General features: G+C 70.7%; 96 protein-coding genes and 5 pseudogenes (1 of these 101 only partly in view). 51 read left to right on the forward strand and 50 right to left on the reverse strand.

All coding sequences use genetic code 11. The features are described from left to right. From AB0I23_RS17720 to AB0I23_RS17730, 3 genes are all read left to right on the forward strand, one after another. Positions 1-1,836: RHS repeat-associated core domain-containing protein (locus AB0I23_RS17720; protein ID WP_359110198.1), on the forward strand; the 1,836-nt coding region annotated here is incomplete at its 5' end. 98 nt (positions 1,837-1,934) lie between these two features. Beyond that, the gene (locus AB0I23_RS17725; protein WP_359110200.1) at positions 1,935-2,366 is read left to right on the forward strand and encodes a hypothetical protein; all 432 of its coding nucleotides are present in this window, start codon (positions 1,935-1,937) and stop codon (positions 2,364-2,366) included. 735 nt (positions 2,367-3,101) lie between these two features. Continuing rightward, positions 3,102-3,233, forward strand: a complete 132-nt coding sequence (locus AB0I23_RS17730) for a hypothetical protein (RefSeq protein WP_359110202.1) — start codon at positions 3,102-3,104, stop codon at positions 3,231-3,233. A 31-nt stretch (positions 3,234-3,264) separates the two neighbouring features. Here AB0I23_RS17730 and AB0I23_RS17735 read toward each other — a convergent pair whose 3' ends face one another. Next, positions 3,265-3,654, reverse strand: a complete 390-nt coding sequence (locus tag AB0I23_RS17735; protein WP_359110203.1) for a VOC family protein — start codon at positions 3,652-3,654, stop codon at positions 3,265-3,267. A gap of 87 nt (positions 3,655-3,741) precedes the next feature. Between AB0I23_RS17735 and AB0I23_RS17740 the strand changes: the two genes are divergently transcribed. Both AB0I23_RS17740 and AB0I23_RS17745 read left to right on the forward strand, forming a co-directional pair. Next, positions 3,742-4,377, forward strand: a complete 636-nt coding sequence (locus AB0I23_RS17740; protein WP_359110205.1) for a nucleoside/nucleotide kinase family protein — start codon at positions 3,742-3,744, stop codon at positions 4,375-4,377. A 70-nt stretch (positions 4,378-4,447) separates the two neighbouring features. Continuing rightward, the gene (locus AB0I23_RS17745; protein WP_359110207.1) at positions 4,448-5,575 is read left to right on the forward strand and encodes an aminopeptidase P family protein; all 1,128 of its coding nucleotides are present in this window, start codon (positions 4,448-4,450) and stop codon (positions 5,573-5,575) included. Between the two features lie 122 nt (positions 5,576-5,697). Here the strand turns inward: AB0I23_RS17745 and treZ are convergent, their stop codons facing one another. After that, complete coding sequence (treZ, locus tag AB0I23_RS17750; protein ID WP_359110209.1) at positions 5,698-7,458, reverse strand: malto-oligosyltrehalose trehalohydrolase; 1,761 nt, start codon at positions 7,456-7,458, stop codon at positions 5,698-5,700. A 157-nt stretch (positions 7,459-7,615) separates the two neighbouring features. Here treZ and AB0I23_RS17755 point away from each other — a divergent pair. Next, a pseudogene (locus AB0I23_RS17755) lies at positions 7,616-7,791 on the forward strand (family 1 glycosylhydrolase); the annotation flags it as partial. Positions 7,792-8,273: 482 nt separating this feature from the next. Then, positions 8,274-9,404 (forward strand): alpha-L-fucosidase, encoded by a 1,131-nt coding sequence (locus AB0I23_RS17760; RefSeq protein WP_359110211.1) that lies wholly within the window; start codon positions 8,274-8,276, stop codon positions 9,402-9,404. On the opposite strand, the gene AB0I23_RS17765 is transcribed toward AB0I23_RS17760, so the two are convergent. Both AB0I23_RS17765 and AB0I23_RS17770 read right to left on the reverse strand, forming a co-directional pair. Beyond that, positions 9,376-10,287, reverse strand: coding sequence for a GNAT family N-acetyltransferase (locus tag AB0I23_RS17765; protein ID WP_359110213.1), 912 nt, complete (start codon positions 10,285-10,287; stop codon positions 9,376-9,378). The two genes, AB0I23_RS17760 and AB0I23_RS17765, sit on opposite strands and share 29 nt — an antisense overlap. 489 nt (positions 10,288-10,776) lie before the next feature. Continuing rightward, complete coding sequence (locus AB0I23_RS17770; RefSeq protein ID WP_359110214.1) at positions 10,777-11,805, reverse strand: GNAT family N-acetyltransferase; 1,029 nt, start codon at positions 11,803-11,805, stop codon at positions 10,777-10,779. Between the two features lie 184 nt (positions 11,806-11,989). On the opposite strand from AB0I23_RS17770, the gene AB0I23_RS17775 reads away from it, so the two are divergent. Both AB0I23_RS17775 and AB0I23_RS17780 read left to right on the forward strand, forming a co-directional pair. Continuing rightward, on the forward strand, positions 11,990-12,583 hold the full coding sequence (locus tag AB0I23_RS17775) for a DUF1707 and FHA domain-containing protein (protein WP_359110216.1): 594 nt from the start codon (positions 11,990-11,992) through the stop codon (positions 12,581-12,583). 189 nt (positions 12,584-12,772) lie between these two features. After that, complete coding sequence (locus tag AB0I23_RS17780) at positions 12,773-13,825, forward strand: cytochrome P450 (protein ID WP_359110218.1); 1,053 nt, start codon at positions 12,773-12,775, stop codon at positions 13,823-13,825. A gap of 32 nt (positions 13,826-13,857) precedes the next feature. On the opposite strand, the gene treY is transcribed toward AB0I23_RS17780, so the two are convergent. Together treY and glgX are read right to left on the reverse strand one after the other, a co-directional pair. Further along, positions 13,858-16,233, reverse strand: a complete 2,376-nt coding sequence (treY, locus tag AB0I23_RS17785; protein WP_359110220.1) for a malto-oligosyltrehalose synthase — start codon at positions 16,231-16,233, stop codon at positions 13,858-13,860. Between the two features lie 97 nt (positions 16,234-16,330). Beyond that, positions 16,331-18,484 (reverse strand): glycogen debranching protein GlgX, encoded by a 2,154-nt coding sequence (gene glgX, locus AB0I23_RS17790; protein WP_359110222.1) that lies wholly within the window; start codon positions 18,482-18,484, stop codon positions 16,331-16,333. A gap of 377 nt (positions 18,485-18,861) precedes the next feature. On the opposite strand from glgX, the gene AB0I23_RS17795 reads away from it, so the two are divergent. Together AB0I23_RS17795 and AB0I23_RS17800 are read left to right on the forward strand one after the other, a co-directional pair. After that, positions 18,862-20,094, forward strand: a complete 1,233-nt coding sequence (locus tag AB0I23_RS17795; protein WP_359110224.1) for an SAV2148 family HEPN domain-containing protein — start codon at positions 18,862-18,864, stop codon at positions 20,092-20,094. Positions 20,095-20,172: 78 nt separating this feature from the next. Further along, positions 20,173-20,907, forward strand: a complete 735-nt coding sequence (locus AB0I23_RS17800) for a 3'-5' exonuclease (RefSeq protein ID WP_359110226.1) — start codon at positions 20,173-20,175, stop codon at positions 20,905-20,907. 104 nt (positions 20,908-21,011) lie between these two features. Here AB0I23_RS17800 and AB0I23_RS17805 read toward each other — a convergent pair whose 3' ends face one another. The 6 genes from AB0I23_RS17805 to AB0I23_RS17830 form a co-directional block, all read right to left on the reverse strand. Then, complete coding sequence (locus AB0I23_RS17805) at positions 21,012-21,365, reverse strand: DUF4333 domain-containing protein (RefSeq protein WP_359110228.1); 354 nt, start codon at positions 21,363-21,365, stop codon at positions 21,012-21,014. Between the two features lie 170 nt (positions 21,366-21,535). After that, positions 21,536-22,048: a hypothetical protein gene (locus AB0I23_RS17810; RefSeq protein WP_359110230.1), complete on the reverse strand. Its 513-nt coding sequence runs from the start codon at positions 22,046-22,048 to the stop codon at positions 21,536-21,538. A gap of 60 nt (positions 22,049-22,108) precedes the next feature. Further along, the gene (locus AB0I23_RS17815; protein ID WP_359110231.1) at positions 22,109-22,606 is read right to left on the reverse strand and encodes a hypothetical protein; all 498 of its coding nucleotides are present in this window, start codon (positions 22,604-22,606) and stop codon (positions 22,109-22,111) included. A gap of 44 nt (positions 22,607-22,650) precedes the next feature. Beyond that, on the reverse strand, positions 22,651-23,964 hold the full coding sequence (locus tag AB0I23_RS17820) for a hypothetical protein (protein WP_359110233.1): 1,314 nt from the start codon (positions 23,962-23,964) through the stop codon (positions 22,651-22,653). An 11-nt stretch (positions 23,965-23,975) separates the two neighbouring features. Beyond that, entirely contained in the window at positions 23,976-24,380 is a 405-nt protein-coding gene (locus AB0I23_RS17825) for a hypothetical protein (protein ID WP_359110235.1), read from the reverse strand. Positions 24,381-24,523: 143 nt separating this feature from the next. Next, positions 24,524-25,390, reverse strand: a complete 867-nt coding sequence (locus AB0I23_RS17830) for a phosphotransferase enzyme family protein (protein WP_359110237.1) — start codon at positions 25,388-25,390, stop codon at positions 24,524-24,526. 132 nt (positions 25,391-25,522) lie between these two features. Here AB0I23_RS17830 and AB0I23_RS17835 point away from each other — a divergent pair, with 132 nt between their 5' ends. From AB0I23_RS17835 to mgt, 4 genes are read left to right on the forward strand one after another with little or no spacing between them, the layout of a single operon-like run. Continuing rightward, positions 25,523-26,476, forward strand: a complete 954-nt coding sequence (locus tag AB0I23_RS17835; RefSeq protein WP_359110409.1) for a carbohydrate ABC transporter permease — start codon at positions 25,523-25,525, stop codon at positions 26,474-26,476. Then, complete coding sequence (locus tag AB0I23_RS17840; RefSeq protein ID WP_359110239.1) at positions 26,473-27,312, forward strand: carbohydrate ABC transporter permease; 840 nt, start codon at positions 26,473-26,475, stop codon at positions 27,310-27,312. Before AB0I23_RS17835 ends, AB0I23_RS17840 begins: the two co-directional genes overlap by 4 nt. Further along, complete coding sequence (locus tag AB0I23_RS17845) at positions 27,312-28,619, forward strand: ABC transporter substrate-binding protein (protein WP_359110240.1); 1,308 nt, start codon at positions 27,312-27,314, stop codon at positions 28,617-28,619. The genes AB0I23_RS17840 and AB0I23_RS17845 overlap by 1 nt, the downstream gene beginning before the upstream one ends. A 54-nt stretch (positions 28,620-28,673) precedes the next feature. Beyond that, a complete protein-coding gene (mgt, locus tag AB0I23_RS17850; RefSeq protein ID WP_359110242.1) occupies positions 28,674-29,864 on the forward strand; it encodes a macrolide-inactivating glycosyltransferase in 1,191 nt (396 codons plus the stop codon). A 7-nt stretch (positions 29,865-29,871) separates the two neighbouring features. On the opposite strand, the gene AB0I23_RS17855 is transcribed toward mgt, so the two are convergent. Next, positions 29,872-32,259 carry an MMPL family transporter gene (locus tag AB0I23_RS17855; protein WP_359110243.1) on the reverse strand — a complete coding sequence of 796 codons (2,388 nt, stop codon included), beginning with the start codon at positions 32,257-32,259 and terminating at the stop codon, positions 29,872-29,874. Positions 32,260-32,631: 372 nt separating this feature from the next. Here AB0I23_RS17855 and AB0I23_RS17860 point away from each other — a divergent pair, with 372 nt between their 5' ends. Beyond that, a complete protein-coding gene (locus AB0I23_RS17860; protein ID WP_359110245.1) occupies positions 32,632-33,216 on the forward strand; it encodes a TIGR03086 family metal-binding protein in 585 nt (194 codons plus the stop codon). Between the two features lie 68 nt (positions 33,217-33,284). After that, positions 33,285-33,917, forward strand: coding sequence for a DsbA family protein (locus AB0I23_RS17865; protein ID WP_359110247.1), 633 nt, complete (start codon positions 33,285-33,287; stop codon positions 33,915-33,917). A gap of 380 nt (positions 33,918-34,297) precedes the next feature. Here AB0I23_RS17865 and AB0I23_RS17870 read toward each other — a convergent pair whose 3' ends face one another. The 14 genes and pseudogenes from AB0I23_RS17870 to AB0I23_RS17935 form a co-directional block, all read right to left on the reverse strand. Beyond that, on the reverse strand, positions 34,298-35,062 hold the full coding sequence (locus tag AB0I23_RS17870) for a sirohydrochlorin chelatase (RefSeq protein WP_359110249.1): 765 nt from the start codon (positions 35,060-35,062) through the stop codon (positions 34,298-34,300). 32 nt (positions 35,063-35,094) lie between these two features. After that, positions 35,095-36,015, reverse strand: a complete 921-nt coding sequence (locus AB0I23_RS17875; protein WP_359110251.1) for an ABC transporter permease — start codon at positions 36,013-36,015, stop codon at positions 35,095-35,097. Beyond that, positions 36,002-36,793, reverse strand: coding sequence for an ABC transporter ATP-binding protein (locus AB0I23_RS17880; protein ID WP_359110253.1), 792 nt, complete (start codon positions 36,791-36,793; stop codon positions 36,002-36,004). Before AB0I23_RS17880 ends, AB0I23_RS17875 begins: the two co-directional genes overlap by 14 nt. Before the next feature lie 37 nt (positions 36,794-36,830). Further along, entirely contained in the window at positions 36,831-37,946 is a 1,116-nt protein-coding gene (locus tag AB0I23_RS17885) for an aliphatic sulfonate ABC transporter substrate-binding protein (RefSeq protein ID WP_359110255.1), read from the reverse strand. 244 nt (positions 37,947-38,190) lie between these two features. Next, entirely contained in the window at positions 38,191-39,570 is a 1,380-nt protein-coding gene (locus AB0I23_RS17890; RefSeq protein ID WP_359110257.1) for a sulfate adenylyltransferase subunit 1, read from the reverse strand. Then, a complete protein-coding gene (cysD, locus tag AB0I23_RS17895; protein WP_359110259.1) occupies positions 39,571-40,506 on the reverse strand; it encodes a sulfate adenylyltransferase subunit CysD in 936 nt (311 codons plus the stop codon). Next, positions 40,503-41,048: an adenylyl-sulfate kinase gene (gene cysC / locus AB0I23_RS17900; RefSeq protein ID WP_030917145.1), complete on the reverse strand. Its 546-nt coding sequence runs from the start codon at positions 41,046-41,048 to the stop codon at positions 40,503-40,505. The genes cysD and cysC overlap by 4 nt, the downstream gene beginning before the upstream one ends. 23 nt (positions 41,049-41,071) lie before the next feature. Further along, positions 41,072-41,773 (reverse strand): phosphoadenylyl-sulfate reductase, encoded by a 702-nt coding sequence (locus AB0I23_RS17905; RefSeq protein WP_359110262.1) that lies wholly within the window; start codon positions 41,771-41,773, stop codon positions 41,072-41,074. Then, the gene (locus tag AB0I23_RS17910; protein ID WP_359110264.1) at positions 41,770-41,949 is read right to left on the reverse strand and encodes a hypothetical protein; all 180 of its coding nucleotides are present in this window, start codon (positions 41,947-41,949) and stop codon (positions 41,770-41,772) included. Before AB0I23_RS17910 ends, AB0I23_RS17905 begins: the two co-directional genes overlap by 4 nt. After that, positions 41,946-43,643, reverse strand: a complete 1,698-nt coding sequence (locus AB0I23_RS17915) for a nitrite/sulfite reductase (protein WP_359110265.1) — start codon at positions 43,641-43,643, stop codon at positions 41,946-41,948. Before AB0I23_RS17915 ends, AB0I23_RS17910 begins: the two co-directional genes overlap by 4 nt. Before the next feature lie 115 nt (positions 43,644-43,758). Next, entirely contained in the window at positions 43,759-43,842 is an 84-nt protein-coding gene (locus AB0I23_RS17920) for a putative leader peptide (protein ID WP_309500612.1), read from the reverse strand. A 387-nt stretch (positions 43,843-44,229) separates the two neighbouring features. Then, entirely contained in the window at positions 44,230-44,820 is a 591-nt protein-coding gene (locus AB0I23_RS17925; RefSeq protein WP_359110267.1) for a GNAT family N-acetyltransferase, read from the reverse strand. Positions 44,821-44,903: 83 nt separating this feature from the next. Then, positions 44,904-45,777 (reverse strand): annotated as a pseudogene (locus AB0I23_RS17930) (hypothetical protein). A gap of 242 nt (positions 45,778-46,019) precedes the next feature. Further along, positions 46,020-47,657, reverse strand: a complete 1,638-nt coding sequence (locus AB0I23_RS17935; protein ID WP_359110269.1) for an acyl-CoA dehydrogenase family protein — start codon at positions 47,655-47,657, stop codon at positions 46,020-46,022. A gap of 17 nt (positions 47,658-47,674) precedes the next feature. On the opposite strand from AB0I23_RS17935, the gene AB0I23_RS17940 reads away from it, so the two are divergent. Continuing rightward, complete coding sequence (locus AB0I23_RS17940) at positions 47,675-48,871, forward strand: YihY/virulence factor BrkB family protein (protein WP_359110270.1); 1,197 nt, start codon at positions 47,675-47,677, stop codon at positions 48,869-48,871. Between the two features lie 263 nt (positions 48,872-49,134). Beyond that, positions 49,135-49,878 (forward strand): DUF6597 domain-containing transcriptional factor, encoded by a 744-nt coding sequence (locus tag AB0I23_RS17945; protein WP_359110272.1) that lies wholly within the window; start codon positions 49,135-49,137, stop codon positions 49,876-49,878. Here the strand turns inward: AB0I23_RS17945 and AB0I23_RS17950 are convergent. The 5 genes from AB0I23_RS17950 to AB0I23_RS17970 form a co-directional block, all read right to left on the reverse strand. Next, positions 49,815-50,261, reverse strand: coding sequence for a VOC family protein (locus tag AB0I23_RS17950; protein ID WP_359110411.1), 447 nt, complete (start codon positions 50,259-50,261; stop codon positions 49,815-49,817). The genes AB0I23_RS17945 and AB0I23_RS17950 overlap by 64 nt on opposite strands. Positions 50,262-50,756: 495 nt before the next feature. After that, entirely contained in the window at positions 50,757-52,235 is a 1,479-nt protein-coding gene (locus AB0I23_RS17955) for a sialate:H+ symport family MFS transporter (RefSeq protein WP_359110274.1), read from the reverse strand. 31 nt (positions 52,236-52,266) lie between these two features. Next, positions 52,267-52,947: an N-acetylmannosamine-6-phosphate 2-epimerase gene (locus AB0I23_RS17960; protein WP_359110276.1), complete on the reverse strand. Its 681-nt coding sequence runs from the start codon at positions 52,945-52,947 to the stop codon at positions 52,267-52,269. After that, positions 52,944-53,909: an ROK family protein gene (locus AB0I23_RS17965; protein WP_359110278.1), complete on the reverse strand. Its 966-nt coding sequence runs from the start codon at positions 53,907-53,909 to the stop codon at positions 52,944-52,946. The genes AB0I23_RS17960 and AB0I23_RS17965 overlap by 4 nt, the downstream gene beginning before the upstream one ends. Continuing rightward, a complete protein-coding gene (locus AB0I23_RS17970) occupies positions 53,906-54,865 on the reverse strand; it encodes a dihydrodipicolinate synthase family protein (RefSeq protein WP_359110280.1) in 960 nt (319 codons plus the stop codon). Before AB0I23_RS17970 ends, AB0I23_RS17965 begins: the two co-directional genes overlap by 4 nt. A gap of 147 nt (positions 54,866-55,012) precedes the next feature. Between AB0I23_RS17970 and AB0I23_RS17975 the strand changes: the two genes are divergently transcribed. From AB0I23_RS17975 to AB0I23_RS17985, 3 genes and pseudogenes are all read left to right on the forward strand, one after another. After that, a complete protein-coding gene (locus tag AB0I23_RS17975; protein WP_359110282.1) occupies positions 55,013-55,696 on the forward strand; it encodes a FadR/GntR family transcriptional regulator in 684 nt (227 codons plus the stop codon). Between the two features lie 79 nt (positions 55,697-55,775). Beyond that, positions 55,776-56,201: an FtsX-like permease family protein gene (locus tag AB0I23_RS41695; RefSeq protein ID WP_436846955.1), complete on the forward strand. Its 426-nt coding sequence runs from the start codon at positions 55,776-55,778 to the stop codon at positions 56,199-56,201. Then, positions 56,198-56,774 (forward strand): annotated as a pseudogene (locus AB0I23_RS17985) (ABC transporter ATP-binding protein); the annotation flags it as partial. The gene AB0I23_RS41695 and the pseudogene AB0I23_RS17985, both read left to right, overlap by 4 nt. 152 nt (positions 56,775-56,926) lie before the next feature. Here the strand turns inward: AB0I23_RS17985 and AB0I23_RS17990 are convergent. Then, positions 56,927-57,661: a FadR/GntR family transcriptional regulator gene (locus AB0I23_RS17990; RefSeq protein WP_359110284.1), complete on the reverse strand. Its 735-nt coding sequence runs from the start codon at positions 57,659-57,661 to the stop codon at positions 56,927-56,929. A gap of 172 nt (positions 57,662-57,833) precedes the next feature. On the opposite strand from AB0I23_RS17990, the gene AB0I23_RS17995 reads away from it, so the two are divergent. The 5 genes from AB0I23_RS17995 (at position 57,834) to AB0I23_RS18015 (ending at position 64,482) form a co-directional block, all read left to right on the forward strand. Then, positions 57,834-59,429 carry an ABC transporter substrate-binding protein gene (locus tag AB0I23_RS17995; protein WP_359110286.1) on the forward strand — a complete coding sequence of 532 codons (1,596 nt, stop codon included), beginning with the start codon at positions 57,834-57,836 and terminating at the stop codon, positions 59,427-59,429. Between the two features lie 197 nt (positions 59,430-59,626). Further along, on the forward strand, positions 59,627-60,577 hold the full coding sequence (locus AB0I23_RS18000) for an ABC transporter permease (protein ID WP_359110287.1): 951 nt from the start codon (positions 59,627-59,629) through the stop codon (positions 60,575-60,577). 1 nt (position 60,578) lies between these two features. After that, the gene (locus AB0I23_RS18005; RefSeq protein WP_359110289.1) at positions 60,579-62,546 is read left to right on the forward strand and encodes a dipeptide/oligopeptide/nickel ABC transporter permease/ATP-binding protein; all 1,968 of its coding nucleotides are present in this window, start codon (positions 60,579-60,581) and stop codon (positions 62,544-62,546) included. Next, a complete protein-coding gene (locus AB0I23_RS18010; RefSeq protein ID WP_359110291.1) occupies positions 62,543-63,550 on the forward strand; it encodes an ABC transporter ATP-binding protein in 1,008 nt (335 codons plus the stop codon). Before AB0I23_RS18005 ends, AB0I23_RS18010 begins: the two co-directional genes overlap by 4 nt. Continuing rightward, positions 63,547-64,482: a dihydrodipicolinate synthase family protein gene (locus AB0I23_RS18015; RefSeq protein WP_359110294.1), complete on the forward strand. Its 936-nt coding sequence runs from the start codon at positions 63,547-63,549 to the stop codon at positions 64,480-64,482. The genes AB0I23_RS18010 and AB0I23_RS18015 overlap by 4 nt, the downstream gene beginning before the upstream one ends. A gap of 76 nt (positions 64,483-64,558) precedes the next feature. Here the strand turns inward: AB0I23_RS18015 and AB0I23_RS18020 are convergent, their stop codons facing one another. Further along, the gene (locus tag AB0I23_RS18020; protein ID WP_359110296.1) at positions 64,559-65,392 is read right to left on the reverse strand and encodes a chaplin; all 834 of its coding nucleotides are present in this window, start codon (positions 65,390-65,392) and stop codon (positions 64,559-64,561) included. 433 nt (positions 65,393-65,825) lie between these two features. Between AB0I23_RS18020 and AB0I23_RS18025 the strand changes: the two genes are divergently transcribed. From AB0I23_RS18025 to AB0I23_RS18050, 6 genes are all read left to right on the forward strand, one after another. Beyond that, positions 65,826-66,236: a rodlin gene (locus AB0I23_RS18025; protein ID WP_359110298.1), complete on the forward strand. Its 411-nt coding sequence runs from the start codon at positions 65,826-65,828 to the stop codon at positions 66,234-66,236. A 297-nt stretch (positions 66,237-66,533) separates the two neighbouring features. After that, on the forward strand, positions 66,534-66,767 hold the full coding sequence (locus tag AB0I23_RS18030; RefSeq protein WP_359110413.1) for a chaplin: 234 nt from the start codon (positions 66,534-66,536) through the stop codon (positions 66,765-66,767). A 438-nt stretch (positions 66,768-67,205) separates the two neighbouring features. Further along, on the forward strand, positions 67,206-67,496 hold the full coding sequence (locus AB0I23_RS18035) for a hypothetical protein (protein ID WP_359110299.1): 291 nt from the start codon (positions 67,206-67,208) through the stop codon (positions 67,494-67,496). Positions 67,497-67,747: 251 nt separating this feature from the next. Beyond that, entirely contained in the window at positions 67,748-67,954 is a 207-nt protein-coding gene (locus tag AB0I23_RS18040; protein WP_359110301.1) for a hypothetical protein, read from the forward strand. A gap of 572 nt (positions 67,955-68,526) precedes the next feature. Then, entirely contained in the window at positions 68,527-69,699 is a 1,173-nt protein-coding gene (gene rsgA, locus AB0I23_RS18045) for a ribosome small subunit-dependent GTPase A (protein ID WP_359110303.1), read from the forward strand. A 73-nt stretch (positions 69,700-69,772) separates the two neighbouring features. Then, a complete protein-coding gene (locus tag AB0I23_RS18050) occupies positions 69,773-71,155 on the forward strand; it encodes a DNA-3-methyladenine glycosylase 2 family protein (RefSeq protein ID WP_359110415.1) in 1,383 nt (460 codons plus the stop codon). Positions 71,156-71,172: 17 nt separating this feature from the next. Here AB0I23_RS18050 and AB0I23_RS18055 read toward each other — a convergent pair whose 3' ends face one another. Continuing rightward, a complete protein-coding gene (locus tag AB0I23_RS18055) occupies positions 71,173-71,598 on the reverse strand; it encodes a hypothetical protein (protein WP_359110304.1) in 426 nt (141 codons plus the stop codon). Here AB0I23_RS18055 and AB0I23_RS18060 point away from each other — a divergent pair. Genes AB0I23_RS18060 through AB0I23_RS18070 form a run of 3 tightly spaced genes read left to right on the forward strand, consistent with a single transcriptional unit; the run spans position 71,580 to position 75,093 of the window. Continuing rightward, the gene (locus AB0I23_RS18060) at positions 71,580-72,104 is read left to right on the forward strand and encodes a PadR family transcriptional regulator (protein ID WP_358857154.1); all 525 of its coding nucleotides are present in this window, start codon (positions 71,580-71,582) and stop codon (positions 72,102-72,104) included. The genes AB0I23_RS18055 and AB0I23_RS18060 overlap by 19 nt on opposite strands. Next, entirely contained in the window at positions 72,101-72,799 is a 699-nt protein-coding gene (locus AB0I23_RS18065) for an ABC transporter ATP-binding protein (protein ID WP_359110306.1), read from the forward strand. The genes AB0I23_RS18060 and AB0I23_RS18065 overlap by 4 nt, the downstream gene beginning before the upstream one ends. Further along, entirely contained in the window at positions 72,796-75,093 is a 2,298-nt protein-coding gene (locus tag AB0I23_RS18070; protein ID WP_359110308.1) for an FtsX-like permease family protein, read from the forward strand. Before AB0I23_RS18065 ends, AB0I23_RS18070 begins: the two co-directional genes overlap by 4 nt. A gap of 56 nt (positions 75,094-75,149) precedes the next feature. Here AB0I23_RS18070 and AB0I23_RS18075 read toward each other — a convergent pair whose 3' ends face one another. The 3 genes from AB0I23_RS18075 to AB0I23_RS18085 form a co-directional block, all read right to left on the reverse strand. Next, positions 75,150-75,305 (reverse strand): hypothetical protein, encoded by a 156-nt coding sequence (locus AB0I23_RS18075; protein ID WP_359110310.1) that lies wholly within the window; start codon positions 75,303-75,305, stop codon positions 75,150-75,152. A 474-nt stretch (positions 75,306-75,779) separates the two neighbouring features. Beyond that, on the reverse strand, positions 75,780-76,262 hold the full coding sequence (locus tag AB0I23_RS18080) for a DUF456 domain-containing protein (RefSeq protein ID WP_359110312.1): 483 nt from the start codon (positions 76,260-76,262) through the stop codon (positions 75,780-75,782). A gap of 284 nt (positions 76,263-76,546) precedes the next feature. Continuing rightward, positions 76,547-77,536 carry a helix-turn-helix domain-containing protein gene (locus AB0I23_RS18085; RefSeq protein ID WP_359110314.1) on the reverse strand — a complete coding sequence of 330 codons (990 nt, stop codon included), beginning with the start codon at positions 77,534-77,536 and terminating at the stop codon, positions 76,547-76,549. A gap of 212 nt (positions 77,537-77,748) precedes the next feature. Here AB0I23_RS18085 and AB0I23_RS18090 point away from each other — a divergent pair, with 212 nt between their 5' ends. From AB0I23_RS18090 to AB0I23_RS18100, 3 genes are all read left to right on the forward strand, one after another. Continuing rightward, positions 77,749-81,525 (forward strand): S8 family peptidase, encoded by a 3,777-nt coding sequence (locus tag AB0I23_RS18090; RefSeq protein WP_359110316.1) that lies wholly within the window; start codon positions 77,749-77,751, stop codon positions 81,523-81,525. Positions 81,526-81,645: 120 nt separating this feature from the next. Continuing rightward, positions 81,646-83,271 (forward strand): protein phosphatase 2C domain-containing protein, encoded by a 1,626-nt coding sequence (locus tag AB0I23_RS18095; protein WP_359110318.1) that lies wholly within the window; start codon positions 81,646-81,648, stop codon positions 83,269-83,271. 51 nt (positions 83,272-83,322) lie between these two features. Further along, positions 83,323-85,065 carry a pyruvate dehydrogenase gene (locus tag AB0I23_RS18100; protein ID WP_359110320.1) on the forward strand — a complete coding sequence of 581 codons (1,743 nt, stop codon included), beginning with the start codon at positions 83,323-83,325 and terminating at the stop codon, positions 85,063-85,065. A 107-nt stretch (positions 85,066-85,172) separates the two neighbouring features. Here the strand turns inward: AB0I23_RS18100 and AB0I23_RS18105 are convergent, their stop codons facing one another. The 3 genes from AB0I23_RS18105 to AB0I23_RS18115 all read right to left on the reverse strand — a co-directional run bounded on the left by AB0I23_RS18105 (position 85,173) and on the right by AB0I23_RS18115 (position 89,373). Beyond that, positions 85,173-88,286, reverse strand: coding sequence for an alpha-mannosidase (locus tag AB0I23_RS18105; RefSeq protein ID WP_359110321.1), 3,114 nt, complete (start codon positions 88,284-88,286; stop codon positions 85,173-85,175). Between the two features lie 193 nt (positions 88,287-88,479). Beyond that, on the reverse strand, positions 88,480-88,869 hold the full coding sequence (locus AB0I23_RS18110; RefSeq protein ID WP_037691946.1) for a barstar family protein: 390 nt from the start codon (positions 88,867-88,869) through the stop codon (positions 88,480-88,482). Between the two features lie 111 nt (positions 88,870-88,980). Next, entirely contained in the window at positions 88,981-89,373 is a 393-nt protein-coding gene (locus AB0I23_RS18115; RefSeq protein ID WP_359110323.1) for a ribonuclease domain-containing protein, read from the reverse strand. A 233-nt stretch (positions 89,374-89,606) separates the two neighbouring features. On the opposite strand from AB0I23_RS18115, the gene AB0I23_RS18120 reads away from it, so the two are divergent. Further along, positions 89,607-90,005, forward strand: coding sequence for an ATP-binding protein (locus AB0I23_RS18120; RefSeq protein WP_359110326.1), 399 nt, complete (start codon positions 89,607-89,609; stop codon positions 90,003-90,005). A 42-nt stretch (positions 90,006-90,047) separates the two neighbouring features. Here AB0I23_RS18120 and AB0I23_RS18125 read toward each other — a convergent pair whose 3' ends face one another. Together AB0I23_RS18125 and AB0I23_RS18130 are read right to left on the reverse strand one after the other, a co-directional pair. Next, positions 90,048-91,124 carry a DUF2637 domain-containing protein gene (locus AB0I23_RS18125; protein WP_359110328.1) on the reverse strand — a complete coding sequence of 359 codons (1,077 nt, stop codon included), beginning with the start codon at positions 91,122-91,124 and terminating at the stop codon, positions 90,048-90,050. A 191-nt stretch (positions 91,125-91,315) separates the two neighbouring features. Continuing rightward, positions 91,316-92,164 (reverse strand): (2Fe-2S)-binding protein, encoded by an 849-nt coding sequence (locus AB0I23_RS18130; protein ID WP_359110330.1) that lies wholly within the window; start codon positions 92,162-92,164, stop codon positions 91,316-91,318. Between the two features lie 145 nt (positions 92,165-92,309). Between AB0I23_RS18130 and AB0I23_RS18135 the strand changes: the two genes are divergently transcribed. Both AB0I23_RS18135 and AB0I23_RS18140 read left to right on the forward strand, forming a co-directional pair. Continuing rightward, positions 92,310-93,110 carry a GntR family transcriptional regulator gene (locus AB0I23_RS18135; protein ID WP_359110331.1) on the forward strand — a complete coding sequence of 267 codons (801 nt, stop codon included), beginning with the start codon at positions 92,310-92,312 and terminating at the stop codon, positions 93,108-93,110. An 83-nt stretch (positions 93,111-93,193) separates the two neighbouring features. Beyond that, positions 93,194-93,637 (forward strand): hypothetical protein, encoded by a 444-nt coding sequence (locus AB0I23_RS18140; RefSeq protein WP_359110333.1) that lies wholly within the window; start codon positions 93,194-93,196, stop codon positions 93,635-93,637. A 188-nt stretch (positions 93,638-93,825) separates the two neighbouring features. Here the strand turns inward: AB0I23_RS18140 and AB0I23_RS18145 are convergent, their stop codons facing one another. Both AB0I23_RS18145 and AB0I23_RS18150 read right to left on the reverse strand, forming a co-directional pair. After that, on the reverse strand, positions 93,826-94,611 hold the full coding sequence (locus AB0I23_RS18145; RefSeq protein ID WP_359110335.1) for a hypothetical protein: 786 nt from the start codon (positions 94,609-94,611) through the stop codon (positions 93,826-93,828). A gap of 201 nt (positions 94,612-94,812) precedes the next feature. Beyond that, positions 94,813-96,567, reverse strand: a complete 1,755-nt coding sequence (locus tag AB0I23_RS18150) for a PucR family transcriptional regulator ligand-binding domain-containing protein (RefSeq protein WP_359110336.1) — start codon at positions 96,565-96,567, stop codon at positions 94,813-94,815. A 254-nt stretch (positions 96,568-96,821) separates the two neighbouring features. On the opposite strand from AB0I23_RS18150, the gene AB0I23_RS18155 reads away from it, so the two are divergent. The 6 genes and pseudogenes from AB0I23_RS18155 to AB0I23_RS18185 all read left to right on the forward strand — a co-directional run bounded on the left by AB0I23_RS18155 (position 96,822) and on the right by AB0I23_RS18185 (position 105,268). Further along, on the forward strand, positions 96,822-97,712 hold the full coding sequence (locus AB0I23_RS18155) for an FAD binding domain-containing protein (protein WP_359110338.1): 891 nt from the start codon (positions 96,822-96,824) through the stop codon (positions 97,710-97,712). Between the two features lie 2 nt (positions 97,713-97,714). Then, positions 97,715-98,308 (forward strand): (2Fe-2S)-binding protein, encoded by a 594-nt coding sequence (locus AB0I23_RS18160; RefSeq protein ID WP_359110339.1) that lies wholly within the window; start codon positions 97,715-97,717, stop codon positions 98,306-98,308. Positions 98,309-98,310: 2 nt separating this feature from the next. Continuing rightward, positions 98,311-100,695 (forward strand): xanthine dehydrogenase family protein molybdopterin-binding subunit, encoded by a 2,385-nt coding sequence (locus AB0I23_RS18165; RefSeq protein ID WP_359110341.1) that lies wholly within the window; start codon positions 98,311-98,313, stop codon positions 100,693-100,695. A gap of 352 nt (positions 100,696-101,047) precedes the next feature. Beyond that, positions 101,048-102,199: an XdhC/CoxI family protein gene (locus AB0I23_RS18170; RefSeq protein ID WP_359110342.1), complete on the forward strand. Its 1,152-nt coding sequence runs from the start codon at positions 101,048-101,050 to the stop codon at positions 102,197-102,199. A gap of 456 nt (positions 102,200-102,655) precedes the next feature. Then, a pseudogene (locus AB0I23_RS18180) lies at positions 102,656-103,954 on the forward strand (peptidase); the annotation flags it as partial. 207 nt (positions 103,955-104,161) lie between these two features. Continuing rightward, positions 104,162-105,268, forward strand: coding sequence for a protein kinase family protein (locus AB0I23_RS18185; protein WP_359110344.1), 1,107 nt, complete (start codon positions 104,162-104,164; stop codon positions 105,266-105,268). On the opposite strand, the gene AB0I23_RS18190 is transcribed toward AB0I23_RS18185, so the two are convergent. Further along, positions 105,243-106,463, reverse strand: coding sequence for an MFS transporter (locus AB0I23_RS18190; protein WP_359110346.1), 1,221 nt, complete (start codon positions 106,461-106,463; stop codon positions 105,243-105,245). The two genes, AB0I23_RS18185 and AB0I23_RS18190, sit on opposite strands and share 26 nt — an antisense overlap. A gap of 186 nt (positions 106,464-106,649) precedes the next feature. Here AB0I23_RS18190 and AB0I23_RS18195 point away from each other — a divergent pair. Further along, a pseudogene (locus AB0I23_RS18195) lies at positions 106,650-106,796 on the forward strand (SMI1/KNR4 family protein); the annotation flags it as partial. A gap of 259 nt (positions 106,797-107,055) precedes the next feature. Here AB0I23_RS18195 and AB0I23_RS18200 read toward each other — a convergent pair. From AB0I23_RS18200 to AB0I23_RS18210, 3 genes are all read right to left on the reverse strand, one after another. Continuing rightward, positions 107,056-108,609 (reverse strand): peptidoglycan-binding protein, encoded by a 1,554-nt coding sequence (locus AB0I23_RS18200; protein WP_359110350.1) that lies wholly within the window; start codon positions 108,607-108,609, stop codon positions 107,056-107,058. Positions 108,610-108,822: 213 nt separating this feature from the next. After that, positions 108,823-109,458, reverse strand: a complete 636-nt coding sequence (locus AB0I23_RS18205) for a beta-L-arabinofuranosidase domain-containing protein (RefSeq protein ID WP_359110352.1) — start codon at positions 109,456-109,458, stop codon at positions 108,823-108,825. Between the two features lie 87 nt (positions 109,459-109,545). Further along, positions 109,546-111,951: an endonuclease/exonuclease/phosphatase family protein gene (locus tag AB0I23_RS18210; RefSeq protein ID WP_359110353.1), complete on the reverse strand. Its 2,406-nt coding sequence runs from the start codon at positions 111,949-111,951 to the stop codon at positions 109,546-109,548. A 373-nt stretch (positions 111,952-112,324) separates the two neighbouring features. Between AB0I23_RS18210 and AB0I23_RS18215 the strand changes: the two genes are divergently transcribed. Beyond that, positions 112,325-113,140: an ArsR/SmtB family transcription factor gene (locus AB0I23_RS18215; RefSeq protein WP_359110355.1), complete on the forward strand. Its 816-nt coding sequence runs from the start codon at positions 112,325-112,327 to the stop codon at positions 113,138-113,140. 467 nt (positions 113,141-113,607) lie between these two features. Here the strand turns inward: AB0I23_RS18215 and AB0I23_RS18220 are convergent, their stop codons facing one another. After that, positions 113,608-114,327: a TetR/AcrR family transcriptional regulator gene (locus AB0I23_RS18220; RefSeq protein WP_359110357.1), complete on the reverse strand. Its 720-nt coding sequence runs from the start codon at positions 114,325-114,327 to the stop codon at positions 113,608-113,610. Positions 114,328-114,438: 111 nt separating this feature from the next. Here AB0I23_RS18220 and AB0I23_RS18225 point away from each other — a divergent pair, with 111 nt between their 5' ends. Further along, on the forward strand, positions 114,439-115,011 hold the 5' end (the start) of the coding sequence (locus AB0I23_RS18225) for an FAD-dependent monooxygenase (RefSeq protein ID WP_359110359.1). It continues 630 nt past the right edge of the window; only the first 573 of its 1,203 coding nucleotides appear in the window; the start codon lies at positions 114,439-114,441; its stop codon lies beyond the right edge, outside the window.

Consider the following 115,011-nt stretch of genomic DNA (forward strand, 5'->3'; position numbering starts at 1 on the left):
CGCGGCCAGAAACTGAAGGAGACCAAGGCCAACGACAACACCGTCGACTACACGTACTACTTGGACAGTGCGCTGAAGTCCACGAGCGAGAAGAAACCGAACGGCACGCTCGTCGCCTCCCACACCTACGCCTACGACCCGAACGGGAACAAGGCGCAGGACGTGGCGAAGAAGATGAACGCCGACGACCACGCCGCGTATCTGTCGTCCACGACGGACTACACCTACGACCCCGTCGAGCGGCTCGCCAAGTCGGTCAAGACCGGCACGGGCGCCGGCACGGAAACCTACGTCCACGACGACAACGCCAACGTCATCAGCCAGACCGTCAAGGGCACATCCACGACCTACAACTACGACCGCAACCGCCTGCTGACGGCCACCACCGGCGGTACGACGGCGAACTACAACTACGACCCGTTCGGCCGCCAGGATTCGGTCACCTCAGGCGGCAAGGTCATCGAGCGCAGCGTGTACGACGGCTTCGACCACGTTGTGGAGTCCCAGAAGGCGGACGACACCGGCGCGCTGAGGTCGACGAAGTACACCTTCGACCCGCTCGACCGCACCGCGTCGAAGACGGCGGACGGCAAGACGACAGACTTCGAGTACCTGGGTCTGTCGGGCGAGGTCCTGGACGAGAAGGTCGCCGGCGAGCTGACCAAGTCCTACCAGTACAGCCCCTGGGGCGAGCGCCTGTCACAGATCAAGCACAACACCGACGGGACGACGGAGGACGGCTTCTACGGCTACAACAGCCACTCCGACGTCGAAACACTGACCGACAAGAACGGCGACTCGAAGGCCACGTACGGCTACACCGCCTACGGCTCCGACGACAAGTCCGAGTTCACCGGCATCGACAAGCCCGACACCACAGACCCCACGAAGGATGCCTACAACCCCTACCGCTTCAACGCCAAACGCTGGGACGCCCAGTCCGGCACCTACGACATGGGCTTCCGCGACTACAACCCCGGCCTCAACCGCTTCACGACCCGAGACATGTACAACGGCGCCCTCGCCGACATGAACCTCGGCAACGACCCCATGACCGGCAACCGGTACGCCTTCACGGGCGGCAACCCCATCAGCCGGGTTGAACTGGACGGACACCGTCCCGACTACTGTGACGATCCGGGTGTGGGCTGCCGTATGACGTCGACTGGCTGGGAGGCTAAGTCCTCGCCGATTCCGAAGAGCGACGAAGCCGGCTCTTCGCCGAACACTCCGCACGACGTTGCGCCCTTCGACTCCAAGTCCAGCGGGAAGGACTGGTTCAACTACGCGCTTACACAGACAATGAGCCTGTACAACACCATCACCGAGGGAGCGTGCTGGTCCGGTCTGCAGTTGTCGTGCGACCTCTGGAACCGCTACCGGGAGCAGAGCGGAGACACCTACACGCTGCAGAGCAAGACCGTGGACAACCTTCTTGAGGACGAGGGCCTGAGCCGCGGCCTCAAGAAGGAGCTGGAGCGCTGGGAGTCGTACGCGACAAGCCAGTGCGCAGGCGGCGGCACGTGTTCGTTCTCCGGTGACAGTGGGTGGCTGAAGACGAAGTTCCAGCGTCTTGATGCCAAGAACGCCATCGGCAGTGTGAAGTTCCGGGTCACCGGTTCCGTCACCATGGGTGCCGGAGGCGAAGCGCGGACGCGGTACCAGGTGGACCTCTTCAAGAACTGGAACTTCGACCGGGGGAAGACCGCGCCTGTCCCGTTCCTGACGGAGGCGACGGGCAAGGAGATCGACCTCGGGCAGTTCGTCGACCTGCATGAACATGGATGGGCACAGGAATATGACATGGTCGGAACCAGTACCATGCACTACTTCTAGCTGCGGGGGAGGACATGGGTAGTCGCAGAGGGCGAGGAATGACCGTAGTAGGGATACTGCTGCTGGGCCTGCTCGCGATGTCGGGTATCGCGTACGCGATGTTCGAGGCAGTGACTGTGACCAGCGCACAAGCAGCCGATGACTCACGGATGTTCACCAGGTGTGCGCGGGGCAAGTCCCTGAGGGACACCCTGAACACCTACCGGCTGGTCCTTCCCGAGCGGGCCGAGAATGTGAAGTTCTGCGATCAGGACGACTGGTCGGGTTCTGCCGGAGAGATGCAGTTCGAGATCGACAGGGCCGACCTGGCGCCGTTCCTCGAGTCCTCCAGCGGGGGCGAAGTGGAACTGGTTCCGATCGAATCGTCCGGCGACAAGGGGCGGTGGCAGACCATCCCCAAGGGCGTCACGGTCGATTCGGGACGGTACAACATCACAACCGCGACCTGCGACAGCACCGTCTATGTGGATGTGCAGACGGCGCGGGGCAACATGGTACGTGTGTACCTCGAGATGGTGTGTATGTCGTGACACCGCCCTTGAAGGCCCGTCGCCGCACCTGGTCGGTTTGACCAGACCGCGAGCAGGTTGAGCAGCCGCTCGGCTGGGGAACCTCCCAGCCGAGCGGTTTGCGTGGCCGCCCGCTGGTGCGTTCGTCAGGCCCCACCAACCCGGTTCCTGGGACTCCCTGCGGTGGACCACGTGCCAGCGCAGATGCTTGGACTCCTGGCATTCCCCCTCGTTGGCCTCGAATTCGTCAGGGGGTTTCGGTGCTGATCTGCTCGGCGGTGCGTCCGTAATGTCCTCGGGCTGTTCGAGGTGGGCCGGCGCGTGACGCCGCGGGTGCGCCGCGGGCCGCAACTTCCCCGGCTGGCACCGCCACGTCACCCTCGCCCAGGCGTTCTGCACCATGCTCAGGCTCGACCCCAAAGCGCCTGCGCCGGCCTGACCTTCTACGCGGTCCTCCGCGCGCTTCAGGCCCTCCTGGCCACCTGGACCGGCGCCTGCTCGATATGCGGCCAATCCGCACCGACACCAGAACCACACCACAGGACCCAACAAAGCTCTAGCGTAGTCGTGCCAGCCCGGCAGCCCGGTCAGCATCTCCAGCGCTTCGTCCACGCTGTCGCCGATCAGCCCCGCCATGCCGTCCGACGACGCGTACAGCACCGGCCCGTCCGCATCCGGGTCCCCGCACACGAAATAGGTGCCGCCCGTGTCGTCCCCCGCCATCGGGGTCAGTGCCGCGCCGGACGCCAGCACCACGTGTTCGACGTGATCGGCGCGACCGAGGTCGAAGTCGAAGGGGAACGCGGCCGGTTCGGCCAGCTCACGGTTGTTCCGCAACAGCTGGAGTGCACGGTCAGTCATGCCACTGAACGTAACAGCGGCCAGTGACCATGCCGTTGCGGGTTGAGAGGCCCGCGGCTCACGCGGGCTGGAGCAGGTCCCAGCGGTTGCCGTACAGGTCCTCGAAGACCGCGACCGAGCCGTACGGTTCGTGGCGCGGCTCCTCCAGGAAGCGCACTCCGGCCGCCAGCATTCGTGCGTGGTCGGCCGCGAAGTCCTCGGTGTGCAGGAAGAAGCCGACCCGGCCGCCGGTCTGCGTGCCGACGGAGGCCCGCTGGTCCGCGTCCTTGGCGCGGGCCAGCAGCAGCCCCGTACCCGCCGCGGCGCCGCGCGGGCGGACGACGACCCAGCGGGATCCGTCCCCGCGGTCGGTGTCCTCGACGAGTTCGAAGCCGAGGGCGTCCGTGTAGAAGGAGAGGGCCTCGTCGTAGTCGCGGACGACCAGAGTGACCAGGGAGATGTGGGACATGGCGGTTCCTCGGGGTGCGGAGCTGGGGCGTACAGAGTTATACGTAACACTACCGAGCGCGCCTCCCATGCCGGGACAATGCCTCGCATGCACCTGAGTGACGTCGGCGAACTGTCGGCCCGCGCCCGCCGGATCGCCGCCCCCGGCCGTCGCCGCATACTCGGCATCGCGGGGCCGCCCGGAGCCGGGAAGTCCACCCTCGCCGCCCAGCTCGTCGACGCGCTCGCCGGGCTCGCCGTCCTCGTCCCGATGGACGGCTTCCACCTGGCCGGGGCCGAGCTGGACCGGCTCGGCCGCGCCGGCCGCAAGGGCGCCCCCGACACGTTCGACGCCGCTGGGTACGCAGCCCTGCTCCGACGCCTGCGCGCGCCCGGGGAGGAGGGGCCCGTCTACGCCCCCGCCTTCGACCGGACCCTGGAGGAGCCGATCGCCGGGGCCGTTCCCGTGTCACCGCACATCCCGCTCGTCGTCACCGAGGGCAATTACCTGCTCCACGACGACGGCCCCTGGGCGCCGGTGCGCGGACTGCTCGACGAGGTCTGGTTCCTGGACCTCGACCCGGACGTACGGGTCCGCAGGCTCGTCGACCGCCATGTGCGGTTCGGCAAGCCCCGGTCGTACGCGGAGCGCTGGGTGGCCGGGTCCGACGAGACCAATGCCCGGCTCGTCGACCGTGGCCGGGACCGCGCCGACCTCGTCGTACGGCTGCGTCCGGCGCCCTGACCCCCACTCGCGCCCGCCCCCGCCGCCGGGCAGGATGCTGTATGCCCTATCGCATCGCCAGGAGGTCCGCATGTCCAGCGAGAACCAGCCCGTGCCGTTCACCGCCGACGACTACCGGGCGAGGATGGAGCGGGCCGCCGAGTCCGCCGCCGAGGCGGGGCTCGCGGGTGTCCTCGTCGCACCGGGCCCGGACCTCGTCCACCTCACCGGCTACCACCCCGTGAACACCGAACGCCTCACCCTCCTCGTCCTCAAGGCGGGCCAGGACCCGGTCCTCGTCGTCCCCACTCTGGAGGCACCGGACGCCGAGGAGGCCGTCGGCTCCCCGGCTCTGACCCTGCGCGACTGGACCGACGGCAAGGACCCGTACGCCGTGACAGCCCCGCTGCTCGACGCGGCCGGCCGGTTCGGGATCAGCGACAACGCCTGGGCGATGCACCTGCTCGGGCTGCAGAACTTCCTCCCCGGCACCTCGTACGTCTCCCTCACCGAGGCGCTGCCGATGCTGCGGGCGGTCAAGGACGCCGCCGAGCTGGAGCGGCTCGCGGCAGCGGGGGCCGCCGCCGACGCCACGTACGAGGAGATCCTGAAGGTCCGCTTCTCCGGCCGCAAGGAGACCGACGTCGCCGCCGATCTCGCCGCGCTGCTCAAGCGGTTCGGGCACTCGCAGGTCGACTTCACCGTCGTCGGCTCCGGGCCCAACGGCGCCAACCCGCACCACGAGGCGGGCGACCGCACCATCGAGCGCGGCGACATGGTGGTGCTGGACTTCGGCGGCCTCAAGCACGGCTACGGCTCCGACACCTCCCGCACGGTCCATGTCGGCGAACCGACCGCCGAGGAGCAGCGGGTGCACGACATCGTGCGGGAGGCGCAGGAGGCCGGCTGCCGCGCGGTCCGGCCCGGGGTCGCCTGCCAGGAGATCGACCGGGCGGCCCGCGCCGTCATCACCGAGTTCGGTTACGGCGAGCGCTTCATCCACCGCACCGGCCACGGCATCGGCGTCACCACCCATGAGCCCCCTTACATGATCGAGGGCGAGGAGCAGCCGCTGGTGCCCGGGATGTGCTTCTCCGTGGAGCCCGGCATCTATCTGCCGGGCCGGTTCGGCGTCCGCATCGAGGACATCGTGACCGTCACGGAGGACGGCGGGCGGCGGCTCAACACCACCGCACGCGAGCTGGCGATCGTCGAATAGCCGGACCGGGAGGAGCGTTCGGCTCCCGGTCGCGGAACGGGCGCTGTACGTCGTACGGGTACGGCAGGGGTCGCGCCTTCGCCGACGGTGTCGATGCAGGTGCGGCCCGCCTCCGTGAACCCTCAGTCGTCGGCGAGTACCACGCACGACTCCGGCGGCAGATGCAGCAGCCCGTCCGCGCCCGGCGCCGCCACCGGCTCCCAGGCGGCCAGCACCCTGCCCATGCTGGTCCGGTTCCGTCCGCCGCCGAGCGGGATCGTGGCCGGTTTCTCGTCGAGGTTGACCGCGATCCGAAGATCGCCCCTGCGGTACGCCAGCCAGCGCCCCTGCTCGTCATGGGCGGTCTTCACCGCGGCCAGATCCGGATCCGACAGATCGGGCATGGTGCGGCGCAGCGCGATCAGTTCGCGGTACCAGGCGTGAAGGCGGGCGTGCGGTTCGCGCTCCGGTTCCGTCCAGTCCAGGCAGGAGCGGTTGCGGGTGGCAGGCTCCTGCGGGTCCGGGATGTCGTCCGCCGCCCAGCCGTGCGCCGCGAACTCCCGCCGCCTGCCGTTGCGTACCGCCTCGGCGAGCGCCGGATCGGTGTGGTCGGTGAAGAACTGCCAGGGGGTGCGGGCACCCCACTCCTCGCCCATGAACAGCATCGGGGTGAACGGTCCGGTCAGTACCAGCGCCGCCGCGCAGGCCAGCAGAGCGGGGGAGAGCGTGGCGGAGAGCCGGTCGCCGAGCGCCCGGTTGCCGATCTGGTCGTGGGTCTGCGCATAGCCGACGAAGCGGGTGGCCGCGGTGCGGACGGTGTCGACGGGGCGGCCGTGCGTGCGGCCGCGGAATCTCGAGTACGTGCCGTTGTGGAAGAAGGCATGCGTCACGGTCTTGGCGAGGGCGGCCAGCGGGGCGGTGGCGAAATCGGCGTAGTAGCCCTGGGACTCGCCGGTCAGGGCCGTGTGCAGGGCGTGGTGGAAGTCGTCGTTCCACTGGGCGTGCAGCCCGATCCCGCCTGCCGTGCGCGGCGCCGTGGTACGCGGGTCGCAGAGGTCGGACTCGGCGATCAGGGTCAGCGGACGGCCGAGCTCCGCGGCGAGCGCGTCGACCGCCGCGGACAGCTCCTCCAGGAAGGTCAGCGCGCGGGTGTCGGCGAGGGCGTGGACCGCGTCGAGCCGCAGTCCGTCGAGCCGGTAGTCGCGCAGCCAGCCGAGCGCGCTGCCCAGCAGGTACGCGCGGACCTCGTCCGATCCCGCGGCGTCGAGGTTGACCGCGGCGCCCCACGGCGTGTGGTGGGTCTCGGTGAAGTACGGGCCGAAGGCGGGCAGGTGGTTGCCGGACGGTCCCAGGTGGTTGTGGACCACGTCGAGGACCACCGCAAGACCGAGCCCGTGCGCCGTGTCGACAAAGCGCTTCAGTCCTTCCGGGCCGCCGTACGGTTCGTGCACGGCCCACAGCGACACCCCCTCGTAACCCCACCCGTGCGTGCCGGGGAACGGGCAGACGGGCATCACCGACACATGGGTGACGCCCAGCTCGGCGAGGTGCCCGAGCCGCGCCGCGGCGGCGTCGAAGGTGCCTTCCTCGGTGTACGTGCCGATGTGCAGCTCGTACAGGACGGCGCCGGGCAGTCCCCGCCCCGCCCACTCGTTGCGCCAGGCGTACGCCTCCTGGTCGACGACGGCGCTCTCGCCGTCCGGGCCGTCCGGCTGGCGGCGCGAGCGCGGATCGGGCAGCACGGGGCCGCCGTCGAGGACGAAGCCGTACCGGTCCCCGTCCGCGGCATCCGCCTCGGTCGTCCACCAGCCCGCCCGTGCCGGGTCGCGCTCCATCGCCCGCAGCTCACCCGCCAGCCGCAGACCGACCGTATCCGCCTTCGGTGCCCATACCTCGAACCACATGCGTCGCTCCTCGTCTCCTCGTTCCGGCCCCATGGTCGGCAGAAGGCGGGATCACCGGCCCACGACACTGGATCGAGCCCGTTACTGACGATTAAGGTCTGATCCTGATCATTGCCCTGCCAGGTTCTGCTCATTCGTACGGCTGCTGGCGGCCGAGATGACCGTGCCGACATTCCCGCCGGATTCCTCCGGGGAACCTCCGCCTTCCAGACCGAAGGAGCGGCCGACACCGACGGCAAGGGCCCCTCCGGCTGGGACGCCTTCGCCGCCCAGCCGGGACGGATCAAGGACGGCACGGACACCACCCGCGGCACCGGCTTCCACGAGCACTATCCAGCTGTGCGCCAGACACCGGCCGAGCGCCACCCCGACGACCGTCGTCTGCCCCGCCGTCACCACCAGACCGGCCGCGCCGACCGGCGCACCACCCACGATCCACGGGCGGCAGCGGCCGAACCTGCCGCCCGTCCGGTCCGACAGCGCACCGGCGAGCGTGTTGGCGGCGGCGACCAGCGCCCCGACGCCGGTCGCCCAGCCGAGCGCGACCTCCTTGCCGGACGAGGCCAGATCGTCGATCTGCTCGGCGAGCAGCACCTGGATCGGGGTGAGGAAGGCCATGTACAGACCCAGGTTGGCCAGCACCAGACCACTGATCCAGCCGCCGCCCACCCGGGACCGCGGTTCCGTGCGGGTGTCGTCCACGGTCATCGGCCGCTCGCCATCAGCTCGGTGGTACCGCACGGACTTTCCCTCGGCTCAGGCCCGGGGCGCCCGGATCTTACGAACGACCCACTCAATGATCAATACTTCGCGCCATGGTTGCTTCATGGTGGTCCCAGGCCCAGCTGGGGATCTTTGTGCACTGGACACCCGCGTCCGTACCGGGCTGGGCCCCGCCGTACGTTCCCGCCGACGAGCTGCCCCTCGCCGGCCGCCGGACGCCGCTCGGCTGGACCTCGTACGCCGAGTGGTACGAGAACGCGCTCCGCTTCCCCGGCAGCCCCGTCTCCGCCCACCACCGGGCGACCCACGGCAGCCGGCCGTACACCGACTTCGGCCACGACTTCAACGACGGCCTGGACGGCTGGGACCCGGCGGCCTGGGCGCGCAGTTTCCGTGCTGCCGGCGCCCGCTACGCCGTCCTCGTCACCAAGCACCACGACGGGTTCTGCCTCTGGCCCTCCGAGGTCCGCAACCCGCACCGCACCGGCTGGCACACCACCCGCGACGTGGTCGGCGAGTTCGCCGACGCGGTACGGGCCGAAGGGCTGCGGTTCGGCGTCTACTACTCCGGCGGGCTCGACTGGACCTTCGACGACCGGCCCATCGGAACCGGCGCGGACACCGTCTCCGCCGTGCCGCGCGGCGACTACCCCGCGTACGCCGACGCCCAGATGCGCGAACTGATCCGCCGCTACCGGCCCGACATCCTGTGGAACGACATCGCCTGGCCCGGTTCGCGCACCGACGTCCAGCGGCTCATCGAGTACTTCCGCTTCACCGTCCCGCACGGCGTCGTCAACGACCGGCTGTTCCCCTACGCGCCGATGTGGCGCGCCCTCGCCCTGCCGGGCGCCAAGGCCCTGTACGACCGGTGGGAGCGCCGCACGATCGCGCAGGGCGAGGGGTTCGTGCCGCGCAAGCCCCCGTACTACGACTTCCGCACCCCCGAGTTCGCCCGCTACACCGGCCCCGACCCGTACGAGATCACCCGGGGCATCGACCACAGTTTCGGCTACAACCGGAACTCCTCACCCGACGCCTTCCTCAGCCGACCCGCGCTGACCTCACTGGTCACGGAGACCGCGGCCGCGGGCGGCAACCTGCTGCTCAATGTGGGGCCGCGCGGCGAGGATGCGACCATCCCCGCCGAGCAGCAACTCCGCCTGGACTGGCTGGCGGAGCTCACCCCGAACCTCACACCAGGTGGATGCGTTCCTGGCTGACCGGATGGCCCGCCCGGGCGAACGCGGCAGCCATCGGCGCATTGCCCTGATCGGTGGCGCCCGCGATGAACTCGGCGCCCTCGGCGGCCAGGAAGTGCGTGCACTCGACGAGCAGGTCGTACCCGTAACCGTGGCCCCGCTGCTCCGGTACGACCCCGATGAAGCCGATGCACGGCCCGCCCGGGTTACGGGCGGGCACATGGATTCCGGCCACTGCGCCCTCGGGGGTGTAGGCCAGCTGCCACCAGGAGCGCGGCGAGGGGCACCAGTGGAAGAAGTCGAGCTCCTCCTGCGCCGCCTGCTCCAGACCGCCGGGTCCCTCGATCGCCCGGCGGGCGTGCGCGTCCAGCGTGACGGAGTGGACGCGGCGCAGCACGTCGAGGATCACCGCGTCGTCCGGCTCCGGCCGGAAGGTGAGCCGGCCGGGCCGCTCGGGCAGCCCGCACTCCGGCGTCCACTCGTACCGGTACCGCTCGACCAGCGGCTTCATTCCGGCCGCGCGGGCGGCGGAGATCCTGGCCTCGGCGGCGGCCGCGACGTCGGGCCGATCCCGCCAGCCGGCGGGCAGGATCAGCTCGTACTCGGCGTACAGCGGTGACTGCCGCAGCAGTTCGATGCCCGCCTCGTCCTCGCCGTCGGCGAAGTCGAACCAGTTGAGCGTCACCGGTGAGGTGTCCTCGGGCCCCGACCACCAGGCGGCCCTGGCCACCACGACACCGTCGCGTTCGGCGATCCAGGTCCACTCGGGGCGGTACTCACCACCCTCGCGCACGGTGGCATAGCTGTGCCCGAAGGCGGCGCGGCCGACGAGACCGCGGTCGGGCAGGGTGCGGAAAAGCTGTGCGTCGCTCTCGGTGAGCGCGCGGACGACCAGGTCGGTCATGGAAGAGTCCTCCGGAAGAAGCGATGCGCTCCCGGTCAGACCGAAACCGAAACCGCCCGGCGAACGGGACGGGAGCGCGGGAATGAAGTGGCACACGTACGCACTGTTCTCGCCTCCTTCCTCGGCCTTCGGGCGGGTGGCCACCGTAACCGGTCCTGCGGTGGACCGTCCACCGGATTGGACCACCGTTCCTGGGCAGTGAGTAGGAGTGAGTCCTGGCTCACCGGCACGCCCCGAACGGTCTTGGGCGCACTGGTCCTCCGCTTTCGCGTCCCGGTCGGCGACGCATATCCCGTATGCGGTCCGTCCCGGGTGGGCGGCATCCCTACGACCTGGCCATATGGGTGTGGCCAGAGGCGACGGGGAGGCCCCGAACCATCTCGCTGGTGGCGCGGGGGCCCCGGCTGCTGACGCCACACCCGGCGTCCCAGATCGCACCGAGAACGTTACGCACACCCCGCCAGTCATGCCCACAGATCGTCGCACCGTTCACTCAATCGTGCCCATGTTCGCCAAAGCGGCTTGTGTGCCAAGCAGTTGTGAACCCCCATGTGCCGGTCGGTCCTCATCCCAGATCATGTCGAGCGCGCGCTCGAAATTGACGTACCCCAGGCGCGCGAACGACTTCGCCATCGGTACATTGCCGAGGTCCGTCGCCGCCCGGATCCGCTCCACCCCGTCCTGCGCGGCGAGCACCCGGGTGCCCTCGGCGAGCAGGTCGTCGATGTACCCGTGACCGCGCTGCGCGGGCAGCACGCCGATGTACGCGATGATCGGGTTGTAGCTGTTGCGGGCCGGGATCACGAACCCGACCGGCTCACCGCCCGGGAGTTCGGCGATGCGCCACCACTCCCGCGGGGTGCTGTACGCGCCGAGCTCCTCGTCGTAGTGCTTCTCCGCCGCCTCGCGGGCGGACAGTCCGGACGCCAGGTCCTCCTGGCCGTGCGCGTCGAGCGTGCCCTCCATCACCGGGGCCAGCAGCGCGAGGAGATCCTCGCGTCCGGTCACCGGGCGGAACCGCAGCCGGCCGCTGTCGGCGGGCACCGGCGTACCGGCCCGCCACTCCAGGCGCAGCCGCTCGACCAGCATCCGCGCACCGGTGCGCTCCATCACCCGGATCCGTGCCTCGACGAGATCGCGGACCACCGGGTCCTCGCGCCAGTCCGGCGGTACGAAACGACCGTACTCGGGACGCGGGACACCGGCGGGCAGGACGGTCGCCGCTGCCGCCCTCAGCAGCCGCAGACCCGTCTCGGTGCGCTCGGGCTCGGGCAGTGTGTCGTCGAGGTCGAAGAAGTCGAGCGCGAGGGGTATGTCCCCGCCCTGGCTCCACCAGGCGACGCGGGCGACCACGCGGTCGCCGCGCAGCGCCACCCACATCCATTCGGGGCGGCGGCGGCCCGTCGCGAGGTCGTCGGCCAGTTCGTGGTCGAGGACGTACGACAGACGGCAGAAGAGGCCCAGTTCGTCCGGCCCGGTGAGCGGACGGACAGTCAGGGCCGGGGGTACAGCGGTCACAGAGCCTCCTTGGGGCGCGTCCCGCCGTGCGGTGAGCACCGCACGGCACGCGGCCGCAGACGGTAGCAGCGTTCCCCGGACGCCCACCGCGAATATTCGGGCAGGTCCGTTCCGCCCTGGTCAGGCGGGCGGAAAGCGGGCTTGTTCTGGACACCCCGGGGCGCTCGCCCCGACAATTGATCCTGTGACGTCGTCCTTCGAGTTCCACACGTATCCCGCGCGGGTGTCCGACGCTCAGCGCGACCGTGTTCTCGGTGTGCTCAGAGAGGGTGCCGCGCAGGGCCGGCTCTCCCACGACACGTTCGTACGACGCATGGAACTGGCCCTGGCCGCCCGCCGCCCGGAGGAATTGGCGGCACTCACCGCCGACCTGCGCAGCGACGGCCGGTGGACGCGGGGGCTGTTCCGGGTGGTCGGCGAGGTGTCCGGGTTCCCGGCCCGGGTACGCAGGGCCTGGCAGGCCGAGAGGCTGCCGAAACTGCTGCTGCCCGCCCCGAGCCCGTACCCCGTGTTCATCGGCCGCGATCCGGCGAACGGGCTGCGGCTCACCCATGAGACCGTCTCGCGCAAGCATGCCGAACTCACCGTGCAGGGCGGCCGCTGGATCCTGCGCGACCTCGGCTCGACCAACGGCACGTGTGTGAACGGGCAGCGGGTGACCGGTGCGGTGTCGGTACGCGACGGGGATCAGGTGAGCTTCGGCCGGATCGCCTTCCGGCTGTCCGCGCCCGCGCTCAAGCCGCCCGGGGCGCCGGGGCTTCCCGGGCGTCCGGCCTGAGCCGGGGCGTGGATCACGCCCGACGTTCTCCCGGCCGGAGCTGAGGGGGGCCGCGGCGGCGTTCGCGGAGTTGCTGCGGGCGACGGCACCCTCGCCCGAACGGCGGTACCTCCGCTGCGTTGAGCCCTCCGCAGTGGTCCCCTTGGTTCATCCGCGCCACACAGCAGCGCACCGACTCCGGGGGCAAGGATGCAGGCCGACGCGCCCGACGGCATACCCCCGTCCGCCTCCGTGCCGGACCTCGGTCAGCGCGCCGCCCGGACCGCGCGTCCCGGCCGGCCCGGCAGGACCGCCCGGCCGGGCACCGGTCCCAGCCTGCTCGCGCCCGGCGCCGCGCACGATCCGTACCGGCTCTACCGCGTGCTGCGCGAGGAGTACCCGCTCAGCTACGACGCCCCCCTCGGCGCCTGGCTGCTCAGCAGGCACGCCGATGTGTCGACCGCCCTCACCGACCCACGGTTCACCGGCTTCCCGCACGACGGCGAGCCCCGCGGCGGCCCCGCGCCGCGCGGGCTCTGCCACGGCAGCAGGCTCTGCCTGCCACGGCCGCAGGACATCGCGCGGCCGGCGGCGACCGTTCCCCGCCACCTCACCGAGCGTGTCGAACGGACCGCCTACGTCCTCGCGCGCCGCATCGCGGGGTGGCAACAGGCCGATCTGGTCGAGGAGTTCTGCCGCTGGCTGCCCGTGGGCGCCGCCTCCGCCTCCGCCGCCTCCCCGGACCTGGGACAGGCGCCCGGCAACCCCACCGCCCCGTGCGCCGGCCGGACCGGCCTTCGCGAGACGGCGCTCGCCTCCTTCCTCGCCAATCTGCTGGACGACCCCGACCTCCTGGCCGCCCTGCGGATCGAACCCGCCCTCGCCCACCGCGCCTGGACCGAGTCGCTGCGCCGCGACCCGCCCGTGCAGGTCGTGCTGCGCCGCACCGTCGCCGAGGTGCGGGTCAGCGGCGGCACGCTCCCCGCAGGGGCGCCCGTCGCCTGTCTGATCGGCGCGGCGAACCGCGACCCGGAGCGGTACGCAGCCCCCGATCTCTTCGACCCCTTCCGGACCGACCAGGGCAGGTCCATCGCAGGGCCGGAGTCCTGCCCGGCCGTCCTGCTCGGGCGGCTGGAGGCCGAACAGGGCGTGCACGCCCTGCTCGACGCCATGCCCCGGCTCCGCTGGGCGGACGGATTCCGTCCGTGCAGTACCGGGCTGCTCACCCGCGGGCCGCGGACCCTCCTCGTACAACCCGGCTGAGTGCCGGTCCCCGGCCCCGGACCGGTCCGTTTTCAACGACAGGATCGGAGCAGTGCCACCGGCCGGTCGGCGAACAGCTCGGCCACCGCGACCGAACCGCCCGGGAACTCCCGTCCCGGCGTGAGCAGATCCGTCCACGGCCCGTCTCCCGGCAGCGCCAGCGTCGTCCCGCGCCAGCCGCCCGCCCCGGCCAGCCGCAGCGACAGCCGGGTCACCGCCGTGACGACCTCGCCGGAGCGGCAGAAGGCCAGACAGTGCGCGGCCGCCGGGCCCTGCGCGGTCAGCGGGGTGTACGTCCCCGACTCGCCGAAGAGCTCCGGCCGATTCCGCCGCAGCCGCAGTGCCGCCACCGTGAGCGCCGCCTTCTCGCCGGCGGGACCGTCCTCGGGCGGGCGGCGGAACGGCTGACGGTTGTCCGGGTCGACCAGTGCCACGTACTCCTGCTCCGTCCCCTGGTACAGGTCAGGCACTCCCGGCATCGTCAGCTGCACCAGGGCCGCGCCGAGCGCGTTGGCCCGGGTGAAGGGTGCGAGGGAGGCCGAAAACCGCTGCAACGCCTCCCGTGCCGGTCCGGTGCCGGCGCCGGGACCGGCCGCGACGAAGTCCGACACCGCCCGCTCGTACACCGGGTCGGGCTCCGTCCAACTGGTGAACAGTCCCGCTTCCCGTACGGCTTTCAGCAGCGCGGGTTCGAGACGGCCCGCCATCTCACCGGCGGGCAGCCCCGCGCAGCCGAACGCCGTCTGCCAGGCCTGCCAGGCCAGCTGCGGATCGGGCGCGACCGCCGTCGGGGCTGTCCGCGCCAGCTCCGTCAGCAGCTCCGACCACCGCTGCGGACACTCCGACAGGACCGCGATCCGGGCCCGCACGTCCGCGCTGCGCTTGGTGTCGTGCGTGGTCAGCGCGGTGCCGGTGGCGGGCCAGTCGCGCGCCAGTCGGGTGCAGAACGCGTGGAACTCCTCCGGAGCCACTGCGGGGAACCCCGGATCACCGCCCACCTCGGTCGCAGAGATCAGCGGCACGTACCGGTAGAAGGCCGTGTCCTCGACCGACTTGGCCCGCAGCGCCGACGCGGTCTGCGCGAACCGGGCGCAGAACGCCGCCCGGTCCGGCCCGTCGCCGAGCCGCCCGAGCGCCAGGTCCCGCACCACATCGACGGCCGCCGCCTCCTCGGGCACGGAGAACAACGCCCTGGCGTCCCGTACGGCCGTCTCCGGCAGCGCCGCCTCCGCCGCCTCCGTGCGCGGTCCGCCCGCCGTGACGTACGGGCGGTAGACCGGGACACGGACGAGCAGTTCATGGACGGCGGTGTGCAGCGCCCACGGGGCGTGGTCGCGCAGCGCGGGGTCCTCGGCGCAGATGCGTGAGGCGAGACGGGTCAGCAGCGCGGTCTCCGCGGCCAGTTCATGCGTCACCACCCGGTACGCGGCCCGGCGGACCGTCGGCGACCAGTAGCCGCCGCGGTCACCGGCCGGGGCGGCGAACTCCCGGTACCGGCCGAGCAGCTCGGCGGCGCCCGACGGATCGGTGAACAGCCCGTCGATCCGGTGCAGCGCGTCGTACCCCGTCGTCCCGGCGACGGCCCAGCCCGCGGGCAGCGGTTCGGTGCCGGTGAGGATCTTCTCCACGACCGTCCACCGCCCGCCGGTCGCCTCATCGAGCCGCTCCAGATAGCCGGCGGGGTCGGCGAGCCCGTCGGGATGGTCGATGCGCAGTCCGTCGACGACACCGTCCCGGACCAGTTCGAGGATCTTGCCGTGGGTGGCCGCGAACACCTCGGGGTCCTCCACCCGCACCCCGATGAGGTCCGAGATGGTGAAGAACCGCCGGTAGTTCTGCTCGGTACGGGCCAGCCGCCACCAGCCGAGCCGGTAGTGCTGCGCGTCCAGCAGTTTCGGCAGCGGAAGACCGGCGGTGCCGGCCCGGAGCGGGAACTCCTGCTCGCCGTGGCGCAGCACCTCCCCGTCCACCTGGAACCGCTCCATCTCGTCGCCGATGCGCCGGGGGAGTACCGGCAGCAGCACGCGCCCGCCGCCCGCCGCCCAGTCGATGTCGAACCAGCGGGCGTACGGCGAGTCGGGCCCCTCGAGGAGGACCTCCCACAGGGCCCGGTTGTGGCGGGGGACGGCGGCCATGTGGTTCGGCACGATGTCCAGCACCAGCCCGAGTCCGTGCTCCCGCGCCGTGGTTGCCAGCTGCCGCAGCCCCTCCTCACCACCGAGCTCGGTCCGGACACGGCTGTGGTCGATCACGTCGTAGCCGTGTCTGGAGCCGGGCACGGCTTCGAGGACCGGCGACAGGTGCAGATGGGAGACGCCGAGCGCGGCGAGATACGGCACCGCGTGTCCGGCGGCCGAGAACGGGAAGTCCGGCTGGAGCTGGAGCCGGTATGTGGCGGTGGGCGTCATGCGAACGTACGTACCCAGCCCGTAGCCGACTGTGACACGGCATCCGGACGATCCATCCGGACGAGGGGTCGCCTCCCTGGGCGTGCTGCCCCGACGACTACGCCGGCCGCTGCAGCACCGCCATGCTCCGCCCCACCAGCTTCACCCGGTCACCCGCGGAGACCTTCGGGCCCGCTCCCGGTTGCACCCCGTCCGGGCGGGCCGTGTCGACCACCACCGACCACTGCCGGCCATGGTTCACCGGAACGGCGAATTCCAGCGTGTCGGCGCTCGCGTTGAACATCAGCAGGAACGAGTCGTCGGAGATCCGCTCGCCCCGCGGGCCCGGCTCCGAGATGGCGTGCCCGTTCAGGAAGACCGTCAGTGCCTTGGCGTGCGCCGCCTGCCAGTCCCGCTGTGTCATCTCACTGCCCTCGGGCGTGAACCAGGCGATGTCCGTCAGCTCGTTGTGCGTGCCCTCCACCGGCCGCCCGTGGAAGAACCGGCGGCGCCGGAAGACCGGGTGGTCGCGGCGGAGCCAGACCATCGCCCGGGTGAACTCCAGCAGGCTGCTGCGGGGCTCCTGACCGTCCCCCTCGTCGTCCTCCGTACCGGCTTTGCGAGGCTCCGGCCAGTGCACCCACGACAGCTCGTTGTCCTGGCAGTACGCGTTGTTGTTGCCGTACTGCGTCCGGGCGAACTCGTCGCCGTGACTCAGCATCGGGACTCCCTGGGACAGCATCAGTGTGGCGACGAAGTTCCGCATCTGCCGCTCGCGCAGCTCCAGCACCTCCGGCTGGTCCGTCTCGCCCTCCGCGCCGCAGTTCCACGACCGGTTGTGGCTCTCACCGTCCTGGTTGTCCTCGCCGTTCGCGTCGTTGTGCTTGTCGTTGTACGAGACCAGGTCGTGCAGCGTGAAGCCGTCGTGGCAGGTGGCGAAGTTGATCGAGGCGAGCGGGCGGCGGCCGTCGTCCTGGTACAGGTCCGAGGACCCCGTCAGGCGCCCCGCGAACTCGGCGAGGGTCCGCGGTTCACCCCGCCACAGGTCCCGGACCGTGTCCCGGTACTTGCCGTTCCACTCGGTCCACAGCGGAGGGAAGTTGCCCACCTGATAGCCGCCCTCGCCCACGTCCCACGGCTCGGCGATCAGTTTCACCTGGCTGACCACCGGGTCCTGCTGCACCAGGTCGAAGAACGACGACAGCCGGTCCACCTCGTGGAACTGCCGGGCCAGCGTGGCCGCGAGATCGAAGCGGAAGCCGTCCACATGCATCTCGGTCACCCAGTACCGCAGCGAGTCCATGATCAGCTGCAGCACGTGAGGGGACCTCATCAGCAGCGAGTTCCCGGTGCCCGTGGTGTCCATGTAGTACTGCTGATCGTCCGCGAGACGGTAGTACGAGGCGTTGTCGAGTCCCCGGAAGGAGAGCGTCGGTCCCAGGTGGTTGCCCTCCGCGGTGTGGTTGTAGACCACGTCGAGGATGACCTCGACGCCCGCCTGGTGCAGGGCCCGTACGGCCTGTTTGAACTCGCTCACCTGCTCTCCGCGGTCGCCGCGGGAGGCGTAGGCGTTGTGCGGGGCGAAAAAACCGATGGTGTTGTAGCCCCAGTAGTTGGCGAGTCCCGCGTCCACCAACCGGTGGTCCTGGACGAACTGATGCACCGGCATCAGCTCGATCGCCGTGACCCCGAGTTCCGTCAGATGCGCGATGACTTCCGGATGCGCCAGCGCCGCGTACGTACCGCGCAGCTCCTTCGGCAGCCCCGGATGGAGCATCGTCAGACCCTTCACATGGGCCTCGTAGATCACCGTGCGGTGGTAGTCCGTACGGGGCCGCCGGTCGTCGCCCCAGTCGAAGTACGGGTTGACGACCACCGAGCTCATGGTGTGCGGCGCCGAGTCCAGATCGTTGCGCGCGTCGGGCCGGCCGAACGGATAGCCGTATACCGCCTCGCCCCACCGGATCTGCCCGGAGACCGCCCGCGCGTACGGGTCGAGGAGCAGTTTCGCCGAGTTGCAGCGGGCTCCGCGCTGCGGCTCGTACGGCCCGTGCACCCGGAATCCGTATCGCTGACCGGGCATCACCCCGGGCAGATAGGCATGGCGGACGAAGGCATCGGTCTCCCTCAGCTCCACCGCCGTCTCGGAGCCGTCGTCGTGCAGCAGGCACAACTCGATTCGGTCGGCGGCCTCCGAGAAGACCGCGAAGTTGGTGCCGACGCCGTCGTACGTGGCACCGAGGGGATACGCCTGTCCCGGCCAGACCTGCATAGATATGACTCTTCCACTTCTGATCCGGGTGCTGGGGGCACTTGGGACCGACCGGCCAGATCTTCCCCGAAAGAGTGCCCCGCACCTAGGACGTCGCCCGGTCCGGTCGGCGACGTCCGCCGGACCGGTCAACATCGGGCACTCCGTGTCGCCCGGAACCGGAATCCGGGAACCTGACCGGGGCACACGTCCGGAATGCGGCCCCTGACGGGGTGCTCAACCACTATGAATCGGCTCACTACGGCAGATCTTGCCGCAGGGAACACGCCTGGCGCAGGGGGAGTTGAGAAAGGAGCCTGTGCATCCGGCTGCACCGGATCCCGCTCCCGGAGTACCCTTCCTTGATCGTTGGTGGGGGAGCGGAAGGCGGTGCGCGGTTGAGCTCGGGTGGGTTCGAGCTGCCCCCAGGTGACCCAGGTCACGAGGGGGAATCCGTCGACGCCCCGCCCGGGGCGGTATCGCTTGCGCAGCCCATGGAGATCGGCGCCGAACTGGGCTGGGGCGCGGACGCCTGGAGCGAGGTCCGGACCAGGGCCCAGCGGGCCGGGCGCGCCTATATCTGGCTGAATCTCGTGGAACAGCGGCTGCGCTCCGTGGTCGCCGCGGTGCTGCGGCCGATCTACGAGCCGGTGCACGGCGAGGACTGGGTGGTGGCTGCCGCGGGGCCCGCCGGACAGGAATGGGTGCAGCGCGCCGTCGCCGTGCGCGAGGTCTCCCGCCGCAAGGGTTATCTGCTCGACCCGGCCGACGACAACGTGCTCAGCTTCCTCACGCTCCCGCAACTGCGGGAGCTGATGGTCCAGCACTGGCCCTGTTTCGAGCCCTACTTCGACGACCGGCGCGATGTCGAGCTGGCGCTCGACGAACTGGAGGTCGCCCGCAATGTCGTCTCCCGCAACCGGGCGCTGAACGAGGCGGTCCTCGCCCAGGCCGAGCGCGCCTCGGCGCGCCTTCTGGAGATTCTCGGCAGCGGCGCCGCGGTGCCGTCCGCGGACCGGCTGCCGGTCGACGCGGTGGAGGAACTGGTCGGCGACCGGTACGCGGATGTGGTCTCCGTCCACTCCGACCGGGTCCGGCTGCAGCGCCAGCTGCCCGCCGAGGACCTCTTCGGCGGCGCGCGCCGCCTCGACGCGATCGGCATAGGCCTCAATCTGCTGGTGCAGAACTTCTCCGGCCGCCGGCTGGTCCGGCTCGCCGAATCGGGCTGCCGGATCCGACTGCTGTTCATCAACCCGGCGAGCAGCGCGGTCAAGCGGCGTGAGCGGGAACTCGGGCTCAAGAAGGGCGAGCTGAGCCGGTCGGTGGAGATGAACATCCTCCACATGCGCCGGGTCCGCTCCAAACTCCGCGATCCGGGCGCGTTCGAGATCCACGTCTTCGACGAGACGCCGCGCTTCACGGCCTATCTGGTGGACGGCGACGGGGCGGACGCGGTGGGCGTCGTCCAGCCCTATCTGCGGCGCGCACGCGGCATGGAGGCGCCCGTGCTGGTGCTGCGGGGCGGGGGCCGGGCGGTGGTCCGGGCGGGTCAGGACAACGAGCACGGGCTCTTCGAGACGTACCGCGAGGAGTTCGAGTCCGTGTGGACGGACTCCCGGCCGGTGTCCTGACGCCCCTTCCTGCGTTGTCAGTGGTGCGTGCGAAGGTGGTCGGCACCTGGGGGAAAGCATCACAGAAGGAGGTATGGGATGAGCTGGATCAATGGGCCGTTGTCGGCGTTCGACCTGGAGACCACGGGCACGGACGTCGAGAACGACCGCATCGTGACAGCGGCGGTCGTGCGGCTCGAAGCGGACGGAGTCGTCTCGGAGGAGCGGACCTGGCTGCTGGATCCCGGTGTGGCCATACCCGAGCAGGCTTCGGCGATCCACGGCATCTCGACGGAACGCGCCCGTGAGCACGGGGTGCCGGCTGCTTCCGCGATCGAGGAGATCACCCGGGCCGTCGCCGACGGGCTGCGCTCCGGGACGCCTCTGGTGGTGATGAACGCACGCTATGACCTGTCGCTGCTCGACCGTGAGTGCCGGAGGTACGCGGTCGAGTCGGTCAGCGAGCGGCTGGGCGCAACACCGTCGCCCGTCATCGATCCGTTGGTGGTCGACAAGCATGTCGACAAGTACCGGAAGGGGAAGCGGGCCCTCCACGCGCTGTGTGCTCACTACGGGGTGCCGCTCGACGACGCTCACGACGCGAGGGCGGACGCAGTGGCCGCTGCCCGTGTGGTGCGGCGCATGGGGGAGAAGCATCAGCCCGTAGGCGTGATGCCGTTGGAGGATCTGCACGGTCTTCAGGTCCGCGCGGCAGCCGAGCAGTCGCTCTCCCTGCAGGCCTACCTGCGGCGTACCACGGATCCGGCGGCAGTCGTCGAACCGGCCTGGCCGCTCATCCCCCGGAGGCGGGAACCCGCGGGCGGGAGAGGGTGACCCGACGCAGTGGAAGGCCTGCCTCCGCAGCGCCCCGAAGCCGACGGTCTCCCGGTGACCGTGCCGATCTGCCCATGGCGGACGGTCCGCGAAAGGCTCGGTCGTCAGTTCGGAGCCGGTGAAGCCGTCTTGTCGGCCTCGAAGTCGTACTGGATCTGATCTCCGTCCACGGAGGTGACGGTGACCGTAACGCCCAAGGTGCTGCCGTCGTTCGCCGTAAGCGTGCAACGGGTGGTCTCGCCGACCTTCCCGACGAGGTCCTCGGGACACGTGATGTCCGGCTTCGGCCGGCCCGTCGTGGTGGCGAGTTTCTCGGCGACCGAGGCGGCCAGCTTGTCCGCGGAGAGTTGCGGCTTCGACGTTCCGGCACTGACCGATCCCGAACAGCCGACGAGCAGCACACCGACGGCCACGGCCGAGAGGCTCCAGGCTGCTGTGGACAATCGGGCTATGCGCATGGTGGTGCTCCGTTCCTGGTGATCAAGAAAAGAAGTCGCCGGAAGCATACGTGGTGAGATGCTCCGGGCAGGTTGCTCGCGTGGACCCGGTACCCGGTGGGATCAGGCCGAGCCGGCCCTGTCCGGCTATCTGCCCCGGACCTCGGCGGCGAGTCCGGGTCCCGCCGTTCTCACAGCTTGCCGAAGACCACTCCGCGCCAGGTCCAGCCCGACTTGAGCGCGGCGTTCCGCAGGGGGTTGCGCAGATCCGCGCCGTCGAAGCGGAAGGTCTCCGTCGCTTCGAGGCTGCCGCTGTCCCCGCGTTCGATCGTCCAGTGGCGGGAGACGGTCCTGTCCGGTCCGCGTGAGTACTCCGACGAAATCTGGAGCCTCGGCGGATTCCCGACCCTGGTGACCTCCCACTGCTCCTCGAGGGCGCGCACCTCGTGGTCCTCCTCGACCAGGCGCATCCGGATCCGGACGGCGCGGGTCAGCTGGGACTCGACGAAGAGGGCCTGCCAGGCGGGCTCCGCCATCCGCCACTCCGCCACCAGGTCGGCGTCATCCTCGGCGCCGTCGCGGATGACGTACGGGACATCGGGCCGGTTGAGGCTGAGCAGGGCTGTCCGCAGCTCCTCGGCCGATCGTGGCGCGACACCGTCGTCGGGGCGCTTGGTTCCGGTGAGCTTGTCGAAGAGTCCCATGAAGTCAACCTATGAGGGGTCGGATTGTCGGTGCAAGGCAGGCCGTTTCCACGGGACGTGCTACGAAGTCGCGCCGATGTCCGGGCGGACTGTGCGCACGAAATCCCGGAAGTCTTCCAGGACGGCGGGGTGCTGGGACGCGGTCACCGTCAGGATCAGGCGGATCACCGCCCGCCTGCGCGGATCCGCGACGTCGAGCATGGAGAGGTAGACCTGCGACTGGACGAGGTCGCGGAGCACACCCCCGGCGACGGCCGAGATGGTCAGGGTCTGCGTGAGGCCGGGCGCGTCCGCGGAGCCGACCTCGCGGCGTTCGGCCACCTCGACCGACGCGGCGCCTTGGCGCAGGTGTTCCACGGACTCGTCGGCGATCTCGGGGAGCGTCGCCGCGTCCGAGCGGAAATCGCCGTCGATCGTGATGTTCGCGGTGAATCCGGTATCCGGTTGCGGGTGCAGCGCGACGAATGCCGCGCCCTGCGCGCCCACTGCGTCCGGCGGTGTGGCGCGCCAGCCATCAGGCAGTTCGAACGCGATCGGTACGGGCAGGGTCGTGGCCATCTCGGCCTCTCCTTACTACGGCAGTGGGTGTGCGGGAGTCTGCGTCAGAACAGGCTGCCGATCGCATCGCCGACCGCCCCGGCCGCATCGCCCGCGGTGTCGACGATCTTCCCCGGGTCGACGGTGAACTCGAAGCCCACGCTGCCACCGAGGATAGGGGAGACGCCCACTTTGGCGCCGAGGTGCCATGTGCCGTTGGCGTCCTTGTTGGCGTTCAGGCTTGCCTCCGCGCCGGGACCGGCCCACCCCTCGGCCGTGACACCCGCTCCGATTCCGGCGATGTCCGCACCCGCGGATACGCCGCCCTTCGCACCGGCGAACGCCTCGGCACCCAGTTGCACACCATCGAGACCTGCCCCCGCGTTGACACCGGCCTCGGCGCCCGCCGTGGCCTCCGCCCGCCCGTACACCCCGACGGGGCCGAGGTCGGCCCGCCCCTTGGCCGAGGCTTCGCCGCCCGCGAAAGCGCCGGCCTCTGCCTGGGCGCCCTCGTTGGTGATGCCGGCGGCCGCGGAGCCCTTGGCGCCCGCATAGGCTTCGGCCCCTCCGGCCAGGCTGAACGGGCCGTTGGTGAGCGTGCCCTCCGCGCTCGCGCGGCCGAGGTCGGCGTGCGCCTCGGCCTCGCCCAGCTTCCCGGCCCCGGTGTCGGGCCCCGTGACCGATGTCCCGACACCGGGGCCGGAGGCCTCGCTCTCGGTCTTGGAGACCCACCCACCGGTCTTCTTGCCGGGCTCGGGGTCCGGCTTGCCGGCCTTCGAGAGGTCGCCCTCGGCCTCGGTGTTGAACCCGCCGATCCCGATACCGTCCATCGAGACATCGCTCGTCGCGCGGGTCAGCGCCCGCTTCACGCTCTGGTCGGCGGCGTCGACGGCCTTGACCGCCTTGGCGATCTCGTCGGTCCAGCCTTGCGCCTTCTCGCGGGCGTCGGCTATCAGCCGGGGGTAGTCGGGGTCGTGGTGGAGGGCGTACCGCTCCTGCTCGGAGAGGTTGTCGTATCCGGCATACGTCGCATTGCCGGAGCCGTCGACCTTGTAGTCCTTCTTCTCGGCGTCCTCGACCAGGTCCGTGACCGCCTTCTGAAGGCGGGTCAGCTCGGTCTTCGCGTCCGTGAGAAGACTGGCGATGGCCAGCGCCTCCGTCTTGGCCGCCCCGTACTCGAAGCTTGTTGCCGAGGCGTTGTGCTGCTGTGCGCCGAAGGCCTGCCCCTGCCAGTTCCCGTTGCCCAGCACGCCCTGCACGTGCTTCTCATAGTTGGTCTTCAGCTCACCGAAGCGCTCGCCCATCTTCTTCCACGCCTCGGACACGTCCGTGAAGGAAGACAGGTCGGCCGTCACCACGTCGTGGTAGTTCAGCGTCATGGCTGCTTCCGTCACATCCCGTCGAAGCTGCTGGGGAGCCGTATGGAGTCCGCCTGAGCGCCGGCGGCGAGGTCCTGGTTCTGGAAGATGGTCTGCGTGCCGTTCAGCGCGCTCAGCTCTTGCTGCAACCGCCCCATCAGCCGGTTCGACTGCCCCTGCCAGGCGAGCAGTGCATCGGAGACACCCTGGTCCGAAGCCCAGCCGGAGAGCCCCTTCAGCCCGGTGTCCTGCTTCAGCAGGGGGCTCGCGGGGGCCGTCGGGGCGAGGAAGGGCGGCCGCACCGCTCCACCGCCGGCCGCCATGCGGGCGGCTGCCTGGGTGTCGGGCATCAGGTGTTCTTCCATGTACTTCGTTGCGCGCTTCTTGTCGCTCGGCGAGCTCGCAAGCTTCTGCTCGCCACCATCTTCGGATCCCATGGATAATCCCCGTTGCAATCGCACGTCGTCCGCTTCACGGCCAACAGGCATGGTACGGAAGGATCGTCGGGCACCGTAGCCGCACCCTCGGTCCTCGGCGCCACACGCCCCGCCGGCACAAGTGCACGTGGAGACAGGGACGTTCAGAAGGGGTACCAGCGCACCTCGGGGTCGTCCTCACGCAGTGACGCCACCCGGCGGCGGAATTCCGTCAGCGCCTTGGGGTTCGTCGGCGCGTGCTGGGACACCCAGGCGCAGCTGGCCGTCTCCCGCGCCCCGCGCAGTACCGCACAGCCGTCCCATTCGCGGACATCCCAGCCGTACGCGGCGGTGAAGGCGTCGTACGCCTCGGCCGCCAGCCCGTACCGGTCCCGGGACAGCGCGAGTACCACCAGGTCGTGCTCACGCAGATCGGCGGAGAAGGTCTCCAGATCGACCAGCACCGGCCCGTCCGGGCCGACGTGGACATTACGGGGGAGGGCATCGCCATGGATCGGACCGGGCGGCAGATGAGGGACCAGCGCGGCCGCGGCCGTCGCGAAGCCGTCGCGGCGCTCACGCAGATAGTCGGCGTCGGCCGGGTCGACCGCATCGCCCGCGAGCCGCAGCCAGCGCTCGACCCCGCCCAGCAGCTCACGGCGGGGAAGGGTGAACCCGTCCGGCGCGGGCAGCGCGTGGACCAGGGTGAGCAGCCGCGCCAGATCCTGCGGCTCGGCTGGGCGTACGGCATCGGGCAGCCGGTGCCAGAGCGTCACCGGGTGGCCCTCCACCAGCCGCGCCCGGGGCTCAGCGGCCCGTACGGCGGGGACCCCTGAGGCGGCCAGCCACTCGGCGACGGCCACCTCGCGCTCGGCCCGGGCCAGCAGTTCGGGGTTCTGCACAGCGTTCCGGCCGACCTTGACCACCAGACCGCCGACGGCGAACACCGCGTTCTCGCCCAGCGCGAGCAGCTCCGCGCCGTCGGACAGCCCGGCAGCGGTCAGCACCTCGCGCGCACGCATCTCGTTCATGGATCGGATTTTCGCATCTGTGCAGGCGACCTTGACGAACCGACGGACCGTCAGCACCATGGCGGGGGCAACCTGAGCGGCCAGATCCGGGTGAAACCGATCCATTGACGCAAGGGGGTCGAATTCGTGACGTTGGCGAACGCAACGGTGCAGTCCGGGCGGCATGGCCCGCCCGGAAACCCACAGTCCCAGCAGGGTGGACCGGCCCCGCGGATCGACCGGAACGTCGGTACGTGGTTCCTCGTGCTGCCCGCCCTGATCCCGATCCTGATCCTGAGCGTCGGCCCGCTGCTCTACGGCATCGCGCTGGCGTTCACCGACGCCCAGTCGGGCCGCACCCGCTCCACCCAGTGGGTCGGCGGGCTCAACTTCCAGGACCTGCTCCACGACGCCCTCTTCTGGGACTCGTTCCGGATCGGCCTCGTCTGGGCGGTCGGCGTCACCGTCCCGCAGTTCGTCCTGGCCCTCGGCCTCGCCCTCCTGCTCAACCAGAAGCTGCGGATGCGCTGGCTGGCGCGGGCCCTCGCGATCATCCCGTGGGCCATGCCCGAAGTGGTCGTCGGCATCATGTGGCGGCTGGTCTACAACCCGGACGCGGGCGTACTCAACGAGACCATCCGCGATCTCGGGCTCGGCGACGGCCGGGACTGGCTGACCGGACTCGCCACCGCACTGCCCGCCGTGATCGTCGTCGGTGTCTGGGCGGGCATGCCGCAGACCACCGTCGCGCTTCTGGCCGGGCTCCAGAACACCCCGCGCGAACTCCACGAGGCGGCCGCCCTGGACGGCGCGGGTGCCTGGCGCCGGTTCCGTACCGTCACCTGGCCGGCTCTCAGACCGGTCGCGCTCTCCATCACCGCGCTCAACTTCATCTGGAACTTCAATTCCTTCGCCCTGGTCTACGTCCTGACCAACGGCGGTCCCGGCGGCCGGACCCGGCTGCCGATGCTCTTCGCCTACGAGGAAGCCTTCCGCTACGGCCAGTTCGGCTACGCCGCGGCGATGGGCTGTGTGATGGTCGCGGTGATCTCCGTGGTCCTCGCCGTCCACCTCGTCGGCCGGCTCAGGGGAGGCGAGGACCAGTGAGTCTCCGGACCAGCGGATCCGCCCGCGCCGGACAGTACGTCGCGCTCCTGGGGTACCTCGTCTTCCTGGCGTTCCCGTTTCTCTGGCTGATCTCCACCGCCTTCAAGCCGGCGCGTGAACTGGGTTCCCTGCACCCCACCTGGATCCCCGAGCATCCGACCCTGGACAACTTCCGGCAGGCCTTCGACGAACAGCCGTTGCTGCAGGCCGCCGCCAACTCGCTGGTCGTCGCGGTCTCCGCCGCCCTGATCGCCGTCGTCATCGCCACGCCCCTGGCCTATGTGATGGCCCGGCAGCGCACCGGGCTCACGGCGGCCACGACCGGATGGGTCGTCGTCAGCCAGGCGTTCCCCTTCGTCCTGCTGATCATTCCGCTCTTCCTGATCCTCAAGAATCTGCATCTGATCAACACCCTCTGGGGGCTGATCATGGTGTACGTCGTCTGGGCGCTGCCGTTCGCGCTGTGGATGCTGGTCGGCTACGTCCGCGCCGTACCGCCCGAACTCGAAGAGGCCGCCTCGGTCGACGGCGCCGGAAGACTGCGGACACTCGTCTCGGTCACGGTCCCGCTGCTGGCCCCCGGCATCGTCGCCACCGCACTCTTCGCGTTCATCACCGCATGGAACGAGTTCTTCTTCGCACTCGTCCTGCTCAAGACACCGGAGAAGCAGACCTTGCCGGTCGTACTCACCCACTTTCTCGGCGCGGAGGGCGCGGCCGAACTCGGGCCGCTCGCCGCCGGCGCATTCCTCGCCACCCTGCCCTCCCTGGTCCTCTTCGCGATCATCCAGCGCCGGATCACCGGGGGCATGCTGGCCGGGGCGGTGAAGAGCTGATGCGCGCACTCGCACGTACCGCCGCCGCCGCGGCCACCGTCCTGGCTCTGCTCCTCACCGGCTGCAGCGGTGACGGCGGCGGAACGCACGACAGCGGAAAGATCAAACTCCGCTTCCAGTCGCTGGCCTGGCAGAAGGAGTCCGTCGACGCCAACAAGCAGTTGGTCGAGGAGTGGAACGTGAGCCACCCCGACATCCAGGTCGAGTACGTCCAGGGCAGCTGGGACAGCGTCCACGACCAGTTGCTCACCTCCTTCGAGGGTGACGAGGCGCCGGATGTCATCCACGACGCCTCCGACGACCTCGCCGACTTCGCGTACGGCGGCTATCTCGCCGACCTGCGTACGTTGCTCCCCGGCCGGCTGGCCACCGACATCCCGCAGCAGAGCTGGCGGACCGCAACGTTCGGCGACGGTGTCTACGGGGTGCCGTTCCTCCAGGAACCCCGGGTCCTGATTGCCAACACCAAGATCCTCAAGGCCTCCGGGGTCCGGATCCCGACCCCTGCGAAGCCCTGGAGCTGGGACGAATTCCGGCAGGTCACCAAGGAACTGACGGGCAGGGGGAAGGGGAAGGCGACGTACGGGGTCGCCTGGCCTCTCCGGGAACCGGTCTCCGTCACTCTCAACCTGGGTGTCTCCAGCGGCGGCCGGCTCTTCCACCGCGGCGCCGACGGCAAGGTGACCATCCGTCTCGACGAGGGTGACGAGGTCATGCTCAGCACCATTCGTGACCAGGTCAACACCGACCACAGCGCCGCCCGCACCACGCTCGGCATGGGCGGCTCCGACACCCTTCCGGGGCTGTTCGGCGGCCGGTACGCGATGGTTCCGCTGGGCTTCTCCTACCGTCAGCAGGTCGTCGAACAGGCCCCGAAGGGCTTCGAGTGGACCGTGCTGCCCGCCCCCGCGGGCAGCGACGGGCTCGCCCAGGGGGTGAGCCCGCAGACCCTTTCCGTCGCCGAGGCCAGCCCGCACAAGAAGGCGGCCGTGGAGTTCATCGACTTCCTGCTGCGCCCGGAGAACATGGTGCGCCTCGCGCAGGGCGACTGGATGCTCCCGACCGGCAGGGCGGCGCTTGCCGACCCGGCTCTGCACACGGCCGAGAACGGCTGGGCGACCGGCGCCGCCCTCGCGAAGGGGCTGCGCCCGGCGCCCGCCCAGTCGGTGCGCGGCTACCCCGAGTGGAAGGACAAGGTCGCCACGCCCGCACTCCAGGAGTACTACAGCGGGGCGATCGGACGGGACGAACTGAAGAAACGCCTGGTCGACGACGGGAACCGGGTCCTGGCGCGCTATCAGCGCTGACAGGAAAAGGAATTCCAGCTGCACGAGACGTCTCGTCTCGTTTAGTGTGTGGGCATGAAGGATACCCGGCGTGCCCACATCGCCATGTTCTCGATCGCCGCCCACGGACACGTGAACCCGAGCCTCGAAGTCATCCGGGAACTCGTCGGCCGTGGACACCGCGTCAGCTACGCCATCCCGTCGTCCTTCGCCGAGAAGGTCGCCGCCACCGGAGCCGAGCCGGTTCTCTACACCTCGGTCCTGCCCACCTCACCGGATGACTGGGGCACCGAGCCGATCGACCACCTGGAGCCGTTCCTCGACGACGCCGTGCAGGCGCTGCCCCAGCTCATCGAGGCCTTCGACGGGGACGAGCCGGACCTCGTCCTGCACGACATCACCTCCTACCCGGCCCGCGTCCTCGCCCACCGCTGGGGTGTGCCCGCGGTCTCCCTCTCGCCCAACCTGGTCGCCTGGGACGGATACGAGGAGGAGGTCGGCGAGCCGATGACCGCCGAGCTCATGCGCAGTGAGCGCGGGCGGGCGTACCGCAAGCGATTCGCGGACTGGCTCGCGGAGAACGGCATCGAGCAGCATCCCGACCCGTTCGTCGGCCGACCGCGCCGGTCGGTCGTTCTGATCCCCGAGGTGCTCCAGCCGAACGCCGACCGGGTGGACCGCGAGGTTCACACCTTCGTCGGCGCCTGCCTGGGCGACCGCGCCGACCAGGGGGAGTGGCAGCGGCCCGTGGATGCCGGGAAGGTGCTGCTGGTGTCGCTCGGCTCGGCCTTCACCCGGCAGCCCGCCTTCTACCGCGACTGCATCGAGGCATTCGGTGACCTGCCCGGCTGGCATGTCGTGCTCCAGATCGGTGCGTTCGTCGACGTCGCCGAACTCGGGGACGTACCCGCGAATGTGGAGCTGCGCTCCTGGGTGCCGCAGCTCTCCGTGCTCAAGCAGGCGGACGCGTTTATCACCCACGCGGGTGCGGGCGGCAGTCAGGAGGGGCTCGCCACCGGCACCCCGATGGTCGCCGTCCCGCAGGCGGTCGATCAGTTCGGTAACGCCGACATGCTCCAGGCGCTGGGCGTCGCCCGTCATCTGCCGAGGGAGGAGGTGACGCCGGAGGCGCTGCGCACCGCTGTGCTCGCTCTGGCCGGGGACCCGGCGGTGGCGGCGAAGGCGGCGGCGGTACGGGAACAGATGGCGGGGGAGGGCGGCACGAAGCGGGCAGTCGGCCTCATCGAAGCCGAACTGCCCGCCTGAGCAGGGATTATCGGGACTGTCCGGTGAGCGTGCTGTCCGGGGTCTCCCCCGTGGCCCCAACGGCAGGGGAGGAAATCGCACCAGGGGCCCGGTCGTCGCGCACCCCGTCCGCGACGGCCGACTCGTCGTGTGTCAGGTCCGGCAGCCACCTCAGCCACTGCGGCAGATACCAGTTGCGTTCGTCGAGCAGCGCCATGACGGCCGGCAGCAACACCCCGCGAATGATCGTCGCGTCGATCAGCACCGCAGCGGCCAGGCCCACGCCCATCTGCTTCATGGCCTGCATCGACAGCGTGCCGAAGATCGCGAACACCGCGACCATGATGACCGCCGCGCTGGTCACCACGCCTGCCGTTGTCACCACGCCGTGGGCGATCGCGTCCCTGGTCGAACGGCCCTGCAGCCGGGCTTCCCGGATCCGGGACACCACGAACACGTGGTAGTCCATCGAGAGCCCGAAGAGGATCACGAACAGGAAGAGCGGCAGCCAGGAGACGATTGCCCCCACCCCTTCCGCACCGACCAGAGAGGCGCCCCAGCCGTGCTGGAAGACGGCGGTCAGGATGCCGTACGCGGCGCCCACCGACAGCAGGTTGAGCACGATGGACGTCACCGCGATCGTCAGTGAACGGAAGCAGAGCAGCATCAAAAGGAAGGCGAAGGCGACGACGAAGGCGAATACCGGCACCACCGCGCCGACGATCTGGTCGTTGAAGTCCTTCGACCCCGCGACCTGACCGGTGATCGGCGCCTCGACGCCGTCGACCTTGCCGAGTGTGTCCGGGCGCACCTGGTCGCGGAGCAGATCCAGGCTCTTGACGGCCTTGTTCTGATCGGATCCACCGACCAGTGGTACGTCGATGACCGCGATGTTCTCCGCGTCGTGTGTCGCCATGTCGACCGGGCCCTTGGAGGCACCCGACGCGACGGCCTGCTCGCGGAAGTCGGCGAGCGCCTGACGTACCGGAGCGGCGTTGATGTCGTCGGCCTTCACCACGACCCGGGCCGGGTCGGCGCCGCCGGGGAATGCCGCGTTGAGCCGCTCGTACGTCCGCACGATCGGGAGCGAGCTGCCGAACTGCTGGTCCAGGGTGAGGTTCTGCGTGTGCATGCCGACGGCGGGCAGTGCAATCGCGGTGAGTGCGCCCGCCGCGATCACCAGCGCCGTCCAGGGACGGCGCAGCACCGATGTGAGTACCGCACGCCACACCCGGCTCTCGCCGCTCGGATCCCCCGGTTGCACGGCCGACGGCTGTGGGCCGTTGTGGTGAGCGGTCGACTTCCGCTGGGTGCCGGCGGACTGCTTGAGGCGGTTGAGGAACGGCACCCGCCCCTTGTCGACCCGCTCGCCGAGCAGCGAGAGCAGGGCGGGAAGGACCGTCACCGAGCCGACCATCGCGACCGCAACGACCATGAGCGAGGCGAGCCCCATCGCCTCGAACTCGGCGAGACCGGTGAAGAGCATGCCCGCCATCGCGACACAGACCGTCACACCGGAGACGATGATCGCGTGCCCGCTGGTTGCCGCAGCGATCATCAGGGCGGTCCGGGCGTCGCGCCCCTTGGCCCTTTCCTCGCGCTCGCGCCGCAGATAGAAGAGGCAGTAGTCGACACCGACGGCCAGACCGACCAGCAGCATCACCGAGTTCGCCGTCTCACTCATCGGCTGGAGATGGCTGACCACGCCCATCAGCCCCATCGTCGCGACGATCGCCGTGATGGCCAGAGCCACCGGCAGCAGTGCGGCGACGAGGGCCCCGAACGCGATCAGCAGAATGCCCAGGGCGACCGGTACGGCGGAGAGTTCGGCCCGCTGGAAGTCGTCGCCGAAGGCGTCATCGAAGGTCTTGCCCATGCTGGCGGTGCCGATCTCCTCGATCACGAGACCGCCGTGTTCGCCCTGGACCTTGTCGACGGCCTTCAGCACCGGTTCGACGCGCGATTTCGCCGTTTCGGGATCCCCCCGCATCTCGAACTGTACGAGCGCGCTGCGACCGTCCGCCGAGATGGCCTTCGTCGAGTACGGAGAGGTCACGGCGGTCACTTCGCCGGTGGACCGGACCGCCTGCATCACGGCGTCGACGGCCGAGCGGAACTTCGGTGAAGTGGCCGTCACCGAGGGGCTGTCGGCCTGGATGAGCACGGTCTCGCCCGCCGGATCCTTCAGCCCGGCGTCCTCGGTGATCTGCACGGCCCGGCCCACCTCGCCGGACATCTGGTCGCTCTCCTTCACGTCGACCCGGCCGGTCGCCGAGCCGAGGCCCATCGCGAGAACGACGAACAGCACCCATACGGTCACCGCCGCCCATCGGTGCCGTGCGCTCCAGCCGCCGGCCCGGGCAGCGATGCCACGTACGCGTGGCGCCCCCGTGCGCGCCGAATCCACTGTTCCCATGACGGACCTGCCCCCTCGTGGCCGACCTCGGCTCCCTGCCGGCGTCGCCGCTCCGATGTTAGGGGCGGAATCGAGTTGTCTCCTCATGCTCGCCGGTGAACCTGCGGGGCCCGTTCTCCACCTTGCGGGCCAGGTGGACCCCTGAGAGGGGCGGTCCAAGGCCCTTACACGTAAAAGGCTGTCGTGCGTCGTGCGTCGTCTTTGTGATTTCGCCCCGCCTGTCCACGGCTCTTGCCCAGGCGGGCCGATCCCGGGTGCATGAGATCGCCGTGTCGTGGACAGGGCAGCGGGCTGAGCGAGCCGGACGTCCGGCACGGGCCGCTGTCGCATTTGTTCAATACCGGCGCCGGCGCCGACCGTACCGTCCGGTGCATGACGACCGAGCACGCCCATATGACCGAATGCGCCGCCGAGGCGGCCCGTATCGCCCGCGGCATCAGCGCCGAACAGCTGGCCGCGCCCACCACGCCCTGCGGCGACTGGGATCTGCGGGAACTGATCAACCACTGGGTGCTCTACACCTCGCACGGCCTGGAGCACCGGGCCCGGCGCACGCCCCTCCCCGACGAGCTGACCGCCCGTGACTTCACCGCCGACGCCGACTGGGCCGAACAGTACGCGGCGCAGCTGGACCGGGCCGTCGCCGCCTGGTCGGACCCGGCCGTCTGGGAGGGCGAGATCGACCTGGGCCATGCGTCCTCCCCCGCGGCCGAGATCGCCGGGATGCTCATCGAGGAGACGGCTCTGCACAGCTGGGACGTGGCCCGCGCGACCGGTCAGGAGTTCAGACTCTCCGACGGGGCGGCCGCGTACGTCCTCGGCGTCGTCGACGGGTCCGCCGAGCTCTACCGGCAGTACGGCGGCTTCGCCGACGAGGTCGACGTGCCCGGATCGGCGCCCGTCCTCGCGCGCGCACTGGCCCGCAGCGGACGCGATCCGCAGTGGACCGCCGCCTGAAAGTGGCCCACTGGAGCGGATGCTGATTGGCCCGTGGCCGTATGCCAATGTCTGGCTACGCTCGGGCCATGACCACTCATCGGAATCACCCTACGGACCGGGCCGTCGTCGACTTCTACTTCGACCCCGCCTGCCCGTTCGCCTGGATCACCTCCCGCTGGATGCTGGAGGTGGAGCAGCAGCGCGACATCGAGCTCCGCTTCCATGTCATGAGCCTCCACCTGCACAACGCCGGCAATGAACTGCCCGACTGGTACCGGGAACTGGTCGACAAGTCGATCGGTCCGGTACGGGTAGCGGTCGCCGCGGCGGCCGAGCACGGCGACGGCGTGCTCCGGGATCTCTACACCGCCTTCGGCACCCGCATCCACCAGCAGAAGAACGAGGACTTCGACGAGGTGATCGCCGAATCCCTCGCCGAGCTCGGCCTGCCCGCCGCGCTCGCCGGTGCCGCGCACGCGGACACCTACGACGAAGCGCTGCGGCGCAGCCATGACGCGGGCAAGGACCCGGAGGCGGACGGTTATGTCGGCACGCCGACGATCCATGTCGACGGCACGGTGTGGTTCGGCCCGGTGCTGCGCGCCGCCCCGCGCGGCGAGGAGGCGGGCAGGCTCTTCGACAGCTTCCGGGTGCTGGCCGGCTACCCGGACTTCTTCGAGCTCAAGCGCACCCGCACCGGCAGCCTCGACGTCGGCTGAGAGCCTGTCGGGTGACCTCCGATCGGATGGCGGACGCGGTCTGGTGCGTGCGATTCCAAGGCGGAGGAGGGAGTCAACGCGGAGCGTTGGCGACCGACGACAACGCGGGAAGCGTGCGTGCCAGGGCGTGGCCGCCCGGTCAGAGGTCACCCGACAGGCTCTGAGGGCCCGCACCCTTTTCGGGACCGCAGGAGTGTTCCTCATGATGCTCCGGACGCGGAGGCCGCCTGTCCGTACCTGATCGCGTTCGGCAGTCGGCGAACGAGGGCTGCGGCCGGACGGGGCCGAAGCCGCGGCAGCGACCGTCCCGAACGGCCGGGCGCCGCGCATCCCGCGGCGCGCCCGGCCGGAGCCGGCCGGACGTGTGGCCCGTGCAGGGGTCAGGCCGTGAGCGCCACCGAGCGCGGCACACACGCCTCGTCGTAGCGGCGCAGCAGCAGCCGCGCCAACTCCCGCGAAGGACCGAGTACGTCGGCCAGTACATCCGCCCCCGTCTCCCGGGCGCCCGCGGCGATACGGTCGGGGAGGCGGCCGGGCGCGATGACGTACGGGGCCACGGCGACACGATCGACGCCGGAGGCCCGCAGGGCCCGTACCGCGTCCTCGGTGCGGGGGAACCCCGCGGGAGATGCAGCGGAGGCGAACGCAGGCCGCACGGCGCACCAACCGGTGTGCCGCAGCTCCCGCGCGATTTCAGCGATCACTGCGATCGCCTCCGGGTCCGTGGAGCCCGCCGAGGCCAGGACGAGCCCGGTCGAGCTTCGGTCGCCGGGGGAGACCCCGGCTTCGTACAGCCGTCGTTCCAGGGCGGAGTTCAGCAGCGGCGAAGGGCCGAGCACCTCCGCCTGCCGGATCCGCAGCCGCGGCAGCCGGGTCTGTGCCGCGTGGAGCACGGCGGGGATGTCGGTCTTGGCGTGGAAGGCCCGGGTCAGCAGCAGCGGAAGAGCCACCACCTCGCCGCTCCCTTCCGCGGCAGCCCGCTCCAGCACCCGCGGCACCGACGGGGCGTTGAATTCCAGGAAGCCGGTCTCCACGCGCAGTCCGGGGCGCAGCGCCCGGACCCGCGCGGTGAGCGCGTGCACCGTCGCCGCGTGCCGCGGATCGCGGCTGCCGTGGGCGATGACGAGAAGAACGGGGGAAGCCATGACGGTACTCGGTTCCTGGGTCGGTTCGTGGGTCAGCTCTTGACGAGGAGGCCGCGGCTGCGCAGCACCCACCGCTCCAGTGGGCTGAAGATCAGCAGATCGATGGCGATGCCGACGATCAGGATCAGGAAGATGGCGAGGAACACCATCGACATGCTGCTGGTCTCGCGGCCCTGCTCGAGCAACTGCCCCAGTCCCACGCCCAGATCGGGCGAGGAGGCGATGATCTCGGCGGCCATCAGCGAGCGCCAGGAGAAAGCCCAGCCCTGCTTCAGACCCGCCAGATAGCCGGGTAGCGAGGCGGGCAGCACGATGTGCCAGGTGCCGCGCAGCCCGGTGGCCCCCAGCGTCTGCCCGGCCCGCAGATGCAGCGGCGGGATCTGGTCGACACCGGCGACGAGACCGTTGGCGATCGACGGGACGGCGCCCAGCAGGATCACCGCGTACATCATCCTGTCGTCGAGCCCCAGCCAGATCACCGCGGGCGGCACCCACGCCACCGACGGCAGCGACTGGAGACCGGAGAGCACCGGGCCGATCGCCGCGCGCACCACCTTCACGCGCGCCACCAGCAGCCCGAGCGGGGTACCGATGACGAGCGCCAGCAGGAAGCCGAGCAGGCCGCGCGAGACACTCGTCCAGATGTAGTCGAGCAAGGTGCCCTGCGCCCAGGCGTTGGTCACCTCGTCCCAGACCTGCGACGGCGACGGCAGCTTGTAGTCGTCGGTGACCTTCGCCCAGATGAGGATCTGCCAGACGACGAGCACCAGCGCGACGGCCACGACCGGCGGCAGGACCTTCTGCACCAGCACCTGGCGCACCGGGGTCCGGCTCACCCGCACCGCGTCGAGCGCGTCGAGCCCCGCCTCCAGCCCGGCCAGGTCCTGGGCGGCGTCCTTGACGGAGCCGGACGCGGCGGTGCTGTCCTCGGCGGTGGTGTCAGTGCTGGCCATGTCGGCGGATCTCCCCACGCAGTTGTTCGGTGATCTCGACGGACAGCTCCGCCACCGCGGTGTCCTCGATGCGGCGCGGCTGGTCGATGTCGACCGTCCACTCCCGGGCGATCCGGCCAGGCCGCGACGACAGCAGGACGACCCGCTGGGCGAGCCGGACCGCCTCCCGCACGTTGTGCGTGACGAAGAGGACCGAGACGTTCGTCTCGTGCCAGATCCGGGTCAGCTCGTCGTGCAGTACATCCCGGGTGATGGCGTCGAGAGCGGCGAACGGCTCGTCCATCAGCAGCAGTTGACTGTCCTGGGCGAGCGCGCGGGCCATCGCCACCCGCTGCCGCATGCCGCCCGAGAGTTCGTGCACCCGCTTCCCGTACGCCCCGCCGAGCCGCACGAGTTCGAGCAGCCGCTCCGCCTCCTGGCGGCGGTCGGACCTGGGTACGCCGCGCAGCCGCAGCGCGAGTTCGATGTTCTTGCCCGCGGTCAGCCACGGGAAGAGGGCGTGCTCCTGGAACATCAGGGCCGGCCGCCCGCCGGGGGTCTCGATGGACCCCGCGGTCGGGCGGTCGAGTCCGGCCACCAGGTTGAGCAGTGTTGATTTACCGCAGCCGGAAGCTCCCAGGAGGGTGACGAACTCGCCGGGGGCGACATCGAGCGTGATGTCGTCCAGGACGAGCTGCTGTCCCTCCGGTCCGCCGAAGGACTTCGAGACATGGTCGATACGGGCGGCGTGCCCGACCGCCGTACGGTCCTCGGCCTTGGTGAGCGTGGTCGTCGCCATGGTCGTCACCTCCTGGGAGATCCTGGAACGGTCGGTCCTACTTGACGCCGAGACCGGCGTCGGCGGCCTCGGGCCTGCCCGCGGCCTTGAGGATCTTGTTCAGCGGCTTCAGGTCGTAGATGCCCGTCAGGTCCGTCTGCTCCAGCAGGCCCGCCTTCACCGCGTGCTCGGCCTCCGTGTCGAGCGTGGCGGCCAGCGGGTCATCGGTGAACTGGATCGACTTCCACGCCGGGTCGAGGACCTCGGCCGGCAACTCCTTGCCGGACAACTCCTTGAGCGCCGTGTTGGCGGACGCCTTCGCCTCGTCCGGGTTGGCGTTGATCCACGCGTTGGTGTCGACCGAACCGCGCAGTACCGCCTCGACGACGTCCGGGTGCTCCGTGAGGAACTTCTGCGACACGATGATGTTCGTGATCACGAACTTCTTGTCCGGCCAGAGCGTCGACTCGTCGAGGAGCACCTTCGCGCCCTGCGCGACCAGCTTGGACGCGGTCGGCTCAGGAACCCAGGCGCCGTCGATGGAACCGGACTTGTAGGCGTCCGGGGTCACCTTGTTGTCCGTGCGGACCACGGAGACGTCGCCCTTGCCGCTCTGGGCGTCGACCTTCCAGCCCTTCTCGGAGATCCAGTTGAGGAACGCCACGTCCTGGGTGTTGCCGAGCTGCGGGGTGGCGATCCTCTTGCCCCTGAGGTCGTCCAGGGTCTTGATCTTCTTCGGGTCGACGACCAGCTTCACACCGCCGGACGCCGCACCGCCGATGATCCGCAGGCTCTTGCCCTTGGACTTGGTGAAGCCGTTGATGGAAGGGGAGGGGCCGATGAAGCCGATGTCGATCGAACCGGCGTTGAGCGCCTCGATCTCGGACGGGCCCGCGTTGAACGTCGACGGTTTGACCGTCGTGCCCCCGAGCTCCTTGGCGATGATGCCTTCCTGGATGCCGACCAGGGCGGTGGCGTGCGTGAGGTTCGGGAAGTAGCCGATCTTCACGGTGTCCGCGGAGAGCTTCTTGCCGTCGGCGGAGACGTTCGCCTTCTTGGTGCCGTCGTCCTTCGCCGCGGAGCCGTAGCCGCATGCGGTGAGCGCCACGGCGAGCAGCGGCAGGGCGGCGGCAGCGGCGAGGCCGCGGCGCAGGGTGGTACGGGTGGCAGGCACGGGAGGCTTTCCTCTCGTTGGCCCGGTGCTCACGTCCCTCGGCGGTTACGGGGACGCGGCCGGGAAGTCGGCATGTTTTCGTCTGAACTGGCGGTACAGGCGGTGCGGTTGGTACAAGCGGGCGCGCAGGCAGTGCGCGTACGTCATCGCGCACATCGCGCAACCCCGCCCTGGCCGCTGCCGAGGGCGCCGCTGCCGATGCGACCGCCCTCCTTCGCGAACGTCGCGTAGATGTCGACAACCATCAGAAGTCCCATTCGGCGTCGTCGTCGGCGGCCTGGGCCTCGGCCTCGGCCACGGCGGCGAACGAGGCGCCCGCCATGCCGGCCGTCAGCGTGGTGCCGTCCGCCGGGTCGATCAGCAGGAACGAGCCGGTGCGCCGGGAGTCCGCGTACGCGTCCAGCGCGAGCGGCTCAGCGGTACGGACGACGACCCGGCCGATGTCGTTGGCGACGAGCTGTCCGGGCGCCGGGTGCTGTGAGAGGTCGTCCAGGGTCAGCCGCGACGGGATGTCCTTGACGATCGCCTTGACCGTGCGGGTGGTGTGCTTGAGCAGCACCCGCTGGCCGACCACGAGCGGTTGGTCCGCGACGTGGCAGACGGTCGCCTCGACGTCCTGGGTGACCGCCGGCGCGTCGTCGGCCGGTGCGATCAGGTCACCGCGCGAGACGTCGATGTCGTCGGTGAGCCGGACGGTCACCGACTGGGGCGCCCAGGCGATGTCCACGCTCTCGCCGAGCGCGTCGATCCCGGCGATCGTCGACGTGCGGCCCGAGGGCAGGACCGTGACGGCCTCGCCCACGCGGAACGCGCCGGCGGCGATCTGGCCCGCGTAGCCCCGGTAGTCGGGGTGCTCGGCGGTCTGTGGCCGGATCACGTACTGGACGGGGAAGCGTGCGTGGCAGCCGGTGAGGTCGTGGCTGACGGGCACCGTCTCCAGGTGTTCGAGGACCGTCGGGCCGCCGTACCAGTCCATGTGCGCGGACGGCTCCACGACGTTGTCTCCGACGAGCGCGGAGATCGGGATCGCGGTGCACCAGTTTTCCTGGGGGTCCCCCCCGGACCCCCAGCCCGGGACGCCGAGCGAGGCGGCGTACGCGGTGAACTCCTCGGCGATGGCGGCGAATACGGGCTCCGCGTAGTCGACCAGGTCCATCTTGTTGACGGCCAGGACCACGTGCGGCACCCGCAGCAGCGCGGCGACGGCGGCGTGCCGGCGGGTCTGCTCGACGACACCGTTGCGGGCGTCGACCAGGACGACGGCCAGCTCGGCCGTCGAGGCCCCCGTCACCATGTTCCGGGTGTACTGCACATGCCCCGGGGTGTCGGCCAGGATGAACCGGCGGCGCGGCGTGGCGAAGTAGCGGTAGGCGACATCGATGGTGATGCCCTGCTCGCGCTCGGCTCGCAGTCCGTCGGTCAGCAGCGCCAGGTCCGGCGCCTCCTGGCCCCGGCTGCGCGAGGCGTGCTCGACGGCCTCCAGCTGGTCGGTGAGGACCGACTTGGAGTCGTGCAGGAGGCGTCCGACGAGGGTGGACTTGCCGTCGTCGACGGACCCCGCGGTGGCGAACCGCAGCAGGGTCGTGGTCGACAACTGCTCTGCGTGCTGGGTGGGTGTGGTCATTTAGAAGTACCCCTCGCGCTTACGGTCTTCCATCGCGGCCTCGGACATCTTGTCGTCGGCGCGCGTCGCTCCCCGCTCGGTGAGCCGGGAGGCGGCGATCTCGGTGATCACGGCGGCGAGCGTCGTGGCGTCCGAGTCGACCGCGCCGGTGCAGGACATGTCGCCGACGGTGCGGTAGCGCACCTGCCGGGTCTCGACCCGCTCGCCCTCCTTGGGGCCGCCCCAGTCACCGGCGGTCAGCCACATCCCGGAGCGGTTGAAGACCTCCCGCTCGTGGGCGAAGTAGATCTCCGGAAGCTCGATGCCCTCGCGCTCGATGTACTGCCAGACGTCGAGCTCGGTCCAGTTGGAGATCGGGAAGACCCGGACGTGCTCGCCGGGGGCGTGCCGGCCGTTGTACAGCTGCCACAGCTCGGGGCGCTGACGGCGCGGGTCCCACTGGGAGAACTCGTCGCGCAGCGAGAAGACCCGCTCCTTGGCGCGCGCCTTCTCCTCGTCGCGGCGGCCGCCGCCGAACACGGCGTCGAAGCGGTGCTGCTGGATCGCCTCGGTCAGCGGCACGGTCTGCAGCGGGTTGCGCGTACCGTCGGGGCGCTCGCGGAGCTTCCCGGCGTCGATGTACTCCTGCACGGAGGCCACATGCAGCCGCAGCCCGTGCTCGGCGACCGTGCGGTCGCGGTAGTCGAGGACCTCGGGGAAGTTGTGCCCGGTGTCGACGTGCAGCAGGGTGAACGGCACCGGCGCCGGCGCGAACGCCTTGAGCGCCAGGTGCAGCATCAGGATCGAGTCCTTGCCGCCGGAGAACAGGATCACCGGCCGCTCGAACTCTCCCGCCACCTCACGGAAGATATGCACCGCCTCGGACTCCAGGGAGTCCAGGTGGCTGAGTGCGTACGGATTGTCGGTGCCTTCCGACACAGTCGCGACGGTCGTCACGCTGCACCCCTCTCGCTCAGCAGCGCGTACAGCTCCGCCGCGGACTCCTGCACGGTCTGCTGGTGCGACTCGATCCGCAGGTCCGGCGACTCGGGCGCCTCGTACGGGTCGTCGACCCCGGTGAGTCCGCTGATCTCGCCCGCCGCCTGCTTGGCGTAGAGCCCCTTCACGTCGCGTACCGAGCACACCTCGACCGGAGTCGCGACATGTACCTCCAGATACGCGGTGCCCTCGGCCTGGTGACGCTTGCGCACCGCGTCCCGGCTGTCCGCGTACGGGGCGATGACCGGCACCAGCACCTTCACGCCGTTGGCCGCCAGCAGTTCGGCGACGAAGCCGATCCGCTGGACGTTGGTGTGCCGGTCCTCGCGGGAGAAGCCCAGACCCGCGGAGAGGAACTCCCGGATCTCGTCGCCGTCGAGCACCTCCACCCGGTGGCCCTCGCCGCGCAGCCGCCCGGCCAGTTCGTACGCGATGGTGGTCTTGCCCGCGCTCGGCAGACCGGTCAGCCAGATGGTGGCTCCCGTCTCCGTCACGCTCATCGAAGTCTCCTGATCAGTCGTCATCAGTCGTGCAGCCCGCACTCGGTCTTGCCCCGGCCGGCCCAGCGTCCGGCGCGCGCGTCCTCGCCCTCCAGCACCCGGCGGGTGCAGGGCTTACAGCCCACGGAGGCGTAACCGTCCATCAGCAGCGGGTTGGTGAGGACGCCGTGCTCCGCCACATACGCGTCGACGTCGTCCTGGGTCCAGCGCGCGATCGGCGAGATCTTGACCTTCTGCCGCTTCTCGTCCCAGCCGACGACCGGGGTGTTCGCGCGGGTCGGGGACTCGTCGCGACGCAGCCCGGTCGCCCAGGCCGCGTACGACGTCAGGCCCTCCTCAAGGGGCTTGACCTTCCGCAGCTTGCAGCACAGGTCGGGGTCGCGGTCATGCAGCTTCGGCCCGTACTCGGCGTCCTGCTCGGCGACGCTCTGACGCGGGGTCAGCGTGATGACATTGACGTCCATCACGGCATCCACCGCGTCGCGGGTCCCGATCGTCTCCTCGAAGTGGTACCCGGTGTCGAGGAAGACCACGTCGACGCCGGGGAAGGCGCGGGAGGCGAGGTGCGCCACGACCGCATCCTCCATCGAGGAGGTGACGCAGAACCGTTTGCCGAAGGTGTCGGCGGCCCACTTCAGGATCTCCAGCGGGGAGGCGTCCTCCAGCTCCCGGCCCGCGCGCTCGGCCAGGGTCTTGAGGTCATCGGTCTGCAGAGTGTCCGTCATATCCCGTCCCGTTCAACGTCGTTGCGCTGCAGTCCCCGAGTCAGCAGACCCAGGAACGTGAGCTGGAACGCGCGGTTGCAGGATGCACATTCCCAGGCTCCGTGCCCGGTCCCGTGCGGGCGCAGGTCCTCGTCCCCGCAGTACGGGCAGTAGAACGGTGCGGCGCGGCCGCTCATGACAGCGACTCCGCACTGGCCCGCGCCGCCCACGTCGCGAACCGCTCGCCGTCCTCGCGCTCCTTCTGGAACCGGCCGAGCACCCGCTCGACATAGTCCGGCAGCTCGGCCGAAGTGACCTTCAGGCCACGGACCTTGCGACCGAAGCCGGCCTCCAGACCCAGTGCGCCGCCCAGGTGCACCTGGAAGCCCTCCACCTGGTTGCCGTCGGCGTCCAGGACGAGCTGGCCCTTGAGGCCGATGTCCGCGGTCTGGATGCGGGCGCAGGCGTTGGGGCATCCGTTGACATTGATGGTCAGCGGCTCGTCGAACTCCGGAAGGCGGCGCTCCAGTTCGTCGATCAGCGAGGCGCCGCGCGCCTTCGTCTCGACGATCGCCAGCTTGCAGAACTCGATGCCGGTGCAGGCCATCGTGCCGCGCCGGAACGGCGAGGGCTTCACCTGGAAGTCGAGCGCCTCGAGCCCCGCGACCAGGGAGTCCACCTGGTTCTGCTCGACATCGAGGATGAGCATCTTCTGTTCGACGGTGGTGCGCAGCCGGTCCGAACCGTGCCCGGCCGCCAGCTCGGCGATCTTGGCCAGCGTGGAGCCGTCCACCCGGCCGACCCGGGGCGCGAACCCGACGTAGAAACGGCCGTCCTGCTGCTGGTGGACACCCACGTGGTCGCGCCAGCGGCCGCTCGGCTGCTCGGGGGCGGGCCCGTCGACCAGCGGGCGCTTGAGGTACTCGTCCTCCAGCACCTGGCGGAACTTCGCCGGGCCCCAGTCGGCCATCAGGAACTTCAGACGGGCGCGGGTACGCAGCCGCCGGTAGCCGTAGTCACGGAAGATTCCCACCACACCGGCCCAGACGTCCGGGACCTCGTCGAGCGGCACCCAGGCGCCCAGCCGTTCGGCGAGCCGCGGGTTGGTGGAGAGCCCGCCACCGACCCAGACGTCGAAACCCGGACCGTGCTCGGGGTGGACCACGCCGACGAACGCGATGTCGTTGATCTCGTGGACCACGTCCTGCACCGGGGAGCCGGAGATCGCGGTCTTGAACTTGCGCGGCAGGTTGGAGAATTCCTTGTTGCCGATGTAGCGGTCGTGGATCTCGTCGACCGCGGGCGTTCCGTCGATGATCTCGTCGGCGGCGATCCCCGCCACCGGTGAGCCGATGATCACGCGCGGGCAGTCGCCGCACGCCTCGGTGGTGGAGAGCCCGACGGCCTCCAGCTTCTCCCAGATCGCAGGGACGTCCTCGATGCGGATCCAGTGCAGCTGGATGTTCTGCCGGTCGGTGATGTCCGCGGTGCCGCGCGCGTACTGCTGCGAGATCTCGCCGATGACGCGCAGCTGCGCGGTGGTCAGCCGGCCGCCGTCGATCCGGACCCGCAGCATGAAGTACGTGTCGTCCAGCTCCTCCGGCTCCAGGATCGCGGTCTTGCCGCCGTCGATCCCGGGCTTGCGCTGGGTGTAGAGACCCCACCAGCGCATGCGTCCACGAAGATCATTGGGGTCGATCGAGTCGAATCCACGCTTGGAGTAGATCGTCTCAATACGTGTCCGCACATTGAGACCGTCGTCGTCCTTCTTGAACTGCTCATTGCCGTTGAGCGGAGTGTGGTGTCCCACGGCCCACTGGCCCTCGCCGCGGTGGCGTCCGGCCTTGCGGCGGGGTGTGGTGGTCGCAGGCTGTTCCGGGGTGGCGGCCATGACAGTACGTCCTTCGGGACTGCGGGAGGGCGGCTCTGAACTGCACACTCGCGCTGAGGCGCGGCGGTGCGCAGGAGTTGCGGAGAAAAGGGGAACGCGGCGGGTGCTGAGACTCTCAGCCCGCCGGACAGATGGCGCTGGACATGCGGCCGAGGTCGACGTGGCGTCGACTCACCAAGGCGATCCCAGTTCCAGACATGACGGAAGCGTGTCACGCGAATCTCGGGGCAGTCCACCACTATCCATGATGTGGACGGGACTGTCCCGGAAAGTGAGACGATGTGGTGCTGGTCACGCTGAGGCCGAGGAGTTCCCCTCCGTATGGGCTGCTAGCTCCCGTGTGTCCGTCTGAGTCCGGCCGGCATCGCCGCCTCCGGGCCACCGCACCGACCCGGCGGAGGCTCCGGATCCGGCTCGGCGCCTCACGCGGCGGGCGGTGCGCGACAGTTGGTCCCGGTCCGGGGACGGCCCTGCGTCGCGCACGGCGGTGACCACCGTCGTCGTCCCTGGCCACGGAGGCACCCGGCCGCTCCGCCGCCTCGTCAGCGCCCGCCGCACCGCCGGCTGAGCCCCCGTCCGCCGACCGCTACCGCTCCGCCCCCGGCCACGGCCCCGGAGTGGACACCTCCGGTTCCAGCTCCACCTTTGTGTCGAAGAGCCGGAATCCGCGCCGCAGGTAGTTGTCCATCGCGTGCGGGCCGTCCTTGGAACAGGTGTGCAGCCACACCCGCTTCGTCGGCGTCCGCTCCGGCCAGCGCTCCGCCAGGTCCCAGGCGCGCGCCGCCCCGTAGGCGAGCAGATGGCCGCCGATCCGGCGGCCGCGGAACGCCGGGATCAGTCCGAAGTACATGATCTCGACAACACCTTCGTCCTGCGGGTCCAGTTCGATGTACCCGGCCGGGGTCCCGTTCTCGTACGCCACCCAGGTCTCCGCGCCGGGCCGGTCCAGCGCCTCCTGCCACTGCGCGTACGTCATCGACAGCCGGTCGGTCCACTGGATGTCGCCCCCGACCGCCGTGTACAGGAACCGGCTGAACTCGGGCAGCGGCGCCGCCGACCGTACGATCCGGACGTCGCCCTCGGGGGCCGCTGCGGGCCGCAGGTCGTCGGGGGAGGTCTGTTCCAGGGACCAGACGGTCACCTCGGCGGCGGCAGCTGTGGGTTCCGTGTTGCTCATGACTGTCAGGGAATCATGCCGTGCAGCTCTGGCCAAAGCCTGTCCCGTCCCGCGGTACGGACTGCGGGACTCCGGTTCTCCGGTCACTCCGTCGTACGGGCCCTGACCACCGCCGGAGCCGTCGAGCGCGGCAGCAGATCGCCCGGATGCTCCAGGTGGAACACCTCCACCTCGACGCCCTCGCGGAAACGGTACGGGCGGTGCGCCGGCACCTCGGCCAGATGGCGCCGCATCCGCGAGATCTCGGCCCGGACCGTCACCGTCCGGGTCGCGTCACCGAAGATGTCCTCCGCCGGCTCGGACGCCGTACGCCCCTCGCGGTGCAGCGCCGGCGCGTACAGCAGCTCGGCGTGGCACGGCGAGAGCCGCTGGGACCAGGTGCCGACCGGGCCCACCACATTGACCGCGAGTCCGCGCGGCCGGCTCAGGTCGAGGACCACCCGGCGCGGCGGCCCCTTCCCACGGGCCGTCCGCCACCTGCACGGGGGCGCGCCCGGCGAGCGCCGTGCCGATCGCGTTCGTACCCGTGATCACCTCGGACCAGACGGCGCCCTCCGCCAGACGGATGCCGTCGGCCCGGCGCAGCACCCCCGGATTGCCCTGCCGCCACAGCACCCGGCCCTCGGCATCGGTGACGACCACGATCTGCTGCGCGGCGTCGGCGATGGAGACCAGGCCGTCGCTGAGCAGCGGCATCACCTCACCCAGCGCCGAGCTCCGGCGCCGGTGCTCGATCTCGTCCGGCTCCAGGAGCACACTCTCCGTGGACCGCGCGGGATCGACGCCACTGCGCAGCACCCGCTCCCACGAGGCAACGATCTCGGCCCACGGCGCGACCGGCATCCGGTCGCCCGCCTGCTTCGCCTCCCGGGCCCTGTGGAGCAGGCGCGTGGCCCGGTCCGAGTCCCTGGCCGGCAGCCGTGTCACCTCGGCAGCACATGTCTTCACTGTCGACATCCCCCCGGATACGAGGACCGTGTCGGCGGCCCACGGGTCACATCCTGACGCCGTGGGGGTCCCGATTCCGCGCACTCCACACAATGGTTGCAACCCTTTGCAACTCCGGCGGGGACCCACAGGTACGTATGAGAGTGGCGTAACACCGCACGGCGGAGCCTGTGCCCCGCTGCTCGGTGTGCACAGCGTGGAGGGTGGTGCCGTGTCGGCGCGCACCACCCTCCGTCGCTGTTCCGGGCGGATCAGTGCGCGATGGGCCGTGCGCGCTCCACGATCGACGCCAGGTCCAGACTGTGCGGCAGCGTCCCGAACGCCGCGCCCCAGTCTCCGCCCAGCCGCGACGCACAGAACGCGTCGGCGACCTCCGGCGGCGCCCAGCGGACCAGCAGCGAACCCTGCAGGACCAGCGCCATCCGCTCGACGAGCCGGCGGGCCCGCGCCTCGATCCCGTTCAGATCGGCGAGCTCGGTCAGCATGCCCTTGATGGCCCCGTCCAACCGGTGATCGGCGCCGCGCGCCCTGCCGACCTCCTGGAGGAACGCGTTCAGCGCCTGAGGTTCACGCTGCAGCGCCCGCAGGACATCCAGGGCCTGTACGTTCCCGGAACCCTCCCAGATCGAGTTGAGCGGCGCCTCGCGCAGCAGCCGCGGCATCCCGGACTCCTCGACGTAACCGTTGCCGCCCAGGCACTCCAGCGCCTCGCCCACCATCGGTGTGCACCGCTTCGTCACCCAGTACTTCGCCGCGGGCACCGCGATGCGCAGGAACGCGGCCTCCGCCTCCGTACCCGCGTCGTACGCGGCGGCCAGCCGTAGGGCCAGCACCGTCGCCGCCTCGGACTCCAGCGCCAGATCGGCCAGTACGTTCCGCATCAGCGGCTTCTCGATCAGCACCCCGCCGAACGCGCTGCGGTACGTGCAGTGGTGGACCGCCTGCGCCACCGCCTGCCGCATCAGCGCCGCCGAACCGGTCACACAGTCCAGCCGGGTCGCCGCCACCATCTCGACGATGGTGCGCACCCCACGGCCCTCCTCGCCGACCCGGCGTGCCCATGTCCCGTCGAACTCGACCTCGCTCGACGCGTTGGACCGGTTGCCCAGCTTGTCCTTGAGCCGCTGGATCGCGAACACGTTGCGGGTGCCGTCGGGCAGCACCCGGGGCAGCAGGAAGCACGTCAGCCCGCCGGGCGCCTGCGCCAGCACCAGGAAGCCGTCGGACATCGGCGCCGAACAGAACCACTTGTGCCCGGTCAGCAGATACTCGCCGTCGGCGGACAGCGGCTCGGCCCGTGTCGTGTTGGACCGCACATCGGTGCCGCCCTGCTTCTCCGTCATGCCCATCCCGAAGAGCACACCGGCCTTCTGTGCGGCGGGCCGGAGCCCCTGCTCGTACACCGACGACGTCAGCCGCGGCTCCCACTCGGCGGCCAGCACCGGATCGGTCCGCAGCGCGGGCACCGCCGCGTGTGTCATCGACAGCGGGCAGCCGTGCCCGCCCTCGGCCTGCGTCCACACCAGGAACCCGGCCGCGCGTCGCACATGGCCGCCGGGCCGCCCCCAGGCGTCCGTCAGCCCCGCGCCGACCGCGTGCCCGAGCAGCCGGTGCCAGGACGGGTGGAACTCCACTTCGTCGATGCGATGTCCGTACCGGTCGTGGGTGCGGAGCTGCGGGGGATTCTCGTTCGCCGTCCTCCCCCACTCCTGGACCTGCGCGGAACCGGCGGCCCGGCCCAGTTCGTGGAGCTCCTCACGCACCCCGGCGAGCCCCTCGGGCGCGACATGCCGCTCCACGGCCTCGGTGAGTGCGCGGTCGGCGGCGAAGACGTCGTAGCCGACCAGCGGCGGGACCTGATTGGACACGGTGTGGGTGGTGGCTGCCATGCCGATACGGTAAGGATGTGCAGGCAGTAAATGAAACACCCGAGCGGCCACCGGGTCGGCTCCACCGGGCCCGAGTCCTCTACCGCAACGTATCCAAGCGGCAGATGGCCTGGCAGTTGCTCAAGGACACCGTCAATTCGTGCATGGAGTACCGCATTCTGGGACTCGCGGCCGAGGCGGCGTTCTTCACCCTGCTGTCCCTGCCGCCCCTGCTGCTCGGCCTGATCGGACTGCTGGGTTACGTCGACGAGTGGACCAGTACCACCACGGTCGCCTCCATCGAGAGCAATATCCTCAACGCGGCGCAGACGGTCCTGTCCCAGCGGGGCGTCAACGACTTCGCGAAACCGCTCCTGGCGGACGTCACGACCGGCGCCCGCCCCGATGTCATCTCGATCGGTTTCGCGATCGCGCTCTGGTCCGGGTCCCGCGCCGTGAATGTCTTCATCGACACGATCACCGTGATGTACGGCCTCGACGGCCAGCGCGGCATCGTCAAGACGCGGCTGCTCTCCTTCCTGCTGTACGTCGTCGCGCTGTTGCTGGGCGCGGTCGTGCTGCCGCTGCTGGTGGCCGGCCCCGACCGGGTCGTGGAGTTCATCCCGTGGGGCACGGAAGTCATCAGCGTCCTGTACTGGCCGCTGGTGATCCTGCTGTCGATCGCGTTCCTGACGACGCTCTACCACGTGTCCGTGCCGGTCCGATCGCCGTGGATGGAGGACGTGCCGGGCGCGCTGGTGGCGCTCGCCATGTGGGTGCTCGGCAGCTTCCTGCTGCGGATCTATCTGACCAGCACGGTCGAGGGGCCGACGATCTACGGGTCGCTGGCCGCCCCGATCGCCGTGCTGCTGTGGATCGGCATCTCCGCGTTCGCGGTACTGGTGGGGGCGGCGGTCAACGCCGCCATCGACCGGGTGTGGCCGTCGGTGGCGACGGCGGCGGCACGTGCGGCCAACGACCGGGCGCGGGCCGCCCAGGCCGCGGAGTTGGTTGCGCGGACGAAAGCGGAGAGCGACGACGAGGGGTGGGACGACGCGGAGGACGGCGACAATCCCTACATGCCGTCCGAGTTCCCCGAGCGGTGGTCGCGGTTCCTGCCGCCGGACGACGTGAAGTCCCGGCTGCTGCAGCCGAGGAGCGAGAAGGACGTCGTCAAGGGCCCGGCCAAGGAAGCGCAGCAGGAGACGAAGGGGTCCCGGGAGTCCCGTTCGTAGCACGGACCGCCCCGCAGTCGAAGCAGCCGCCCGGATCCTGTCGTCATACTGCCGTCAAGCGGCGGACGGCAGTGTGACGAGAGGACCTACGGGCTGTCCCGTCGTCCCTGGTGGATCAGCGTGCGGCGTCGGACGCGGTGCATCGTAAGGCGGAGGGACGTCCTCCTGCCGGGCGTATTCGGGCGTTCCGACAACGCGGCGAGGCGCCGTAGCCGTCGTCGTGCGCCCGCCAAGGATGACGGGGCAGCCCTTAGCGTGGAGGCATGGACGAAACGTACGAGGAGCGGGAGTCCCGGTTCGGCGGGGCGATCGTCTGGACCCGGCAGGTGCCGGAGGGACCTGTCCGGCCCGTACTGCCCGACGGCTGCATGGACCTGCTCTGGACCGACGGCCGGCTGCTCGTCGCCGGACCCGACACCCACGCGTACGAGCCCGGCGGGGCGACCGGCGGCCGGTTCACCGGCATCCGGTTCGCCCCCGGCACCGCCCCGGCGCTCCTCGGTGTACCGGCGGACGAACTGCGTGACCAGCGGGTCGAGCTCGCCGATCTGTGGCCGGGTGCCCGGGTGCGGGTACTCGCCGAGCGCATCGCCGGTGCCGCCGACCCCGCCGCCGCCCTGGAAGCCGTGGCACTGCGGCGGGCGGCCGAGACCGGGCCGGCGGACCCGTTGATGCGGTCCGTCGCCGTGCAGCTGGCGCAGGGCCGGTCCGTCGCCGACACCGCGCACACGGCCGGTCTCGGCGCCCGCCAGCTGCACCGCCGTTCCCTGGCGGCCTTCGGCTACGGGCCCAAGACCCTGGCCCGGGTCCTGCGGCTGCAGCGCGCGCTCGCTCTCGTACGGTCCGGAACGCCGTACGCCGGGGCGGCGCTCGCGGCGGGCTGCACCGACCAGGCGCATCTCGCGCGGGAGATGCGCGAACTGGCCGGTACGACCCTGACCGCCTACTGCGAGGCGTTGGCGAACAGCGACACCGCGCAGCCGTCCGGGTCGAGGACCACAGCGTAACGCTGCCCCCACACGGCGTCCCACGGCTTCAGATGGCCCCGGTACCCGGCGCCGGTCAGGTCGCGGTACACCGCGTCCACCTCCGCCGGACCGTCGCAGAGGAACGCGAGCCCGACCCGGTCGCCGCCCCGCGCACCGGACCACTCGGGGTCGTAGGAGCGGACGACGTCCTCGGTGTCCCACATGAGGCGCTGCCCGCCCGGCAGGGTCACTTCGACATGGGGTGCGGAATCCGCCTCGGCCGGGATGCCGAGCCCGAGCCGGCGGTAGAAAGCGAGCGATGCGGCCAGATCCGTGGTCGTGATGCCGATCGCGTCGAGTCGTGGAGTCATGGTCCGAACGTAGAACGGACCCGCACCACGGGTCTTGTACGAATCGGTCATGCCCTTGCCCGGCTGTCGGGGCATTCGGGCGCGCAAGCGGGGCAGGGTGCTGGTGTCGTTCGAGGACGCGGGCGGCGTACGTCGTGAGTTCCCCGCGGTCGTCGACCAGTACGCACTCGGACGCAAGGCCGTCGTCCCTGTACGACCGGCGCCCCGGCGAGCCGTCCACCACCCGCGTCTCGACCCCGCGAAAAGGGGCGGCGGTGAATCCCCGCGCGGCGCTCGCGGCCCTCATCACCGGAGGCGCGCTCACGGGCCCTCGTCCACGGAGCGGTGGACGGGCCCCGCTGAATGCCGGCCCTCGGACTGAATCTGACGATTCTGATCCTGGTCGTCGTCGACCTGATCACCCGGGTGCAGGTGCCGGGCGTCGCGGCGGGTCCGCGCGCGGGCGGACCGCGAGCGTTCGTGCCCGCGGTGGTGCACGGGGTGCGGGCGGTCCACAAGACGTCCGGACGGTCGGCGCTCGACCCGACGGGGGTCGCGGCTACGGTCTCAGGACACCCGCTCCATCTCCAGCGGCACCGCCAGGTGGTCCCACTCCGCATCCGGGTCCGTGAGCCGGTTCAGCCGCGCCGGTACGTCGAACCCGACCAGCAGCACCACGATCACCGTGCCCGCGAAGGTCAGCACGGCCAGTGCCTGGCCCAGGTCCATGCCGGACGCGAGATGCGCCCCGAGCACCGGTGCGACGGCGCCGCCCAGCGCTCCCACGTTGTACGTGAAGCCGAGCGCCGCGCCCCGGCTCCGGGTCGGGAAGTGGCCGCCGATGTAGCGCGGCAGCAGCCCCGAGATACCGAAACTCGTCGCCTGCAGCACGAAGAGCAGGACGCCGAGCAACAGCAGATTGTTGTGCACGGCGAAGACCGGGTAGACGAAGGCGAGCGATGCCAGCAGCGTCAGGGCGTACGCCTTCCTCGCGCCGATCCGGTCACCCAGGAAGCCCGCCGTCCAGCAGCCGACCATCGTGCCGAAGCCCGCGAAGTAGAGGACATCGGTGACCTGGTCGGGGGTGTAACCCAGCTCCGTCTTCAGATACGTGGGCAACAGCGCCTGGATCGGCCACGAGTACAGGAACGCGAAGAACAGCGTCACGATCATCGACAGATACAGCACCCGGCTGCGCTTCCCGCCCAGCTGCACGGCGAACGCGGCGAGCGTCAGGCCGGCGACCACCGACAGCACCGGCACCATCCCCGTACCGGTCGGGGTGAAGATCATGAAGAGAGAGACGGTGGCGAGGACGACGAGCATCGTGTTGACGGTGGCCCGGGCGCGGGTGACGAACAGCGGCCGGAACGGGTTGGGCCTGGCGCCCTTCTCGGCGACGGACTCCGTCCACGCCTCGGCCTCCGGGAGCGCCCGCCGCATCCACAGCGCGATCGCGATCGGGATCACGCCCAGGTAGAACATCCAGCGCCAGCCGAGGGACGGCACGACCCAGTTGTAGACCTGTGCGGCGAGCACCGAGCCGACCGAGAAGCCGGAGATCAGGAAGCCGCTGGCCCGGCTGCGAAGATTCGCCGGCCAGCTCTCCATCACATACGTGGAACTGGCGCTGTACTCACCGGCCATGCCCATGCCGATGGCCAGCCGGGCGGCGAACAGACTGTGGTAGTTCCAGGCGAACCCGCAGGCGAAGGTGCCGAGCGAGTACAACAGGATCGACAGGATCATGGAGAGCTTGCGTCCGAACCGGTCTCCGACGGCGCCGAGCACCGCACCGCCCAGCCAGCGGGTGATGAACGCACCGGAGACCAGACTGGCCGCCTGCACCGTGCTCAGACCGAAGTCGTCACTGATCTCGGTGAGGACGAGAGTGATCAGCACGAAGTCGAAGCCGTCGAGGACGTAACCGATCCAGGCGGCGAAGAACGACTTCCACTGGGTGGGGCTCACCTCGCGGTACCAGGGGAGCGAGGGGGGCGTGGTGGTCTGCACGGTGTCTCCAGGATGCGGCACGGCGCTCGCCATCGAGCGACCGCCCGCGTGGTGGGGGGCTGGTTCAGGGCCGGGCTATGCCCGCCACGAAGCGCGTGGTCAGGGCGGTGGGAGCGGTGATGGCGGTGCCGACGACGATGCTGTGGGCGCCGCGGTCCAGGGCCTCGGCGGCCTCTTCGGGGGTGTTGATACGGCCTTCGGCGACCACCGGGACGTCGATCGCGGCGGACAGTGCCGCCACCAGGTCGAGATCGGGACCGGTCTGCCGCGGCGTGCCGGGCACATAGCCCGACAGCGTCGTCGAGACGAAGTCCGCGCCCTGTGCGGCCGCGGCGACGCCCTCGGCGAGCGTCGACACATCCGCCATGACCAGCGCACCGGCCTCGTGGACCGCGGTGACCAGCTCGGCGAAGGCCGAGCCGTCGGGGCGCGGCCGGTCGGTGGCGTCGGCGGCGACGACCGCGGCGCCCGCCGCGGCGATTTCCAGGGCGTGCCGGACGGTCGGGGTGATGTAGACGCCGTTGTCGCCGTCCTTCCAGAGCCCGATGACCGGCAGTTCGACGGCTGCGGTGATCGCGGCGACGACCTCCGGCTCATTGGCCCGGATCGCGGCGGCGCCACCGGCGGCGGCGGACTGTGCGAGCCGGACCAGGGTGCCGGTCTCCCGCATCGGGTCACCCGGAGGCGCTTGACAGGACACGATCAACTTGCCCTGGAGGGAGCCGGTCAGTTCCTGCGGGGTCATCGGAGAGCTCCTGGCTGGTGGAGGGGGAGAGCGGTGGTCAGGGCGGCGGCGCCGAGCACCGCGGCGTCGTGGCCGAACAACGGCGCGACGGGTACGAGTTCCCGCAGCGGCGGCATCAGCTCGGCGGCGAACGCCGCGGCGAGCGCATCGCCGTACAGCGAGCCGATCCGGGGGACGCCGCCGCCGATGACGACCCGGTCGGGGCCGAGGGCATTGGCGAGCCCGCCGAGCACCCGACCGGTGGCGGCCGCGCCGGAGGTGATGGCGTGGACGGCGTCCGTATCGCCCCGCGCGGCCCGCTCGGCCACGGTCTCGAGCCGGTCCACCGAGGTGCCGGTGAGCCGTTCGTAGTGGGCGGCGATGCCGGGGCCGGAGGCGATGACCTCCAGGTGGCCGGTGGCACCGCAGGTGCAGGGCAGTCCAGCGGCCTCAGGGCTCGGCAGATGGCCGAGATGTCCGGCGATGCCGGAGGCACCGTGCAGCATCCGCCCGTCGACGGCGACCGCGCCGCCCACACCGGTACCGATCGCCGCGAACAGCAGTGACGCATGGGCCGAAACCTCCGCGACCAGTGCGGCGAGCTCCGGCCCGGCAGTGGCGCGTACGTCGTTGTCGCAGGCCACCGGTAGTCCGGTACGGTCCGCGAGCCCGGCACCGAGCGCGGTGCCCGCCCAGCCGCGGAGCGAGTCGGTGGCGCTGGTGACCCTGCCGGTACGGGGATCGACGACTCCGGCGGCGGCGATGCCCAGCGCGGTGGCGAGCCGCGCCGGGTCGACCTCGGCGGCCGCCGCCGCGAGCGCGTCGAGCACGGCCGGGGCGCCGTCCCGGGCCGGGGTGGGCCGGGTGTACCGCGCCAGGACGGTGCCGTCCGCGCCGAGGAGCGCGGCGGCGATCTTCGTACCACCGAGATCGAGTCCGATCACCGGGGCGCCGGTGGCCGTGGACGGCGGGCTCTGGCTCATCGGCCTGCGGGCAGGCCGGCGGCGCGCAGCCGCTGCGCCACCAGGGCGACCGACTCGTCGCTCAGCTGGATCTGCGGGAACGCGGTGTCGCCGCACGCGATGATCCCGAGCAGCTGCAGCGCTGCCTTGAACGCCCCGAGCGCCGACGAGCTGCGGCCCATGTCCGCCTCCGGGCCGACATCGACCATGGCGAACAGTGCGACGAGCCGCTCCTGCTCCCTCGCCGCGAGCGCCCAGTCGCCGGCCCGCGCGGCGTCGTACAGCCGGACGTACCCGGCCGGGTCGACATTGCCGATGCCCGGCACGACACCGTCGACGCCGGCCAGCAGCGCCGCGTCCACGGTGAGTTCGGAACCGGTGAGGATGCTGAACTCCGGAGCCGGTCCCTCCCTGCGGCCCTCGCGCCCGCCGAGCTCCACGATCAGCCGGCGCAGCCCGCCCTCGTCGCCGCTGCTGTCCTTGAGGCCGGCGAGTGTGCCGTCCTCGGCGAGCTCGCGCACCAGCGCGGAGGAGAGCTTGCTGTGGACGGCGACCGGGATGTCGTAGGCGAACAGCGGCAGATCGACGGCCGCCCGCAGCCGGCGGAAGTGCTGGGCGATCTCCTTGCCGTGGGTGCGGGTGTAGAACGGCGCGGTCGCGACCAGTGCGTCCGCGCCGAGGCCGGCGGCGGCCTTGGCGTGCTCGGCGACGCGTGCGGTGGTGGTGTCGATGACGCCCGCCAGTACCGGGACGCGGCCGTCGGTCACACGGACGACGGTCTCCAGCGTCGTGGCGCGCTGCTCGTCGGTGAGGTAGGCGACCTCACTGGTGGAACCGAGCGCGAAGAGTCCGTGCACGCCGCCGCCGATGAGGTGCTCGACCAGGTCGGCCAGAGAGGCGGTGTCGACCTCCCCGTGGGAGTCGAGCGGGGTGCAGACCGGCGGGACGACGCCGTGCAGCGGTGCGGTCAGAGACATGGTGAAGACTCCAGCTTGTCGGTACACCGATCGCGGCCTGTGGCGGCTGCGCAGTGACATGAGACGTAAGATGTCCTATGTCTGACCTCACCTTAAACAGATGCTCCTGCGACCGGTCAAGGGGCAACGGCACCTCAGGAGGACGTTGTGGCGCGGCCCACGATGGCTCAGGACATAGAACGCCAGGTCAAGGAGCTGATCCTGGAACGCAGGCTCGGTCCGGGCGACGCACTGCCCACCGAGGCCGAGCTGATGGAGATGTTCGGGGTCGGACGTGTCTCCGTGCGCGAGGCCCTGAAGGCGCTCCAGGCCGTCAACGTCGTGGAGATCCGCCGTGGCTTCGGCACGTTCGTCGGCTCACTCTCCCTCTCGCCGTTCGTCGAGGCGCTCGCCTTCCGCGCCGCCGTCCGGCACGGCCGGGGGGAGCCCGGGCTCGCCGAGCTGATGAAGGTGCGGGAGGCGCTGGAGGCGGGGCTGGTCGGAGCCGTCACAGCCGGTATCCCGGAGGAGGATCTGGCCGTGCTGTACGGGCTCGTGGCGAAGATGGAGGCCGAGGCGCGCACCGGACGCGTCGCGCGATCCACCGACCGCGCGTTCCATCTCGCGCTGTACTCCTCGCTCGACAATCACCTGCTGAGCGAGGTGCTGGACGCGTTCTGGGCGGCCATGGACCGGGTGCGCGAGGACATCGACGACGGCCACCAGGACCCCGGGGTCACCTGCGCCCAGCACCGCGAGATCGTCGCGGCGGTCGCGGCGGCGGACGGGGAACGGGCGGTGCGGGCGATGCGCACCCACTTCGACGGCATCCGCACGCGGCTCGAACGCTGACCGGAGTCGAGCCCGCGGGGCACACCGCGTCCGGCGGGCAGAATCAAGCACTCCGGGCGTGTACGCCCGGCGGGGCGAAATGAAGCACGCCGGGCACATCGCGCCCGGCAGGGTGCGATCGGGCCGGTCCGGCGATGGAGGCGGAGCCGAGCCGAAGGCCGCGCAACCCCGTCACCGGGCAGACCTCACGCCGAGGCGGCTCTCCCCATCACGGCGGCAACCGCCATCCGCACGGCCGGCCCCGTCACCGCCACCGCGCAGGCGGCTGCTCGCCCACACCGTGCTCCAGGCCGCGCTGGTCGTCGTCCTCGGCGCCGCGGCGGGCGCCGTCCTCGCCGCAGCCTTCGGGCTGCTGGTCGGTGAGCAGGTGCCGTTCAGTCTGCCCACCGCCACGCTCGCCGTCACCATGTGCACCGTGGCCGCCGTCGGCCTCGCGGGCGCCGCCCTGCCCCTGCGCCGGGTCACCACCGCCGACCCACCGACCATGCTGGGAGCCAACCGATGAGCCTCGAACTGACCGGCGTCACCGTCGAATTCGGTCGCGCCGACGCCCGGACCACCGTCCTCGACGGCCTCGACATCACCTTCGAGCCCGGCTGTACGACCGCGCTCGTCGGCCCGTCCGGATCAGGCAAGTCCACCCTGCTTGCCGTCGCGGGCGCCCTGCTGCGGCCCACCACCGGCCAGGTCCTGCTGGACGGCGAGGACCTGGCGACCCGCACCGACGCACAGCGTGCGGCGGTCCGCCGCGAACGGATCGGCTACATGTTCCGGAGCGGCAATCTGCTCTCCGGGCTGCCCGCCGTCGAACAGCTCCTGGCCGCCGTGCACATCAGCGGCAGGCGCCCTCGGCGCGTACCGTGCACGCGCCGAGGAAGCGCTGACCGAGGTCGGCCTCGGCCACCGCCTGCGCCATCGCCCGGAAGGGCTCTCCGGCGGCGAACGCCAGCGCGTGGCCCTGGCCCGCGCACTGTTCCTCGCGCCGAAGCTGCTGCTGGTCGACGAACCGACCGCGGCCGTCGACCGCTCACAGGCGGGCGAACTGGCCGCTCTCCTCGCCGACCGCACCCGTCGGGACGGCGCCAGGATCAGAGCCAGACAGAAGACGTCTGACGTCCTGTCGGCACACGGACCCTAGGCATCGCCGCGGCACTCGTCAAGGGCTCGCCGGGCCAGGTCCTGCGAGCGGCAGGGCCTGGCTCCGTTCCCCGGCGGGCGTCGGCGCCCCGGTCAGTCCACGGCCGCCGCGTCGCGGGCGCGGGCCTCCGAGATCCGCCGCCTGACCGGCGCGTAGTGCTCGCCCAGCGCCTTCGTGAACCCGGCGATGTCACCGGCTCGCGCGGCGTCCACGATGTTCTGGTGGGCGGCGATCGTCGCCGTCTCGTCGGCATGCGTGAATCCGTCGAGATGCGGCGCGACGATCGCGTACACATCCCAGAAGGCCATCGACAGCTGGCCGATCAGCTGATTGCCGAGCGGTGCCACCAGCAGCGCGTGGAACGCCCGGTCGGCTTCCACGAAGCCTTTCCCCTCCTGTGCCCCGGTCGCGCGCATGGTGGCCACCAGGCCTTCCAGGGAGTCGAGCTGCTCCGGGGTCAGCAGTGAGACGATCCGGTCGGCCATCCCGCGTTCGAAGAGCTCGCGCACGTCGACGAGGTCGGCCATCACCCGGAAGTCGTCGTCGGGGGAGAGCAGCCCGCGGAAGGTCAGGCTCTCCACCAGGGCGGACAGGCTCAGTCGGCCGACGTATGTGCCGTGCCCGTGGCGGACCTCGACGATGTCCAGCGCATTGAGGATCTTGACGGCCTCGCGGACGCTGGAACGGCTGGCGCCGAGCGCTTCGCACAGGGCCGGCTCGGTGGGCAGCGGGTCCCCGGGGCGAAGTCGCTTCTCGAGGATGTAGCGCTTGATGCCCTCGACGACTTCCTGCCGGAGCAGCTGCCGGCCGGGCCTCGTACCGGACATATGTGAACTCCCCACCTCTTGACCCCTCTCCATTGTCAAGCTACGTTCCCACGCTATCAAGGCATCAGACATCTGACGTCTTATGCTTCGGGCTTCGTGATCTTCGTGATCCTGTTTCCGCCCTCGTTCTTTCCCGCCCTTTCGTCCCACCCCCGACGTCCCTGGAGGACCCGTGCCCGAGCTGAGATCAGCCGGTGTCGAGCGCCGCACCTTCCTGCGTTACACCGCTGCCGTCGGTGCGGCAGCAGCCATCACGGCGAGCCTTTCCGCATGCGGCGGACCGACTTCGACCACCGACGGTTCGTCGGGCAAGGGCGGCGGCAGCGGCCTCATCGAGGCCGGTCTCTCATACCCCCTGTCGACCGGCTTCGACCCGATGATCACTTCGGGCGCGACTCCGTACGCCGCCAACATGCACATCTTCGAAGGCCTCGTGGATCTCGATCCTTCAACGCTCGTGGCCCGTCCCGCGCTCGCCACCGAGATGCCGAAGAAGATCAACGCCACGACCTACCGGGCCACGCTCCGCAAGGGCGCCACCTTCCACGACGGATCGCCGGTCACCGCCGACGACGTGGTGTTCAGCTTCGAACGCATCCTGGACCCGAAGAACGCCTCACTGATGGCGCAGTTCGTGCCGTTCATCGACACGGTCGAGGCCATCGACGCGAGCACGGTCGAGTTCAAGCTCACGTACGCCTTCGCGCTCTTCCCGTCCCGTATCGCCGTGGTCCGGATCGTCCCGAGGAAGATCGTCGAGCCCGACCCCAAGGCGTTCGACGCCAAGCCGGTCGGCTCCGGGCCGTACGCGTTCGTCTCGGCCACCCGCGAGGACAAGATCGTCTTCGAGGCCTACGACAAGTACAACGGCCCGCACCCGGCCAAGGCCGAGAAGATGATCTGGCGCCTGATGTCGGACCAGTCGGCGCGCGTCAGCGCCATGGAGTCCGGCCGGGTCCAGGCCATCGAGGACGTCCCGTACATCGACGTGAAGCGGCTCTCCGGCTCCACCAGGACCGAGTCGGTGCAGTCCTTCGGGCTGCTCTTCCTGATGTTCAACACCGCCGACAAGCGGTTCGCCGACAAGCGGGTGCGCCAGGCGATGCACTACGCCCTGGACACCGAGAAGATCATCTCCACCGCGATGGTCGGCAACGCCGCGGCGGCCACGGGCTATGTCCCGGCCACCCACCCCGACTACCACAAGGCCGCCACCGTCTACACGCACGACGTGGCCAGGGCGAAGAAACTGCTCGCCGACGCGGGCGTCGAGGACCTGTCCTTCACGGTGCTCACCACCGACACCGGCTGGGTCAAGGACATCGCCCCGTTGCTGAAGGAGAGCTGGGAGGCGGCGGGCGTCGAGGTCACGCTCGACATCGCACAGTCGCCCGCCCAGTACGCCAAGATCGACAAGGGCGGCTTCGACGTCCTCGTCGCCCCCGGCGACCCGTCCGTCTTCGGCAACGACGCCGATCTGCTGCTGCGCTGGTTCTACTACGGCTTCTGGCCGGAGAGCCGGTACGGCTGGGGCAAGTCCGCCGCGTACAAGCAGGTCAAGCAGCTCCTCGACAAGGCTGCCCAGGCGGCCGACGAGACGAAGCGCAAGGAGCTGTGGGGCCAGGTCACCGACCTCGTCGCCGACGAGGCCGCGCTCTACCCGATCCTGCACCGGAAGCTGCCCACCGCCTGGAACGAGAAGGCCCTGCCCGGCTTCAAGCCACTGCCCACCACGGGCCTGTCGTTCCTGGACGTCAGCCGCGCCTGACCGCGCGACGCCCGACCGGGCCGGCGGGGGAAACGCCGCGCCCGTGATCCGCCGCCGTGCATCCGTCCGACGGACATCCGGCGACGGATGCCCCACGCCCGATCACCCGGCGCCGAACCACCGCACCCGATCACCCGGTCCGGTCCACCCCAGCCAGGTGGACCGGACCCGGCCGACCAACCGCAAGGAACCCGACGATGGTTGCTTTTCTCCGGCTCGCGCTGCGCCGCGTCGCGATGATGCCGGTGATGATCCTCGGCATCGCGCTGCTCGTCTTCGTGGTGTTGCAGTTCTCGCCGGTCGACCCGGCCTTCAACGCGCTCGGGGAGAGCGCCACCCCCGAGGCCCGTGCGGCCTTCGCCGAGGCCAACGGGCTGGACGACCCGCTGCCTGTGCGGTACTTCCACTTCCTCGGACAGCTGCTCCACTTCGACCTCGGGATGACCGTCCCGCCGAGCCAGCCCGTCTTCGACCGGATCACCGCCGCCTTCCCGCTCACCGTGCAGCTGACGTTCCTCGGGCTGATCGTCGCCGTCGTCCTCGCCGTCCTGTTCGGTGTGACCGGCGCGATGTACCGGGACCGCTGGCCCGACCAGCTGTTCCGGGTGCTGTCCATGGCGGGGGTCGCCATCCCGTCCTTCTGGCTCGGGGTGCTGCTCATCCAGCAGTTCGCACTGAACACGCCGGTCTTCCCGACCGGCGGATACACCAACCCGGCCGATTCCTTCAGCGGCTGGCTCACCACCATGGCGCTGCCCGCGGTCTCGCTCGCACTCCCGGTGGCCGCCTCGCTCGCCCGTCTCGTACGGACGTCGATGGTCGCCGAACTCGACCGTGACTACGTCCGCACCGCCCGCGGCAACGGACTGCCGCCGCTCCTGGTCATCCGATCGGTGCTGCGCAACGCGCTCGTCACCCCGCTGACCGTGCTCGGCATCAAGGTCGGCTACCTGCTCAGCGGCGCCGTCGTCATCGAAGCGATCTTCGACCTGCCGGGCATGGGCAAGCTCATCCTCGAAGGTGTCACCGGCGGCGATGTCGCCCTGGTCCAGGGCACCGTACTGACCATCGCCATCGCGTTCCTGGTGGTCAACGTCATCGTCGACCTGCTCTATCTGCTGGTCAATCCGCGCATCAGGACGGTGTGACATGTTCACCACGGGCCGACCGGCCAACAGACTGTCCCGACCGGGCATCGCGTTCCGCGCCCTTCCGGTCACCTCCCGCATCGCGCTCGGCGTGCTGCTCGTCGTCATCCTCGGCGCCGTCCTCGCCCCGCTGATCGCCCAGGACCCGCTGACCACCGGCACCCCGGTGCAAGCGCCCAGCGGAGCCCACTGGTTCGGAACCGACCGGGCCGGCCGCGACGTCTTCGCCCGGGTCGTGCACGGCTCCCGCTACTCACTCGTCATCGGACTCGGTGCGACCGCCGTCGCCCTGGCCGCCGGCGCCGTCCTCGGTTCGCTCGCCGCGACCTCCCGCAGGCTCGGCGACGAGTCCGTCATGCGCACCCTCGACGTCGTGATGTCGTTCCCGCCGATCGCACTGGCCGCCGTCCTCGTGGCGGTCTTCGGCACCAGCATCCCGGTGATCATCTTCACCGTCGCGTTCGTCTACACCCCGTCGCTGGCCCGCGTGGTCCGCGCCAATGTGCTGTCCCAGTACGGCGAGGACTACGTCGCCGCCGAGAAGGTCATCGGCGCCCGCCGCGGCCACATCGTGCTCCGTCATGTCGCCGTCAACTGCATGGCCCCCGTCATGGTGTTCGCCACCGTCATGGTCGCCGAGGCGATCATCTTCGAGGCCAGCCTCTCCTTCATCGGCGCCGGAGTGCAGGACCCCGACCCCAGCTGGGGCAGTGTCCTCGCCTACGGCCGGCAGATTCTCCTGGCCGGCGGCTGGTGGGCCACCTTCTTCCCCGGCCTCGCGCTGCTGATCACCGTCCTCGCGCTCAACATCCTCTCCGAGGGGCTCACCGACGCCTCCGCCGCGCCGAAGAGCGCCCGCGCCGCCACCGACCCCACCACGGCCACGGCCCCCGACCCCGTCGAGGCCGCATCCAGCGTGGACATCGACGCCGCCCTCGCCAAGCTCGCGAACCGCGTCGGCGCCACCGATCCGACCATCACTGCGGTACGTGAGGACGCCGCCGAACTCCTCGTCGTACGCGACCTCGCGATCCGCTTCCCCGACCGCTACGGTGCCATCCCCGTCGTCGACCGGCTCGACTTCACCGTCCACGAGGGGGAGACCCTCGGCCTGGTCGGTGAGTCCGGCTGCGGCAAGTCCATCACCAGCCTCGCCGTGATGGGGCTCCTCGCCCGCAACGCCGAGGTCAGCGGCGAGATCCTGTACCGCGGCCGGGACCTGCTGAAACTCCCGCCGAAGGAACGGCGCGCCCTGATGGGCCCCGAGATCGCGATGGTCTACCAGGACGCGCTCTCCTCCCTCAACCCGTCCGTACTCGTCGGCACCCAGCTGAAGCAGCTCACCTCGCGCGGCGGCACGAAAACCCCCGCCGAACTCCTCGAACTGGTCGGCCTTGCCCCCGAACGCACCCTGCGCAGCTACCCGCACGAGCTCTCCGGCGGCCAGCGCCAGCGTGTCCTGATCGCCATGGCCCTGTCCCGCAGTCCGCGTCTGCTCATCGCGGACGAGCCGACCACCGCCCTCGACGTCACCGTCCAGGCCCAGGTCGTCGAACTCCTCGTCCGGCTCCGCGAAGAGCTCGGCTTCGCCATGGTTCTCGTCTCTCACGACCTCGCGCTCGTCGGCGACCTCGCGCACCGCGTCGCCGTGATGTACGCGGGCCGCCTCGCCGAGATCGGCGCCACCCGCTCCGTGCTCACCGATCCCACCCACCACTACAGCCGCGGCCTCCTGGGCTCGGTCGTCTCCCTGGAAGCGGGCGCCGGCCGGCTGCACCAGATCCGCGGCATCGTCCCCGGCCCGCAGGGCTTCGGCGAGGGCTGCCGCTTCGCCTCGCGCTGCGCCGCAGCCACCGAGCTGTGCCGCACCACCACCCCCGGTCTCACGCGGCGTGGCACCACGAACGACCACGGCTTCGCCTGCCACCACCCGGCGCAGGCCGTACTGCTGGAAGGGAGCGCCCTGTGATCAGGCTCGACGGCGTCCACGTACGCCACAAGGCCCGCAGCGGCGGGGTGTTCCGCCGCAACGCGGTGCATGCCCTGACCGACGCCACCCTGGAGGTGGGGCGCGGTGAGATCGTCGGCCTGGTCGGCGAGTCCGGCTGCGGCAAGTCCACCCTCGCCCGGGTGCTGACCGGACTGCAGAAGCCCACCGAGGGCCAGGTCCACTTCCACGGCAGCGACCTGTGGAAGATGTCCGCCGACCGGCGCCGCGATGAATTCGGCTCCGCCGTCGGCGTCGTCTTCCAGGACCCGTCCACCGCCCTCAATCCGCGGCTCACGGTCAGCCAGATCCTTCGCGACCCCCTCGACGTGCACCGGCGCGGTTCGCGCGAGGAGCGCGAGGCACGCGTCGAGGAGCTGCTCGACCTGGTCGGGCTGCCCGGCCACACCCTCGCCGCCCTGCCCGGACAGCTCTCCGGCGGTCAGCGCCAACGCGTCGCCATCGCCCGCGCCCTCGCCCTCGAACCGGAGCTGATCGTCGCCGACGAACCGACCTCCGCCCTCGACGTCTCCGTCCGTGCCCAGGTCCTCAACCTCCTCGTCGACCTGCGTGAACGCCTGGGCCTCGGCATGGTGTTCATCTCGCACGACATCCAGACCGTGCGCTACCTCGCCGACCGCATCGCCGTCCTCTACCTCGGCCGCATCGTCGAGGAGGGGCGCGCGGCGGATGTAGCGGGCGCCCCCGCGCACCCGTACACCGAGGCACTGCTCTCAGCGACCCCCAGCCTGCTGGAGGCCACCGAACGGATCGTGCTGACGGGCCCCGTGCCCTCGGCCACCAACCCGCCGTCCGGCTGCCCGTTCCGCACCCGCTGCTGGAAGGCGGACGACGCGTGCGCCACGGTCTTTCCCGCCATGACCCTCGGCAGCGGTGAGCACCGCTGGCACTGCGTCCATCCCCAGCCCCCGGCGTCCCCCACCGGGGCACCGACCCCCGTACCGTCCGCAAGGAGCACCGAATGACCCCCCGAACCCCCCGCCGCACCGGAGTGATCCCGCCCGTCGTCACTCCGCTCACCGCGGACGGCGAGATCGACCGGCCCTCCCTGGAGCGGGTCGTCGGCCATCTGCTGGCCGGCGGGGTCAGCGGACTGTTCGCCCTCGGCAGCTCGGGCGAGACGGCCTATCTGACGCCCGGGCAGCAGGACGAGGTCATCAAGGTCATCACGGCCGCGGCCGCCGGACAGGTCCCCGTCCTCGTCGGTGCGATCGAGACCACCACCAACCGCGCCATCGAACGGGCTCGCGTCGCCGCGGCGCTCGGAGCCGAGGCGGTCGTCGTCACCGCGCCGTTCTACACCCGCACCCATGACGCCGAGATCGACCGGCACTTCCGTGACGTCGCCGCCGCCCTCGACCTGCCGGTCCTCGCGTACGACGTGCCGGTCTGCGTCCACAGCAAGCTCGACCCGGAACTCCTGCTGGAGCTCGCCGCGGACGGCGTGCTGGCCGGGGTGAAGGACTCCAGCGGTGACGACGGCTCGTTCCGCCGGCTCGCCCTCGGCGCCCGCGAACTGTCCGGGTTCTCCGTGCTCACCGGCCATGAGCTGGTCGTCGACGCGATGATGCTCGCCGGCGCCGACGGCTCCGTTCCCGGGCTCGGCAATGTCGACCCGCACGGGTACGTACGTCTTCACGAGGCCGCGGTACGGGGTGACTGGGCCACCGCCAAGGCCGAACAGGACCGCCTGGTCGACCTGTTCGACATCATTCGCGCGGCCTGCCCCGGCACGGCCTCCGCCACCGCCGCCGGCCTCGGTGCGTTCAAGACGGCGCTGATGCTGCGCGGCGTCATCACCACCAATGTGATGAGCCCGCCGATGCGCCGTCTGGACGCCGCGGAGACCGCGAGGATCGCCGCGTGCCTGGACCGCGCCGGGCTGTCCCGCCCCTGACGAGCCCCTGCGGAAACAGGTCCGGTAGGACAGCCGAAGCTGTCCTACCGGACCTGTCCGCGATTCAGCTGTTACATCACTTCTGCCCGGCGCGGGCGCGACGCATCAGCACCGTACCGCCGAGCAGCAGGGCGACGCTCGCTCCGGCCGCCAGGCCGAGGTCGGCGGCCCCGGTGTGGGCCAGCTGCGAGTCGGCGTGGTTCGGGGTGCGCGGCACTGTCGTATTGGAGATGGGCACGGTGGTGGTCGGGGGAACGGTGGTGGGCGGCACGGTGGTGGGGGGCACCGTGGTGGGGGGAACGGTGATGGGAGGCACCGTGATGGGGGGAACGGTGATGGGGGGAACGGTGACGGGCGGAACGGTGATGGGTGGCACCGTGACGGGCGGCACCGTGACGGGAGGAACGGTGACGGGGGGAACGGTGACGGGGGGAACGGTGACGGGGGGCACCGTGGTGGGCGGCACTTCCGTTGACGGCCGGTCCACGTTGGCGCACCCGTTGCCGGACGCGGGGTTCAGCGCACCGACGACATCGACGGAGTTGCCGCAGACGTTGACCGGGATATCGACAGGAGCCTGGATCAGGTTTCCCGACAGCACCCCGTGGGAGTCGCTGGTTGAGCCCTCGGCGCTCGCGCCCCGGGTCCCGTCGCCGTTTTGACCGCTGTCGGTGTTCTCGCACCCGTTACCGAAGGCCGGGTTCAACAGCCCGACCACATTGACCGTGTTGCCGCAGATGTTGACGGGAACGTGCACCGGCACCTGCACGGCGTTGCCGGAGCCGACGCCCGACGAATCGGCGGCCGTCCCGTCGGCCGAGGCATCCGCGAACGCGTAGCCGCCGGCCGCGGTCAGGATTCCTGACGCCGCCGCCATGACGATCATGCTTTTACTCAAGGCTTTTCGCATTGGTTGTCCTTTCTTAGGACATCGTGCGCGGGCGGAATGCCCACATTTCTCTCACTAGGCGGTGGCAGTTACCGCCCGGGGCTGCCGCCCCGACGGTTCTCCATGTCCGTGTTCGACAAGCGGTGGTCGCGTCGCGGCGGAATCAGCGAATCCCTGCCGTACGCGTTCCGGAAGTGCGCTTGTCGACAGTCGTAACGATGGGGAATTGGTGAAGGAAACTCGAAAGTCCACGGGAATTGTGTGACCACCCGGACGGATGACGCATGTGTGTTCGTCAACCCGTTGTTCAGACGGAACTGTGGGTTTCTTGGCGTGCTCTCGCACGGGTGTCCGTGACGTCCTGGCATTCGGGTGAACGAAGAGAACCGAACGCCCTGCCCCGAGTTGGGCAGGGTGCTCCGACACGGGGTGTCACGTACGCGAAGGGTGAATCGTGATCAAGAAGGTTCTGGCTACGGGTGCCGTCGCCGCCTCCATGGTCGGCGTCTCGGCCACGCTCGCTCCGCAGGCGATGGCCATCGGCAACGACACCGGCACCACGTCGGTCAACGGCAACGGTGCCTCGCGGTCCTTCGGCAACTCCGAGACCCGTGGTGACCGGAGCCTGCAGTTCGGCCTGGTCCGGGGCGGCCTGAACAAGCCCTGTGTCGGCCTCCCGGCCGAGGTCAACGCCGGTTCGCTCCCCGGTGTCGTTCCGATCCCGGTCCAGGACGCCAACGTCCTGTCCTCGCCACGGAACCAGCAGTGCGCCGAGAACTCCACCCAGGCCGGGGGCGACGAGGCCCTGTCGCGCATCCTGGACAACATCCCGGTGCCCTCCGGCAACGGCGCTTCCAACGGCTGATCCAGCCGCACCGAACTGGCCCGGGACGCCGGCGTTCCTCCTCTGCGCGGCCCGGGCCTGCTGCTGCCCGCCGCTCGCTCGACGCATCGGAGATGCCCGATGAATTCGGCGGTGGCGCCGGACGATCGGGATATTGCGTCATTCGGGCGGATTTCCAAGAATTCTCTCCTGGAAGAGTTTCGTGCACGGTCCTGCATCGTTACGAATTACAGTGGCGGAGTTACGAGCGATCAGGACTGCGCTCGTGCGGCACGAAAGTCGTGACCGCTCCGGACTCCGTCAATGAAAGGGATGAAAGTGAAGTACACCAAGGTTGCCGCCATCGCCGCCGGAACGCTGATGGCGATCGGTGCAGCTACGCCTGCCTTCGCCGACGCCGGTGCCGATGGCTCCGCTCTCAACTCCCAGGGCCTCATTTCCGGAAACGTCGTCCAGGCCCCGGTTCACGTTCCGGTCAACGTCACCGGCAACGCCCTGAGCGTGATCGGTCTGCTCAACTCGGCCTTCGGTAGCGCTAGCGTCAACGGCTGACCGCTGCCGGCCGAGCTCCGTGCTCATTTCCGGTTCGCCCCGGATCGCATTTCCTGCGATCCGGGGCGTTCCTCTTTTCTGCGTTCTCCGTCCCGGAGGTACGCGGCACTGCCCGGGTGCGGCGGAACGACCGGAGACATTCCACCGGCCCGGGGCGCGGAGCGCCGGCGGCTGGAGGCTGACACCCGGACAGCTGCGCAGAACGGAGTACCTGACAGTGCACCACTGATTCCGCCCCCGGAACCCCCACAACACCCGTTCCGGTGATTAGTCATGCAATCGATCGAGTGGTCCGGCAGAAAATGGAGACCGCGCAGTTGCCCGGCCGGAACCGGATCGTTATCCAGGGCGGAAGCGGCAGAAGGCACAGGTAAAGAAGGCTTGTGCGGTGCGGGGACGCGACCGGAACAGATGCCGCCGCTGAAGGGAACCCGAAAAGTGAAGTACGCGAAGACAGCTGCGTTCATTGCCGGTTCCATGATTGCTCTCGGAACGGCTGCTCCCGCCTTCGCCGTCACCACCGCCGCGGCCCCCGGTTTCAGCCTCGACGGGGGCGTCGATCAGGTGCTGGAGGCGGCGCCGGAGGGTGTCGACCCGATCGTCGACACCGTCAGCGGTGCCACCGACCCGGTGCAGAAGAAGGGCTCCCCCACCAAGGTCGCCGGTCAGGCCGCCGGCGCGGCCCAGGGTGCTGCGCCGCTGCTCGGTGGCGTGCCCCTCGGCGGCTGATCCGTCGTAAGGCGGAAGTACCCCCCCGCCCATGGGCAGCGGCGAGTCCGCCGTTGCGCAGCGCGTGACACAGGACCCGCAACACCCGTGGGGCCAGTCCGTCCACACGGCAGCCGATTCCCGGCGGCCCGGACGCACTGGCCCTCGTCCTGCCGCCGGGCAACTGCCCGAACCCCTCGTTGGAGGGGAGTACTGGGCCGGTTGCCGCAGTTGCGGCGGCCGCCACCCGTCGAACCGGGTACAGGCGTCCCATGGACCAGTACGACAGCCAACGCCCATGGGGCCGGCACCGGCACGCGGGGGACGACACCCCGATCTACGACCGCCTGCTCGCCGAATGGCAAGCCGCCCGGCGGCACCGGGACCGGGGCCGGGCACCGCGTCCCGAGCCGGGTCCGCCCCGCGCGGACGGACTCGTGCCTGCCGCGCGCACCTCCTGCGAGGACCTCGGTGAATGACCTCGAATCGTCGATGCCGGTGCTGTCGGGCGATGGTTCCCTCAACAACTGACGTCTCGTGATGTGCGGGTGGCCGGGGCCGAGCCCCGGACCGCTCGCACTCCGTGTCCGTACGGGGCCGCACGCGTCGATGCCCACCACTCCACGGGAGGTGGGCATCGGGCGTACCCGGGCGTACGGGCCGGCCCCGGGAGCGCACCGGCGGGACGCGGTGGGGGAGGTCATGGTGACCTCCTCATCACTTGATCGAGGGAGATCTACGGATATCACCGGCATAGGTGCTGGACCGGGCCGGCCGCGCGCATCTCCTCGGATGGCCGGATCAAAATGTGTTGACGCCGTCGGGCGGTCCCGGGCTATCGTGTGCAGCGTTCCGGACGGCGGGCATGAACCGCCGGTGCCGGCCCCGTGCTTGGACCAGGAGGTGAGGACATTGATGACTGTCGCCGCGGTGGGCGCTGCCCACAACCCGAAGAGCATCGTTCTCACCCCCGTGGTCGCCGGCTGACCTTCTCCGTACCTTCCGCGCGCTCGTGTGCGCGTCGCCGGGGCCACCCTTCGAAGGGTTTCCCTTGTCTTTCTCCTCGCTTTCCCCGCTTTCCTCCCTCGTCGGCCCCTCCGCGTCGCATCCGCTGACACCGTACGGCTGGGACGACGACTGGGCCGCCGAGTTCGCCCCCCACGCCGAACAGGGGCTGCTGCCCGGACGGGTGGTGCGGGTGGACCGCGGTCAGTGCGATGTCGTCACCCCCGACGGCACCGTGCGCGCCGACACCGCGTTCGTGGTGCCGCGCGACCCGATGCGGATCGTCTGCACGGGTGACTGGGTCGCCGTCGACCCCGATGGTGATCCGCAGTTCGTACGGACGCTGCTGCCGCGGCGTACCGCCTTCGTGCGCTCGACATCGTCGAAGCGCTCCGAGGGACAGGTGCTCGCCACCAACGTCGACCACATCGCCATCTGTGTCTCGCTCGCCGTGGAGCTCGACCTGGGGCGGGTGGAACGCTTTCTGGCGCTCGCCATGTCCAGCTCCAGCGGTGACGCGCTGCTGCGGGACGGGGCGTCCGCACAGGACGGCGCCGCCCAGCCGCTGGTGGTGCTGACCAAGGCGGACCTGGTGCCGGACTCCGCCACGTTGGCGCACCTCGTCCAGGACATCGAGGCCGTCGCCCCCGGTGTGCAGGTACTGCCCGTCAGCTCCGCCACCGGCGACGGGCTCGATGTGCTCGGCGCCGTCGTCTCCGGCGGTACGAGTGTGCTGCTCGGGGTGTCCGGCGCGGGCAAGTCCACGCTCGCCAACGCCCTGCTCGGCGACGACGTGATGACGGTGCAGGCGGCCCGCGACGTCGACGGAAAGGGCCGGCACACCACTACGACCCGCAACCTGCTGGTCCTGCCCTCCGGGGGAGTCCTGATCGACACCCCCGGGCTGCGCGGGGTCGGTCTCTGGGACGCGGAGGCCGGTGTGGGGCAGCTGTTCTCGGACGTGGAGGAACTGGCCCAGGAGTGCCGCTTCCACGACTGCAACCACGAGTCCGAGCCCGGCTGCGCGGTGCTCGCGGCCGTCGAGGACGGCGCGCTGCCCGAGCGGCGCCTCGACAGCTACCGCAAGCTGCTCCGCGAGAACCAGCGCATCGTCGCCAAGACCGATGCCCGGGTACGGTCCGAGATCCGCCGCGACTGGAAGCGCAAGGGGGCCGAGGGCCGGGCGGCCATGGACGCGAAGCGGGGCCGTCTTCGGTAGCGCACAGGGACCCGGGTCCACGTCCGAAAACCGCGAGTGCGCCACTGGGGGGTGGCGCACACTGGACGGTGTGATGGACGAACAGACCAGGTATGAGGCGGTGAGCAGTCGCGACGCGCGCTTCGACGGGGAGTTCTTCTTCGCCGTCGAGACCACGGGCATCTACTGCCGGCCGAGCTGCCCCGCCGTCACCCCCAAGCGGAAGAACGTCCGCTTCTACCCGACCGCGGCCGCCGCCCAGGGCCACGGCTTCCGGGCCTGCAGACGATGCCGCCCGGACGCCGTCCCGGGGTCCGCGGAATGGGACGTACGCGCCGATGTCGTCGGCCGCGCCATGCGGATGATCGGCGACGGGGTGGTCGACCGGGAGGGCGTTCCCGGTCTCGCCCACCGGCTCGGCTACAGCTCGCGCCAGGTGCAGCGGCAGCTCAACGCCGAGCTGGGCGCCGGACCCGTCGCCCTCGCCCGTGCCCAGCGCGCGCACACCGCACGGGTGCTGCTCCAGACGACCGGGCTGCCCGTCACCGAGATCGCGTTCGCGGCGGGCTTTGCCAGCGTGCGCCAGTTCAACGACACGATCCGGCAGATCTACGCCCGTACGCCGAGCGCACTGCGGGCCGAGGCCGGGACCGGGCTGGGCGCGGCGGTACGGGAGGCGCGCACGACCGGGATCCCGCTCCGGCTCGCCCACCGCGGGCCGTACGCCGCCCGGGAGGTCTTCGATCTGCTGGCCGGTGAGACGGTCGCCCGGATCGAGGAGATCAGCGGCGAGCCCGGCGCCCGTACCTACCGGCGCACCCTGCGGCTGCCGTACGGGACGGGCATCGTCGCCGTCGACGAGCGGTCCGCCGGGGCGTGGCTGGACGCCCGGATCCACCTCACCGATCTGCGCGATCTGACCACGGCGGTGCAGCGGCTGCGGCGCCTCTTCGACCTGGACGCCGATCCGTACGCCGTCGACGAGCGGCTCGGCGCCGACCCGCTGCTCGCACCGCGCGTCGCCACCCGGCCGGGGCTGCGGTCGCCGGGGGCGGCGGACCCGGAGGAGTTCGCCCTACGGGCGCTGGCGGGCCGGGACGCGACGGTGCGGCTCGTGGAGACGTACGGGAAGGTTCTGGACGCGCCCTGCGGAGGGCTGACGCATGTGTTCCCCGAGCCGGGAGCGCTGGCAGGAGAGACGGAGGCTCCCGCGCTGCGGGCGCTGGCGGCCGCACTGGCGGACGGGGACGTACGGCTCGACGCCGGCGCGGACCGCGAGGAGGCCGAGCGTGCGCTGCTGCGGCTGCCGGGGATCGGCCCGGCGACCGCGGCGCTGATCAGGATGCGGGCGCTCGGCGACCCCGATGTGGATCCGGACGGGCGCCCCGGGGCGGAGCGGTGGCGGCCCTGGCGTTCGTACGCCACGCGCCACCTGGAGCTCCGGGGACTGTCTTCGGATCATGCCGGATCGGCCTGATCCGAACGGGACAGCCCTCAGGCCTCTTCTTCGAGGCCCCAGGTGTGAATCCTCGTGCGGATGAGGGTGCCGTCGATCAGGACGACGTGGCCACCCTTTCGGGTGATTTTCTTCAGCGCCCGCTCCAGCCGCGGGGCCCGCACGGCGAGCAGTTCGATCACCTCCATCTCCCAGCGGCGCACCGTGGTCGCGGAGATGCGGTTGCCGCCCGCCAAGTCGGCAAGCCGCTGGTCATGACGGAGAACGGCGAGGACGATCGCATGCCAAGACGATCGCGCCGGCCTGCCCACCCTGGCGGTCATGCGCTCCCAGCAGTGGCCCGCACCCACCGGCCGAGCGACGCCGTCTTCACGTAATCCCAGCCGATCGACCTGGCCGGCCTGCCTGTTGACGTCGACTAGATACTGAGTGTAGACACTGAGGTATGACTGTCCCTCTGGCACTCCTCGGACTCCTCGAACGGGAGTCGAGCCACGGCTACGACCTCAAGCGCGACTACGACACCTACTTCGGCCGAGGCAAGCCGCTGCCAGCCGGGCAGGTCTACTCGACCTTGGGCCGCCTCGCCCGCGACGGAAAGGTCGAGGCCGGCGAGACCGAGCCCGGGTCGGGGCCGGACCGCAAGCGCTACGTGATCACCGAGTTGGGGGTCACGCAGGTCGAGACCTGGCTGACCGAGCCGGTCGCGGGTGAACCGCACCTGCAGACGGTGCTGTTCACCAAGGTCGTACTGGCACTGCTGCTGGAGCGCGACCCCCGCGCGTACCTCGACATCCAGCGCGCCGCCCACATGGAGCGGATGCGGGAGCTGACCGAACTGCGCCGGACCGGCAGCACGATCGACTCGCTGCTCGCCGACCACGGCGTGTACCACCTGGAGGCCGACCTACGGTGGATCGACCAGACCGTGGCGCGGCTCGCCGCCCTGACAGCCGAGGTGCGCTCATGAGTCCGGACGAAGGCTTCCTCGTAGAAGCGCGGAACGCCGTCCTGTCGTTCGGGCGGACGCCCGCGCTGCAGGGTGCGAACCTCTCCGCCCGTGCCGGCGAGATCCTCGCCGTCACCGGCCCGAGCGGCTCCGGCAAGTCCACGCTGCTGCACTGCCTGGCCGGGATCCTCGTACCCGACTCCGGCGAGATCTGGTTCGACGGCCGCCGCGTCGACACCCAGCGCGAGCCCGAGCGCAGCGCGCTGCGCCGGGATCACTTCGGCTTCGTCTTCCAGTTCGGTCAGCTCGTCCCCGAGCTGACCGCCGAGGAGAACGTCGCCCTGCCGCTGCTGCTCGCCAAGTCCCGCAGGGCGAGCGCGCTGGCCGAGGCCCGGCCGTGGTTCGGGCGGCTCGGCCTGGACGGTCTCGAGGGGCGCCGATCCGGTGAACTCTCCGGCGGGCAGGCACAGCGTGTCGCCCTGGCCCGCGCCCTGGTCTCCCGGCCCAAGGTGCTCTTCGCCGACGAGCCGACCGGGTCGCTCGACTCGCTCACCGGCGAGCACGTGATGGACCTGCTGGTCGCCTCCGCGCGCGATGAGGGCACCACCGTCGTCCTCGTCACCCACGAGCCGCGGGTGGCCGCCTTCGCGAGCAGCGAAGTCATCGTCCGCGACGGCAAGGTGACGCCGCTGTCCGTCGGACGGCTCGCCTCGTGATCCGCCTCGGCCTGCGCCTCACCCTGAGCGGCGGCAGGGAGGCCGCCGCCCGCCTCGCCGTCGTCGCGGCCGCCGTCGCGCTCGGCGTCGGCATGCTGCTGAGCATCCTGGCGGCCATCAACGCCACCGCCACCCAGAACAGCCGGAACGCCTGGCTCAACACCGGCACCGGCAAGAGCGCGTCCGGCCAGTCGGTGGCGAAGGCGGACACGGACCCGCTGTGGTGGCTGCTCAGGGCGGACCACTTCGACGGCAAAACCATCGGCCGCGTCGACGTCGCCGCCACCGGCCCGAACTCCCCGGTCCCACCGGGGCTCTCACGCCTTCCAGGACCGGGCGAGTTCTACGCCTCACCGGCCCTCAGCAAGATCCTCCACTCCACCCCGGCCGCCGAACTCGCCGACCGCTACCCCGGCCACCAGGTCGGCACGGTCGGCAAGGCGGCGCTCCCGGGCCCGGACTCCCTGGTCGTCGTCATCGGTCACAGCCCCGACCAGCTCGCGAAGCAGCACGACGCCACCCGGGTCACCTCGATCACCACCGTGACCCCGAGCAGCTGCGACGGAACGAACTGCAGGGTCAGGACGGGCATCGACAGCCGGGGCATCAAGCTCATCCTCTCCGTCGCGGGCACCGCCCTGATCTTCCCTGTGCTCATCCTCATCGGCACGGCCACCCGGCTGGCAGCCGCCCGCCGTGAGCAGCGCTTCGCCGCGATGCGCCTGGTGGGCGCCACACCGCGGCAGATCTCGATGATCTCGGCCGTCGAATCGACGGTCGCCGCAGTCATCGGCACGGCCGTCGGCTTCGGCCTCTTCTACCTGTTCCGTACGCAGCTGGCGGCGGTCAACCTCACGCGTACGCCGTACTTCGCCAGCGATCTCACGCTCGGGACCAGCAACGTCCTTCTCGTCTCCGTCGCCGTCCCGGTGGGGGCCGCGATCGCGGCCAGGATCGCCCTGCGCCGCGTGCAGGTCTCCCCGCTCGGGGTCACCCGGCGCGTCACGCCGCGCCCGCCGCGGGTCTACCGGGTGATCCCACTGGTCGCCGGTATCGCCGAACTCTCGTACACCATCGGCCGGGTGCCCAGGAGCACCAACGGTCAGATCTGGGTCTTCGTCCCGGGAATCCTGCTGGTCCTGACCGGACTCGTCATCGCGGGCCCCTGGCTGACCATGGCCGGAGCCCGCGTCCTGGCCCGGCACACCAGCCGGCCCGCGCTGCTCGTCGCGGGCCGGCGGCTCGCGGACGACCCGAAGGCCGGCTTCCGCGCGGTCAGCGGGCTGGTCCTCGCCCTGTGCGTCACCAGCGCGGCCGTCGGGATCATCGGCTCGCTGAACGCCGAGCGCAGCATCCCGCAGGCCGGCCGGACGGTCGCCGGCGCCTTGGACGCCCACTACGGCCAAGGCTTCAACCGCACTACCGGACGTCAGATCGGCAGAGTGCCCCCGCTCTCGAAGGCCGCGCTCGGCGACCTGAACTCCGTACCGGGCGTCAAAGGCGTGCTGATGATCCACACGAACCCGCTCGGCACCACGGACCCGGCCCATCGCGGTCCCCAAGGCTCCGCGCCACCGCCGGTGGCCGGCCTGGCCTCGTGCACGGAGCTCGCGAAGATGCCGGCCCACAGCGCATGCGCCTCCGGAGCCGAAGCGGCGTCGGTCACCCAGAACTACGGCAGCTTCGGCACGTACTACTGGGAGCACTGGCCCACGGCATGGCCCGCCGCCGGCATCTCCGCCCAGCGCCTCGCCCGCCTCCCGGTCCAGGAGATCGTCGTGGCCACCAACGGGTCGACGTCGGCGATCGAACGCGCGCGCACCATCCTCGCGAACACGTATCCCGACCAGGACGTCCCATGGACCGTCGGCGAGGCCCACGCCGAAAGTGGCGCACAGCTCGCCGGATACCAGCAACTGGCCAACGTGGTCATCCTGGTCGGTTTCCCCATCGCCGGCTGCAGCCTGGCGGTGAGCGTGGCCGGGGGCCTGCGCGACCGCAAGCGCCCCTTCAGCCTGCTGCGGCTGACCGGCACACAGCTCGGGGTGCTGCGGCGGGTGGTGCTTCTGGAGAGCGCGGTCCCGCTCCTGGTGGTCGCCGTGGTGGCGATCGGGATGGGCTTCCTGGTTGCCCAGCTGTTCGTGCAGGCCCAGTTCAACTACTCGATCCGGGCACCGGGGATCCAGTACTACGCGATCGTGCTCGCCGGGCTCGTTGCCTCGCTGGGGGTCATCGCATCCACGATGCCGCTGCTCAGGCGCATCACGGGACCCGAAACCGCACGCAACGAGTAGCAGGAACGACGACGGCTCGGACCGGCTGACCGCAGCCGGTCCGAGCCGTCCCTCGTTCAGGGCCGGGGCCGGACTCGGACCGGCAGGCCCCAGCGCGGCGCGGCCGCGTTCGGGGTGACCGGGCGGATCGTCAGGTCCGGGCGGTCGCCCTCGGCCGTGATGAGCGCCGACTCGCCCTTGCGGAGCTCGATCCGGGCGGTGCCGTCCGCCACCTCCTCGTACCGCAGCGGCCGTCCGTGCCGGTCCCGGATCTCGATCGGGCCCTCGATGCCGGGACGGCGACGCAGGGGGCGCCGGCCTCGCGGGGCAGCCGGACCCAGCGGGTGCGGCCTTCCTCCCGTATCGCACTGAGCAGGAACGCGCCCTGGGTGCGGAAGTCATGCACGGTCAGCTCCCGCCGGGCGGCGGGCAGCGCGGGGAAGACCCTGATTGTGCCGCCCCAGGACTGGCACACCATGTCGTGCCGCGACTGGGCCGCGGAGAGCGGGGTGGACGGTGCGCCAGCTGTCGTCGGGGGAGTGCACGACGGGGGCCGCGGACGGGTGGTGGCCGGGGCGGCCGCCTGGGCGGGGACGGCTGCGCCGCCCACCATCAGCGCGCCGCCGAGCGCGGTACCGGTGGCGAGAACAGTTCTTCGGGAGGGGGACGGCGACGAGGGGGCGGTCACAGGGAAGTGGGTCGGGCGGTCAGCCCCGGAGCACCGCTCCCAGCCATGCCCCCGTCACCAGCAGACACGCGAGCAGCTCGACGAGTACGGAATAGCCGGTGGCCCGCATCACCGAACGCAGCGAGGTCCGTGCCGCCCCGCCGCTGCCGAGCCGCAGGCGCTCCGCGCCGTAGATCGCCCCGACGTATCCCAGGATTCCACCCACCACGGGCACCACGAAGAAGCCCGCGATCCCGGCGATGCCGCCCAGCATCAGCGTCCTGCGCGGCGCCCCGGCCTCGCGCGGGCGGCGCGGCCGCAGCAGCGGTTGCAGGGCCTGGTTCAGCAACAGGAGCGCGGTGGCGCCGATCAGCACGACCCAGGCGGCCGGGGTGATGTCGGTGAGCGCCCACCACAGCACGGCGGCCCAGACGATCGCCTGGCCGGGCACCCCGGGCACCAGCACGCCGACCACGCCGAGCAGCATGACCAGGCCCACGGCGACGAGCTGCCACACACCCATCTCACCAGCCTGCCGGAGTCCGACCTGTCCCGCCTGTCAGCACGGCTCGGTGTGGGAGCCGTCGGCGCAGCTCAGAGGGGGTGGTGAGGCGGTCTCGAAGCCCTCGCGGACCAGTCTTGCTCAGAGCCTGTCGGGTGACCTCCGACCGGGCGGCCACGCCCTGACACGCACGCTTCCCGCGTTGTCGTCGGTCGCCAACGCTCCGCGTTGACTCCCTCCTCCGCCTTGGAATCGCATGCACCAGACCGCGTCCGCCATCCGATCGGAGGTCACCCGACAGGCTCTCAGGACCGCGGCGTGCGGGCCACCCAGCCCCGTTCGTACGCATGCCAGCCCAGCTGCAGCCGTGTCGACACCCCGGTCAGCTCCATCAGGCCCTTCACCCGGCGTTGTACGGTCCGCAGTCCCAGTTCCAGCTGTTTCGCCACGCTCGCGTCCGTGAGCCCGGCCAGCAGCAGCGACAGAATCTCCAGATCGGTCGGATCGGGGCCCACGGAGTCCTCGTGAGCCCAGCCGCTCTCGCCCAGCCGCAACGGCATGGCGTCGCGCCACACCGCCTCGAAGAGCCCCATCAGCGACTCCAGCAGCCCGGACGCATGGACGACCAGCGCCGCGGGCTCGGCGCCCCGGCCGGTCAGCGGAACCATGGCCAGTGAGGCGTCGGCGACGACGAGCTTGGTCGGCACCCGGTCGACGACCCGGCACTGCTCGTCCCGGCTCAGGGCGGCCGACAGCTCCAGGATCCCGGACGGCAGGGCGAGCACCTCCCGCTCGATCACCACCCGGAAGGACACCCCACGGGTCGCCGCCTGCTCCTCGGATTCGTTCTCCAAGCCGCTGACGGCGATCGGCTTCCCGGTGACGAGGGCGCACACCTCGCTGGTCGCACCCAGCTGCAACTGGTGAAAGCGGTGCGCCACCGCGCTCGCTCCCGTGACCACCTCGACCAGATCGTGCACGGCCGGCTCGGCCGCATCCGACCGGTACTCCTCGGCGAGCAGCGCCGCCGCCAGCTCCGCCTGCTCCAGTTCGTGGCGCTGCTGGGTCAGCAGCGCGCCCAGGGCGACCCCCGGCGGCGCCGCCACCCACCGCCCGGTGCGGGCGGACGACTGGGCGGCGAGGCCCTGTTGCTCCAGTCGGCGAAGCGCCCGCTCGGTCTCCGACTCGGGAAGCCCCAGCCGGTGTGCGAGGTCGGAGACCTCCGCTGCGCCCACCGCGACGAGTGCGCGATAGGCGGACTCCTGTCTCCCGTCGAGACCTATGACTCCCAGCACCCTTGGACCCCTCCCCGGACGCGTCACTTCCGCATTGTTCCGCCCTCTTCGGCCGGCCGGTCGTGGCGGAAAACGGCCACGGCGTAAACCCGCCGTGTACATCATCCCTGCATCGCCCGTCGCCATGCCAATGTGGCGCCCACCGCAGTACCAATAGCCTCCGGAATCAGGCAGCTTGTGCTGTCCTGCTCCGGATTCATCTGGGGAGAGCGATGCGCCCGATATCGCGTACGGCACTGGGGGCGGCGACCGCCGCGGTCCTGGCCGTCACCGTGGTCGCACCGTCCGTGGCAGCGCCACCGACGGAGTCCACATCGAAGAGACCGCTGACCGGCAGCACGGCAGCCGGTGCCGACGCTGTCGCGAACGGCGGCAAGCCGGTCACCGTCACCCTTGTCACCGGCGACAAGGTCCTGGTGAGCACGGACCGTTCGGGGGCCTCGTCGGTCACCGCACTGCCCCGCGAGGACGGCACCGTACCCCTCGTACAGACCCGGCAGTCCGGCAAGGACCTGTACGTCTACCCGGACAGCGCGACCGAGGCGCTCGCCGCGGGCACGGTCGACGAGGAACTCTTCAACGTCACCGGACTGATCCGTCAGGGCTACGACGACGCGAGCACGAAGTCGCTGCCGTTGATCGCGGTCTACGGCCAGGGCCTGGCCCGTTCCGCGCCCGCCACCCCGCGCGGCGCGAAGCGCGGCCTCTCCCTCGACGCCATCGACGGCGTCGCGCTCAAGGCGGACAAGGCGAAGGCCGCCGACTTCTGGTCGGACGTCACCAACAACCGCTCGCGCTCGGCCTCCGGTCTGAAGAAGCTCTGGCTCGACCGCAAGGTTCAGGCCACCCTCGACAAGTCGACGAAGCAGATCGGCGCCGACCTTGCCTGGGCCGCCGGCTACGACGGCAAGGGCACCAGGGTCGCTGTCCTCGACACCGGTGTCGACGCCGAACACCCCGACCTCAAGGGCCGGATCGCCGCCTCGGAGAACTTCACCGACTCCGGCACCACCGACGACCGGCAGGGCCACGGCACCCACACCATCTCCACCGTGGGCGGCACCGGCGCGGCCAGCGACGGCAAGAAGAAGGGCGTCGCCCCCGGCGCCGACCTGCTCGCCGGCAAGGTCCTCAACGACAGCGGCTTCGGTGCGGAGTCCTGGATCATCGCCGGCATGCAGTGGGCCGTCGACCAGAAGGCCGATGTCGTCTCCATGAGCCTCGGGAGCCCGACGCCGACCGACTGCACCGACCCGATGAGCGTCGCCGCCGAAGAACTCGCCCAGAGCAAGGACACCTTGTTCGTCATCGCGGCCGGCAACTCCGGCCCGACGCTGAACACGGTCTCCTCCCCGGGCTGCGCCCCGAGCGTGCTGACCGTCGGCGCCGTCGACCGCGACGACTCCACGGCCCAGTTCTCCAGCCGCGGCCCCGTGATCGGCTCGCACACCCTCAAGCCCGAGATCGCCGCTCCCGGCGTCGCCATCTCGGCGGCGGCGGCCGGTGGCCGCGGTATCTACGCGTACCGGACGATGTCCGGTACATCGATGGCCACCCCGCATGTCGCGGGCGCCGCAGCGATCGTGAAGCAGCGTCACCCGGACTGGACCGCCCAGCAGATCAAGGCGGCCCTCGTCTCGTCCGCGAAGAGCGACATCCCCGGCGACGTACGCGAGACCGGCGGCGGCCGCCTCGATGTGAAGGCCGCCATCGACACCACCGTCGTCGGCGCCCCCGCAGTCCAGGGCGGCACGTTCGACTGGCCGCAGGGCAAGTCCGACCGCACCACGGTCGACGTCCCGTACACCAACTCCGGCACCGAGCCGGTGAAGCTGTCGCTGAAGGTCGAGGGTGTCACCGGCAACGACGGCTCTGCCGTCCGCTCCTCCGTCGCGAAACTCGACGCGAGCAGTGTCACCGTCCCGGCCGGAGCCACCGTCGAGGTCCCGCTGCAGATCGACCCGACCGCGCAGCTGAAAGCCGCTCAGTACGGTGATGTCACCGGGCGTGTGCTGGCCACCGGCGCCGACGGCGTCAAGGTCTCCACCCCGTTCTCGCTGTACGTCGGCGCGGAGACCGTCACCCTGCGGGTCAAGCTCGTCGACCGCACCGGCAAGCCCGCCGCGGGCTCCTCCTCGCTGGACGTCATCGGCACCGACACCGCCACGGGTGAGCGCCGCTTCAACGACGGCTCGGCCGACCAGGTGTACCAGGTCCGCCCCGGCGCCTACTTCGTCTCCAGCTTCATCATGTCGCCGGACCCGAAGGACGCCACCGGCAGGCTCGTCGAGTCCGTCGGATACCTGGCGCGCCCGCAGTTGAACGTCACCAAGGACACCACCCTGGTGCTGGACGCCCGCGAGGCCCATCGGATCCGGGTGAGGACCGAGGACCGCGCGTCCGAGAACCGTTCCACGACCCTCGCCTTCGGCCGCAGCTGGGACGACGTCTGGCTCCACTCGGGCTCCGTCACCGGCCCCCGCATCGTCAAGAACTACCTGGTCGACATCCAGGGCAGGGCGAGCGACGGCGACTTCGAGTTCGACAGCGCCTGGCGTGCGTACGCTCCGCAGATCGAGAAGCTCGCGGTCGTCGGCGGCGCCGAACTGCACCCGCAGCTCGCGAGCACCGGCTCCGTCAACCTCGACGGTACCGGCGAGGCCGCGCTCGTCGACGCGGGCACCGGCACCCCCGACGAGCTGAAGGCCGCCGATGTCGCGGGCAAGATCGCCCTGGTGAAGGTCGCCGACGACGGATCCATGAGCGTCCAGGCGCGGAACGCCAAGGCCGCCGGGGCCAAGGCGATCATCGTGCACCGGCCGTCCGCGGGCCTCTGGCAGCCGACCGTTGGCTTTGGTTCGGCGCCGCTGCCCTCCCTCGCCGTCGAAACGAGGGAGGCCGCCGGCCTGAACGCCGCCCTGGCCGCCGGCCCCGTGAAGCTGCGCTGGAAGGGCACTGCCGCCAGCCCGTTCGTCTACAACCTGACCTTCCCCGAGGCCGGCCCGGTCACCTCGGACCGGACGTACAAGGTCCGTGACAGCGAGCTCGGCACGTCCACCGCCACGTACGAGGCGATGGGTGTCGCGGCCGACTACGCCGATACGATGGTCTTCGGCCGGCCGTACGGCGGGCGTTACTCCGCCTCGTTCGACGTCGTCGCCGTCCCGGGCAAGCGCACCGAGTACTACTCGGCGGGCGACACCGGCTGGGAGCGGTACGTCTCCTCCAGCTTCCCCTGGGGCGAGTCCATGGTCGACCCGGCGTATACCTACACGGCCGGCTCGAAGCGTACGGAGAACTGGTACCGGGGGATCGTCGGTCCGTCCACTCCCCGCGACGCGCAGGGCAAGGAAGTACTCGCAGCCGAGCGTCAGGACAACCTGATCGGCGTCGCCCCCGGCTTCTGGGCGGACAGCGAACACGCCGGCATCCAGGGCTCCTTCGGGGATCTGGGCAACATGACGCTCACCAGCGATGGCAAGGTGCTCGGCGAGTCAGGGTGGCCGTCCGGGGTGTTCACCGTCCCGGCCGAGGACGCGGCGTACGAACTCACCATGCAGACCTTCAAGTTCGGTCAGCCCGCTGCCGTGTGGAAGCGGTCCACCCGGACCGAGACCACCTGGAAGTTCCGTTCGAAGCGGGACGAGAACGCGTACTCTCAGGGTATTCCGCTGCTGTTCCCGGGTTACGACCTGGCCACGGACGGGATGAAGACCCTGGCGGCGCAGGACGGTCAGAAGATCGGCCTGAGTGTCACGGGCCACGCCGGCTACACCCCCGGCAAGGTGACCGCGGCCAAGGTGTCCTACTCGTACGATGGGGGCACGACCTGGACCGAGGCCACCACCGCACAGCAGGACGGGCGTTGGACCGCGACCGTGAACCACGCGGGTGCGGCCGGCAAGCCGGTCACGCTGAAGACGGAACTGACGGACGCCAACGGAAACTCCGTCGTCCAGACCGTCGTCGACGCGTACGCGGTGCGCTGACCTCGGCCACACCATGACCGGTCCGCCGGGCGTCCTTCCCGTGGGGGGTGGGGTCGCCCGGCGGACCTCTTTTTCCTGATGACCCGTTTTCGTACGGCCCGCGCGGTGGACAATAAGGGCATGAGTCAGCAGGGGGAGAGGCCCGCCGCCCACGAGGACGACTGGTGGCGCAGGCTGTACGACGAAACCGCCGCGGACACCGGGGCGAGCAGCGCGGCCGACAGTCTCGACGACCGCTTCGACTCGGTTTCGGGGGCGGTGGGTCCGGCGGGGCCCGGTGCGGGCGCCGCTGTCCCGGCGCCCCGGATGGCGCTCTCGGACGGTCCGCCCGTGCCGCCTCCGCCGCCACCTGCACCTCCGTCTCCGTCCTCGCCTCCGCCGCCACCTGCACCTCCGTCTCCGTCCTTGCCTCCGTCGCCACCTGCACCTCCGTCTCCGCCTTCGCCTCCGTCGGCGCCGGAACCGTCGCCTCCGCCGCCCGCGCAATCCGTGCAGGCGCGTGCGCCGTGGGAGCCGCCGGTCGGCCCCGCGCGGCCGCGCACGTTTGCCACACCACCGCCGGTCCCGCCGCCACCCGTTGTCGAAGCGCCGCCGGTCTCGCAGCCGCCCCCTGCCGAAGCACCTGCCACGGCCTCCGTGCCGCCGCTTCCGAGACGGCCGGTTGCCGCGAAGCCGGAGACGGCCGGGGCAGGACCCACCGCGCCGCCCCCGGCCGCACCCGCCCCCGAGGTCACTCCCGAACCTCCTCACGCCCCCGCGGCCCGCCCCGGCCTCTCGTACGTCGGCGACCGCCCGCCCACCTACGACGCCGAGCCGACCGCTCTCCCCGCCACCGTCCCCCAGGAACTGGACGGACTCGTCGCCGACACCGTGCTCGACGGCGCCCGGTACGGGACGTACACCCTGCGTGCCGCCTCCGTGCGAGGCGACTCCGCCCGGTTCAGGGGAGAGCCCCGGCGCGACGCCCTGCTCACCGTGCGGTTCGGCGCCGCCGAGAACGCCCTCGTGCTCGTCGCGGTCGCCAGCGGCGCCCGTGCCACCGAGGCTGCGCATCTTGCGGCCGCAGACGCCTGCCGCTGGATCGGTGGAGCCGTCGGCCGCAGCCACCCCCGGCTCTCCGAGGACATAAGAGCGGGCCGCCGCGGCGACCTCAAGTCAGGTCTGCACCGCCTCACCGACCGCAGCTACGGCAAGCTCCGCGCCCGCGCCGTCGAGCTGGGGCTCGAACCGGAGGAGTACACCGCGGGGCTGCGGTGTCTGCTGCTGTCGGCCGATCCCGCCTGCCGGACCCGGGTCTTCTTCGGCGTGGGCGGCGGGGGACTCTTCCGGCTGCGGGACGGCGTCTGGCAGGACCTCGAACCGGACGTCCCGGAGCCCGGGGCCGTGACCGGGCAGGCCGTAGTCGGCTTCGGGTCCGCGTCCCCCGGGAGCGGGCCCGACGGCGACCGGCTGACCATGGACCTGGGGATCGCGACCCCGCCGTCCCCGTACGTCGAGAGCCCGCCCCCGCCACCCGCGCAGCCGTTCCGGTTCCGGGCCTCGGTCGCCCGCCCGGGGGACACACTGCTCCTGTGCAGTACCGGTCTCGCCGAGCCGCTGCGCGGCGAACCCTCCCTCGCCGAGGAGCTCGCCCAACGCTGGACACCACAGGAGCCGCCCGGCCTGGCGGCGTTCCTCGCGGACACCCAGCTCAGGGTGAAGGGGTACGCCGACGACCGTACGAGTGTCGGCGTCTGGGAGGCGTAACCGCCCGCGCCATGGGTTGATGGACTCCTAGCGCGGAGAGGATACGCACCCATGGCCAAGCAGAACGTGTCGGAGCAGTTCGTCGACATTCTCGTCCGGGCGGGCGTCAAGCGCCTGTACGGCATCGTCGGCGACAGCCTCAACCCGGTCGTCGACGCCATTCGCCGCAACGCGGCCATCGAGTGGATCCAGGTCAGACACGAGGAGACCGCCGCGTTCGCCGCCGGCGCCGAGGCCCAGATCACCGGGACCCTGGCCGCCTGCGCGGGTTCCTGCGGCCCCGGCAATCTGCACCTCATCAACGGCCTCTACGACGCCCACCGCTCGATGGCCCCGGTCCTCGCCCTTGCCTCGCACATCCCTTCGAGCGAGATCGGTCTCGGCTACTTCCAGGAGACCCATCCGGAGCTGCTCTTCCAGGAGTGCAGCCACTACAACGAGATGATCTCCAACCCGCAGCAGATGCCCAGGCTGCTCCAGACGGCGATCCAGCACGCGATCGGACGCGGCGGGGTCAGCGTCGTCTCGATGCCGGGCGACATCGCCTCCCAGCCGGCGCCCGAGAAGTCGATCGAGCACGCCCTGGTCACCGCGCGGCCGACGGTCCGGCCCGGTGACGAGGAGATCGAGAAGCTCTGCCGGATGGTCGACGAGGCGAAGCGGGTGACGCTGTTCTGCGGGAGCGGCACGGCGGGCGCCCACGCCGAGGTCATGGAGTTCGCCGAGCGGGTGAAGGCCCCCGTCGGTCATGCGCTGCGCGGCAAGGAGTGGATCCAGTACGACAACCCGTACGACGTCGGCATGAGCGGACTGCTCGGTTACGGCGCCGCGTACGAGGCGACCAACGAGTGCGATCTGCTGATCCTGCTCGGCACCGACTTCCCGTACAACGCCTTCCTGCCCACCGATGTGAAGATCGTCCAGGTCGATGTGCGCCCCGAGAACCTGGGCCGCCGCTCCAAGCTGGATCTGGCGATCTGGGGCGATGTCCGTGAGACGCTGCGCTGTCTGACGCCGCAGGTGAAGGTGAAGACCGACCGCAAGTTCCTCGACCGGATGCTGAAGAAGCACGCCGACGCGCTGGAGGGCGTGGTCAAGGCGTACACCCGCAAGGTCGAGAAGCACATCCCGATCCACCCCGAGTACGTCGCCTCGGTGCTCGACGACGTCGCGGACGAGGACGCGGTGTTCACCGTCGACACCGGCATGTGCAACGTGTGGGCGGCCCGCTATCTCACCCCCAACGGCAAGCGCCGGGTGATCGGTTCGTTCAGCCACGGCTCGATGGCCAACGCGCTGCCGCAGGCGATCGGCGCCCAGTTCGTCGACCGGAGCCGGCAGGTCGTGTCGATGTCCGGCGACGGCGGATTCACCATGCTGATGGGCGACTTCCTCACCCTCGTCCAGTACAACCTTCCGGTGAAGGTGGTCCTGTTCAACAACTCCGCGCTCTCCATGGTCGAGTTGGAGATGCTGGTGGCGGGGCTGCCGTCGTTCGGTACGACCAACAAGAACCCGGACTTCGCGGCGATCGCCCGGGCGGCCGGGGCGTACGGCGTACGGGTGGAGAAGCCCAAGCAGCTCGAAGGCGCCCTCAAGGACGCCTTCAAGCACAAGGGACCGGCCCTGGTCGATGTCGTCACCGACCCCAACGCGCTCTCCATCCCGCCGAAGATCAGCGCGGAGATGGTGACCGGCTTCGCGCTCTCCGCAAGCAAGATCGTGCTGGACGGCGGCGTGGGCCGGATGCTTCAGATGGCCCGTTCCAACCTGCGGAACGTGCCCCGTCCCTAGTGCCGGTTGCGGCACTGGCTTGGGTCCTTCGTTTGGATCGGGCCGGACCCCCGTGAGCCCTGCGTGATCCGAACGAGAGGCTCAGGGGGGCGGGGTCGGGCAGTTGCTCAGGCCGGGGTCAGCCGGACCGTCAGGATCTGGAACGGCCGCAGCGCCAGTACGAGACCGTGCTCATCGGTCGTCGCCTCGTGCAGGGGCCGTTCCAGCAGGTCGGTGATCTGCGCCCGCACGACGGGGAAGCCGACCCGGAGCGTGGTCTCCGCCCGGCCGCCCGCCGACTCGTACAGCCGGACGACCACATCGCCGCTGCGGTCCTCGGCGAGCTTCACGGACTCCACGGTCACCGCCGGATGCCCGGTGGTGACAAGCGACGGCACGGCCGGGGCCACTGCCGCGCGCAGCGGCAGATTGAGCGCGAGCCCCTCGCGCACCGCGTCCGAGACCTCCGCCCCGGGCGCCAGCGCGTACCGGAACCGATGCGTGCCGAGGTCGGTCTCCGGATCCGGGCTGTGCGGGGCGCGCAGCAGCGTCAGCCGTACGGTCGTGGCGAGCCCCGAGCCGTGCGGGGTCCGGGTCACGTCGTGCCCGTACGTGGAGTCGTTGAGCACCGCGATCCCGTATCCCGGCTCGGCGACCCGCAGCCAGCGGTGCGCACAGATCTCGAAACGCGCCGCGTCCCAGCCGGTGTTGTCGTGCGTTGCGCGGTGGACGTGCCCGAACTGGATCTCGGACGTGGACCGTTCGGCGTGCACATCGAGCGGGAACGCGGCCTTGAGGACCTTCTCCGACTCCTGCCAGTCCACCTCGGTGTCGATGTCGATCTGCCTGCTGCCCGCCGCCAGCCGGATCTCCTGCACGATCCGCGACCTCCCGAAGGAGCGCACCACGCGCACGGCTGCCCGCAGCGGTCCCTCCTCGACCAGTTCGACCGAGTCGGCATCGGTCAGATCGGTGCGGGACCGGCGGTAGTGCCGGTCGATGTCCCAGGCATCCCAGTGGTTGGGGTGGTCCGGGTGCAGCTGAAGGAGGTTGGCCCGGTGACCGGGGGCGAGGACCTCACGCCGTGCACCGAGATCACGGACGGCGGCGATCAGCCCGTCGCGGTCGACGGTGAAGCGCAGCAGCCCGTTGTCGAGGACGAACCCGTCGTCCGACGTGCGGCCCGCCGTGACCTCGCGGTCGGGCACCGCCGATCCGTCGAGCAGTCCCGCGCCCAGCCCCGGCGCCTCGGCGAGGACCGCCGTGCGCCAGTCGGCCAGCTGCTGGACATGGGCGCCGGACGGCAGCACCGCGCTCGCCTCCGCGTCCAGCTCCAGGACCTGGTGGCGTTCGTACGGAGAGGAGTTGAGCGCCACCAGCCCCTCCGCGGCGCCGAGCGCGGTCACCGCCTCGGCGACCAGGCCGGCCAGCTCCGCCCGCACCTGTTCGTAGGTGTCGCGGGCTTCGCGGTGCACCCAGGCGATCGACGAACCGGGCAGGATGTCATGGAACTGATGCAGCAGGACCGTTTTCCAGACCCGGTCCAGCGTCTCGTACGGATAGGGGTACCCGGGCGCCCGGAGGGCTGCCGTCGTCGCCCACAACTCGGCCTCGCGCAGCAGGTGTTCGCTGCGCCGGTTGCCCTGCTTGGTCTTGGCCTGGGTGGTGTACGTCGCCCGGTGCAGCTCCAGATACAGCTCCCCGGACCAGACCGGGGCCTGCTCCGCGTACTCCTCCTCCGCCGCCGCGAAGAATGCCGACGGCTTCTCGATCGTGACGCGTGGAGAACCCTCCAGATCGCGGAGCCGACGCGCCTTCTCCAGCATCTCGCGGGTCGGACCGCCGCCGCCGTCTCCCCAGCCGAACGGCACCAGCGAGCGGGTCGCCCGCCCCTTGTCGGCGAAGTTCTTCTCCGCATGGGCGAGTTCACGGGCGTGGAAGTGTGCGTTGTACGTGTCGACGGGCGGGAAATGGGTGAAGACCCTGGTCCCGTCGATGCCCTCCCACCAGAAGGTGTGGTGCGGCATCTTGTTGGTCTGGTTCCAGGACAGTTTCTGCGTCAGGAACCACTTCACACCCGCCAGTTTCGCGAGTTGAGGGAATGCGGCTGTGTAGCCGAAGGAGTCCGGCAGCCAGATCTCCTCCGTCTCCACCCCCAGCTCCTCCTCGAAGAAACGCTTTCCGTGCACGATCTGCCGGGCCAGCGCCTCACCGCCCGGCATATTGGCATCGGACTCCACCCACATCGAACCGACGGGCGCCCACTGTCCGTCCGCCACCGCGCGCTTGATCCGCTCCCAGATGTGCGGCTGATGGTCACGCACCCAGGCGTACTGCTGGGCCTGGGAACAGGCGAAGACCAGCTCCGGATAGTCCTGGGCGAGCGCGGTGACGTTGGCGAACGTGCGCGAGGCCTTCCGTACCGTCTCGCGCAGCGGCCACAGCCACGCCGAGTCGATGTGTGCGTGACCGGCCGCCGAGATCCGGTGCGCGCTCGCCGACGCGGGACGGGCGAGTGCCCCGGCGAGCTCGGCCCGGGCTGCGGACGCCGTGCCGGCCACGTCATGCAGGTCCAGCGCGTCGAGCATCCGCTCCAGCGCCCGCAGGATCTCGTGCCGGCGTGACCGGTCGGCGGGCAGTTCGTGCATCAGTTCGGACAACACCTCGATGTCCAGGACGAGATGCCAGACCTGCTCGTCCAGTACGGCGAGGTCCGCGGAGGCGAACCGGTACAGGGGCTGGTCGCCCGCCGTGAGGACGTCGCCGAGCGGGGTCGGCGTGAAGCCGTGCTCCAGTACGGCCGGGTTGGCCGCCGCCTCCAGCAGCAAGGAGACCGGCTCACCACCCGACGCCGCGGTCGCGACCGTCAGATGTCGATTGCGCGGGTGGATGCCCTTGAGCGGTACGCCCTCGGTGTCGTAGAGCATTCCCTCCGCCTGGAAGCCCGGCCCCTGGCCGGAGAAACCAGGGTCGACGACCACCTCGACGTGGCGCCCCGCCCACGTCTCGGGCACCGTGCCCTCCAGCCGGAACCAGCTGGTCGACCAGGGCCTGCCCCACTCGGTGCCGGTCCCGAACGGCTCGTACGTCCCTTTCAGCGCCTCCGCCACCGGCACCGGTTCGCCCGGCGCGTGCCACACGGAGAGGGCGAGCGGGGACCGGTCCGCGTACTGGGCGGGGCGGATGAATTGCTGGAGGGCGCGCTCCAGGCGGCCCTCCACCAGTGTGCGGTCGTCGTGCATCACGGCTCCTCGGGGTCGGCGGTCGTGGGGCGTTCATGGCACCACTTCCCCGGTGACGCGAGGGGCACCCCTGACGGGCGACGGCATACGGCGGAGGGCCGGTCCGGAACCCGCAGGCGCGGGCAGCCGGGCCGGGAAGGGGAGCGCAGGCGGGCACGGCCATGTGATCGTCACCCGGGAGACCCCCTGATGGTCAGTTGAGCCGCAGCGTGCCGGGCGTGGTCCGTTCCTCGATGATCTGCACCAGCTGGTCGAAGAGGGTCGGACCGCGGCCGGCCAGCGCCTCGTCCAGGGCCCGTTGAAGGGCAGGCCTGTTGGTGGGGTGCGCGCGGCCGATCTGCTGGCGCAGCCGGCGCGCGGTCTCCTCGTGCCCCAGGGCCCGGGCGGAGAGCGCGTGGTTGCGCCAGTCGATGACGAAGTCACCGTCGTCCGGTGTTCCCATGCCGCCGCTCAGGCAGTCCGCGAAGGCGTCGAGGTTGCGGCCGAAGTAGCCGCCGGGACCGTTCACCGCCTCGCCGATCACCTGCCAGAACCGTTCCAGGCCGGTGATGCCGGAGCCGTCGATCACATAGGTCACGGTCATGGGCGCAGGGTAGCTTCTCGGTGGTCCGGTGATCCGCGCCGCAGGTGGGGGGCTACGGCGCGGATCGGACCGGAGGGGTGGAGCCGGCTTACGTGTGCGGGCCGCCGGGACTCAGCAGCCGTAGTCGACGAGGTCGAACGTCGCGTAGTGGTCGGCGGTGTAATAGTCCTCCTGGGACGCCTCGCCCGTCACGATCCGCCGCGCGCCGCGGGTCGGGGAGCCCGGGGTGATGACGGTGTACTCGTGGTAATAGCCGGTGCTCCGGCTGGGCAGCACGCCTTCACGGTTCTGGAAGACGGCCCCGTCCTGCGAGTACGGGAAGGGACCGCCCGCCTCGATCAGATCGAGGGCGTCGTGCGCCTGGGACGGCAGGCCCGAGTAGCAGATGCTGCCGACCGACGTGGCCGCGGCGGTGGCGGACGCCGTGACCGGGCCGCCGACGAAGAAGACGGACAGGAGGGTGGCGATGCCGCCGAGCATGGTGATCCGTGGGGGGATTCGCATGTCCACCATGATGACGCGCGTAGACATGTCCGCGTCAATGCCAACTCGTGTGAATTTTTTGAAAGTTAGACCGACGCGAAATGTAACAGCCGTGCGTCCGCGAAAGAGGACTGCGCCCGCCCCCTGTGTACATATTGATGAGTCGACAAGCGTGACGGCCCCTGTGCGGGGCATGCATCCCAGGAGGACGTTCGACGAGAAGGGGGCGATCGACTGTGCACGCGGGGGAGACGATGGAGCGTCGGAACCAGGTTCAGCTGCGCCGCAGACTGGCTCGCACCGATCTGGCGGCCGTGGCCGAAGCGCGTTGTGCCTTGAGGGAGTTCCTGCGGCATCGATGGCAGGAGGAGTCCGCCGGAGTGGCGGAGCTCCTGCTCAGCGAACTGGTGACCAACGCGCTGGTCCACACGGATCACGGAGCGGTCGTCACCGTGAACGTGGCGCCGACGACCTTACGCGTCGAGGTCCGGGACTTCGTCACCGGACTGCCCATGTCGTACGTACCGAACGCCGACGACGGTACGCACGGCAGGGGACTGGTTCTGGTGCACGCGCTCGCGGACAATTGGGGGGTGACGGCGCACGCGCTGGGCAAGGTCGTCTGGTTCGAGCTGGACGGTGAAAAGCCCTGAGAGCCCGGAAGGGACCGGACCGTCAGGGCCTTTTGCGACGGATCAGCCGAACTGCCGTTCCAGGTCCTTCAGTTTTCGCTCCAGCGAATCGAGCCGGGGCAGTGCCTGGGTGTCGTCCTCGGCGGTGAGGTCGACGGTGACCGGTTCATTGGAGTTCCGGTCCGAGGCGCTGGAGCTCGGACCCGTCACGGCCTGCAGGGACGGCCGGGCGTGCAAGGACAGTTGTCCCGGCTCGGACAGGGCGGGCTCCACGACGGACTGCGCGGAGACCGCCGAGGGGGCGATGGCCTGGACATCCACCTGGGTGCCGCCCCGGCCGACCCGGCGCCAGGCCCGGTTCTGCCGGTTCAGCGCCTTGATGTGGGCCCGGTCCAGCTTCTCCTGGTCCTTCCTGCGGAGACGGTGCTGTTCCTTCTCCCGCCGGTCCTCACGTACCTCATCGACCGCTTCGTCCAGGGTGCGTACGTTTTCCAGCAGCATCAGTGACCAGGCGCCGAAGGTCTCACGGGGGGCGCGCAGCCATCGTACGATCCGGATCTGCGGCAGCGGACGGGGCACCAGGCCCTGCTCGCGCAGTGCGGCCCGGCGGGTCTGCTTCAGTGCCCGGTCGAAGAGCACGGCTGCCGAGAGCGACATCCCCGCGAAGAAGTGCGGAGCGCCCGCGTGGTCGATTCCGCGGGGTGCGTGCACCCAGTTGAACCAGGCGGCCGCGCCGGCGAACGTCCATACGAGCAGCCGTGATCCGAGCGCCGCGTCACCGTGGCTGGCCTCGCGCACCGCGAGTACGGAACAGAACATCGCGGCCCCGTCGAGGCCGAACGGAACGAGATACTCCCAGCCCCCGGAGAGGCCGAGGTTCTGCTCGCCGAAGCCGACGAGCCCATGGAAGGAGAGGGCGGCGGCGACCGCCGCGCAGCAGAACAGCAGGACGTACGAGGCGGTGGCATACAGCGCCTCCTTACGTCTGCGACGTTCCTCGCTGCGTTCCCAGCTGTTGTCGGTCGCGGAATTGTCAGTGGCGCGCTTGCCGCGTGCGACCACCGCCACCGCCGCCAGGACCCCCACGAGCAGCACGGCGCCCGGAAGCAGCCAATTCAGCGATATGTCGGTCAGTCTCATGCGCGGTCCCTTGCATCGCGTAGGGCATTTCGGGCGCCATGATTACCGAAACCCCGTCACGCTCAGGGGGTTTCGGGGCAAGAGAACGCCATTGGGTTGGCAGGGCATACGGATAGCCGGGATTTGAACGAATATCCGTACACGGCCAGTGATCTGCGTTCGAATAATACTACTCGTGCGAGTGGTGTGGATCAGTGAGGGGGCGTCAGTTTCCGTACCCGCTCCGTGTCACAGGTGCGCGGGCAGGTGACGCAGATGTCCTCGGGGCGCAGCGTGTAGAAGAGACAGCAGCTCGCCCGGTCGCGGGTGGGCAGCGACTCGCCGTTCGGCCCGGTCAGTTCACGGAAGCCCGCCGAGCCGACGTACGGCTTCGTGGTACCCGGCAGCAGCACGTCCAGCTCAGCCATCGCGCGCCGCTCCTCGCCGAGCAGATGGGCGATGTACCAGAGTCCCTCGACGATCTCGTCCGTCGCCATGCCCCACAACGCCCGCCTGCCGCGCCGCATCCGTGGTCCGAAGCCGTCCAGCACCGGGCCGATGTGGTCGGCCACGGCGGCGAGCACCTCGGCCCGCAGCGCCGCCTCGTCCGGGACCACCCGGGCGCCCGGCAGCCCGGCCGCCGGATCGTCCGGAAGGCAGGCGAAGTCCCTTACGCGGACGGTCAGATGACCCAGTGCCCGCTGGAACGCCACATCCCCGACGGGGATTCGGGGAACCCGCCGGTGCAGGAACCACGGCACCGTCACCAGCAGACAGGCGGGCCAGGCGTACCGGTGCAGTCCGAAGCCGGCGACCACATCGGGCCGGGGCTGCTGCCCGTAGTCCCGCAGCACCTGCGCGTGGTCCCGGGCGAGGAAGGCGTCGAGCGCGGCACCACCCGCCGCGAGCTCGTCCGCACCCACCCAGCCGGCACCGCGAGGGGTGGCCTCGTCGTCCGCCAGCACCTCCGCGCGCAGCCCGGGGAAGACCTCGGCCAGACGTGCGTACGCGCCCGTCACGGCGGACGCGGTGGTGCCGGGAAGCAGAGTGGGGAGGGTCATGCAGGGACCACCGAATCGCGATCGTTTGCAGGTAAGCCTTACCTTATCCGAACCGTTCGGTGTTTGAACTGCGGCGCCGCCCGCTTATGGTGCACAACGGGCATGGCGCAGGCGAGCCGGCCCACGACCGGCCGAGGAGGTCCGAGTGGAGCAGGGCAGAGCGCGTGAGCAGGCACGGCCGCCGTACACGTCCGCGCCGGCCTCGGTACCGCCCGTCCGGGTGCCGGAACAGGCGTTCGGCGGTCAGCCGGGTGCCGAGCGGGCCGGTGCCGAGCCGGTGCGTGGCGAGCACACCCACAGCGAGTCGCCCGCGCCCCGCGTCGTGGTGCAGCGGCACTCCGTACGCGGCCAGATCCTGGAAGCCCTGCGCGGCGCCCTCGTCGACGGCGAGCTGCTGCCCGGGCAGGTCTACTCCGCCCCGGCGCTCGGCGCCCGCTTCGGCGTGTCGGCGACGCCGGTCCGTGAGGCGATGCAGCAGCTGGCCATCGAGGGCGCCGTCGAGGTCGTACCGAACCGCGGCTTCCGGGTCGCCGAGCGCGGCCCGCACGAGCTCGCCGAACTGGCCGAGGTGCGCGCCCTGATCGAGGTGCCCGTCATGCTGCGGCTGGCCCGCACCGTGGAGCAGGGCCACTGGGCCGCCCTGCGCCCGCTGGCCGAGGCCACCGTCGCGGCCGCCGCGGTCGGTGACCGGGCGAGCTACGCCGAGTCCGACCGCGCCTTCCACCGTGCGGTCCTCATGCTCTCCGGCAACCAGCAGCTCGTGAGGGTCGCCGACGATCTGCACCGGCGCTCCCAGTGGCCCCTGGAGAACAACCCGGCCACCCGCCGCGCCGATCTGCTCGCCGACGCCGCGGAGCACACCGCCTTGCTCGACGCGCTGATCGCCCAGGATCTCGCCGTCGTGCAGTCGCTCGTACGCGAGCACTTCGCGGGCGCGGACCGCTGACACCACGGTGGGGGCTGCCACGTCCACGGACCGCCGTGGCTACCCTGTGCCTCTCATCGCATGATCGTTCTTGAGGGGGCGGGATGACATGGAACCGGGGTCCGTGGCCGGTGTCCGGGCTGGTGGTGGCGGTGCTGGGACTGGGGCTGGCCGCGGCGGGCTGTTCGCGCGAAGCCGAGTCCGGGAAGTCCACCAGGGAGCCTTCCGGGACGCCGGCGACGAGCGCGAGCCCCGGCCGTACACCTTCTCGACCCGCCGGGCCGTCGCCGACGTACTCCGCGGCCCCGTCAGCTTCCGCGCCGGCCGCGGTCCCCCTGCCGCCGACGAGGAAGCCCGTACCCCCGAAGTCCCCGGTCACGCCGCCCCGGCGCGACAGCAGCGGACAGGACGGAAAGCCTGCCGCCGCAGTGCCGCAGAACCCGAACCGTGGCCCGAACCCGCCTCCCGCGCCGTTCCGTCCGACGCCGGCCCCCGAGTGGAGCGACGCGGGCTGGAAGCCCGGCGATCTGGTCGAGGACCGTACCTGACGGTCCTCCGCGGCGGGCCCGTGCTCACGTCCTTCCCCCGCGGCAGGGAGTGGGCTCCCGGCGCCCTGCGGCTCCGCTTGCGGCGTCGTCGTCAGTCACCGACGCTCCGCGTGGACTCCTTGTTCCGCCTTGCCGTCGAAGCCGCATGACGCCGCTCGCCGATCCACTCCCTGTCACGCGGGAGGCCGTCAGTTCGCCTCGGCCGTTCCCGGGGCCGGCGGCTCCAAGTGCGGTGCCAGCCAGGTCGGTACGCCGCCCAGGAGGCGGAAGAGGCGGCCCGCCTCGGCGCGCAGCCGCGCCGCCGCCTCCGGTTCCGGTTCGGTGTCCGCCAGAGCGATGAGCGCCGGGGCCGTGCCGACCAGATAGCCCAGCTCCTCCCTTATCCGCAGCGACTCGGCGAACCCGTGCCGGGCCTCGGCCAGTTCGCCTTCCCGCAGCGACAGCAGCGCCAGGTGACGCCAGGTCGAGGAGAGCAGCAGCTCGTCCCCCTGGGTCGTCGCGCCGGCGTGCGCCCTGTGGTACGCGGCACGGGCGGCCTGCGGCGAGTCGGCGATGTTCTGCGCGATCAGGCCACGGCGGAAGTCGAGCAGCGGGCGGCCAGGGGCCGTGGGGGAGAGCAGGGCGGCGGACCGGCTCAGCGCGACACGGGCCTCGTCGGCCCGGTCCCGCACTTTGAGGAGGGTCGACGCGTATGCCAGATGGCCGCGTTCGCAGGCGGCGGTGCCGCGCTCGGCGTCATCGTGGGCGAGGGCCTCGGCGGTGCGCAGGGCGTCCTCGGCGTCGGTCCAGCCCTCGCCGGTGTACAGACACCGTTCGATCAGCAGAGCTGTCCGCTGGAGCGCCGCGGCCGGATCGGTCGTGGCATCGCGTTCGAGCAGAGCGGCGGCGTCCGTCCAGCAGGCGCGTGACCGCAGCCGCCATACCGCTGTCTGGAGCGGCGGATCGTCATCTGCTGTCGTTCCGGAACCAGACATGGCGGTATACGCCACATTGCCCTCCCCGAGCGCGCCATTGAGCTGTTGAGGACCTGTCCTCGAACCGGGCCCGACCCGGGTTCGAAGACAGGCACTGAGTCTGGCGGCATCTCAGCACGGAATGGCACGCCGGGCCAAGGGGTCAGGTGAATGAATTCACAATCGGTTGGTCGTGGAGAGGGCTGTGGTAGACGCGTGGAGTCAGCTCATACGCAGGGCCAGGAAGAAGTCGAGCTTGTCCTCCAGGCGCGAAAGGTCACGCCCCGTCAACTGCTCGATTCGCCCGACCCGGTAGCGCAAGGTGTTGACGTGCAGATGCAACCGGGCCGCGCAGCGGGTCCATGAACCGTCGCAGTCCAGGAACGCTTCCAGGGTCGGGATCAGCTCGGCGCGGTGGCGCCGGTCGTAGCCGCGCAGCGGGTCGAGCAGCCGTGCGGTGAACGCGCGGCGCACATCGTCCGGAACGAACGGCAGCAGCAGGACGTGCGAGGCCAACTCGTGGTGGCCGGCCGCGCAGACCCGGCCCGGACGGGCCGCCGCCACCCGGCGGGCGTGCCGGGCCTCCTCCAGGGCGCCACGCAGCCCCTCGGGGGAGTGCACGGCGGCGCTGACACCCAGTGTCAGGCGGCCGTCGTCGGCGAGGCCCGCGGAGAGTGGTTCGCGGACGGCGGCGAGCAGCGCGTCGGCGTGCAGCGCCGGGTCGTCCTTGGCGCCGGCCGCGGCGTCCCCGGCGTCCGCGGTCCCGGCGTCCGTGAACTCCGGCACCGGTGCGGCGACGGCGGGCAGCGGTACGAGGGCGATCGCCTCGTCGCCCATGTGCGCGACCGCGATCCGGTCGGCGGAGTCGGGGCCGGTGACCGCCGGGTCGACCAGGATCTCCTCCAGCAGCGCCTGGGCGACGGGGCCGCCCGCGATACCGGATGTGCCCGCGCCGTCCGTGGAGCCCGGCGTGCCCTCCACGTCCCAGTCGACCCGGGCGACGACGACCTGCCAGTGCGGGGCGGAGCCGAGACCGGGCAGCAGGACCGGGGCGGCGACCCGCAGCCTGGCCGCGATCTCGGTGGGCGCGGCACCCGCCTGGACCAGCTCCAGGACCTCCTGGGCGAGCCTGCGGCCCACCGTACGGGCCGCGTCGCGCCGGTCCCGTTCGACCGCGATCAGCTGGGTCACGCCCTGGAGCAGATCCAGCCGGGCAGCCGGCCAGTCGCTCGCGTCGGCCTCCACCGCGAGCAGCCAGTCGGAAAGGACCGACTCGCGGACATCGCGGGAGGCGGGGGCGGCGTCCTTGCCGGTGTTCCGGATCGGGAACAGCGAATACGTGATGCCCTCGACCATGGCCCGGTGCGGCCCCGGGCGGCCGGTGCGGGTGGCGGCCAGATGCCGGCCGGCCAGCACCGCGCCGACGGGTCCGGACAGGGGCACCCCGGCGCCCGCGATCTGCCGACCGGTGGGGGAGAGTACCCAGGCGCGCAGGTCCAGGTCCGAGCCGAGCAGATCGAGGACCACCTCCGGGCCGCCGCCGGCCGGCCCCGAGGTCATCAGCCTCCGGTGTCGGTCCACGACCGCCGCCAGGTCGCCCGCCCGCTCGCCGGAGACCTGGCGCACCACATGCTCGGTGATCGTTGCGAACGCGACGGTCTCATGGACGGCGAAGAGGGGCAGCCGGTGCCGCGCGCACGCGTCGACCAGATCGTCGGGGACGTTGCCGAGCTCCGCCTCGCCGGCCGCGAGTCCGGCGACCCCGGCGCCCACCAGGATCCGTACGAACGGCTCCGAGTCCGCCGCGTCCCGGCGCCACGCCAGGCCCGTCAGGACCAGCTCTCCGCCGGCCAGGTAGCGGCTCGGGTCCCGCAGGTCGGTGGTCATGACGCCGCGGACGGACCGGTCGAGCTCGTCCTCGCCGCCGAGCAGCCGCAGGCCCAGCGCATCGGTTTCCAGCAGTGCGCGCAGCCGCATCTCGTTGCCACCGATCTCTTTCGTTGGAGCGGGTGAAAACTGGGTGTTGCGGTGAGGTCACTGAACCCCGCCATTCGTTCGAATCTACAAGACGAGGACGGCGACCAGCCAACTCCTTCATGGTTTCGGTGACTGCACCGCGCGGAGTCACGGCTGTGTACTGGGTCACACACCAACAGCACATGAACAAGCCAATCGAGGGCCGCCGTCCCCAGCCCCAGCGAACGACCCGAATGAGAAGAAGAGAGCCACTCATGGACTTCCTTCGCCCTGCCAGCTGGGAGGAGGCGCTCGCCGCCAAGGCCGAGCACCCGACGGCTGTGCCCATTGCGGGCGGCACCGATGTGATGGTCGAGATCAACTTCGACCACCGGCGGCCCGAGTACCTCCTGGACCTGAACCGCATCGGTGAGCTGTTCGAGTGGGAGGTGGGCCAGGAGAGCGTGCGGCTCGGTGCCTCGGTGCCGTACAGCCACATCATGGAGCACCTGCGGGCCGAGCTGCCCGGTCTGGCGCTCGCCTCGCACACCGTCGCATCCCCGCAGATCCGCAACCGCGGCGGCGTCGGCGGCAACCTGGGTACCGCGTCGCCCGCCGGTGACGCCCACCCGGCCCTGCTCGCCGCGGGCGCCGAGGTCGAGGCCGAGTCCGTACGCGGAACCCGGATGATCCCGATCGACGCCTTCTACACCGGTGTCAAGCGCAACGCCCTCGAACCGGACGAGCTGATCCGGGCCGTGCACATCGAGAAGGCCGACGGGCCGCAGCAGTACTCCAAGGTCGGCACCCGCAACGCGATGGTCATCGCCGTGTGCGCCTTCGGCCTCGCCCTGCACCCGGAGACCCGCACGGTCCGTACCGGCATCGGCTCCGCCGCCCCGACACCCGTCCGGGCGAAGGAGGCCGAGGAATTTCTGAACGCCGCGCTCGAAGAGGGCGGGTTCTGGGACAGTCGTACGATCATCACACCGTCCATCGCCGCGCAGTTCGCCACGCTCGCCGCCGGTGCCTGCAACCCGATCGACGATGTGCGCGGCACCGCCAACTACCGCAGGCACGCCGTGGGGATCATGGCCCGCCGCACCCTCGGCTGGACCTGGGAGTCGTACCGCGGCAACGGCCGCAGCACCGAAGGAGCTGCCTGATCATGCGCGTCAATTTCACGGTCAACGGCCGTCAGCAGGAGGCCGACGACGTCTGGGAGGGCGAGTCCCTCCTCTACGTGCTGCGCGAGCGGATGGGTCTGCCCGGCTCCAAGAACGCGTGCGAGCAGGGCGAATGCGGCTCCTGCACGGTCCGCCTGGACGGCGTACCGGTCTGTTCCTGTCTGGTCGCCGCAGGTCAGGTGGAGGGCCGCGAGGTCGTCACCGTGGAGGGCCTCGCCGACTTCGCCGCCCACCGCTCCGAGGCGCACCCCGGCAGTGGCTGCGCCTCCGGCGCCTGCGGCACCTCGCTCGACGAGGCCCGCCGGTGGGAGGCCGGGCCGACCGGTGAACAGCCCCGGGACACCGGTGAACTCTCCCCGATCCAGCAGGCGTTCATCGACGCGGGCGCCGTCCAGTGCGGCTTCTGCACCCCAGGTCTGCTGGTGGCCGCCGATGAGCTGCTGGAGCGCAACCCGGAGCCGTCCGACGCGGACATCCGCGAGGCGCTCTCCGGCAACCTCTGCCGCTGCACCGGCTACGAGAAGATCCTCGACGCGGTCCGCCTCGCGGCCGCCCGCGCGGAAGAAACGGTCTGACGATGGGCGTTATTGGCTCCCCCACGAACATCAACCAGGGCGCCCGCACCAAGGGCGGCATCGGCGAGTCCACGCTCCGCCCCGACGGTGTCCTGAAGGTCACCGGCGAGTTCGCGTACTCCTCGGACATGTGGCACGAGGACATGCTCTGGGGCCACACGCTGCGCTCCACGGTCGCGCACGCCGAGATCGTCTCGATCGACACCTCCGAGGCGCTCGCCACCTCCGGTGTCTACGCCGTCCTCACCTACGACGACCTGCCGGCCTCGGTGAAGAACTACGGCCTGGAGATCAAGGACACCCCCGTTCTCGCCCACGGCAAGGTCCGCCACCACGGCGAACCGGTGGCGCTCGTCGCCGCCGACCACCCGGAGACGGCCCGGCGCGCCGCCGCGAAGATCAGGATCGACTACCGCGAGCTGCCCGTCATCACCGACGAGGCGTCCGCCACCGCCCCCGACGCGATCCTCGTCCACGAGGGCCGGACCGACCACCACGCCGGGCACGTCCCGCACCCGAACATCGTCCACCGCCAGCCCATCGTCCGCGGCGACGCGGACGCGGCAGCGGCCCGTGCCGATGTGATCGTCAGCGGCGAGTACGTCTTCGGCATGCAGGACCAGGCCTTCCTCGGCCCCGAGTCCGGCCTGGCCGTCCCCGCCGAGGACGGTGGCGTCGATCTGTACGTCGCCACCCAGTGGCTGCACTCCGACCTCCGCCAGATCGCCCCCGTCCTCGGCCTGCCCGAGGACAAGGTCCGCATGACGCTCTCCGGCGTCGGCGGCGCCTTCGGCGGTCGCGAGGACCTCTCGATGCAGATCCACGCCTGCCTGCTGGCGCTCCGTACCGGCAAGCCGGTCAAGATCGTCTACAATCGGTTCGAGTCCTTCTTCGGACACGTCCACCGCCACCCCGCGAAGCTCTGGTACGAGCACGGCGCCACCCGCGACGGCAAACTCACCCACATGAAGTGCCGCATCGTGCTGGACGGCGGCGCCTACGCCTCCGCCTCCCCGGCCGTCGTCGGCAACGCCTCCTCGCTCGGTGTCGGCCCGTACGTCATCGACGACGTCGACATCGAAGCGATCGCGCTCTACACCAACAACCCGCCGTGCGGCGCCATGCGCGGTTTCGGCGCGGTCCAGGCGTGCTTCGCGTACGAGGCACAGATGGACAAGCTCGCCGCCGAACTCGGCATGGATCCGGTCGAGTTCAGGCAGCTCAACGCCATGGAGCAGGGCTCGCTCCTGCCGACCGGGCAGGTCGTCGACTCGCCCGCCCCGGTTGCCGAGCTGCTGCGCCGGGTCAAGGCCAGGCCGCTGCCGCCCGAGCGCCAGTGGGAGCTCGCCGGAGAGCAGGCCGACGTACGGGCGCTGCCCGGCGGTCTGTCCAACACCACCCACGGCGAGGGCGTCGTACGAGGCATCGGCTACGCGGTCGGTCTCAAGAACGTCGGCTTCTCCGAGGGGTTCGACGACTACTCGACCGCCCGGGTCCGCATGGAGGTCGTCGGGGGCGAACCGGTCGCGACCGTGCACACGGCGATGGCGGAGGTCGGGCAGGGTGGCGTCACCGTCCATGCCCAGATCGCCCGCACCGAACTCGGCGTCGCCCAGGTCACCATCCAGCCGGCCGACACCCAGGTCGGTTCGGCCGGATCCACCTCCGCCTCCCGGCAGACGTACGTCACCGGCGGCGCCGTGAAGCACTCCTGCGAGGCCGTCCGCGGACGCGTCCTGGAGATCGGCCGCCGCAAGTTCGGTACGTACCACCCCGCCTGGGCCACCGCCGAGCTGCTCCTGGAGGGCGGCAAGGTTGTCACCGACGGCGGCGAGGTGCTCGCCGACCTGGTCGACGTACTGGAGGACGAGGCGGTCGACATCGAGCTGGAGTGGCGCCACCGGCCCACCGAGGCGTTCGACCTGCGCACCGGACAGGGCAACGGCCACGTCCAGTACTCCTTCGCCGCACACCGCGCGGTCGTCGAGGTCGACACCGAGCTCGGCCTGGTCAAGGTCGTCGAACTGGCCTGTGCGCAGGACGTCGGCAAGGCGCTCAACCCGCTGTCCGTCGTCGGCCAGATCCAGGGCGGCACCACCCAGGGACTGGGTGTCGCCGTCATGGAGGAGATCATCGTGGACCCGAAGACCGCGAAGGTACGCAACCCGTCCTTCACGGACTACCTGATCCCCACCATCCTCGACACCCCGGCCATCCCGGTCGATGTGCTCGAACTCGCCGACGACCACGCCCCGTACGGGCTCCGTGGTGTCGGCGAGGCCCCGACCCTGTCGTCGACCCCGGCCGTCCTCGCGGCGATCCGGAACGCGACGGGTCTGGAGCTGAACAGGACACCGGTGCGTCCCGAGCACCTCACCGGCACCTGACCGACAGCCCGCCGAACTCTCCGGGCGGTGCGTGCCTCCCAGGAACGTCACACGTCCGCCGCCCGCACCACCCGGAGAACCCACGTACCGCACCGCTCGCGGTCCTCGGCACCACAGAGCGGCATCACACGCGATCTACCGCTGCGCCGGAAACACCCGCAGTACCCACGCGGTCACTCTGTGTGAACGGTTCGTCTCGGGCCGTCACCCCGGTCGTGCAGCCAAGCAGTCATCCCGATTCCCGCATCACGAGTCTCCATCGCGGGCTACTTCGCCCCCCACCCGATCGAGAGCTGGCTGGGCGTCAACTGACCACCCCCGCCCCTCCACACCTCGCTTAAGGAGACACGCCATGCTGGACATCGCCGAAGAGCTTCACCGGTGGGTCGGGCAGGGACGCGAGTTCGCCGTCGCCACGGTCGTGGCGGTCGGCGGGAGCGCGCCCCGGCAGCCGGGAGCCGCCCTCGCCGTCGACCGCGACGGCAACGCGATCGGTTCGGTCTCCGGCGGTTGTGTGGAGGGCGCGGTGTACGAGCTGTGCCAACAGGCCCTCGATGACGGCATCACCGTACGGGAGCAGTTCGGCTACAGCGACGAGGACGCCTTCGCGGTCGGTCTGACCTGCGGCGGCATCATCGATGTCCTGGTGACACCGGTCCGCGCGGACGACCCCGCACGCCCGGTGTTCGCCGCCGCGCTCGCCGCCGCGGCGGCAGGGCAGGCTGCGGCGGTGGTACGGATCACCGACGGCCCCGCCGAACTCCTCGGACGCCCCCAACTCGTCCACCCCGACGGCTCGTACGAGGGTGGGCTCGGCGGACACCCGGAGCTGGACCGCACCGCCGCGGCCGAGGCCCGCGCGATGCTGGACGCGGGCCGCACCGGCCCCGTCACCATCGGCGCCGAGGGCTCACGCTGCGGCCGCCCCCTCGCCCTGCTCGTCGAGTCGAGCGTCCCGCCGCCCCGGATGATCGTCTTCGGGGCCATCGACTTCGCCTCCGCCCTGGTCAGGGCCGGTAAATTCCTCGGGTACCACGTCACCGTGTGCGACGCCCGCCCCGTCTTCGCCACGGCGGCCCGCTTTCCCGACGCCGACGAGATCGTCGTCGACTGGCCGCACCGCTACCTTGCGGCGACCGCCGTCGACTCGCGCACCGTGCTCTGCGTGCTCACCCATGACGCCAAGTTCGATGTTCCGCTGCTGGAAACGGCGTTGAAGCTCCCGGTCGCGTACGTCGGCGCGATGGGATCGCGCCGTACGCATCTGGAACGCAACGACCGGCTGCGCGGGGTCGGCGTCACCGAAATCGAACTGGCCCGGCTCCACTCGCCGATCGGCCTGGACCTCGGAGCACGTACCCCCGAGGAGACCGCGCTCTCCATCGCCGCCGAGATCGTCGCCGACCGGCGTGGCGGCAGCGGCGTCCCGCTCACCGGCGCACACACCCCGATCCACCACGAGGGCGGCCGGCCGGTGGCGGGCCGCATCTCCTCGGTGGCCTGACCGGCTCTCGGGCCGCGACAAGGAGATCGAACGTTTCCGGTTCCCGCTCCGTCATAGGTGTGAGAAAAGGAGCTGGGAATGGCCCGATGGCGCAGAGCCGAGTCCCCGGACCGTGGACCGACCCTTGCGGAAGCGCTGGGCAGCGGAAGAGTACGGGCAGTACTCGCCCTCGGGAGTGTGCCCTGGGACGAGCTCGACGACGGAGTCCGGCAGGTACGGCTGAAGCTGATGGAGGAGGAAGCGAAACGGGGGTGTGGCGACCGACCCTCACGTCAAGAATCCGGGGACCGGGCGTGCGGGCTCACCGGAACGTGGCGCGACGCCGCACGTGAGCACGAGCCGTCGCTCGTCGGCCGGATGAAACGACCTGAAACAGGTGCAGTCGGGGGTGTCCGCCGGAACTCCTGAAGGGGCGGGATGCCGCCACGGCGGCATCCCGCCAGGAATAGACGCAGACGTGGGTGCGAACGTGCCGGTAGATCAAACCCCATGACATTCACAGCCTCCTCCGCTTCCGGCCGGGCGAGACCCGCGCGCGCGGGACGCAGGGCCCTGCTCATAGCGGCCTCGGTCGGGGTGCTGATGGAGCAGTACACCGAGTGGGGTACCACGACCACGATCCCCGTTGCCACGGTGCAGCGGCTCGCCGGTGAGACCTTGATCAAGGACGTCGGACGGGGCGGGAGTCTCACCGTCGCACAGCGCAGGTTCGCCCGGTACATGTACGACCTGGCCGACCGCCACAACGGCACCGTCCCGGACGGCTCGCTCACGTTCGCCCCGACCACCCTCCAGCTGGCGAAGGTGGAGAACACCTTCTACGGCCACAAGGCCGTGCTCGGCGGAGGCTACCGCTACGACATCCCGGACTACGGGCCCGGCATCGGCTTCACGGAGTACGAGAAGTTCCCCGGCACCCGCGACGAGTGGGTCACCCCGCTTCCGGGCGCCTCCTTCTGGTACGAGGACCACTCGGTCCTCAACGCCACCGAGACCGGTTTCGCGCACGAGATGCGCAGCGGCGACATGGACTACACGGCGGGCCGCACCTACCCCGCCCAGTGGTTCGCGCCGATCAGCCGCCCGCGTCTGGGCACCGGCTACTGGGGTCCGTTCCGTTCTGTCTACAACGACATGCAGTTCAACTTCACCCCGTGGACGGACTCGGGCGCGGGCCACTCGGGCGCCATGCCCGAGGACGAGTACGACACCACCACCACCGCCTTCTACCAGGGCGACACACTGATCAAGAAGGTCCGAGGGCGGGCCGGATTCGCCTGGGACGTGTCGCCGGAGAAGCTGCCGTACCGCTTCGTCCTCGACTCCACCCGCGACGGCGACGTGTGGAAGACCTCCACCCGCACGCACACCGAGTGGAACTTCGTCTCGGGCCAGATGGACCAGAGCGGTCCCTGGAAGGCCGACATCCCGCTGCTCCAGCTGGACTACAAGGTCGACACCGACCTCGCCGGTGACGTCGAGGCAGGCAAGTGGACCGAGGTCGGTCTCTCCTCCGGCACGCAGGAGTGGCTCGACGGTGCGATGAAAGCCAAGAACGCCTCGCTGTCGGTCAGTTACGACGACGGCAGGACCTGGAGCGGGACCGAGCTGTGCAGGATCTCCGAGGGCAACTGGACCGCGCTGTTCAAGACGCCCAACAAAGCGGGCGGCTTCGTCTCGCTCAAGGCGCACGCCGAGGACGGGAACGGGCTCGGCATCGATCAGGAGATCGTCCGGGCGTTCGGTCTGAAGTGACCTGCTGCCTGAACCGACCTGCTGACAGCCCCTCCTGAGAGTGCTCCGGAGGGCTTCCACGAGGTGGCTCCACACCCCCCGACAGGGATGTGGAGCCACCTTTCCTCATGCCTCCGGTCACCTCGCCGGCAGACGTCCGGTCTGCTCGTCGCACGGATGGCAGCAGGCGGTCGGTCGCCGCCTGGACGTTGCGGTTGAATGGGCCGGGTGACGTTCCGAGAAGCCGCACAGACCGTGTCCGAACCGTCCGTCCCCCGGGACCTGTCGACACGGCTGTCCTCGTACACCACCGTGTCGACCCGCCTCTCCCTCCTCAGCGACGAACGGCTCGGCCGACTGGTCGCCGGGGCGACCCCGGTCGGCACGGGGATCGGTGGCACCACGGCCGCGCTGGACGTCGACGGGGTGAAGACGTTCGTCAAGCGGGTCCCGCTGACCGCGCTGGAGCTGCGGCCGGAGAACGTCCGGTCCACGGCGAACCTCTTCGGACTGCCGGCCTTCTACCAGTACGGCCTGGGGTCGACCGGATTCGGAGCGTGGCGCGAACTCGCCGTGCACACCATGACGACCAACTGGGTGCTCGGCGGCGAGAGTCCCGCCTTCCCGCTGATGTACCACTGGCGGGTGCTGCCCAACTCTCGCGCCGGGACCCATGCGTTCGACTTCTTCGGCGGCCTGGACGGCGCGGTCGACCACTGGGACGGATCACCGGCCGTACGCAACCGGCTGGAGGCGATCCGCGACTCCACGGCCGGAATCGTCCTGTTCCTGGAGTACGTCCCGCAGACCCTGGGCGCATGGCTGGCCGGCCAGGACGACCCCGCCGAGTCCCTCCGCGCGGACGCGGAACTCGCGGACACCGTGGACTTCATGCGGGCCCGCGGTCTCGTCCACTTCGACGCCCACTTCGACAACATCCTCACCGACGGCCGGCAGCTGTACTTCTCCGACTTCGGTCTGGCCCTCAGCGACGGCTTCGAACTCGCGCCGCAGGAAGCGGACTTCCTCGACCGGCACCGGAGCTACGACCGGGCGCAGGTCGCCGGGCAGATGGTCTGGTACCACCTCGCGGAACGACTCCGCGGGACGCAGGACAACATCGAGTTCGTACGCGACTGGGCCGAGGGCGTCCGCCCCAGGGACCCCACCGGACCCCTGGCAGACCTCCTCACCCGGCACGCGCCGACGGCCCTCCTTCTGCGTGGGTTCCGTCAGCGCATGCTGGGCGGGAGGAAGACGGTGCCCTATCCGGCGGACGAGCTCGAGGCGTGCCTGAGGGCGGGGGACCTCATCGGCGGTCGCCGCCGGCCGTGAACGCCGCGCAGAGCAGGACCGGGGCCGCGGCAAGGGCGAAACACGCCGCGAGCGGCAGATGCCCCAGCACCAGACCGATCACGGCTGTTCCGCCCGATGACCCGGCATTGATCGCGGTGTTGACCCACGCGCCGGCCTGCGTACGGCTGCCCGAGCCGACGGACTCGTCCGCGATCAGATACGCCGTGGTCATGGCCGGGGCGACGAACAGCCCGGCGACAGCGACCGTGCCGACCAGCACGTACAGGTTCGGCGACAGCCCGGCGGCGAACAGGCACAGCCCCAGGGCGACGGCAAGTGCCGTCAGTCGCAGCCGACTCGACACGCGCCACGAGACGGCGCCGTAGGCCAGACCGCCGACCGCGCTCCCCGCGGAGAGCGCCGCCAGTACCCAGGCCACGGCCGCATCCTGGCCGTGCCGGTCGGTGAAGGCCACCACCAGCAGATCCAGCGCCCCCAGGCACAGCCCCACCCCGGCCGCAACCGCCGCCGCGTGACGCAACCCGGCCACGCGGAGCAGTGGTTTCCCGGACGGCACCGCGGGATGCGGCTTCGTCCTCGGCGGGCGGGGGCCCGTACCGCGCACTGCCGGAGAGGCCACCAGGGCCAACGCCCCGACCAGCACCAGCGCGGCACTGACCGCCACACCGGCCGCGGGTTCGGCGAACCTCACCAGCAGACCCACCAGCAAGGGCCCGGTGACGAAGAGGAGTTCCTCTGCCACGCCGTCCAGGCTGTAGGCGCGCTGGAGCAGCTCCCGGTCGGGCATGAGGCTGCTCCACACGGTCCGCATCACGGGCCCCAGGGGTGGTGCGCAGGCACCGGCGATCACGGCCCACACCCCCAGCCGGAGACCCGACGCACCGGGCTGCCAGGTGACGTGGGCCAGGACCGAGAGGAGCAGCGCGTACGCGATTGCCAGCGGCGGCAGCGCGCGTCGTGGCCCGTACCGGTCGATCAGCGCGGCACGGGCGGGGGAGAGGAGGACGCTGGTCGCCCCGAACAGGGCCATGACGGCGCCCGCCACGGAGTACGAGCCGGTGGCGTCCTTGACCGCCAGTATCAGGGAGAGGGAAACCATCCCGTACGAGAGTCGTCCCAGCAGGGCGGCCCCGAAGGTGCGGGAGGCATGACGGGTGCGCAGAACCGTTGCGTACGAGGGAGCGTGAGAGGGCGTGGGCGAAGGCGAAAGCATGAGGATCGTTCCTCGGGAGAGCAGCGCGGACCGACCGCGCTGTGTGCGTACAGGGACACCGGAGTGCCGCACCCCGTATGGCGGGTGCGGTCAGCGCGGGGTCCTAGACACGGAGGAAGAACATGCGTACAAATTTAGCAGCCGGCCGGCGGGGCGTTGTCAGTGTCCGGTGGTACCTATGGGCACATGCGTACCGATCACGCCCACCCCGCTGAACTGGCCGTCCTCCGTGCAGCCTTCGAGACCGACGCCCCGCTCGGCCGGGACCGGGTGCGTGCCTTCGAGGCGGAGCACGGCATCGTCCTGCCGGAGCCGTACCGCACCTTCGTCGCGGTTCGGCTTCACCACCGGTGAACCGGGATTCGCGGGACGGGTGGCGCACTGGGCCGCGAACAAGCCGTGGTTCGACGCTCCGGAGGACGAGTCCGGCGCTGCGTAGAGCAGGTGTCAGGTGGCGTCGGGCTGTTCCTGTTCCGCGACGCGCCGCTTGGCCTCGGCCGGACGTGACCGGCAGCTGCTCGACCGGACGGGCGGTGCCGCGCGACATCCGTGCCGCACCGCCCGTACCGGCGTCGGCCGTCGTTCTTCCGGGTCAGCGTCCTGCCTGCAGCGCCGCCCAGGTGCCGCTGCCGACGATCCCGTCGACCGTCAGCCCGCGGCTGCTCTGATAGCTGCGCACCGCTGTCACCGTTGCCGGGCCGAAGCTCCCGTCGACGGTCACGCCGAGCGCCGCGGTCAGCGAGCGCTGGAGGCGCTTCACATCCGCGCCCGAGCCCCCCTGCTTCAGTGTCGGCACGGCCCCGGCCGACAGGAGCGCCGTCCAGGTCCGCGCGCCGACGATGCCGTCGGCGGCCAGTCCGCGGGCCGTCTGGAACCTCTTCACCGCGGCCCGTGTGGCCGGGCCGAATTTCCCGTCCGCCGCGCCCGCGTCGAAGCCCTGCGCGGTCAGCAGCTTCTGCACCGCCGTGACCTGAGCGCCCGTCGATCCGCTCTGCTGGGTGGCGTACGAGGCGAAGCTCAGCCCGTCACTGCTGCCGCCGCTCTTGTCGCCCCCGACGTAGCTCATGTAGCGGGCCCAGTCCCAGTACGGGCCCGGGTCGGTGTGGTCGTTGCCCGGTGCCTCGCTGTGGCCGATGATGTGCGCCCGGTCCTTCGGGATCCCGTACCTGTCGCACAGGGCTCTGGTCAGGGCGGCCGAGGAGCGGTACATCGCGTCCGTGAACCAGGACGGGTCGTCGATGAACCCCTCGTGCTCGATGCCGAGCGCCGAGGCGTTCGAGCCCCGGGCGTGGTACGCGGTGTCGCTGTTGCGGACCATCTGGGTGATCTGCCCGTCGGAGGAGCGGATCACGTAATGGGCACTCACCTCGGACGTGGGGTCCTGGAACCAGCTGATCGAGCCCGAGTACGAGCCCTGAGTGACATGGATGATCACCTTGTCGATCGGCGCAGACCGGCCCTTGGTGAAGTTGTTCGGGTCGGCCGGGACCCACAGCGCCGACGGGTAGTCGGGGCTCTGGGCGCGTACCTCGGCGTCGGAGAAGGAACCCTTGTCCGGGGCGACCGGCCGGGCGGTCACCGAGATCCGCTCGCCGCCGGGGACGGTCGTGACGATCCCGTTCGCGAGGAACGTGTAGACGGCGTCGGCGTAGAGGGCGGCGGCGCGGCCCGTCGTACCGCTGTACCGCGCGACGGCCGGGTACCAGGCGTCGATGTCGTCGCGCTCGTCGCCATCGAGGCCGATGCGGTCCGCGTACGCACGCAGCACGGCCGCGCCGCCGAGGATGTTGGCCGCGGTGTCTCGCCGGAGCTCCGACAGCGGCGCGCCGGTGAGTGCGGCGGCCTTTTCCAGCGTGTGGTTCCCGGGATTGCTGACCAGGTGCATCACTCCGTACCCGTTCGCCTGGCTGGGGCGCCCGGTGTGGCCGTCGAGGTGCGTTTCGCCGTAGCCGACGGCGGCGAGCAGGTCGCGTGGTACGTCGAACTCCCGTGCCGCCTCGGCGAACGCCTGGTTCATGGAGTGGCGGGTGGCGACCGGAGGGGGTGCGGCGAGGACCGGCGTACCGGTCGCGGCGAGCGCGGTGGCGGTGAGGGCCGCCAGCACGGATGCGCGGATCCTTGTGTGGGCTGCGGCGCGTCTGGGCATACCTGCTCCTGCTCTGTGGGGGAGAAAGAGCGGCCCCGGACCGAGTGGGGTGGGTCGCGAGGGCCGCGAAGCCGGCTCAGGGTATCTATGCGTCCAGGGCATGACAATCATCTTCTGCGTGTCCAACTCCCTGTCACTCCAACGGAGTTGACCATAAGGACAACAAGCCGCCCGGTGACCCTGCAGGCGCTCGCCGGGCGGAGTGACCATCCGTCAGATGCGTACCGTACCCCGCTCCACTCCGCGACGGGCTGCGGCGCGACACCGATGCCGCGACCTCTCCGACCCTGATCCGCCGGACATCCTCCAGGGGGAGCGAGGGCCGCTCCCGCCGTCGGCCCCTCCCGCCCGGCGGGCGCGAGGGCCGGCCGTTCGCCGTTCCTGCCGGCGGTCGCGGTGGATGAGGTGCCCGGCGCAGTAGAGCTCATGGCCCCGGTCCAGCTCCTGCCGCCGCCGCTCGGGGCGGGCGACCTGGCAGTACGTCTGCAGATGGCCGTCCGGCTCCTGGGCCGCGCCGAGCAGTCCGGTCAAACGGTCCACATCGCAGGCGAGTTGCCTGTCGCCCGACGCCTCCGGGTCTGCCAGTCGCCAGGACACCGCATCCGGCCACTTGTGGACATCGGAGTCCTGGAACGGGAAGTCCCCGGTGAAGCCTCCGTCCCCGGTCGCGGCCGCGCGCAGGTTCCGACGGGCTTCCGGCCTCTTTGCGCCCGCGGGCCCCTGCGGGATGCCCGCTTCCGCGTCGGTACGGCGACGGGCGGCCCAGAAGCCGCCGCTGATCCGGGCAGGGGTGACGGGATGCAGCACGGTGTGCGCGGTGCTGCTCGGGCGTATCGGTCCGACGCTCATGGGCGGGGACGACAGCGATGCGACCGGTCGAACAGAGGGGGCCGCCCGGTCGACTGTCGACCGGGCGGCCCCTGCGGCTTTACGTGATCAGTTCGGTGCGTTCACGTCCACGCGCACGACCTGCGGGTCGTGGTCGCTCGCCTGGTCGGCGAACTCCGCGTTGATGTGCACCACGTCGTAGTCGAAGTGACGCACGCCGGGGCTGGTCAGGATGTGGTCCAGCGTCTGCGAGTTGCCCTCGTACACATAGCTGTACTGCTCGCCCTCCGGCAGCGTGGTGATCAGCGGCTTGAGCACCTGGCCGTCGGTCAGCGCGTCCATCGTCGGCGAGAACGCGAAGTCGTTGAGGTCCCCGAGGGTGATGACCTGTGCCGACTTGTCGGCCGCCAGCAGCGACTTGACGAAGTTGTTGACCTCCGCCGCCTGCTTGACGCGCTTCGTCTCCGAGCTGCGCTTCGGCTCCTGGTAGCGACCGTGCAGAGGCTGGTCGCCGCCCTTGGAGCCGAAGTGGTTGCCGATGACGAACACCGTCTTCCCGTGGAAGCGGAACTCGCCGACCAGGGGCTTGCGGCTGTCCGCCCACGCGTCGCTGGTCGGTGCGATGCGGCCGGGCGACGCCGAGAGAGTGATGCCCTTCTTCGTCTTCACGACGGTCACGGGGGTGGTCGCATCGCCGCCCGCGCGGTCCACGAAGTCGACGCGCTCGGGGTTGTAGAGGAAGACGTTACGGATGTTGCCGCCGGGCTCGCCGCCGTCCTTGCCGTCCACGGGGGCGACGTAGCGCCACACGTACTGCGGACCGCCCGCCGCGACGATCGCGTCGGTGAACCGCTTGAGCGTCGCCTCGGAGCCGACCGTGCCGTCGTTCACCGCACCGTTGTCGTCCTGGATCTCCTCCAGCGACACGATGTCGGGGGAGGAGAGGTTGACCGCGACGCCCGCGGCGAGGGTGTCGAACTTGGTCTGCTCGTCGTTCGCGTCCAGGTTCTCCACGTTGTACGTGGCGACCGCGAGCTCCTTGTCCTTCTGCTTCCGTGTGACCTCGCGCTTCAGGTGGTGGTCGGTGAGCGTCCCCAGCTGGGTCGCCTGGAGGTTGTAGCCGCCGAAGGAGGCGTAGTCCATGACACCGGTGGTGGTACCGGACAGCTCGTCGCCGACGTTCGCGACAGGGAAGGGGCGGGTGGTGTCCAGCGACATCACCTTGATGCGACCGGTGTTCTGGTCGGTGTACGAGGAGTAGAGCGTGCCGCCGCGCTGCGTCGGGTTCTCGTTCGGCTTGACCGTCACCCAGACCTCGTCGTACGCGGTCGTCGCACCCGTGACCCGGGCGTCGGCGATCTGCACACGGGTACCTTCGAGCGATTCGTACAGGTCGAGCGCGTACGTCGCCGGGTCGAGGGCCAGTGCGTCGATCGAACCGCCGCCTGCCGAGGGGGAATACGTGCCGGGCACGGACGCCGCGTCGAGCACGACCGGCGCGGGCAGCGTGTTGCCCGACGACAGGACCGTGACCCTGGGGGCGGTGATCTCGGTGATCGACTGGGTGGTGCTGGACGGGTAGTACTCGTCCACCTTGCCGCTGACCAGCACGGAATCGCCCACGGCGACGGCCGGTGCGGTGGAGCCGGTGAAGACGAAGACACCTTCGCTGGTACGGGCGTCCGCGTCCGGCGTGGCGTCCTGGATCCAGAAGCCGCGCGATCCGCTGGTCCGCACGCCGGTGACGATGCCGGGGACCCCGGTCACCGACTGGCCGTTCAGCGGCGAGACGCGGGTGGTGCCCTGAATGTCGTGCACCCGCACGGTGCCGGGTTCGGTCGGGTTGCCGGGGTCGCCGGGGCCCGTTCCGCCGGACGTCTCACCGGCCGCGTTGACCGGCGTCGGGGCGCCCGCGGTCAGGTCGGCGGCGTTGTCGTCGGTGTCGGCGAGCGACGTACCGCGCGCCACGGAGGCGGTGGCGGAGGCGCCCGCCGCCGGGCCGCTGCCCTCCCGTACGACCGCGGAGCCGTAGCCGACGAGGTCCACGATGCGGGTGTCGGCGGCGCAGTCGGCCGCGGTCTTGCAGGTCAGCGGGGTGGTTCCGGAGACGAGGGCGACGGTGCCGCTGGTCGCGGACATCGCCACGGTGCCGGTGGCGTCCGGGGTGGGCAGGGCGACGGTGCCGCCGGTGCCCGCGGCCTGGGCGACCAGGTAGCGGCCGCCGGGCGCGACGGATCCGGTCAGCGGGGAGACACCCCAAGTCGAACCTGCGGACGGTGTGCCGGGCAGGTACTGGACGCTGAAGCCCGAGAGGTCGTACGCCGCCGAACCGGCATTGGCCAGTTCGATGAAGTCGCGGGTGAGGGTCGCACCCGAGTTGCCCCCGCCGCCGTAGACCTCGGAGATCACGGCGGTCGAGGACGGGGCCGCGAAGGCGGCGGGGAGCGCGGTCGCCGAGAGGGTCACGGCGACCGCGCCGGCCAGCAGGATGGAACGGGACTTGGATATGTGCACGGTGTACTGCCCCTCAAAGTGTGATGAGGGGCCACAAGCTATGCGCGTAGACCCTGCTGTGACAAGGCGCCAGAGGTTAATTCCAGAAAACGCTCCGATGAGCCCCTGGGGGTCGCGCTCGGGGATGACGGCAGGACCCTGCGTGCGCTGACCTTGAAGTCGCTGATCCTGAAATGGCTGAGGACGGTGCGGAACGCGACGTGCGCGCCGGTGTGCGGTCCGGGGTTGCGGTAGTCGAAGCGCACATCGCCGGCGTTCCAGAGGTTGTTCGGATCGGAGACCCGGTCGGGTCGCCGCTCGACAGGCAACCAAAAGGTTGCCTATGGTGAGGTGGGACCGGAACGGCAGAGAGGCGGTGGGAGGGGTGGCGGCGATGGACGCGATATTCAAGGCGCTCGCCCACCCCGGCCGTCGACAGCTCCTCGACCGGCTCAACGCGCGCGGTGGGCAGACACTGCGCGAGCTGAGCGAAGGGCTGGCCATGAGCCGGCAGGCGGTGAGCAAGCATCTCGCGGTCCTGGAGTCCGCACTTCTGGTCTCCACCGTCCGCAGGGGCCGGGAGAAGCTGCATTACCTCAACCCGGTGCCCATCCAGGAAGTGGCCGACCGCTGGATCGGACGGTACGAACGCGGCCGGATGACCGCGCTCTCCCGTCTCAAGGAAACGCTGGAAGGACAACCAGTCATGGACAAGCCCGAGTTCGTTTACGTCACCTACATCCAGACCACCGCGGAGAAGCTCTACCAGGCTCTGATCGACACCGAGTTCATCAAGATCTACATGGGTGGCTACGGCCCCGAGTCGACCTGGCAGGTCGGCGCGCCGGTCCGCTGGAAGATGGACCCGGACGGCGAGTTCGAGGAGGTCGGCCAGCGGGTTCTGGAGGCGCAGCCCGGCAAGCGGCTCTCGTACACCTGGCACACCCTGCAGCCCATGCACCGCGCGATGTTCGGCTTCGCCTCGGACGAGGAATGGGAGAAGGCGGTCCAGGAGCGGTCGAAGGTCACCTTCGACATCGAGCCCGCCGAGGAGCCCGCGATGGGCATCAAACTGACCATCACTCACGACGGTTTCGACAGCCCTGACAGCAGGATGCTGGAAGGCGTCAGCGGTGGCTGGGTCATGATCCTCTCGACGCTCAAGACCCTGCTGGAGGGCGGCAGGTTCGTTTCCGACCCGGATCGGTAGGCAGCTCCTCCGGACCGGCCTTCCACGCGGCGTGCTCGGATGCGGTCTGTCGAGGAGGAGGGGAAGCGTGACGCGGACGACACCGTCGCGCCCATGGGCCGCGGGCGGGTGAGGGGCAGGGGCTGAGCTACCGGGGCGATCTGTCGGTCGCCCCCGGCTGGAAGATCGGCGGATGGTCCGCCCCCTGGACCTTCTGCGACCCGATGGAGGTCCGCTGCGATTGCGGCGCCCCGGTCGCACCCCTCCTCACCGTCGACAGCAGCGAATGGGACGGCGAGAGCACTGGCTGGCGTCCTGTCGAGGACAGGGACGACACGGGCCGGCCGCCGTATCCCGACCGGGACTGCCCCACGATGGTGACCGTCGGCCGTGAAGACACACTCCAGGTCCACCGGTGCACCGTCTCGTACGGTCATTCGCCCGTCACGACCCTGGAGTAGTCCTGTCGCTGCGGGCCCTCGCGTGGATCAGCTCCGGGCGCGCCCGGCGATCAGGACCTCCAGGCCGTCCAGGATGCGGTCAAGGCCGAACTCCAGGGCCTGGTCCTGTCCCTGGGTTCCGGACCGGACCGAGGAGGCTGTCGCCGCTGCGAGGTGCGGGTAGTCCGCTCCGTGGTCCCGCAGCACCGTGCCGAGCGCGGCCAGGATCTGGGCCTCCGGGGTGCTGGACGGGGCGGCCGCACGGCTCTGGAGCGCGATGCCCCGGACGTGGCTGGTGAGCAGCACCACCGCGTCCATGCGCTCCGCGCCCGTGAGCCCGGTGCCGTCCAGCGCGGAGAGGGCCCGCTCCATCCAGCCGAGTTCCTTCGGGCCCATCAGGCGCGGGCCGACCGTCGCCTCCAGTAGCCAGGGGTGACGGCGGAGCGTCTCGACCAGGCCGTGCGACCAAGCCGTCAGGCGCGCCCGCCAGTCACCCTCTCCGCCCTCCGGTGCGTCATCCACCGCCGTTTCCACCATGACGGCGATCAGTTCCGCCTTGCCGGGCAGATATCGGTAGAGCGACATCTTCGTCTTGCCGAGCTGTTCCGCGACCCGCTGCATGGACACGGCTCCGAGGCCTTCCGCGTCCGCGATCCCGGTGCCGGTCCGGGCGATGCCGTCGAGGGTGAGTGCGGGCTTGGGTCCGCGCCGGGGCTGTGGTCCGGGTCCCCAGAGCAGGCGCACCAGGTCCGTCGGGTCGTCCGTCACCGCTGTCTCCTTGCCAGGAACAGAAACTGTGTCTATCGTACACAACAAGAAATGGCGTCCATGGGACGCAATTAATGTGGATCAACGATCCCCGGCACGGGAGTACCTGCCATGTCCCAGAAGGTTCTGATCTCCGGTGCGAGCATCGCGGGCCCCGCGCTCGCCCATTGGCTCGGTGAGTACGGTTTCGACGTCACCGTCGTCGAGATCACCCCGGCCCTCCGTGAGGGCGGACAGGCCGTCGACTTCCGCGGCAGGACCCATCTGACCGTCCTGGAGCGCATGGGCATCCTGGACGAACTCCGGCGGCTGCGGACCGGCGGCAGCCCCATGCGATTCGTCGACGAGACCGGCAGGCTCCGGCTCGAAATGCCCGCCGACTTCGCAGGCGGAGACATCGAGGTCCTGCGCGGCGACCTCGCCCGCGTCCTGTACGAGCGCAGCCTGCCCCGCGCCCGGTACCTCTTCGGGGAGTCGATCGCGGCGCTGCACGAGGACGAGGACGGCGTACGCGTCGCCTTCCGCGGCGGCGAGACCCGCACCTTCGACCTCGTCATCGGCGCCGACGGGCTGCACTCCAACGTCAGGCGCCTCGCCTTCGGCCCCGAGAACGCGTACGTGCGCCACCTCGGCCACTACGCCGCCACGTGGAGCCTGCCCAACTACGCCGGTTTCGGCTTCGGC

The sequence above is a fragment of the Streptomyces atratus genome (assembly GCF_040655115.1).
GTDB classification, from domain to species: Bacteria; Actinomycetota; Actinomycetes; order Streptomycetales; family Streptomycetaceae; genus Streptomyces; species Streptomyces atratus_D.

What these genes read in the sequence shown, in the direction of transcription:
- AB0I23_RS17725 (WP_359110200.1), top strand. Translation starts at nt 1,935, where the DNA reads ATGTTCGAGGCAGTGACTGTGACCAGCGCACAAGCAGCCGATGACTCA.
- AB0I23_RS17735 (WP_359110203.1), bottom strand. Translation starts at nt 3,654, where the DNA reads ATGTCCCACATCTCCCTGGTCACTCTGGTCGTCCGCGACTACGACGAG.
- AB0I23_RS17740 (WP_359110205.1), top strand. Translation starts at nt 3,742, where the DNA reads ATGCACCTGAGTGACGTCGGCGAACTGTCGGCCCGCGCCCGCCGGATC.
- AB0I23_RS17745 (WP_359110207.1), top strand. Translation starts at nt 4,448, where the DNA reads ATGTCCAGCGAGAACCAGCCCGTGCCGTTCACCGCCGACGACTACCGG.
- treZ (WP_359110209.1), bottom strand. Translation starts at nt 7,458, where the DNA reads ATGTGGTTCGAGGTATGGGCACCGAAGGCGGATACGGTCGGTCTGCGG.
- AB0I23_RS17760 (WP_359110211.1), top strand. Translation starts at nt 8,274, where the DNA reads ATGGTTGCTTCATGGTGGTCCCAGGCCCAGCTGGGGATCTTTGTGCAC.
- AB0I23_RS17765 (WP_359110213.1), bottom strand. Translation starts at nt 10,287, where the DNA reads ATGACCGACCTGGTCGTCCGCGCGCTCACCGAGAGCGACGCACAGCTT.
- AB0I23_RS17780 (WP_359110218.1), top strand. Translation starts at nt 12,773, where the DNA reads ATGCAGGCCGACGCGCCCGACGGCATACCCCCGTCCGCCTCCGTGCCG.
- treY (WP_359110220.1), bottom strand. Translation starts at nt 16,233, where the DNA reads ATGACGCCCACCGCCACATACCGGCTCCAGCTCCAGCCGGACTTCCCG.
- glgX (WP_359110222.1), bottom strand. Translation starts at nt 18,484, where the DNA reads ATGCAGGTCTGGCCGGGACAGGCGTATCCCCTCGGTGCCACGTACGAC.
- AB0I23_RS17800 (WP_359110226.1), top strand. Translation starts at nt 20,173, where the DNA reads ATGAGCTGGATCAATGGGCCGTTGTCGGCGTTCGACCTGGAGACCACG.
- AB0I23_RS17805 (WP_359110228.1), bottom strand. Translation starts at nt 21,365, where the DNA reads ATGCGCATAGCCCGATTGTCCACAGCAGCCTGGAGCCTCTCGGCCGTG.
- AB0I23_RS17810 (WP_359110230.1), bottom strand. Translation starts at nt 22,048, where the DNA reads ATGGGACTCTTCGACAAGCTCACCGGAACCAAGCGCCCCGACGACGGT.
- AB0I23_RS17815 (WP_359110231.1), bottom strand. Translation starts at nt 22,606, where the DNA reads ATGGCCACGACCCTGCCCGTACCGATCGCGTTCGAACTGCCTGATGGC.
- AB0I23_RS17820 (WP_359110233.1), bottom strand. Translation starts at nt 23,964, where the DNA reads ATGACGCTGAACTACCACGACGTGGTGACGGCCGACCTGTCTTCCTTC.
- AB0I23_RS17825 (WP_359110235.1), bottom strand. Translation starts at nt 24,380, where the DNA reads ATGGGATCCGAAGATGGTGGCGAGCAGAAGCTTGCGAGCTCGCCGAGC.
- AB0I23_RS17830 (WP_359110237.1), bottom strand. Translation starts at nt 25,390, where the DNA reads ATGAACGAGATGCGTGCGCGCGAGGTGCTGACCGCTGCCGGGCTGTCC.
- AB0I23_RS17845 (WP_359110240.1), top strand. Translation starts at nt 27,312, where the DNA reads ATGCGCGCACTCGCACGTACCGCCGCCGCCGCGGCCACCGTCCTGGCT.
- mgt (WP_359110242.1), top strand. Translation starts at nt 28,674, where the DNA reads ATGAAGGATACCCGGCGTGCCCACATCGCCATGTTCTCGATCGCCGCC.
- AB0I23_RS17855 (WP_359110243.1), bottom strand. Translation starts at nt 32,259, where the DNA reads ATGGGAACAGTGGATTCGGCGCGCACGGGGGCGCCACGCGTACGTGGC.
- AB0I23_RS17860 (WP_359110245.1), top strand. Translation starts at nt 32,632, where the DNA reads ATGACGACCGAGCACGCCCATATGACCGAATGCGCCGCCGAGGCGGCC.
- AB0I23_RS17865 (WP_359110247.1), top strand. Translation starts at nt 33,285, where the DNA reads ATGACCACTCATCGGAATCACCCTACGGACCGGGCCGTCGTCGACTTC.
- AB0I23_RS17870 (WP_359110249.1), bottom strand. Translation starts at nt 35,062, where the DNA reads ATGGCTTCCCCCGTTCTTCTCGTCATCGCCCACGGCAGCCGCGATCCG.
- AB0I23_RS17875 (WP_359110251.1), bottom strand. Translation starts at nt 36,015, where the DNA reads ATGGCCAGCACTGACACCACCGCCGAGGACAGCACCGCCGCGTCCGGC.
- AB0I23_RS17880 (WP_359110253.1), bottom strand. Translation starts at nt 36,793, where the DNA reads ATGGCGACGACCACGCTCACCAAGGCCGAGGACCGTACGGCGGTCGGG.
- AB0I23_RS17890 (WP_359110257.1), bottom strand. Translation starts at nt 39,570, where the DNA reads ATGACCACACCCACCCAGCACGCAGAGCAGTTGTCGACCACGACCCTG.
- cysC (WP_030917145.1), bottom strand. Translation starts at nt 41,048, where the DNA reads ATGAGCGTGACGGAGACGGGAGCCACCATCTGGCTGACCGGTCTGCCG.
- AB0I23_RS17905 (WP_359110262.1), bottom strand. Translation starts at nt 41,773, where the DNA reads ATGACGGACACTCTGCAGACCGATGACCTCAAGACCCTGGCCGAGCGC.
- AB0I23_RS17910 (WP_359110264.1), bottom strand. Translation starts at nt 41,949, where the DNA reads ATGAGCGGCCGCGCCGCACCGTTCTACTGCCCGTACTGCGGGGACGAG.
- AB0I23_RS17915 (WP_359110265.1), bottom strand. Translation starts at nt 43,643, where the DNA reads ATGGCCGCCACCCCGGAACAGCCTGCGACCACCACACCCCGCCGCAAG.
- AB0I23_RS17920 (WP_309500612.1), bottom strand. Translation starts at nt 43,842, where the DNA reads ATGTCTGGAACTGGGATCGCCTTGGTGAGTCGACGCCACGTCGACCTC.
- AB0I23_RS17925 (WP_359110267.1), bottom strand. Translation starts at nt 44,820, where the DNA reads ATGAGCAACACGGAACCCACAGCTGCCGCCGCCGAGGTGACCGTCTGG.
- AB0I23_RS17935 (WP_359110269.1), bottom strand. Translation starts at nt 47,657, where the DNA reads ATGGCAGCCACCACCCACACCGTGTCCAATCAGGTCCCGCCGCTGGTC.
- AB0I23_RS17945 (WP_359110272.1), top strand. Translation starts at nt 49,135, where the DNA reads ATGGACGAAACGTACGAGGAGCGGGAGTCCCGGTTCGGCGGGGCGATC.
- AB0I23_RS17950 (WP_359110411.1), bottom strand. Translation starts at nt 50,261, where the DNA reads ATGACCGATTCGTACAAGACCCGTGGTGCGGGTCCGTTCTACGTTCGG.
- AB0I23_RS17955 (WP_359110274.1), bottom strand. Translation starts at nt 52,235, where the DNA reads ATGGCGAGCGCCGTGCCGCATCCTGGAGACACCGTGCAGACCACCACG.
- AB0I23_RS17960 (WP_359110276.1), bottom strand. Translation starts at nt 52,947, where the DNA reads ATGACCCCGCAGGAACTGACCGGCTCCCTCCAGGGCAAGTTGATCGTG.
- AB0I23_RS17965 (WP_359110278.1), bottom strand. Translation starts at nt 53,909, where the DNA reads ATGAGCCAGAGCCCGCCGTCCACGGCCACCGGCGCCCCGGTGATCGGA.
- AB0I23_RS17970 (WP_359110280.1), bottom strand. Translation starts at nt 54,865, where the DNA reads ATGTCTCTGACCGCACCGCTGCACGGCGTCGTCCCGCCGGTCTGCACC.
- AB0I23_RS41695 (WP_436846955.1), top strand. Translation starts at nt 55,776, where the DNA reads ATGAAGCACGCCGGGCACATCGCGCCCGGCAGGGTGCGATCGGGCCGG.
- AB0I23_RS17990 (WP_359110284.1), bottom strand. Translation starts at nt 57,661, where the DNA reads ATGTCCGGTACGAGGCCCGGCCGGCAGCTGCTCCGGCAGGAAGTCGTC.
- AB0I23_RS18000 (WP_359110287.1), top strand. Translation starts at nt 59,627, where the DNA reads ATGGTTGCTTTTCTCCGGCTCGCGCTGCGCCGCGTCGCGATGATGCCG.
- AB0I23_RS18005 (WP_359110289.1), top strand. Translation starts at nt 60,579, where the DNA reads ATGTTCACCACGGGCCGACCGGCCAACAGACTGTCCCGACCGGGCATC.
- AB0I23_RS18015 (WP_359110294.1), top strand. Translation starts at nt 63,547, where the DNA reads ATGACCCCCCGAACCCCCCGCCGCACCGGAGTGATCCCGCCCGTCGTC.
- AB0I23_RS18020 (WP_359110296.1), bottom strand. Translation starts at nt 65,392, where the DNA reads ATGCGAAAAGCCTTGAGTAAAAGCATGATCGTCATGGCGGCGGCGTCA.
- AB0I23_RS18040 (WP_359110301.1), top strand. Translation starts at nt 67,748, where the DNA reads ATGGACCAGTACGACAGCCAACGCCCATGGGGCCGGCACCGGCACGCG.
- AB0I23_RS18050 (WP_359110415.1), top strand. Translation starts at nt 69,773, where the DNA reads ATGGACGAACAGACCAGGTATGAGGCGGTGAGCAGTCGCGACGCGCGC.
- AB0I23_RS18060 (WP_358857154.1), top strand. Translation starts at nt 71,580, where the DNA reads ATGACTGTCCCTCTGGCACTCCTCGGACTCCTCGAACGGGAGTCGAGC.
- AB0I23_RS18065 (WP_359110306.1), top strand. Translation starts at nt 72,101, where the DNA reads ATGAGTCCGGACGAAGGCTTCCTCGTAGAAGCGCGGAACGCCGTCCTG.
- AB0I23_RS18080 (WP_359110312.1), bottom strand. Translation starts at nt 76,262, where the DNA reads ATGGGTGTGTGGCAGCTCGTCGCCGTGGGCCTGGTCATGCTGCTCGGC.
- AB0I23_RS18090 (WP_359110316.1), top strand. Translation starts at nt 77,749, where the DNA reads ATGCGCCCGATATCGCGTACGGCACTGGGGGCGGCGACCGCCGCGGTC.
- AB0I23_RS18095 (WP_359110318.1), top strand. Translation starts at nt 81,646, where the DNA reads ATGAGTCAGCAGGGGGAGAGGCCCGCCGCCCACGAGGACGACTGGTGG.
- AB0I23_RS18100 (WP_359110320.1), top strand. Translation starts at nt 83,323, where the DNA reads ATGGCCAAGCAGAACGTGTCGGAGCAGTTCGTCGACATTCTCGTCCGG.
- AB0I23_RS18105 (WP_359110321.1), bottom strand. Translation starts at nt 88,286, where the DNA reads ATGCACGACGACCGCACACTGGTGGAGGGCCGCCTGGAGCGCGCCCTC.
- AB0I23_RS18110 (WP_037691946.1), bottom strand. Translation starts at nt 88,869, where the DNA reads ATGACCGTGACCTATGTGATCGACGGCTCCGGCATCACCGGCCTGGAA.
- AB0I23_RS18115 (WP_359110323.1), bottom strand. Translation starts at nt 89,373, where the DNA reads ATGCGAATCCCCCCACGGATCACCATGCTCGGCGGCATCGCCACCCTC.
- AB0I23_RS18120 (WP_359110326.1), top strand. Translation starts at nt 89,607, where the DNA reads ATGGAGCGTCGGAACCAGGTTCAGCTGCGCCGCAGACTGGCTCGCACC.
- AB0I23_RS18125 (WP_359110328.1), bottom strand. Translation starts at nt 91,124, where the DNA reads ATGAGACTGACCGACATATCGCTGAATTGGCTGCTTCCGGGCGCCGTG.
- AB0I23_RS18130 (WP_359110330.1), bottom strand. Translation starts at nt 92,164, where the DNA reads ATGACCCTCCCCACTCTGCTTCCCGGCACCACCGCGTCCGCCGTGACG.
- AB0I23_RS18140 (WP_359110333.1), top strand. Translation starts at nt 93,194, where the DNA reads ATGACATGGAACCGGGGTCCGTGGCCGGTGTCCGGGCTGGTGGTGGCG.
- AB0I23_RS18145 (WP_359110335.1), bottom strand. Translation starts at nt 94,611, where the DNA reads ATGTCTGGTTCCGGAACGACAGCAGATGACGATCCGCCGCTCCAGACA.
- AB0I23_RS18150 (WP_359110336.1), bottom strand. Translation starts at nt 96,567, where the DNA reads ATGCGGCTGCGCGCACTGCTGGAAACCGATGCGCTGGGCCTGCGGCTG.
- AB0I23_RS18155 (WP_359110338.1), top strand. Translation starts at nt 96,822, where the DNA reads ATGGACTTCCTTCGCCCTGCCAGCTGGGAGGAGGCGCTCGCCGCCAAG.
- AB0I23_RS18160 (WP_359110339.1), top strand. Translation starts at nt 97,715, where the DNA reads ATGCGCGTCAATTTCACGGTCAACGGCCGTCAGCAGGAGGCCGACGAC.
- AB0I23_RS18165 (WP_359110341.1), top strand. Translation starts at nt 98,311, where the DNA reads ATGGGCGTTATTGGCTCCCCCACGAACATCAACCAGGGCGCCCGCACC.
- AB0I23_RS18170 (WP_359110342.1), top strand. Translation starts at nt 101,048, where the DNA reads ATGCTGGACATCGCCGAAGAGCTTCACCGGTGGGTCGGGCAGGGACGC.
- AB0I23_RS18190 (WP_359110346.1), bottom strand. Translation starts at nt 106,463, where the DNA reads ATGCTTTCGCCTTCGCCCACGCCCTCTCACGCTCCCTCGTACGCAACG.
- AB0I23_RS18200 (WP_359110350.1), bottom strand. Translation starts at nt 108,609, where the DNA reads ATGCCCAGACGCGCCGCAGCCCACACAAGGATCCGCGCATCCGTGCTG.
- AB0I23_RS18205 (WP_359110352.1), bottom strand. Translation starts at nt 109,458, where the DNA reads ATGAGCGTCGGACCGATACGCCCGAGCAGCACCGCGCACACCGTGCTG.
- AB0I23_RS18215 (WP_359110355.1), top strand. Translation starts at nt 112,325, where the DNA reads ATGGACGCGATATTCAAGGCGCTCGCCCACCCCGGCCGTCGACAGCTC.